Below are 115343 nucleotides of genomic sequence, written 5' to 3' on the forward strand. Positions count from 1 at the left end.
CCTGGGACCTCTGGACCGACGGCGTGCCGCCCGGCCCCGAAGGCCACCCGGGGAAGTCACCGGCCGAGGTCGGCGCACGGGCCGACCGCGTCCTGTCCCGCGTGGACGCGGCGCTCGCGGCCGACGAGGGAGACGTCGTCCTGGTCGCGCACGCGCACTTCCTGCGCGTGGTCACCGCCCGCCGCCTCGGCCTCGCACCTGCCGAGGGCCGTTTGTTCCAGCTGGGCACGGGCACGGTGAGCCGCCTGTCGACGGAGCACGGCCGCCCGGTCGTCGCGGCCTGGAACGTGCGCCCGCGCGACTGATCCCGCAAGGCCGTGCGACCGACCCCCGCAAGGCCGTGCGACTGACCCCGCAAGACCGTGCGGCGCCGCGTCAGGAACGGCGGCGCCGCACGGCGTTCCACGCGTTTTCGGCGGCGTACGTGACGCGCAGCCGCCAGGCATCCAACTTGTCCGCCACGGCCGTGCGCACCTTCTGCCGCTTGAACCACGGCGGCAGCTCGCGAAACGGCACGAAGGTCAGCGTGTCCCTGATGGCGTTCTCGGCGAAGCCGCCGCGCCCCTCCTTGTGCAGCGCCGCGTACAGCTCCGCCGTCAGCTCGCCGTTGAGCCGGGCCGCGGCGCCCGCCGCGGTGAAGGCGAAGCCCCGCCGGCCGCGGTCCGACAGGCGCATCGCCCTGACGATGCGCGGCGACGCCTCCTCCAGGGGGCAGTTGAAAGCCAGCCCGATGACCGCCGTCCCGATGCTCCGCTCGCCGCGCTCGAACGCCGCGTCCACTTCGGCGGGGTCGTCCATGCCGATCAAGCTCCCGCGCCTGTCCCAGCTCCACTCGGGCGACATGACCGGTCTTCCTTCCCTCACTCGTGGCGCAGTGCGGCCCCCACGATGCGCTCGGCCACCGGATTCATACCCGGGCCCTTCGCGTCGGTCGCGTTGACCGGGTAGACGAGGGTGCGGGAGCCGTCCTCGGCGGCGGCGACCAGGTTCGTGTAGCGCGCCCGGCAGCAGCTCTCCGCCGAACAGCGCGTGCGTGAGGGTCTCCAGGTCGGCCTTGCGGGGGCGTGACCACCTCGGGGTCAAGTGGCCGATGTACCGGGGGAGTTGCCGGGGTTGTTCCCCAGGGGCTCCGGATCGAACAGCGTCGCTGCTTCGAACAGGGTCGTCCGGTCGAAGAGGGTTGCCGGATCGGACGGGGCCGACGAGGCATCCGCGCGTGCCAGATCGCCCGACGGCCCCCCGTCGATGAGCCGGCTCATCGACTCCGCCGCCCGGACCGCCGCGTCCGCACAGCAGTTGTTGAACAGGACGTGGACCTCGTCGGCACGCTCGGCCATGGAGCGCACGCGCGGAAGCCACTCGGCGAGTTCCGCCTCCGTGTACGTGTGGCGGAACTTGTCCTCCTTGGAACCGGTGCCCCACGCCGTGCTGCGCCCGTGGAAGCGGACCACCGCGTGCCGCGGCGCGGCGACGGGGGCCACGGGAGGCATGGACCCCGGCAGCCCCTGCGCCGTGTCCACCGCGACCGCGGCCATGTCCAGCTCCGTCAGCAGCGCCTCGCTGCGGGCCCGCCGACCCTCCTGCCACCACGCGGGGTGCCGGAACTCCACGGCCACCGGCCAGCCCGCGGCGCGTTCGGCACACTCGCTCAGCGCCTTCTCCGCCCGGGGCCCCGGGGCGAACCAGGGCGGGAACTGGAACAGCAGCGTGCCCAGCCGGCCCGCCCGGCGAAGCGGTTCGAGCGCGCCGCTGAAGCGCTGCCACACGGTGTCGAGGAGCCAGGGGCCCGCCGGTTCGCCCCGCAGGTCGGCGGGGAGGGAGGCCTGCCGGGTCGGGTGCCCGGTGAGCAGGGAGAACGCCTTCACGTCGAAGCGGAACCCGTCCGGCGTGCGGTCCGCCCACAACCGGCAGGTCTCCTCGCGGGGGAGGGCGTAGTAGGTCGCGTCCACCTCCACCACCGGGAAACGGCCGGCGTAGTGGCGCAGCCGCCCCTCGGCGTCCCGTCGGCCCCGCGGATACCAGCCGCCGGCCAGCAGCGCGCGGTCCGTCCACGAACAGGTGCCCACCAGAATCTCGCTCATCCGGGCCGGGTACCCCGAAGCGTCAGGAGGTGCGCAGCGCCTTCAAAAGGCCGACGCGGTTGGTGGTGATCGCGTCGACGCCCGCGTCGATCAGACGGCGCATCGAGCGGCGGGTGTCGGGGGTCCACGCCGAGACGAGGAAGCCGTCGCGGTGCACCTGGAAGACCAGTTCGCGGTCGACCAGCGGGAAGCGGTAGTTGAGCCAGCGGGGCTTCACGGCGTCGAGCAGGACACGGCGAGGCGGGGCCAGCGTCGTCCAGGTCAGTGCGATCTCCGCGGCCGGGTCGGCGTCGCGCACGGCGAGCATGGTCTCCCCGCCCGCGCAGTAGTGGACGCGGTCCGCGGCCCCGCACTCCGCGACGACCCCGACGATCGTCCGCACGGCGTCGTGCGTCGCCCCCGGCAGGTCGATCATCACCCGGTGCCCCGCCGTGGCCGCGAGGGCCGCTTCGAGCGTTGGCACGCCGCCCTCGGTGAGGCCGTCCACCTCGGCGGAGGACAGCACGCCGAGCGGACGGTCGTACCCCCACAGGCGTTTGAGCGTCGCGTCGTGCAGCAGTACGGGTACGCCGTCGCCGCACAGGCGGACGTCGATCTCCACCGCGTCCGCGCCCTGTTCGAACGCGGAGCGCAGGGACGGGAGGGTGTTCTCGCGGACGCGGTAGGGATCGCCTCGGTGGGCCACGGCTGTCACAGTGCGCATGGCCCCATTGTGGTGCCGGGTCACGGAGCCAGCCACGTCTCCGTGTACGTGTCGATCTCGGCGGCGATCCTGGCCTTGCCCGCGGGGTCGAGGAAGGACGCCTCCACGGCGTTCTTCGCGAGGGCCGCGACGCCGCGCTCGTCGAGGCCGAGGAGGCGGGCCGCGACGGCGTACTCGTTGTTCAGGTCGGTGCCGAACATGGGCGGGTCGTCGGAGTTGATCGTCACGGTCACCCCGGCCTCGACGAACTGCCTGATCGGGTGCTCGTCGAGGGTGCGCACGGCGCGCGTCGCGATGTTCGAGGTCGGGCAGACCTCCAGCGGGATGCGGCGCTCGGCGAGGTGGGCGAGGAGCTTCGGGTCCTGGGCGGAGGTGGTGCCGTGGCCGATGCGCTCGGCGCCCAGGTGGATCAGGGCGTCCCAGACGGTCTCGGGCCCGGTCGTCTCGCCCGCGTGCGGCACCGAGTGCAGTCCGGCCGCGATGGCCTGGTCGAAATAGGGCTTGAACTGCGGACGGGGCACGCCGATCTCGGGCCCGCCGAGCCCGAAGGAGACCAGGCCCTCGGGGCGCAGCTTGTCGGTGGTGGCGAGCCGCGCCGTCTCCTCGGCAGAGACGAGCCCGGCCTCGCCGGGGATGTCGAAGCACCAGCGCAGGACGGTGCCGAACTCCGCCTCGGCGGCCTTGCGGGCGTCCTCGATGGCGTCCATGAAGGCGCGGTCGTCGATGCCGCGGCGTACGGAGGAGTACGGGGTGATGGTCAGCTCGGCGTAGCGCACGTTCTGCCGGGCCATGTCGCGGGCCACCTCGTAGGTGAGCAGGCGCACGTCCTCGGGGGTGCGGATCAGGTCCACGACGGAGAGGTAGACCTGGATGAAGTGCGCGAAGTCCGTGAACGTGAAGTAGTCGGCTAGCGCCTCGGGGTCGGTCGGCACTGCGGAGTCGGGGTGCCGGGCGGCCAGCTCGGAGACGATGCGCGGGGAAGCCGAACCGACGTGGTGAACGTGCAGCTCCGCCTTGGGCAGCCCGGCGATGAAGGCGTGCGGGACGAGCGGGTCGTACGGGTCTCCTGCGGTGGCGGCTGCGCTCTGCTGCTCGGTCACGGTTCCTCCCCAGGAACGGGCTTGATCGGCTGATCGATGGGTCGGGGATCATCGTAGGCGGCGGTCTTCGCGGGCGAAGCGGGGGCCGTAGCATGACGGAACGTATGAAAGAGGTGACCGCCATGCCGGAGGGTGCGGACGGCGCGGAGGGCGCGGAGGGCGCGGGTGCGCCGGGGGAGCGGGATCCTTGGGCTCCGCCCGCGGAGGACGTGAAGGGCGCGGGGGCGCGGCGGGGAGTGCCGGGTCCGGTCGGGCCGCCCGCGGCTCATGTCCAGTGGGCGGGGACGCCGATGCCGGGGGCCGCGGTGCCCCCGTCCCCGCCTTCGCCGACCGGGGGGCTGGGGGAGCCGGTGCCGCCGCCACCGATATCGCCGGACGGGCCGGGGCAGGCGGCGTACGGGTACCCGGGGCGGGGACCTGCCGGTTTCCAGGGGTACGAGGGTCAGGCGGGGCCCGCCGACCGGCAGGGTTACCCGGGCTGTCCGGGATACGCCGGATACCCGGGATACCAGGGCGGGCCGCCCGGATACGGCTGGCCCTCCCTGCCGATGGCGCCCGCGAACGGCATGGGCGTGGCCGCACTCGTGCTCGGGATCATCGCCACAGTCGGCTTCTGTCTGGGGCCGCTGGCGGTCGTCCTCGGCGTCCTCGCGGTGGTCTTCGGCGCGGTGGGGCGCGGGAAGGCGCGGCGGGGAGAGGCGACGAACGGCGGCCAGGCGCTGGCGGGGATCATCTGCGGGTCGGTCGGCATCGTGCTGGGGGCGGCCTTCTTGGTGATCCTGATGACGATGCCGGAGGAGCCCGCGACGGACGCCCTGCGCTACGCCTCCACGGTGATCACAGCCAGGCCCTAGGCCCTACCCCCGGCCCCCCTCACCCACGTCGCACCGCGAGGACAGGAGAGCCCGCGCTTCCATGAGCGCGAACCCGAGGAGGTTCGGCCCCCGCCACCGCGCCGGGTCCAGGATCAGGGGGTCGTCCGCCGCGAGTCCCACCCCCCACACGCGGTCCAGCGGGCTCGCCTCCACCAGCACCTGCCGCCCCGTCCCCGTGAGGAACTCCCTCAGTGCCGGGTCCGACGTGAACTTGTGGACGCTGCCCCGCACCACGATCTCGAACCGCTCCTGGGCCCAGGCCGCCTCGTCGAAGCCCCGCACACCCCGCCCCGCCTTCTTCGCCTCGGTGGGGGTCCGTGCCGCGAGGATCGCCCGCTCGGCGTCCGCGTCGGCGAAGAGGCGGGCCTTGGCCGCCATCATCCAGTGCTCCGCCGACGCGTACGTGACGCCGTCCACGGTGAAGGGCGAGGGCCACCACTGGCTGAGGCAGCTGCGGCCCAGGGAGCCGTCCCGCCTCGGGGTGTGGCCCCAGAAGTACAGGTACTCCACCGGCTCGCCCTCGCTCACCGCGCGGACCAGCGCGTCCACCGAGCGCACCGATTCGATCTTCGTCATGCACGCGAGTCTGGCACGCACCACTGACACACCGTCCTGGGTTTTCCGGGACGACTCGACACCTGGTCGACAGATTCCGTCGCGTAACCAAAAGGCAACAACGGAATCACTTGTTGGACTATCCCTGCTCTGTCAGGATCGGCACTCAAATCGATCTGGAGCTACGCCGACCCCTGTGGGACGGGGAGGGCGGCGGAGGAGAGCGTCATGCACAACTTCCAGGCGCGGGACCATTTCGCGGACGGCGCGCAGTACATCGCCGGGCGGCTGACCAAGGGCACCTCGGGCCGGACCCACGCGGTCGTGGACCCGGCCACCGCCGAGGAGGTCTACTCGTACGAGCTGGCCGGAAGAGACGACGTCGACGCCGCCGTCGCCGCGGCGGCCGAGGCGTTCCCCGGCTGGGCGGGCGCCACCCCGGGCGAGCGCTCGGACGCCATGCACCGTTTCGCGGGCGTGCTGGCCGACCGCGCCGAGGAGTTCGCGCGGGCCGAGTCGGTGCAGTGCGGCAAGCCGATCAAGCTGAGCCGGGAGTTCGACGTGCCGGGCACCGTCGACAACACCGCCTTCTTCGCGGGCGCAGCCCGCCACCTCCAGGGCCAGTCGGCGGGTGAGTACACCGGGGACCACACCTCGTACGTACGCCGGGAGCCCATCGGCGTCGTCGGGTCCATCGCGCCCTGGAACTACCCGCTCCAGATGGCCGCCTGGAAGGTCCTGCCGGCGATCGCGGCCGGCAACACCATCGTGCTGAAGCCCGCCGAGCTGACCCCCTTCACCTCGCTCCTGTTCGCGCAGGCCGCCACCGAGGCCGGCATCCCGGACGGTGTCGTCAACATCGTCACGGGGGCCGGCAAGGACGCCGGTGAGCACCTCGTCGGACACCCTGACGTCGCCATGACGTCCTTCACCGGCTCCACCGGCGTCGGCAAGCGCGTCGCCGAGATCGCCACCGCCACCGTCAAGCGGCTGCACCTGGAACTCGGCGGCAAGGCGCCCTTCGTGGTGTTCGACGACGCCGACCTCGACGCCGCCGTGCACGGCGCGGTCGCCGGATCGCTCATCAACTCCGGACAGGACTGCACGGCCGCCACGCGCGCGTACGTCCAGCGTCCGCTCTACGACGCGTTCGTGGAGGGCGTCGCCGACCTCATGAGGAGCGTGCGGCTCGGCGACCCGTTCGACCCGAACACCGACATGGGGCCCCTCATCTCGCATGCCCACCGCGACCGCGTCGCCGGCTTCGTCGACCGGGCCCGCTCCTACGCGCGCGTGGTGACCGGCGGCGAGGCGCTCGCGCACCCCGGCGCCTTCTACCGGCCGACGCTCGTCGTGGACGCCGCGCAGGACAGCGAGATCGTCCAGTCCGAGATATTCGGACCCGTGCTCGTCGTACTGCCCTTCGACAGTGACGACGAGGGCATCCGCCTCGCCAACGACACCCCCTACGGCCTCGCCGCCTCCGCCTGGAGCCGCGACGTGTACCGCGCGGGCCGCGCCACCCGCGAGATCAAGGCCGGCTGCGTCTGGGTCAACGACCACATCCCGATCCTCAGCGAGATGCCGCACGGCGGCTACAAGGCCTCGGGCTACGGCAAGGACATGTCCGTGTACTCATTCGAGGAGTACACGCAGGTGAAGCACGTCATGTTCGACAACACCGCGGTGGTCCGCAAGGACTGGCACCGCACGATCTTCGGGGACCGATAGTCAGTAGGCCGCACGACCGGCGGCCGCATTCCTCCCGAAAGGGCAACCACGCGCATGGAGCAGTACGAGCCCCCCCAGTCCCCGGCCCAACTGGCCGCCATGCACCGCAGCCTGAGGAACGGCAGGGGGTCCCTGACCCGCCGCTCCCTGCTGCGCGCCGCCACAACGGGCGCGCTCGCCGCCGGTGGACTCGGCGCCCTGAGTGCCTGCGGGATCCCCGCTGCGGGCAAGGGCCAGGGTGACGTCTCGTCCGAGGACCACTCGGCCACGGAGAAGCGGCTCACCTTCTCCAACTGGACCGAGTACATGGACGTCGACGAGAAGGACAAGAACCGGCGGCCCACCCTGGCGGCGTTCACGGAACGCACCGGGATCGAGGTCAAGTACACCGAGGACATCAACGACAACGTCGAGTTCTTCGGGAAGATCAAGCCGCAGCTCGCCGCGGGCCAGGACACCGGCCGTGACCTCATCTGCGTCACGGACTGGCTCGCGGCACGGCTCATCCGTTTCGGGTGGGTCCAGAAACTGGACGCGGCCAACCTGCCGCACGCGTACACCAACCTGTCGTCCCAGTTCCGCGACCCCGACTGGGACCCGGGCCGGGCCTACTCGTATCCCTGGACCGGCATCTCCGCCGTCATCGCGTACAACAAGAAGGCGACCGGCGGGAAGAAGGTCACCTCGGTGTCGCAGCTGCTCGACGACCCGAAGCTCAAGGGGCGCGTCGGATTCCTCTCCGAGATGCGCGACACCGTCGGCATGACGCTCCTCGACATGGGCAAGGACCCCGCGGACTTCAGCGACGACGACTACGACGCGGCCATCGCCCGTCTCCAGAAGGCCGTCGACAAGAGGCAGATCCGCCGCTTCACCGGCAACGACTACACCTCGGACCTCGCCAAGGGCGACATCGCCGCCTGCGTCGGCTGGGCCGGTGACATCGTGCAGCTCAAGGCCGACAACCCGGACATCGACTTCCACATCCCGGACGCGGGTTACATCACGTCCACGGACAATCTGCTGGTCCCGAACAAGGCGCGGCACAAGAGCAACGCCGAGCGGCTCATCGACTACTACTACGAACCCGAGCCGGCGGCCCGCCTCGCCGCGTACATCAACTACGTGTGCCCGGTGGACGGAGTGCGGGACTCCCTCGCGAAGATCGACAAGGGCGCGGCGTCGAACCCGTTGATCATCCCCGACAAGGAGATGAAGGAGAAGTCCCGGGCGTTCCGGTCGCTGACTCCGAAGGAAGAGACCGCGTACGAGGAGAAGTTCGCGAAGCTGACCGGCGTGTGACGCCGCGTGGGCTGTGGCCGCCTGAACCTGCGGACCCGTGTGGCTGGTCGCGCAGTTCCCCGCGCCCCTGAAGGGGCGCCTCCGTTGCCCCTCTACTCTCCCCTGGACCCCCTCATGACGACTGCTCAAGAACACGGCGGCGACGTCCGTCTCACCGGGATCAGCAAGACGTACGGCTCCTTCACCGCCGTACACCCGCTCGACCTCACCGTGCCGCAGGGCTCCTTCTTCGCGCTGCTCGGCGCATCCGGCTGCGGCAAGACCACCACGCTCCGCATGATCGCCGGCCTGGAGGAGCCCAGTTCGGGCACCGTCCGGCTCGGCGACCAGGACGTCACGGCCCTGCCGCCGTACAAGCGGCCCGTGAACACCGTCTTCCAGTCGTACGCGCTCTTCCCGCACCTGGACATCTTCGAGAACGTCGCCTTCGGCCTGCGCCGCCGCGGCATCAAGTCCGTGAAGAAGCAGGTCGGCGAGATGCTCGACCTCGTCCAGCTCGGCGAGCAGGCCCGCAAGAAGCCGCACCAGCTCTCCGGCGGCCAGCAGCAGCGCGTCGCCGTCGCCCGCGCGCTCATCAACCACCCCAAGGTGCTCCTCCTCGACGAGCCCCTCGGCGCCCTCGACCTGAAGCTGCGCCGCCAGATGCAGCTGGAGCTGAAGCGCATCCAGACCGAGGTCGGCATCACGTTCGTACACGTCACGCACGACCAGGAGGAGGCCATGACGATGGCCGACACCGTGGCCGTGATGAACGGCGGCCGCGTCGAACAGCTCGGCGCCCCGGCCGACCTCTACGAGAACCCGCGCACCACCTTCGTCGCCAACTTCCTCGGCACCTCCAACTTCATCGAGGCGGAGGTCGCCGCGGAGAGCGGCGACGACCTGGTCGTGAAGGCGGGCGACTGCAAGCTGACACTGCCCACCGCCCGGTGCAGCGGCCCCACCGCGACCGGCGGCAAGGTCCTGGTCGGCATCCGCCCCGAGAAGATCTCCCTCACACACGCCGACGACGCGGGGCGGATCCCCGAGGGCCGCAACCGCATCACCGGACGCATCGCCGACAGCAGCTTCATCGGCGTATCGACGCAGTACGTCGTGCACAGCCCGGTCTGCCCCTCCTTCGAGGTGTACGCGCAGAACATCGAGCGCGACGGCCGCCTCACCCCGGGCGCCGAGGTCGTCCTGCACTGGAACCCCGCGCACACCTTCGGCCTCGACGCCGCCCAGGACGTCGAGGCGGGCGTCGAGAAGGTCGAGGAGGACGCCTCCGCATGACGACGACCCGCACCGAAGCGCCGCCGGCGAAGGACCCCGCGGACCCGGCCCCCGCACCCCGGGGGTCCCGCGGGCGCGGCCGCCTCGTCCCCTACTGGCTGCTGCTCCCCGGCATCCTCTGGCTCATCGTCTTCTTCGCGCTGCCGCTGGTCTACCAGGCGTCGACGTCCGTACAGACCGGGTCGCTCGAAGAGGGCTTCAAGGTCACCTGGCACTTCGCCACCTACTGGGATGCGCTCACCGACTACTGGCCGCAATTTCTGCGCTCGGTGCTCTACGCGGGTGCCGCCACGGTTCTGTGCCTGCTGCTCGGCTATCCGCTCGCCTATCTGATCGCGTTCCGCGCGGGCCGCTGGCGCAACCTCATCCTCGTGCTGGTCATCGCACCGTTCTTCACCAGCTTCCTGATCCGTACGCTGGCCTGGAAGACGATCCTCGCGGACGGCGGCCCCGTCGTGGGCGCCCTCAACTCCCTGCACGTCCTGGACGTCACCAGCTGGCTGGGCGCCACCGACGGCGACCGGGTCCTCGCCACACCGCTCGCGGTGATCTGCGGACTCACGTACAACTTCCTGCCGTTCATGATCCTGCCGCTCTACACCTCGCTGGAGCGCATCGACGGACGGCTGCACGAGGCGGCCGGTGATCTCTACGCCAAGCCGTCCACGACCTTCCGCAAGGTGACGTTCCCGCTCTCCATGCCGGGCGTCGTCTCCGGAACGCTGCTGACCTTCATCCCGGCGGCGGGCGACTACGTGAACGCGGATCTGCTCGGATCGACCGACACCCGCATGGTCGGAAACGTCATCCAGACGCAGTTCCTGCGCATTCTGGACTATCCGACCGCGGCAGCCCTGTCCTTCATCCTCATGGCCGCCATTCTCCTCATGGTGACCTTCTACATCCGCAAGTCGGGGACGGAGGATCTCGTCTGATGGCCATTCTTCGCTGGCTGCGGCGCAATCTCGTCGTCATCGCGGGCCTGTGCACGCTCGCCTATCTGCTCCTGCCGAACGTCATCGTCACGGTCTTCTCCTTCAACAAACCGAAGGGCCGCTTCAATTACTCCTGGCAGGAGTTCTCCACCGACGCGTGGCAGAACCCGTGCGATGTCGCCGACATGTGCGGATCGCTCTCCCTGAGCCTCCAGATCGCCACCTGGGCCACGATCGGCGCGACCGTACTCGGCACGATGATCGCCTTCGCCCTCGTGCGCTACCGCTTCCGGGCACGCGGCGCCATCAACTCCCTGATCTTCCTGCCGATGGCGATGCCCGAGGTCGTCATGGCCGCCTCGCTGCTCACGCTCTTCCTCAACATGGGCGCCCAGCTCGGCTTCTGGACGGTCCTCATCGCCCACATCATGTTCTGCCTCAGCTTCGTGGTGACCGCCGTCAAGGCGCGCGTCATGTCGATGGATCCCCGTCTGGAACAGGCCGCGCAGGACCTCTACGCGGGCCCCGTGCAGACCTTCCTGAGGGTCACGCTGCCGATCGCCGCCCCCGGCATCGCGGCGGGCGCGCTGCTCGCCTTCGCGCTCTCCTTCGACGACTTCATCATCACGAACTTCAACGCGGGCTCGACCGTGACATTCCCCATGTTCGTCTGGGGATCCGCACAGCGTGGCACGCCCGTTCAGATCAATGTGATCGGTACGGCGATGTTCCTCGTCGCCGTGCTCCTGGTGCTCGCCGGAATGCTGATCGGCAAGCGCCGCAACAAACAGTCCCGGTAATTCCCGCCGTTTCAGAAGGAGTGGAAATCATGGCCCCTAGCGCCATGACCCGTTGGACCAAGTCCCTCTCCGACGCCCAGCCGGTCCCGTACTGGCTGGACGACCCCGGCAAGCCCGCCCCCGAGCCCGCCCTCACCGGCGACGACCGATGCGACCTCCTCGTCGTCGGCGGCGGCTACAGCGGACTGTGGACCGCCCTCAACGCCAAGGAGCGCGACCCGCACCGCGACGTCGTCCTCGTCGAGGGCCGCGAAGCGGGCTGGGCCGCCTCGGGCCGCAACGGCGGCTTCTGCGCAGCCTCCCTCACCCACGGCGTCGCCAACGGCCTGTCCCGCTGGCCCGGTGAGATCGAGAAGCTGGAGGAGCTGGGCGCCCGCAACCTCGACGAGATCGAGGCGGCCGTCAAGCGCTACTCCATCGCCTGCGACTTCGAGCGCACCGGCGAGATCGACGTCGCCACCGAGCCGCACCAGGTGGCCGAACTCCACGAGATGTACGAGGAGATGGCCGCCCACGGCCTGGCGGGCGGCGCCGAACTGCTCGACGCCGACGCCGTGCGCGCGCAGGTCGACTCGCCGACCTTCCTCGGCGGCCTGTGGGACCGCGACGGCGTCGCCATGCTGCACCCGGCGAAGCTGGCGTGGGGCCTGAAGCGGGCCTGCCTGGAGAAGGGCGTACGCGTCTACGAGCACACGCCCGCCCTGGAACTGGCACGGACCGGCGCGGGGATGGCGGTCCGCACCCCGTACGGCCGGGTCTTCGCCCGCCAGGTGGCGCTCGCCACGAACATCTTCCCCTCGCTGGTCAAGCGCGTCCGCGCGTACACCGTGCCGGTCTACGACTACGCGCTGATGACCGAGCCGCTGACCGACGACCAGCTGGCCGCGATCGGCTGGCACAACCGGCAGGGACTCGGCGACAGCGCCAACCAGTTCCACTACTTCCGGCTCTCCGCCGACAACCGCATCCTGTGGGGCGGCTACGACGCGATCTATCCGTACGGCGGGAAGGTGCGCGCCGAGTACGACCACCGGCCCGAGACGTACGCGAAGCTCGCCCGGCACTTCTTCACCTGCTTCCCGCAGCTGGAGGGGGTTCGCTTCACGCACGCGTGGGGCGGCGCGATCGACACGTGCTCGCGCTTCTCGGCGTTCTTCGGCACGGCCCACCAGGGCCGCGTCGCGTACGCGGCGGGCTACACCGGCCTCGGCGTCGGGGCCACCCGGTTCGGCGCCGACGTGATGCTCGACCTGCTCTCCGGTGAGCGCACGGAACGCACGAGCCTGGAGATGGTCCGCACGAAGCCGCTGCCGTTCCCGCCCGAGCCGTTCGCCTGGACGGGCGTCGCGCTGACCAAGTGGTCGCTCGCCCGCTCCGACGCCAACGGCGGCAGGCGGAACCTCTGGCTCAAGACGATGGACAAGCTGGGGCTCGGCTTCGACAGCTGAAGTGGCGTCTGTGCCGGCTGAACCGGCGTACGCCCCACCGCCGCGGCGCGAGCCGCTTCACTACCAACAAGTAGCCGAACCCGCGTAATGCCCGGCTCCCGGGCCCCTCTCACCAGTGACACGCACAGCCGTCACCGGGAAACAGGGAGGTCCAGCCATGACTGGCTCGGGAGCGAGGTCGGCGCTCGAATGGCTCGTATCGGTGGCACCGGATCCGGACGCCTGCCGATGGGAATGGGAGCGCAACCCGTACGGCGTCGCGCTCCTGCCCGCCGGCAGGCGCTGGGACGTGCTGATTCTCCCCGGCGAGCTGGGCCACCCCACGCTCGACGTGCTGACCTGCTGCACCGACCGCCCGGGGCCGGTGCTCGCCGACTTCGGCGACTCGCGCATGGGCTTCTTCGTACCGGCGGGCACGGTCGCCCACTGGCTCGGCACGGGGGTGCGCGGCGCGGGCCGCGGCACCTGGATCGTCGTGCCCTACCCCGGGCGGGTGACGGGCGGCGTGCGCTGGCTGGTCCCCCCGGACGGATCGGGCACGCTGACGGACCCGGCGCTGCTCGAACTGGCGATGCACGAGGCGGCTGCGGGCCTCGCGCGGGAGACCCGGGACGAGGAGGCGTGAGCCACCCCGGCTCCGGCTCCTCGGCCCCCTACAGCTCGGGCCGCTTCCCGGGCGGTTCGCCGTACCGCCCGACCAAGGCCACCATCACGTGCAGCAGCATCCCGCACAGCAGCCACGAGGCCACCACGTCCAGCGGCCAGTGATATCCCCGGCGCACGAGACCGAAGCCGACGGCGACGTTCAACACCGCGCAGCCGGCGAGCAGTGCGCGACGGCCGTACGAGCCGCGCAGCAGGGGGAGCAGGAGCAGCGCGGCCGCTCCGTAGGCGACGGCGGCCGTCGCGGCGTGGCCCGAGGGGTAGAAGCCGTCGTGGCCCGCCATGCCCGGCGGCCCCGGCCGGCCGATGGCCGCCTTGAGCGGCACGACGAGCGCGGGCACCGCGGCCATGGCGAGGGCGGCGGCCACCGCGGGCAGCCACCAGCGGAACGTACCGGCGCGGTGGCCGCGCCAGGCGGTGCAGGCGAGGACGGCGAGGAGGACCGGCACCGCGACCGTGAGATTGCCGAGATCGGCGAGGAACTCCGCGGCGCGCCCCGGCAGGCGGCTGCCGCTCAGGGCCCGCCCCGCGCGCTCGTCGGCCCGGCGCAGCGGCCCTTCGGCGACGACCTGCCAGGTGAGCAGCGCGAACACGAGCGCGTACAGACAGAGGAAAAGGGGCGGCCGCCCCGGGACAGGGGGGATTGTCCCGAGGCGGCCGGAAGGACCGGGGTGCCGCGCGCCCCGGGGGGTCTGGGGCGCGCGGTCATCCGATCGGTGAGGAGTTCCGGAGCCAGAGGCTCCGGGTGCGTGCGCGAGGGCACGACCGGGACGGGGCCGGGGAGGCTCCGCCCTGGTGTCGCCCACAGTCCCCTCTGGGCGGGGTGTTTCTCTCATCTGCGGAAACCGTACGGCAGAAGGCGTCCGGCCCGACAGGCGGTTCGGCAACCTGTCATGGGGCCCGCACACCTTCTTCACACGCCCCGACGCTCCCCCGGACTCAGACGCCGGCGAAGGCGTTCTCGATGATGTCCAGGCCTTCGTTGAGCAGGTCGTCGCCGATGACCAGCGGCGGCAGGAAGCGCAGGACGTTGCCGTAGGTGCCGCAGGTCAGGACCAGCAGGCCCTCCGCGTGGCAGGCCTTGGCCAGGGCCGCGGTGGCCGCCGGGTGGGGCTCCTTGGTCGTCCGGTCCTTGACCAGCTCGATGGCGATCATCGCGCCACGGCCGCGGATGTCACCGATGATGTCGAACTTCTCGGCCATCGCCGTGAGGCGGGCCTTCATCGTCGACTCGATCGCCTTCGCCTTGGCGTTGAGGTCCAGCTCCTTCATCGTCTCGATGGCGCCGAGCGCACCGGCGCAGGCCACCGGGTTGCCGCCGTAGGTGCCGCCGAGGCCGCCCGCGTGCGGGGCGTCCATGATCTCGGCGCGGCCCGTGACGGCGGCGAGCGGCAGACCGCCCGCGATGCCCTTGGCCGTGGTGATCAGGTCGGGGACGATGCCCTCGTCCTCGCAGGCGAACCACTGACCGGTGCGGCAGAAGCCGGACTGGATCTCGTCCGCGACGAAGACGATGCCGTTGTCGTTGGCGAACTTCACGATCTCGGGCAGGAAGCCCTTCGCGGGCTCGATGAAGCCGCCCTCGCCGAGCACGGGCTCGATGATGATCGCGGCGACGTTCTCCGCGCCGACCTGCTTGGTGATCTGGTCGATGGCCTGCTTGGCGGCCTCGGGTCCGGCGTTCTCGGCGCCGGTCGGCCAGCGGTAGCCGTAGGCGACCGGGACGCGGTAGACCTCGGGGGCGAACGGGCCGAAGCCGTGCTTGTACGGCATGTTCTTGGCGGTCAGCGCCATCGTGAGGTTCGTACGGCCGTGGTAGCCGTGGTCGAAGACGACGACGGCCTGGCGCTTGGTGTACGCACGGGCGATCTTGACGGCGTTCTCGACGGCCTCGGCGCCGGAGTTGAACAGCGCCGACTTCTTCTCGTGGTCGCCCGGCGTCAGCTCGGCGAGCGCCTCGGCGACCGCCACGTACCCCTCGTACGGCGTGACCATGAAACAGGTGTGCGTGAAGTCCTGGAGCTGGGCGGAGGCCCGGCGCACCACGGCCTCGGCGGAGGCACCGACGGAGGTCACGGCGATGCCGGAACCGAAGTCGATCAGACGGTTGCCGTCGACGTCCTCGATGATGCCGCCGTCCGCGCGGGCGGTGAAGACGGGCAGCACGGAGCCCACGCCACCGGCGACCACGGCGGTACGGCGGGCCTGAAGCTCCTGCGACTTCGGGCCGGGGATGGCGGTGACGACGCGGCGCTCCTGCGGGATGTCGCTCATGCGGGGCTCCTGTTTCTGGGGGTTGGACGGCTACGCCGGACGCTGGCTGACGGTTTCGCCTGGTTCGACCTTGGCCTGGTTCGACGGGGGGTTTCTCGCAGATTAGGGGCGGGGCGGGGGGACGGTCATGCTCCATCGGGGTGGGGTCGCGCGGCACGGTTGTCCGACTTGGACACATGCCGTGTTCCGGCACTCCGGGCGGACCGGGCGCGTAACCGGTGAACTCCCCTCGCGCTGCCACTAGATTGAGCGCGGATCGACGGACGGACCGGCAGGTCAGGGGGCAAGGCCGATGGACACCGAGGGCACGCACGGGGCACGCGACGGGCAGCGGGCCGCACCGGTGCCGCGCCCGGCGACGCCGACTGCTCCCGCCGCGCCCCCGATGCCCCGGCAGCCGCCGGGCGCCGAAGGCCCCGCCTCCGTCGCCGACTGGCTGGCCACGCCCCGCCCCGAGGCGGCCCCGGGCATCTGGCGCTACGGTTACCGGCCCCCGGAGCCCGAGGCCGAGACCGAGGGCGCGGGCAGGCGCCTGGTCGTCGGCATGGTGATCTCCGCCGTGCTCGGCCTGCTCTTCTGGTCGCTGTGGCGGCAGGGCAACATCCCCTACCAGTGGGCGCTGCTGAAGCTGTTCACGCCGGGGGACTGGTGGTGGGCCGGGAGCACCCAGCCCAAGGGGCTGGAGGGCATCGACGCGCGGATCGTCTACGACGGGGTGGTCTTCGGCGCGCTGGTGTACACCGTCGGACGGCTCGGCGCGTGGCCCGACGCGATCCGGCACTTCGTGGTCCGGCGCCCGCAGCCGGCCCGCGCGGTGCTCGCCTCCGTCGCCGCCGTGGGCGCCCTGATCTTCGTCTGGCCGAGCGCCCTCGGGCTCGACACCCGGCCGCTGCCCGTGGCCGACCCCGTCTTCTCCCTGGTCGCGCTCGTCACCGGCGACCCCGACGTCTTCGCCTCGCCCGCGGTCATCGACACCCTGTACGTCCTGATCACGCTCGCCGTGCTGTGGCCCTTCGCCCGCATCGGCGGCTGGTGGCAGGCGGTCCGCGAGGCCAGGGGCGCCACCGTGCGGCGGCCCGCCACCCCGCCCCGCCCGGCCGACGCACCCCCGCGCGCCCACTGGCCCGAGCTGCGCGCCGCGGGCCAGGACAAGGCCGCGGACCTCCTCTCCGCCGAACTGCTCAGCGGGCGCATGACCGACGTCGACTGCGCCCGCGTCGCCCACGCCTGGCGCACGGCGGCCCCCGACCCGGCCGCTCCCCACCCCACCGCCCTGGCCACCTTCGTGGACACGGTCGCCCGGCACGGCGCCGCCGCCTGGACCCACCCCTCGGGCCAGCGCGACCTGCCGACCCGCACCGCCGTCCACGACCCGCTCGTCGGCCAGGTCAGGATCGGCCGCTTCGCGCGGGACGACCGCAACCCGTACGCCGTACGCGGCGCGGGCGCGGCCCTCGACCCCGCCGTGCTCGGCACCTCACTGCTCGCCGTGGGCCCCTCCGGCGCGGGCAAGACGGGACGGCTGATGCGCCCCGTCGCCGAGTCGCTCGCCCTCGGCGCTCTCGCCGGGCAGTGCGCGGTCGTCGTCGTGTGCGCGGCGGGCACGGCGCTCGGCGCCGACGACACGTACGACGTCGTGGTCAGGCCGGGCGACCCGGCCTCCGTGCACGACATCGACCTGTACGCGGACTGCGCCGACGCGGACGAGGCCGCGGCCTTCCTCGCCGAGGGACTCGTCGGCGACCTCGAAGCCGTCGACACACGGCGCGCCGCCACCACCCTCGCCCAGCTGCTCGGCCCCTACCACGCCCTCCACGGGCGCTTCCCGTCCGTGCCCGTCCTGCGGGAGCTGCTCGAAGGGGACCCCGCGGGCCTCACCGCCCTCCAGTCGGGCCTCGCCGCGGGCGAGCACACCGCCATGCGCCGCGAACTGGACGCCCGTATGCGCCAGTCGGGCTCCCCCAACGACCCCGGCCCCGCGCTCGCCGACCGGCTCGCGCTGCTGGACCGGCCCGCTTTCGCCGACTTCTTCGACCCCGGCGGGGACGGCCACCCCTTCTCGATGCGGGCGGTCGTCCACCATCCGCTCCGGGTCAGGGTGGACCTGCCCGAGCACGGCCACGAGGAGGCGTCGCGGCTGCTGGCCCGGCTGCTCCTCGCCCAGTTCACGTACGTCGTGCGCAACCGTGCCCGGCGGCCGCACTTCGCCTGTCTGATCCTCGACGACGCCTCGCGCACGCTCACCGCCGAGAGCGTGCGTGCCATCCAGCGGCTGCGGTCGCTGAACGCGGGCGTCGTCCTCGGTCTGCGCACCATAGGAGAGGTGCCGGAGTCCCTCCAGGGCCCCCTGTACGCGGCGGTCGGCTGCCGGATGGCCTTCTCCGGGGTGACGACCTGGGACGGACGGCGGTTCACCGAGGCCTGGGGCACCGAATGGATCGAGACAAAGGAAGTCGCCCAGCACACCGTCTTCGCCGACCAGCCGGTCACGCGCGCGCTGCACTCGCTGCGCAAGCTCGTCACCGGCAAGGCGGTCACCACGGACGCGGTCACCGTGCGCAAGGTCGAGCGTGAACGCTGGTCCGCCTCGGACCTCGCCCACTCGCTGCCCCCCGGCCACGCCGTGCTCTCGCTGGCCACGGTGGCGGGCGGACACGCGCCTCCCCTGCTGGTGGACCTCCGGGGGTAGTCCCGGGGCGGGCCGGAGGGCGGACGAGGTCAGGCCGGCGCCCCCGTGGTTACCCGTCAGTCCGTCTTGTCCCTACCGTACGGTGAGGCAGAATCGACACAGGTCGTTCATACGGACCGGCCAAAAGATCCGCAGACCTGAAGGTCCCATGCCGCCCACCCTCGCCTCGCTCGTCCACCACTCCGCGCTCAGACTGACCGTGCGCGCGGGCGAGGAGCGCCTGGACACCCCCGTGCGCTGGGCCCACGCCAGCGAACTCGCCGATCCCGTGCCCTACATGGAGGGCGGCGAGCTGCTCCTGATCACCGCGCTCAAGCTGGACGCGGAGGACCCGGAGGCGATGCGGCGGTACGTGAAGCGCCTCGCGGGCGCCGGGGTCGTCGGCCTCGGCTTCGCCGTCGGCGTGCACTACCCGGACATTCCGAAGGCCCTGCTCGACGCCGCCACCGAAGCGGACCTGCCGCTCATCGAGGTGCCGCGGCGCACGCCGTTCATCGCCATCAGCAAGGCCGTCTCCGCCGCCATCGCGGAGGAGCAGTACCGCGCGGTCACCGCGGGCTTCGCCGCCCAGCGCGAACTGACCAGGCAGACGCTGAGCGACGGCCCCGAGGGGCTGCTCCTCGCGCTGGCCGGGCAGGTCGACGGCTGGGCCGCCCTGTACGACGCCTCGGGCGCCGCCGTCGCCGTCGCACCGGACTGGGCCGCGCGGCGGGCCGCCCGCCTCACCACCGACGTCGAACGCCTGCGGGAACGACCCGCTCCCGCGAGCCTCGTCGTCGCGGGCGCCGAGGACCGCGTGGAGCTGCACTCGCTCGGCACGGGACGCAGGCCGCGGGCCGCTCTCGCCGTCGGCACGGCGTCCACCCTCGGCACCGCCGAGCGGTACGCGGTGCACTCCGCGATCGCGCTCCTGACCCTGACCACCGAGCGCTCCCGGTCGCTGCACGCGGCCGAACAGCGCATCGGCGCCGCCGTGCTGCGGATGCTGCTGGCGGGCGAGCCCGACCACGCGCGGACCGTCGCGGGCGACCTCTACGGCGGCCTTCTGGACGCGCCCTTCCGGCTCGTCGTCGCCGAGGTGGCGTCCGCGTCGGCGGCACGCGTGCGCGCGGGCGCGGGGACGGGCACGGGCACCGGGACGGAGGAGAGCGGCGAGGGCGCCGGGGAGCCCGCTGCCCCGGCCTCGTCGGCAGTCCTAGCCGCGGTGGCCGACGCCTCGGCGAGCGGCGATCCGCTCGCCGCACTCGTCGACGTCGTCGAGGCCGCGGCCGCCCGCTCCGGAGAGGCACTGCTCGTCGTCCCCTACGGAGAGCGGCTGGTGCTGATCGCCGTGGACGGCGGGGCGGGGGTGCGGGCGTGCGCGGAGTACGCGGCGGCGCTGGAGGCCGGGCGGGGGACCGCCGGGCGTGAGGTCACGGCGTCCGGCGAGGAGGCCGAGCTGGTCATGGGCCTCTCCGCGCCCTCCGGGCCCATCGCCGCGGCCACCGCGTACAAACAGGCCGAACAGGCGCTGTCCGTCGCGCGGCGGCGCGGGCGGGCCCTCGTCGAGCACGAGGAACTGGCCGCGGGTTCCGTGCTCCCGCTGCTCGCGGACGACGCGGTGCGCGCCTTCGCCGACGGCCTCCTGCGGGCCCTGCACGAACACGACGCGACGGGCCGCGGCGACCTCGTCGCCTCGCTGCGGGCGTGGCTCTCCCGGCACGGGCAGTGGGACGCGGCGGCCGCCGACCTCGGCGTCCACCGGCACACCCTGCGGTACCGCATGCGCCGCGTCGAGGAGATCCTGGGCCGCTCCCTGGACGACCCGGACGTCCGCATGGAGCTGTGGCTGTCCCTGAAGGCGACCTCGGTGGGATCCGAGTGACCTGCACGAGGGCGCCCGCCCCCGCCTCGCGCCCCTGACGCGGGGCAAACAGGCGGGTGGGCGGGAGAGCATCCCGGCGCGCGGCAGCACCGGCCAGTACAAACAGGCGCGAGGCCCCCGGCCAGTACTCCGCGTCGGACAAACGTCCGGGGCTTCGGCTGCCCCTACGGTGAGGGACGTACCCCCAAGACACACCTCCGCGGAAGGGCCGGGAATCACATGACTTCCATCCACGCCTTCTGGCTCGCCGGTCGCCAGACCACCGGTGAGACCACGCTCGACGTCACCTCGCCCTGGGACGGGCGGCTCGTCGCCAAGGCGGCCGTCCCGACCGACGCCCAGGTCGAGGAGGCCGTGGCCGCCGCGTACGCCGTGCGCGACGAGTTCGCCGCGACCCCGGCCCACGTCCGCGCCGCCGCCCTCGACCACGTGAGCCGCAGGCTCGTCGAGCGCACCGAGGAGATCGCGCAGCTCATCTCCGCCGAGAACGGCAAGCCGATCAAGTGGGCCCGCGGCGAGGTCGGCCGCGCGGTCTCCGTCTTCCGCTTCGCCGCGGAGGAGGCCCGCCGCTTCAACGGCGGCGAGGCCCAGCGCCTGGACACCGACGCCGGTGGCCAGGGCCGCCTCGCCCTGACGCGCCGCTTCCCCAAGGGCGTCGTCCTCGGCATCGCGCCGTTCAACTTCCCGCTGAACCTCTGCGCGCACAAGATCGCCCCGGCCATCGCCGTCGGCGCTCCGATCATCCTCAAGCCCGCCCCCGCGACCCCGCTGTCCGGCCTCGTCCTCGGCGAGCTGCTCGCCGAGACCGAGCTGCCCGCGGGCTCCTGGTCGGTCCTGCCGGTGGCCAACGACAAGATGCCCGCCCTCGTCCAGGACGAGCGCATGCCGGTCATCTCCTTCACCGGCTCCGACAAGGTCGGCTACGCGATCATGGACTCGGTGCCGCGCAAGCACTGCACCCTGGAGCTGGGCGGCAACGGCGCGGCCGTCGTCCTCGCCGACTTCTCCTCGGACGAGGACCTGGACTGGGCCGCCTCGCGCATCGCCACCTTCTCCAACTACCAGGGCGGCCAGTCCTGCATCTCCGTGCAGCGGGTCATCGCCGACGCCTCCGTCTACGACCGGCTCGTGCCGCGCGTCGTCAAGGCCGTCGAGGCCCAGGTCACCGGCGACCCGTCCGACCCGAAGACCGAGGTCGGCCCGCTGGTCAACGAGGACGCCGCCAAGCGCGTGGAGTCCTGGGTCGACGAGGCCGTCGAGGCGGGCGCGCAGCTGCTCACCGGCGGCAAGCGCGACGGCGCCACGTACGCGCCGACTGTCCTCGCCGACGTACCGGCCGACGTGACCATCGCCTGCGAGGAGGTCTTCGGACCGGTCCTCACCGTCAAGAAGGTGGACGGCGAGGCGGAGGCGTTCGCCGCCGTCAACGACTCCAAGTACGGCCTCCAGGCGGGCGTGTTCACGCACGACCTCCAGACCGCCTTCCGCGCCCACCGCGCCCTTGAGGTCGGCGGCGTGGTCATCGGCGACGCCCCCTCCTACCGCGCCGACCAGATGCCGTACGGCGGCGTCAAGCAGTCCGGCGTCGGCCGCGAAGGCGTCCGCTTCGCGATGGAGGACTACACCTACGAGCGGGTCATGGTGCTCACGGGCCTCGCCCTGTAAGCGGCCACGTCCCCGAGGCCAACGGCCGGAGCCCACTGTGCGGGGGCTCCGGCCGTTGTCGTACGAAGGCCGCGCGACTCGCGTACGAAGGCCGCGCCCCTCTCGTACGAACGCTGCGCGAGGACTGGTGGGATCGGGACGAATGGGGTACCAACGATCCAGTAGCACCCGTCAGTAACCGATTCCTCTGCGCGGCGAGGTGAGCTCCTCATGACCGCACCAACCCCCAAACCGTCCGTGAGCGAACGCGAGGCCCGGCAGGTCGCCGAGGCCGCCCGCGAGCAGGACTGGCGCAAACCCAGCTTCGCCAAGGAACTCTTCCTCGGCCGCTTCCGGCTGGATCTGATCCACCCGCACCCCATGCCGCCGGACGAGGACGCGCGGCGCGGCGAGGAGTTCCTCGCCAAGCTCCGCGACTTCTGCGAGACGAAGATCGACTCGGCCCGCATCGAGCGCGAGGCGCGCATCCCCGACGAGACCATCAAGGGCCTCAAGGAGCTCGGCGCGCTCGGCATGAAGATCGACACCAAGTACGGCGGGCTCGGCCTCACACAGGTCTACTACAACAAGGCCCTCGCCCTCGCCGGCTCCGCGAGCCCCGCGATCGGCGCGCTGCTCTCCGCTCACCAGTCGATCGGCGTACCGCAGCCCTTGAAGATCTTCGGTACGCAGGAGCAGAAGGACGCCTTCCTGCCGCGCTGCGCCCGCACCGACATCACGGCGTTCCTGCTGACCGAGCCGGACGTCGGCTCGGACCCGGCACGCCTCGCCACCACGGCCGTGCCTGACGGCGACGACTACATCCTGGACGGCGTGAAGCTGTGGACGACCAACGGCGTCGTCGCGGACCTGCTCGTCGTCATGGCGAGGGTGCCGAAGTCCGAGGGCCACAAGGGCGGCATCACGGCGTTCGTCGTCGAGGCGGGCTCCGAGGGCGTCACCGTCGAGAACCGCAACGCGTTCATGGGCCTGCGCGGCTTGGAGAACGGCGTGACCCGCTTCCACCAGGTACGCGTCCCGGCGGCGAACCGCATCGGCCCGGAGGGCGCGGGCCTGAAGATCGCCCTCACCACCCTCAACACCGGGCGGCTCTCGCTGCCGGCGATGTGCGTCGGCGCGGGGAAGTGGTGCCTGAAGATCGCCCGCGAGTGGTCGGCCGCGCGGGAGCAGTGGGGCAAGCCCGTGGCGTTCCACGAGGCTGTCGGCGCGAAGATCTCCTTCATCGCGGCGACGACCTTCGCGCTCGAAGCCGTCCTCGACCTCTCCTCGCAGATGGCCGACGAGGACCGCAACGACATCCGCATCGAGGCGGCTCTCGCCAAGCTGTACGGCTCCGAGATGGCCTGGCTGATGGCCGACGAGCTGGTCCAGATCCGCGGCGGACGCGGCTTCGAGACCGCCGAGTCCCTCGCCGCCCGCGGCGAGCGCGCCGTTCCCGCCGAGCAGATCCTGCGCGACCTGCGCATCAACCGCATCTTCGAGGGCTCCACGGAGATCATGCACCTGCTGATCGCCCGCGAGGCCGTGGACGCCCACCTGAAGGTCGCGGGCGACCTCATCGACCCCGACAAGACCCTCTCCGACAAGGCGAGGGCGGGCGCGCGGGCGGGCGGCTTCTACGCGCGCTGGCTGCCGAAACTGGTCGCGGGGCCCGGCCAGCTCCCGCGCTCGTACGCCGAGTTCCACCCGCCCGGGCACGTCGACCTCTCCGGCCATCTGCGCTACGTCGAACGCGGCGCCCGCAAGCTGGCCCGCTCCACCTTCTACGCCATGTCCCGCTGGCAGGGAAAGATGGAGACCAAGCAGGGCTTCCTCGGCCGGATCGTCGACATCGGAGCCGAACTGTTCGCGATGAGCGCGGCCTGCGTACGCGCCGAACTCCTGCGCACCACCGAGGACTACGGCCGCGAGGCCTATCAACTGGCCGACGCCTTCTGCCGCCAGTCCCGCATTCGCGTCGAGGAACTCTTCGACCGCCTGTGGACCAACACCGACGAACTCGACCACAAAGTCGTCAAGGGCGTCCTCTCGGGCACCTACACCTGGCTCGAATCAGGAATCATCGACCCCTCCGGAGACGGCCCGTGGATCGCTGAAGCGGCCCCCGGCCCCTCCAAACACGACAACGTCCATCGCCCCATTCGCTGAAATACCTCCCACGGGGCGCATTCCGTCCCGCCCGGAACCGGTCCGCTTGCCGGTAGGTCGAGCCCCGCCCACAATGAGCGGACCGGCCAGGGGGTAAGGGGGGATTCCGTTGCCCGGCCTCGGACTGGAACGCCTCACCGGAAAGATCATGCGCGCGGGCGAGGGCAGAATGCTGCGCCGCCTGGAACGCATCAGGGATCAGGTCAACTCCATCGAGGAGGACGTCCGGCTGCTCTCCGACGGCGCGTTGATGTCGCTCACCGACGACTACAAAGAGCGGTACGCCGACGGAGAGAGCCTCGACGAACTGCTTCCCGAAGTCTTCGCGACCGTCCGCGAGGCGGCCCGGCGCACCCTTGGCATGCGCCACTTCGACGTACAGGTCATGGGCGGCGCGGCCCTGCACCTCGGGAATATCGCCGAAATGCACACCGGCGAGGGAAAGACCCTCTCCGCGACACTGCCCGCCTATCTGAACGCGCTGACCGGAAAGGGCGTCCACCTCGTCACCGTCAACGACTACCTGGCCGCACGCGACGCCCGGTGGATGGGCCGCGCCTACCGCTTCCTCGGCCTGTCCGTCGGCGTCATCAAGGCCGAGATGAGCCCGGCCGAGCGCCGCGCCGCGTACGCCTGCGACATCACGTACGGCACCAACAACGAATTCGGCTTCGACTACCTGCGCGACAACATGGCCTGGACGAAGGACGAACTGGTCCAGCGCGGCCACCATTTCGCGATCGTCGACGAGGCGGACTCCATCCTCATCGACGAGGCACGTACCCCCCTGATCATCTCCGGGCCCGCCGACCAGCCCACGCACTGGTACGGATTCTTCGCCGAGGTGGTGAAGAGGATGAAGGGCATCGCGATCCAGGAGGAGAAGTACACCACCCCGCAGCGCAAGCTCGAACTGGCCGGGCTGCGCGACGCGTACGACTACGAATACGACCCGAAGAAACGCACCGTCGCCATCCTCGACAGAGGCGTGGAACTCCTGGAGGACCAGCTCGGCATCGACAACTTCTACGATGCCGCCCACACGTCCCTCATAGGCCAGTTGAACAACGCGCTCAAGGCGAAAGAGCACTTCAAGAAGGACAAGGACTATGTCGTCACCGACGGCGAGGTCCTGATCGTCGACGAGCACACCGGCCGCATCCTCGCAGGACGCCGTTACAACGAAGGCGTTCACCAGGCGATCGAGGCAAAGGAAGGGGTGAAGATCAAGGACGAGAACCAGACGCTCGCCACGATCACGCTCCAGAATTTCTTCCGCCTCTACGAGAAACTCTCCGGAATGACCGGTACGGCCATGACCGAGGCTGCCGAGTTCCACCAGATCTACCAGCTTCACGTGGTGCCCGTCCCCACCAACAAGCCCATGGTGCGCGCCGACAGACCCGACGTCATCTACCGCGGGGAGTCGGTGAAGTTCGACGCGGTCGTCACGGACATCATCGAACGGCACCGCGCCGGCCAGCCCGTCCTCGTCGGCACGGTCTCCGTCGCGAAGTCCGAACACCTCTCGGCGCTCCTCGCCGCACGCGGCATCCCGCACGAGGTGCTCAACGCCAAGAACCACCATCGCGAGGCCCAGATCGTCGCCCAGGCCGGCCGCAAGGGAGCCGTCACCGTCGCCACGAACATGGCGGGCCGCGGCACCGACATCATGCTCGGCGGCAACCCCGAGGCCATGGCCGAGGCCGCGCTGAAGGAACGCGACCTCACTCCCGAGACGGCCCCCGACCAGTACCGCGAAACCCTGGAGCGGATCACGGCCGAGGCCGCCGCGGAGCACGACGAGGTCAAGGAACTCGGCGGCCTGTACGTCCTCGGCACCGAGCGCCACGAGTCGCGCCGCATCGACAACCAGCTGCGCGGCCGCAGCGGCCGCCAGGGCGACCCGGGCCTGTCCCGCTTCTACCTCTCGCTCGGCGACGACCTGATGCGGCTGTTCCGCGCCGAACTGGTCGAGCGGGTCATGCTGATGGCCAACGTCCCCGACGACGTCCCCATCGAGAACAAGATGGTCACCCGCGCCATCGCCTCCGCCCAGTCCCAGGTGGAACAGCAGCACTTCGAGACCCGTAAGAACGTCCTCAAGTACGACGAGGTCCTCAACCGCCAGCGGTCCCTCATCTACGCCGAGCGACGGCGCGTCCTGGAGGGCGAGGACCTGCGCGAGCAGATCCACCACTTCATGGACGACACCATCGACGCGTACGTGGCCGCCGAGACCGCCGACGGCTTCGCCGAGGAGTGGGACCTGGACCGGCTCTGGCGGGCCTTCGCCCAGCTCTATCCCGTGGGCGTCACCGTCGAAGAACTCGACGAGGCCGCGGGCTCCCGCGCCGACCTGACCCCCGCCCTGATCACCGAGGCCCTGACCGACGACATCCACGCGCGCTACGAGGAACGCGAACGGCAGCTCGGCGAGGACGTCGTGCGCGAGCTGGAGCGCCGCGTGGTGCTCTCCGTCCTCGACCGGAAATGGCGCGAGCACCTGTACGAGATGGACTACCTCCAGGAGGGCATCTGGATGCGCTCCTACCTCGGCAGGGACCCCCTCTTCGAGTTCCAGCGCGAGGGCTTCGACCTGTTCACCGCGATGATGGACGCCATCAAGGAGGAGTCCGTCGGCTTCCTGTTCAACCTGGAGATCCGCGTCGGGGAACAGGACGACGAGCCCGCCCAGGACGCGGTCGACTTCAGCGCCGACGGCCTCGAAGCCCGCAGGGACCCGGGCCGGCTCCGCTTCAGCGCGCCCACGATGGACACGGCGGAAGGCGTCGTACAAGGCGACTTCACGACCGCCGACCAGGACGTGCGGCCTCCTGAGCGGCGCCCCCGGCCGAAGCGCCGCCGCACGTGACACGTACGCCACGTACGCCACATAGGGGCCCGCGCGGTCCTGCCGGACAGGTCTTGCGGCCACAATGGGGGGATGAGCGACAGCCCATCCCCCCTCGCCGACCCGCATCTCGTCTTCGACCCCGTCTCCATCACGGACGGGGCAGGCCCGCGGGACATCGTCATCCTCGGCTCCACGGGCTCGATCGGCACCCAGGCCATCGATCTCGTCCTGCGCAACCCCGACCGCTTCCGCGTCACGGCGCTCTCCGCCGCGGGCGGCCGCGTCGGCCTCCTCGCCGAGCAGGCGCGCCGGCTGCGGGTCAAGACCGTCGCGGTCGCCCGCGAGGACGTCGTACCGGCGCTGCGGGAAGCGCTCCAGGGGCAGTACGACACGGGGGAGCCGCTCCCCGAGATCCTGGCCGGACCGGACGCCGCCACCCAGCTCGCCGCCTCCGCCTGCCACACGGTCCTCAACGGCATCACCGGCTCCATCGGTCTCGCGCCGACGCTCGCCGCCCTCGAAGCGGGCCGCACCCTCGCGCTCGCCAACAAGGAATCCCTCATCGTCGGCGGCCCGCTCGTCAAGGCGATCGCCAAGCCCGGCCAGATCATCCCGGTCGACTCCGAGCACGCGGCCCTCTTCCAGGCGCTCGCCGCAGGCACCCGCGCGGACGTACGCAAACTCGTCGTCACCGCCTCCGGCGGCCCCTTCCGAGGACGTACGAAGGCCGATCTCGCGCACGTCACCCCCGAGGACGCGCTCGCGCACCCCACCTGGGCCATGGGACCGGTCATCACCGTCAACTCCGCGACCCTGGTCAACAAGGGCCTGGAGGTCATCGAGGCGCACCTCCTCTACGACATCCCCTTCGACCGCATCGAGGTCGTCGTCCACCCCCAGTCCTACGTGCACTCCATGGTGGAGTTCACCGACGGCTCGACCCTCGCCCAGGCCACCCCGCCCGACATGCGCGGCCCCATCGCCATCGGCATCGGCTGGCCCGAGCGGGTGCCCGGCGCGGCGCCCGCCTTCGACTGGACCAAGGCGTCGAGCTGGGAGTTCTTCCCCCTCGACAACGACGCGTTCCCGTCGGTCGGGCTCGCCCGGCACGTCGGGGAGCTCGCGGGCACGGCCCCGGCGGTGTTCAATGCCGCCAACGAGGAATGCGTGGACGCGTTCCTCAAGGGCGCGCTGCCCTTCAACGGCATCATGGAGACGGTGACGAGGGTCGTGGAGGAGCACGGCACCCCCGTCACCGCTGGGCCGGGAACCTCCCTGACCGTGGCGGACGTCCTCGAAGCGGAGACCTGGGCGCGCGCTCGGGCCCGCGAACTGGCAGCCAAGACGACCGCGGAGGCTCGTGCATGACGACCTTGATGATGATCCTCGGGATAGTCGTCTTCGTGATCGGGCTGCTCTTCTCGATCGCCTGGCACGAACTGGGGCACCTCTCGACGGCCAAGATGTTCGGCATCCGCGTGCCGCAGTACATGGTGGGCTTCGGCCCGACCCTCTTCTCGCGCAAGAAGGGCGACACCGAGTACGGCATCAAGGCCATCCCCCTCGGCGGCTACATCCGCATGATCGGCATGTTCCCGCCGGGCCCCGACGGCCGCATAGAGGCCCGCTCCACCTCGCCCTGGCGCGGCATGATCGAGGACGCCCGCTCGGCGGCCTTCGAGGAGCTGAAGCCCGGCGACGAGACCCGCCTCTTCTACACGCGCAAGCCGTGGAAGCGCGTGATCGTGATGTTCGCGGGCCCCTTCATGAACCTGATCCTCGCCGTGGCGATCTTCCTCGGCGTGATGATGACGTTCGGCATCAGCTCCCAGACGACCCAGGTGAGCAAGGTCTCGGACTGCGTCATCCAGCAGAGCGAGAACCGCGCCAAGTGCGAGAAGGGCGACAAGCCCGCCCCCGCCAAGGCGGCCGGCCTCAAGCCCGCCGACAAGATCGTCGCCTTCCAGGGGCAGCCCGTCGACGACTGGTCCACGCTCCAGTCGAAGATCCGCGAGACCATCGGCCCCGCCACCATCACCGTCGAGCGCGACGGCAAGCGGCTGGACCTGCACGCCGACCTCATCAAGAACCAGGTCACCAAGACCGACGGCGAGGGGGCCTACGTCGAGGGCAAGTACGTCTACGCGGGCTTCCTCGGCTTCACCCCGGCCACCGGCATCGTCCAGCAGTCCTTCGGCGACTCCGTGGAGCGCATGGGCGACATGATGGAGAACGGCGTCGAGTCGCTCATCGCCCTGCCGTCCAAGATCCCGGACCTGTGGGACGCGGCGTTCGGCGACGGCGAGCGCAAGCAGGACTCGCCGATGGGCGTGGTCGGCGCGGCCCGCGTGGGCGGCGATGTGTTCACCCTGGACATCCCGCCGCAGAACCAGATCGCGATGATGCTGTTCCTCATCGCGGGCTTCAACCTCTCGCTGTTCCTCTTCAACATGCTGCCGCTGCTCCCGCTCGACGGCGGCCACATCGCCGGCGCCCTGTGGGAGTCCGTGCGGCGCAACGTGGCGAAGGTCCTGCGCCGCCCCGACCCGGGCCCGTTCGACGTCGCCAAGCTGATGCCGGTCGCCTATGTGGTGGCGGGGATCTTCATCTGCTTCACGATCCTGGTGCTCATCGCCGACGTGGTGAATCCGGTGAGAATCTCCTAGTTGCGCGAAGTTTGCGGCGGCCCGGCGTTCTATGTGCCGGGCCGCCCACCATTGGGTGGACTTCTGGGCGTGATGTGCCCGGGCCCGGCGGGGTGCCGTAATCTCGAAGCCTGGAGCCCGCCGATCTCGGGACCTTGATCCACACTGTGATCCACACTCTTGGGGATGCTCGCCAGATGACAGCCGTATCGCTCGGAATCCCGTCCGTTCCGACCAAGCTCGCCGACCGAAGGGTCAGCCGCAAGATCCAGGTCGGTTCGGTGGCCGTGGGCGGCGACGCGCCGGTCTCCGTGCAGTCGATGACGACGACGCGTACGTCGGACATCGGCGCGACGCTCCAGCAGATCGCGGAGCTGACCGCGTCCGGCTGCCAGATCGTCCGGGTCGCCTGCCCCACGCAGGACGACGCCGACGCGCTGGCGACCATCGCGCGGAAGTCGCAGATCCCTGTCATCGCGGACATCCACTTCCAGCCGAAGTACGTCTTCGCGGCGATCGACGCGGGCTGCGCGGCGGTGCGCGTGAACCCGGGCAACATCAAGCAGTTCGACGACAAGGTCAAGGAGATCGCGCGCGCCGCCAAGGACGCGGGCACGCCGATCCGCATCGGCGTCAACGCGGGCTCGCTGGACGCCCGCCTCCTGAAGAAGTACGGCAAGGCGACCCCCGAGGCGCTGGTCGAGTCGGCCCTGTGGGAGGCGTCCCTCTTCGAGGAGCACGACTTCCGGGACATCAAGATCTCGGTGAAGCACAACGACCCCGTGGTCATGGTCAACGCCTACCGCCAGCTGGCGGCCCAGTGCGACTACCCCCTGCACCTCGGCGTCACCGAGGCGGGCCCGGCCTTCCAGGGCACGATCAAGTCGGCCGTCGCCTTCGGCGCGCTGCTCTCCGAGGGCATCGGCGACACGATCCGGGTGTCGCTGTCCGCGCCCCCCGCGGAGGAGATCAAGGTCGGCATCCAGATCCTGGAGTCCCTGAACCTCCGCCAGCGCCGCCTGGAGATCGTCTCCTGCCCGTCGTGCGGCCGCGCCCAGGTGGACGTCTACAAACTGGCCGAGGAGGTCACGGCGGGCCTCGACGGCATGGAGGTCCCGCTCCGCGTGGCCGTCATGGGCTGCGTGGTGAACGGCCCCGGCGAGGCCCGCGAGGCAGACCTCGGCGTCGCCTCCGGCAACGGCAAGGGCCAGATCTTCGTCAAGGGCGAGGTCATCAAGACCGTCCCCGAGTCGAAGATCGTGGAGACGCTCATCGAAGAGGCGATGAAGATCGCCGAACAGATGGAGAAGGACGGCGTCGCCTCCGGCGAACCCACGATCTCCGTAGCGGGCTGACCCCCTTCCCACTTCAACGCCACTGCCCCGCCGCTCCTGGAGCGGCGGGGCAGTAACGCGCCTGGCGGCGCCCGCAGCGTCACCGGGGTGTACGCGGCCCCGACTCCTGGAGAACCGGGGCGTACGAGGGCCCCGCGCCCTGCCCCGCCGCTTCGTGCCGGACATCTCCGTGCCGTCGGTTCGCGCTCACGCCGTCGCGGCCCCGCTTCGGTGCGGGCGCCCCCGCGCGGCCGAGCGCGCCGACAGGTCGGCGTCACCCCTGCCCCGCCGCTCCGCGGCGGATGTCTCCCACCCACCCACCCGTCTCGCGGCGACAAACCGCACCGGAGAACCCCCGGCCCCCACGGCACAACCCCACGCGGGGCAAACGGGTGGGCGGGTGGGAGACGCCGCGAAGCGGCAAAAAGGCCCCCGCCCCCACCGGCGTGAAGGTGACCTACGAGGGCAACCCGCCGCGAAGCGGCAAAAAGGCCCCCACCCCCACCGGCGTGAAGGCGACCCACGAGGGCAACCCGCCGCGAAGCGGCAAGCAGCCCGCCCCTACCGGAAAGAGCCGCCCCGGAGGGAACTTCCCGCGAAGCGGGCGGAGGGCCCCGCCCCCACCGGGGGAGGGCCTCGGCGTCCCTGACCAGGACGGACAAAGGCACCCCCCGCACGAGGCGCCCCCGCCAGGTACAGTGCGGAGATCAGCAAACCGTATGGTGAGGCCCCCGCACGTGTTGACTCAGACCACCACCAGGGTCCTCGACCCGAGTGACCTGGACGCCGCGCTCGCCGTGCTCGACCGCGAGCCGGTCGCGAACGCCTTCGTGACCGCCCGCGTCCAGGTGGCCGGCCTCGACCCCTGGCGCCTCGGCGGCGAGATGTGGGGCTGGTACGAGGACGGCATGCTCGCGTCCCTCTGCTACGCCGGCGCCAACCTCGTCCCGATCTGCGCGACCCCGCGAGCCGTACGCGGCTTCGCCGACCGCGCCCGCAGGGCCGGCCGCCGCTGCTCCTCCATCGTCGGCCCCGCGACCCCCACCGCCCAACTGTGGCGGCTGCTCGAACCGTCCTGGGGCCCCGCTCGCGAGGTCCGTACCCGGCAGCCCCTGATGGTCACCGACCGGCTCCCGGACGACATCACCCCCGACCCGTACGTCCGTCGCGTCCGCAAGGACGAGATGGACACGATCATGCCGGCGTGCGTGGCGATGTTCACCGAGGAGGTCGGCGTATCGCCGATGGCCGGGGACGGCGGGCTCCTCTACCAGGCTCGCGTCGCCGAACTCGTCGGCTCCGGCCGTTCCTTCGCCCGCCTCGACCAGGACGGCAAGGTCGTCTTCAAGGCCGAGATCGGCGCCGCCACGCCACACGCCTGCCAGGTCCAGGGCGTCTGGGTGGCACCCGAGTACCGCGGCCGCGGCCTCGCGGCCCCCGGCATGGCGGCCGTACTGCGCTACGCCCTGGAGGACGTCGCCCCCGTCGTCAGCCTGTACGTCAACGACTTCAACACCGCGGCCAGAGCGGCGTACCGACGCGTGGGCTTCCAGGAGGTCGGCGCGTTCATGAGCGTCCTGTTCTGACGCCCCGGGCCGCCCCGCCACCCGCGCCGAGCGCCCTGTTCAGAAGCGCGACGGCGCGAAGTAGGGTCGCCTCATGACTGACGACGTCGTGATCGGGCCCCTCGACCTCGCCGCGCGGGTGGACGAAGCGCTGGACGTCCAGGCCCATGCCTTCGGGCTGAGCGACGACGAGGTGGCCGTGCGGCGCCAGATCGTCCTGCGTCACCTCACCTACCCGGGCGCCCGCTCGTTCGGCGCGACCACTCCCGAAGACCGGCTCGTCGGCTTCGTCTACGGCATGCCCAACGACCGCCGCCACTGGTGGTCGACGGTCGTCGAGCCCTACCTCCGCGGCCGGCAGCTGGACGGCTGGCTCGACGACTCCTTCGTCATCACCGAGCTGCACGTGCACCCCGGCCACCAGAACCGCGGCATCGGCCGCACCCTGATCACCACCATCACGGAGGGTGTCGCCGAGCCCCGCTCGATCCTCTCCGCGATCGACGTCGAGACCCCCGCCCGCGGCCTGTACCGCTCCCTCGGCTACACGGACCTCGCCCGCCGCGTCCTGTTCCCGAGCGCCGCCATGCCCTACGCCGTGATGGGCGCCCCGCTGCCCCTGCCGTGCCGGGTCTGAGCCGGAGCGCCACCGCAATCGATTTCCGCCCGCGCCCGCGGCCCGGATAACCTCTCGCCATCACCTTCCCCGCCCTCTCGGCCCCGCCGAGCAGAGGGGACCCCCTTGTAGCAGGAGTTGATCATGGCCCAGGTCCAGCGCATGTCCCGATTGATGGTCAAGACACTGCGCGACGACCCGGCGGACGCCGAGACCCTCAACCACAAGCTGCTCGTCCGGGCCGGTTACGTCCGCCGCACCGCCGCGGGCATCTGGACCTGGCTGCCGCTCGGCAAGAAGGTCTACGAGAACATCGCCCGTGTCGTCCGCGAGGAGATGGACGCCATCGGCGGCCAGGAGGTCCTCCTCCCGGCGCTCCTGCCCAAGGAGCCCTACGAGGCGTCCGGCCGCTACGAGGAATACGGCGACCTGCTCTTCCGCCTCAAGGACCGCAAGGGCGCCGACTACCTCCTCGGCCCCACCCACGAGGAGATCTTCACCCAGGTCGTCAAGGACCAGTGCTCGTCCTACAAGGACCTGCCGGTGATCCTGTACCAGATCCAGACGAAGTACCGCGACGAGGCCCGCCCCCGCGCCGGTGTGCTGCGCGGCCGCGAGTTCCAGATGAAGGACTCGTACTCCTTCGACACCACCGACGAGGGTCTCGCCGAGTCGTACGCCCTGCACCGCGGCGCCTACCAGCGGATCTTCGAGCGCCTGGGCCTCGACTACCGCATCGTGTCCGCCGTCGCGGGCGCCATGGGCGGCTCCAAGTCCGAGGAGTTCCTGGCCCCGGCCCCCGCGGGCGAGGACACCTTCGTGGACTGCCCCGCCTGCGACTACGCCGCCAACACCGAGGCCGTCACCTTCGCGCTCGCCCCGGTCGACGGCTCGGCGCACGGCCCCGCCGAGGAGCTGGACACGCCCGACACCCCGACCATCGAGACGCTCGCCGAGCACCTCGGCGTCCCGGCCTCGGCGACCCTGAAGAACCTCCTGGTCAAGGTCGACGGCGAGATCGTGGCCGTCGGCGTCCCCGGCGACCGCGAGGTGGACCTCGGCAAGCTCGGCGAGCACCTGGCCCCGGCCGAGGTCGAGCTGGTCACCGCCGAGGACTTCGAGGGCCGCGACGACCTCGTACGCGGCTACGTCGGCCCGCAGGGCCTGGACAAGGTCCGCTACATCGCCGACCCCCGCGTCGCCCCGGGCACCGCCTGGATCACGGGCGCCAACAAGCAGGACAAGCACGTCAAGAACGTCGTCTGCGGCCGTGACTTCGAGGTCGACGACTACCTGGACGTCGTCGTGGTCGAGGCGGGTGACCCGTGCCCCAACTGCGGCACCGGCCTCAAGCTGGACCGCGCCATCGAGATCGGCCACATCTTCCAGCTCGGCCGCAAGTACGCCGACACCTTCCAGCTCGACGTCCTCGGCAAGGAGGGCAAGCCGGTCCGCGTGACCATGGGCTCGTACGGCATCGGCGTCTCCCGCGCGGTGGCGGCGCTCGCCGAGCAGACCGCCGACGACAAGGGCCTGTGCTGGCCCAAGGAGGTCGCCCCCGCCGACGTGCACGTGGTCGCCGCGGGCAAGGCGCTCCAGACGGAGCTGGCCCTGGACGTCGCCGAGAAGCTGGGCGCGGCGGGCGCGCGTGTGCTGGTGGACGACCGGGCCGGGGTCTCGCCGGGCGTTAAGTTCACCGACGCCGAGCTGATCGGCGTCCCGCAGATCCTGGTCGCGGGCCGCCGCTCCGCCGAGGGCATCGTGGAACTGAAGGACCGCCGCACGGGCGAGCGCGAGGAGCTTTCGGTCGAGGAGGCCGTCGCCCGACTCACCGCGTAAGGAAAACGCCCCGAAGGGGCGCGGGGAACTGCGCGACCAGCCACACACGGCCCGCAGACTCCGCGCCCACCGGGGTCACCCGGTCACAGCCACCCCGCGAACTCCAAAAGCAGCTCCGCGTCCTGCGGACGCCCCACCCGCAAGGCCCGGACCCCCGACTCCACGGCCCGGAAAAGCGTCCAGCCCCGAAGCCTCTCCTGGTCCACCTCAAGTGACTCCGCGAGCTTCTTCACGCGCCGCCGCGTGATCGACGCCCCGGACGGCGAGGCGATCAGATCCTCCACCCGGTCCCGGACGAGCCGCGCCAGATCGAAGGCGGCGTCACCGACCACCGGATCGGGCCCCACGGCCAGCCACGGCACCCGGTCCCCGGCAAGGACCTTGCTCTGCCGGAAGGTGCCGTGCAGCAGCCGCGGCTCGGGCTCCGCCGCGAGAAGCTCCTGCCGAGCGGCGAGGGCGGCGTCCACCAGCGGCGCGACCTCCGTGCCCGAGGAGGCCCGCATCGCCTCGGCCTGCCGCCCCGTCCGCTCGGCGACCGTCTCGAACCGGTGCCCGGCGGGCGGCTCCACCCACAGCCGCCGCAGCGTCCCCGCCGCTTCGAGCAGCGCCTTGGCCTCCGGCAGGGACCGCACGGACACATCACGGTGCAGCCGTTCGAGGAGCAGCGCCCCGTCCGAGCACTCGGGGTCGAGCAGCCGGGCGGCGCCGAGTCCGCCCCAGTGCGCGAGGGCGGCCCGCTCGCTCTCCGGGCGCGACCGGGGCGGCACGAGCTTGAGCACGGCGGGCGTTCCGTCGGCTTGGCGCACCATCACGACGAGGCCGCTGCGCCCGCCGGGGACGTGGACCCGCTCGATGGTCAACTCGCGCAGTGCGACGGCCTGTTCCACTGCCTCGGGCAGCTTCGCCAGCCAGTCGTCGCCGTCCTGCGCCGTCTCGCCGAGTGCGGTGACCAGGCGGCGCGGCGGTTCGAAAGACATGCGCGAGTCGTTCCTTCCTGAGGGGTTACGCCTTGGGCGTCGCCGGAGCCGATGAGCCGGATGGGGCGGACCGCTCGGCGAGCCCAGGGAAGGCTACGCTCCCGCCCCGCCACCGCGCCGCCCGGACCGCCGCCTCGCGCAGCGCCCCGGCGGCGCTGCCGCGCCGGGCGCCCGAGGAAGCGCGTACGAGATCGGAGTAGACCCCGGCGATCCGGTCCTCCAGATCGGCGGCGAGCCGGGCGGCAGCGGCCGCGTCCGGCACCGGGAAGGGCAGCGCGTAGGCCGCGTCGGCCGGCTGCGGCTCGCCGCCGAGGTCGCGCACGGCGCGCTGGAGTTCGTCGCGCCGGGCGCGGTGCGCGTCGTACGCGGTGCGGGCCTCGTCCCTGCGGCCGTCGCCGACCCGGCCGCCCACGACCCCGTAGCCGTACACGGCGGCGTGCTCGGCGCCCAGGGCGGCCTGCACGGCCTTCAGCTCGGCGTCCTTGGACTCGCTCACTTGTCGCCCTCCGTCAGCAGGTACGCGTGGGCCGCGCCCGCGGCGGCCACCGAGGCGAGCAGCCTGGCCTGCTCGGCCGGGGCCTCGAGCAGGGCCGCGCCCCGCCGGTCGGCCAGGGCGCGCTCGGCGTCGGCGAGATCGCGTACCGCCTTGTCGGGGTCCGAGGCCACGGACGGCTTCGGAGCCGGGGCGGCGGCACCGGAAGCCGACGCCGAGGGGGAAGCCGGGGCACGGCCGCCCCCGAACGCCTCCGCGTGCTTCCTCACCTCCGCGCGCAGCGGCTCGAGCCGCCCGGCGAGCGAGGGGTGGGCGGCGAGCACGGCGTCGTACCGCCCGAGCAGTTCCGTGCTCTCCTCGGCCGCCCGGGCGCGCAGGCGGCGCACGGCGGACGGGCGCTCCGCGTCCGAGCCTGCGCTGTCCGAGCAGCCCGTGAGCAGCGCCGCGGAGGCGACGCCGGCGGCCCCGGCGAGCAGGCTCCTGCGGCGCGGTCCCGGGCGGGATCGTGGGGCGGTGGGATACGACGGCACGGCAGACGTCCTCGGAAGGAAGGCCAAAAGGCGCGAGCGAGCAGGCAGACACAGGCAGACAAAGGCAGGAAGTGGGCGCGGGCCCGGTGATCACCGTACCTTCGGACGGTCTCCGTACGAGTGATCGGCTCGGGCCGGAGCGGCACATCGCCCCTCCGGTGGGCCACAACACCCCTCGGGACCGGATACCCTTTGACCTGACACGCAGACTTGCAACGCACCCCACAACAGCACACGCGGCCGAGGAGTCACCCGGATGAGCACCACCCAGAGCGAGAGGCTGCGGCAACTACTGGAACCGCTCGTCAGCTCCCAGGATCTGGATCTCGAAGAGATCGAAGTGGCCTCGGTCGGACGCAAGCGAGTGCTGAGAGTCGTCATCGACTCCGACGACGGTGTGGATCTGGACCAGATCGCGGAAGTGAGCCGCCTGCTCTCCGCGAAGCTCGACGAGACCGACGCAATGGGCGAGGGGGAGTACGACCTCGAGGTCGGTTCCCCCGGCGCCGAGCGCGCGCTGACCGAGCACCGCCACTATCTGCGCGCTGTCGACCGCCTGGTGAAGTTCCGGCTGACCGAGGGCGACGAGCTGGTCGCCCGCATCCTCACGGTGGACGACGAGGGGCTCGACCTCGAGGTGCCCGGCGTGAAGGGCCGTAAGGCCACCACCCGCCGGATCGCCTTCGACGAGATCGACAAGGCTCGGGTGCAGGTCGAGTTCAACCGCAAGGACAAGCAAGACAAGCAGGACATGAAGGAAGAGGAGGAGGCGTAGCCGTGGACATCGACATGAGTGCCCTGCGGGGTCTGGTACGGGAGAAGGAGATCTCCTTCGACCTCCTCGTCGAGGCGATCGAGTCGGCCCTCCTCATCGCCTACCACCGCACCGACGGCAGCTTCCGCCGCGCGCGTGTGAAGCTGGACCGCGACAGCGGCCACGTGACGGTATGGGCGACGGAGGACCCGGCGGACCTCGAAGAGGGCCAGGAGCCCAAGGAGTTCGACGACACGCCGTCCGACTTCGGCCGCATCGCCGCGACGACCGCCAAGCAGGTCATCCTCCAGCGTCTGCGCGACGCCGAGGACGACGCCACGCTCGGTGAGTACGCCGGGCGCGAGGGCGACATCGTCACCGGCGTGGTCCAGCAGGGCCGCGACCCGAAGAACGTGCTGGTCGACATCGGCAAGCTGGAGGCCATCCTGCCGGTGCAGGAGCAGGTCCCGGGCGAGGAGTACCCCCACGGGATGCGCCTTCGCAGCTACGTCGTCCGCGTGGCGAAGGGTGTCCGCGGCCCGTCCGTGACGCTGTCGCGCACGCACCCGAACCTGGTCAAGAAGCTCTTCGCGCTCGAAGTGCCCGAGATCGCCGACGGCTCCGTCGAGATCTCGGCCATCGCCCGCGAGGCCGGCCACCGCACCAAGATCGCCGTGCGCTCGACGCGCTCGGGGCTCAACGCCAAGGGCGCCTGCATCGGCCCGATGGGCAGCCGCGTGCGCAACGTCATGGCCGAGCTGAACGGCGAGAAGATCGACATCGTCGACTGGTCGGACGATCCGGCCGACATGGTCGCCCACGCGCTCTCCCCGGCCCGCGTCAGCAAGGTCGAGATCGTCGACCTCGGCGCGCGCTCGGCCCGGGTGACCGTGCCGGACTACCAGCTGTCGCTGGCCATCGGCAAGGAGGGGCAGAACGCCCGCCTGGCCGCGCGGCTCACGGGCTGGCGCATCGACATCAGGCCCGACACCGAGAACCCCGCCGACCAGTAGCGGACCCGGCGCGACGGCCGCCACCGGATCACTCCGGAGGCGGCCGTGGGAATAAATCCGGGCGCGCACCGCTTGGATCACGACAGTATGTGGCGAGTAGCCGTTCGATTTTTGCCCCGAAGGGGTGAGGTCGGTGCGGGGAGGTAGACTTGAGCGTGTCTGGCCGGACGCCAGCCCGGGCATGCCCTGAGCGTACGTGTGTGGGATGCCGGGAGCGAGCGGCCAAGAGCGATTTGCTGCGCATCGTGGCGATCGAGGGCGCCTGCGTCCCCGACCCAAGCGGTACGCTGCCCGGCCGGGGTGCGTATGTGCATCCCGCCCTGGTCTGTCTGGACCTGGCGGTCCGCCGCCGGGCGTTCCCTCGGGCCTTCCGCGCCCAGGGTCCGCTCGACACGGAGGCGTTGCGCCGAGCTGTCGAGACAGTTGCCGAGCAGGCAACACCGTAAGACGTGGTCGCACGGAACCCCGTGCGGCCTTGGTATTCCGCGAGTTGGAAGTAGGTCGAGATTGCGATGAGCACTCGATGAGCACGCGATGAGTACGCCCATGAAGTAGCGACGGTCCGGCGTAACCCGGACCTAAAAGGAGCGAAGTGGCTAAGGTCCGGGTATACGAACTCGCCAAGGAGTTCGGGGTAGAGAGCAAGGCCGTCATGGCCAAGCTCCAAGAACTCGGTGAATTCGTACGTTCGGCGTCCTCGACGATCGAGGCGCCCGTAGTACGCAAACTGACTGACGCATTCCAGCAGGGTGGCAACGGCAAGTCCGCCGCCAAGCCCGGCGCGCCGCGCAAGCAGGCCGCCCCCAAGCCGCCGGCCCCCTCGGGCTCGGCGTCCCCCTCTCCCGCGCAGGCCGCCCGTCCGGGTCCGGCCGCGCCCAAGCCGCCGGCCCCCAAGCCCGCGGCCGAGAAGCCCGCGGCTTCTCCGGCGGCCCCGGGCCCGCGCCCGACGCCGGGCCCCAAGCCGCCGGCCCCCAAGCCGGCCCCGGCCTCCCCGGCGCCGACCACCCCGGAGTTCACGGCTCCGCCCGCCGCCCCGGCCGCTCCGGCAGCCCCCGCGGCTCCGCAGGCCCCGCGTCCGGCCGCAGCCCGTCCCGGTGCCCCCAAGCCCGGTAGCCGTCCGGCCCCCGCGCAGGGCGGCCAGGGCCAGGGTGGCCGCGGCGAGGGCCGTGGCGACCGCGGCGACCGTCAGGGTGCCGCGCGCCCCGGCGGCCAGGGTGCCCCCCGTCCCGGCGGCGCCCGTCCCGCGGGCCCGCGTCCGGGCAACAACCCGTTCACCTCTGGTGGCTCCACCGGCATGGCGCGCCCGCAGGCGCCCCGTCCGGGCGGTGCCCCGCGACCTGGTGGCCCCGGCGGCCAGGGCGGCCCCGGCGGCGCCCCGCGCCCGCAGGGCGGCCAGGGCGGCCCCGGTGGCGCTCCCCGTCCGCAGGGTCAGGGCGGCGCCCGTCCGACCCCGGGCGGCATGCCTCGCCCGCAGGCCCCGCGTCCCGGCGGCGGCCCCGCGGGTAACCGTCCGAACCCGGGCATGATGCCGCAGCGTCCCGCTGCCGGTCCTCGTCCCGGCGGTGGCCCCGGCGGTGGCCGTGGTCCCGGCGGCGGCGGTCGCCCGGGTGGCGGCGGCGGTCGTCCCGGTGGCGGCGGCTTCGCAGGTCGTCCGGCCGGCCCCGGTGGCGGTGGCGGCGGTTTCGCCGGTCGTCCCGGTGGTCCCGGTGGCGGCGGCGGTGCCGGTCGTCCCGGTGGTGGCGGCGGCTTCGGCGGCCGTCCCGGCTTCGGCGGACGTCCCGGTGGCCCCGGTGCCCGTGGTGGCACGCAGGGTGCGTTCGGCCGTCCCGGCGGGCCCGCCCGTCGTGGTCGCAAGTCGAAGCGGCAGAGGCGCCAGGAGTACGAGGCCATGCAGGCCCCGTCGGTGGGCGGCGTCATGCTGCCTCGCGGCAACGGACAGACTGTCCGCCTGTCGCGCGGTGCCTCGCTGACCGACTTCGCCGAGAAGATCAACGCCAACCCGGCGTCGCTCGTCGGCGTGATGATGAACCTCGGCGAGATGGTCACCGCCACGCAGTCCGTCTCCGACGAGACGCTGAAGCTCCTCGCGGACGAGATGAACTTCGTCCTGGAGATCGTCAGCCCGGAGGAGGAGGACCGCGAGCTGCTCGAGTCGTTCTCCATCGAGTTCGGTGAGGACGAGGGCGGCGAGGACATGCTCGTCTCGCGTCCGCCGGTCGTGACCGTCATGGGTCACGTCGACCACGGCAAGACCCGACTTCTGGACGCGATCCGCAAGACGAACGTCGTCGCGGGCGAGGCCGGCGGTATTACGCAGCACATCGGTGCGTACCAGGTCGCCACCGAGGTCAACGGCGAAGAGCGCGCCATCACCTTCATCGACACCCCCGGTCACGAGGCGTTCACCGCCATGCGTGCCCGTGGTGCGAAGTCCACCGACATCGCGATCCTCGTGGTCGCGGCGAACGACGGTGTGATGCCGCAGACGATCGAGGCACTGAACCACGCCAAGGCGGCCGACGTGCCGATCGTGGTCGCGGTCAACAAGATCGACGTCGAGGGTGCCGACCCGACCAAGGTGCGCGGTCAGCTCACCGAGTTCGGTCTGGTGGCCGAGGAGTACGGCGGCGACACGATGTTCGTCGACATCTCCGCGCGCCAGGGCCTCAACATCGAGCAGCTGCTCGAGGCCGTGGTCCTGACCGCGGACGCCTCGCTCGACCTGCGGGCCAACCCGGAGCAGGACGCGCAGGGCATCGCCATCGAGGCCCACCTCGACAAGGGCCGCGGCGCCGTCGCGACCGTCCTCGTCCAGCGCGGTACCCTCCGCGTCGGCGACACGATGGTCGCCGGTGACGCCTACGGCCGAGTCCGCGCGATGCTCGACGACAAGGGCGAGAACGTGGAGGAGGCGACCCCGTCGACTCCGGTCCTCGTGCTCGGTCTCACCAACGTCCCGGGCGCCGGCGACAACTTCCTGGTCGTCGACGAGGACCGTACGGCCCGTCAGATCGCCGAGAAGCGTGCCGCCCGTGAGCGCAACGCCGCGTTCGCCAAGCGCACCCGCCGGGTGTCCCTCGAGGACCTCGACCAGGTGCTCAAGGCGGGCCTGGTCCAGGACCTCAACATCATCATCAAGGGCGACGCGTCCGGTTCGGTGGAGGCTCTCGAGTCCTCGCTGCTCCAGCTCGACGTCGGCGAAGAGGTCGACATCCGCGTCCTGCACCGCGGTGTGGGTGCGGTCACCGAGTCCGACATCGACCTGGCGATGGGCTCCGACGCCATCGTCATCGGCTTCAACGTCCGCGCGGCCGGCCGTGCCGCGCAGATGGCGGAGCGCGAGGGCGTCGACGTCCGCTACTACTCGGTGATCTACCAGGCCATCGAGGAGATCGAGGCGGCCCTCAAGGGCATGCTCAAGCCGGAGTACGAGGAGGTCGAGCTCGGCACCGCGGAGATCCGCGAGGTCTTCCGCTCGTCCAAGCTCGGCAACATCGCGGGTGTCCTCATCCGTTCCGGCGAGGTCAAGCGCAACACCAAGGCCCGACTGCTGCGCGATGGCAAGGTCATCGCGGAGAGCCTCAACATCGAGGGTCTGCGCCGCTTCAAGGACGACGTCACCGAGATCCGCGAAGGGTTCGAGGGCGGTATCAACCTCGGCAACTTCAACGACATCAAGGTCGACGACGTCATCGCGACGTACGAGATGCGCGAGAAGCCGCGCGGCTGATCGACTGCCTCAGGGCGGTCCGATCCGCATGGTCAGTGTCGGGGCCGGTCGACGGGGAAAATCCCGTCGATCGGCCCCGGCCGTTCCGTGTACGGTTCTTGTGTCCCTGCCAAGTGGTTGGCGGGGCATCGAACCCGTACCGGCGGGACATCCGGACACACATGTATGTGGGGACTCTGTCCTTCGATCTGCTCCTCGGCGACGTACATTCGCTGAAGGAGAAACGCTCCGTCGTCCGCCCGATCGTCGCCGAACTCCAGCGGAAGTACGCGGTGAGCGTGGCGGAAGTGGGCGATCACGACCTGCACCGCAGGGCCGAGATCGGCCTCGCCGCGGTGTCGGGCGACTGGGGCCACCTCACGGACGTACTGGACCGGTGCGAGCGACTGGTCGCCGCCCGGCCCGAAGTGGAGCTGCTGTCGGTCAGACGGCGGCTGCACGGTGACGACGACTGAACAACAGCAAGACAAGCCCAGGGAATGCCCGGGGATAAGGGAGACGGAGCAGTGGCCGACAACGCGCGGGCGAAAAGGCTGGCGGACCTCATCCGAGAGGTGGTTGCTCAGAAGCTGCAACGAGGGATCAAGGACCCGCGGCTCGGGACGCACGTGACCATCACGGACACCCGGGTGACCGGTGACCTGCGGGAGGCCACGGTCTTCTACACGGTCTACGGCGACGACGAGGACCGCGCGGCGGCGGCCGCGGGCCTGGAGAGCGCCAAGGGCGTCCTCCGTTCGGCGGTCGGCCAGGCCGCGGGCGTGAAGTTCACGCCGACGCTGGCCTTCGTCGCGGACGCCCTGCCGGACAACGCTCGGGCCATCGAGGACCTGCTCGACAGGGCACGGATGTCGGACGAGAAGGTACGGGAGGTCTCCGCCGGTGCCGAGTTCGCGGGCGGGCCCGACCCGTACCGCAAGCCCGAGTCCGACGAGTCCGACGAGAATACGAACGGCACCGACGCAGACGAGACGGACGGCGACGCCCGCACATGAGCAAGAGCAGCACCACGACGCCGGACGGCCTTGTCATCGTCGACAAGCCGTCCGGCTTCACTTCGCACGACGTCGTCGCCAAGATGCGGGGGATCGCCAGGACCCGCCGCGTCGGGCACGCGGGCACCCTCGACCCCATGGCGACGGGCGTGCTCGTCCTCGGGGTCGAGCGCGCCACCAAGCTCCTCGGTCATCTGGCGCTGACCGAGAAGGAGTACCTGGGCACGATCCGCCTCGGGCAGAACACGCTCACCGACGACGCCGAGGGCGAGATCACCTCGTCCGCGGACGCCTCGAAGATCACCCGCGAGGCGATCGACGCGGGCATAGCCAAGCTGTCCGGCGACATCATGCAGGTGCCCTCGAAGGTCAGCGCCATCAAGATCGACGGCAAGCGGTCGTACGCGCGCGCCCGCAAGGGCGAGGACTTCGAGATCCCGGCCCGGCCGGTGACGATCTCCGCCTTCACGGTGTACGACGTCCGCGACGCGGTCGCCGAGGACGGTACGCCCGTACTCGACCTGGTCGTCTCGGTCGTCTGTTCGTCGGGAACGTACATCCGGGCGCTCGCCCGTGACCTCGGAGCGGACCTCGGCGTCGGCGGCCATCTGACCGCGCTGCGCCGCACGCGCGTCGGCCCGTACAAGCTGGACGCGGCCAAGACCCTGGACCAGCTCCAGGAGGAGCTGACCGTGATGCCGGTGGCCGAGGCGGCCGAGCGCGCCTTCCCGCGCTGGGACGTCGACGACAAGCGCGGCCGGCTGCTCCTCAACGGCGTCAGGATCGAGATGCCCGAGGAGTACGCGGGTGTGGGCGCCGTCGCCGTCTTCGACCCGGAGGGCCGCTTCCTGGTCCTCGCGGAGGAGTCGCGGGGCAAGGCCAAGAGCCTGGCCGTCTTCGCCTGAGCGCCCCGCCGGGGGCGCTGTCTGCGGGCTCGGCTCCCGGGGTTTGTCGTGGAGCGGCGGACGGACTTCAGTACGCCGCTCCACGTTCCCCCCACTCAAGGTGTTTCCACTGCGGCGCGCCGATTCACCCCTTTGGGCAGGCGCTCGGAGTGAACCGAGGGGGTGGACGGGGGCGCGTTCGCATCGCGTCCTGTCCGGCTGATCACCGCCGACCTACGGTCGGAGAACGGGGAACGGCCGGGAGGTTCGAGCATGGCGGGACGGGGTCCGCGGGCCGAGGGTGCCGGGGACGCCGCGGGCGCGGAGGAGCGGAGCGGGCACGCGGCGCTCGACCGGGCCCTGGTGCGGGTCTGCGATCTGGCGGGGCGGCCGCGGGGCACGGGGTTCGCCGCCGACGAGCACGGCACGGTCATCACCAGCCACGAGGCCGTCGACGGTCTCGCCCGCGTCGTCCTGCACGCGCCCGGTGAGCGCACCTGCGTGGTGCCCGCCGACGCCGTGGTGGCGCTGCCCGACGCCGATCTCGCACTCGTGCGCACCGAGGGCCTCGGCCTGCGGCCCCTTCCACTGACCGTGCGGGACTCCGTGGCGACCGGCGCCTATGTGCGGATCGCCGCGCTCGGCTGGCGCGAGGCGCGGGTCCTCGGCACCTCCGCCGTGACGTACACGGCGACGGACCGCTTCCATCTGGTGGGCACCGCCCTGGAGCTGGCGATCGGCACGGACGGCGCCGACGCGCTGCGACTCGGCGGCGGGGCCGCGGGCGGACCGGTCGTGGACGTCTCCTCCGGTGCGGTCCTCGCCGTCCTCGGCACCGCGCTGCTGCCCCAGGACCCCGGCCCCTCCCCGGCGCGGGACGTCCCCTTCACGCACCGGCCCCCCGGCTTCGCGATCCCGCTGCGGGAGGCGGCCGCCGCCGACCCGGGCGGGCCGCTCGCCGCGCTCGTCGCGCAGAACGCCGCGACCGTCCCCGCGTACGGCGACGACCTCAATCTGGCGGGCGCGCTGCATCTGACGGCCACGTCGGCGGGGAGCGACGGGCCGCGCGCGAGCCGCCCGGAGCCGGTCGAACGGCCGGAGGTGGCAAAGGAGTTCGATCGCTTCACCGGCGGCCCGGCCCGGGTGCTCGGCCTGGTCGGCGACCCCGGCACGGGACGTACGACGGAACTGTCCGCGCTCGCCGCGCGGCGGGCCAGGGGAGCCGAACCCGCCCCCACGCTGTGGCTGCGCGGCGCCGATCTGCGGGGCACGGACGAGTCCGTCGCCGACGCGGTGGAGCGGGCGCTCGACCGGGCGGGACGGATCCTCGCGGCGTCGGAGCCGACGCCGGAGGGGATGCCCGAGGGCCAGGGGCTCGGGGACATCTCCGCGGACCGCGTGGCCCGCCTCGTACGGGACGCGGGGCGTCCGCTGCTGTTGCTGCTCGACGGACCGGAGGAGATGCCGCCCGCGCTGGCGCACCGCCTCGCCCGGTGGAGCGAGGGCACGGCCGAGTGGCTGCGGGACACGGGCACGCGCCTCGTCGTCGCCTGCCGGGCGGAGTACTGGGAGCAGGCGGGGGAGTGCTTCGCGTCCGGCCTGCTGCACGGGGCGTCCGGGGCGGGGGCCGCGGGGCTCCCCCCTTGTGTACGCCTGGAGGACCTCCCGGAACCGCAGGCGCGCAGGGCCCGCGCGCGGTACGGCATCCCGGAGGGCGCGCTCGCCGGGGCCGACGCGCGGCATCCGCTGGCGCTGCGGCTGCTCTCCGAGGTCCGCGCCGCCCGCCCCGACGCGCCGCCGCCGGGTACGCCGGGGCGGGAGGAGATCTTCGCCGCGCATCTGGACCTGCTGTGCCTGCGGGTCGCCGTGCGGCTCGCGGCGCCGAACGGCCTGCGCGGCACAGCGGTACGACGCCTGGCGGCGAAGGTGGCCGGGCAGGTCCACGAGGCGGCGCGGCGCTGTCTGGGCCCGGGCCAGGGGGAGCTGGACCGGTCGTCCTTCGAGGCGGTCTTCCCGTGGGGGGCGCTGCCGGGGGGCCACGGCTGTACGGGCTGGGCTTCGGCGGTGCTGACGGAGGGGCTGCTCGTGCCGGCGGGGTCGGGCTACCGCTTCGCGCATGAGGAGGTGGCCGACTGGATCCAGGGCACGCACTTGGACGTCGACGGAGCGCTGACTTCCCTGGTCCACCGGCACCGCCACGCGGCACGCTCCCCGAAGGTCCCGGAACAGCGCCGCCCCGCCCGCCCCCTCCCGGTGCCACGCCATCGCATCGGCCCGGTGATCGAGGCGCTGCTGCTGCTGGGGCGCCAGCGGGGGTCGGTCGCACTGGGCCAGAGGCTGTGGGACCTGGCGGACGCGGCGACGGAGCTGGCGGGCCTCGCACATGCCGTAGGCGGGGTGTGCGCTGAGGACGACGGTGCGGGGTTCGCTGAAGACAGCTGCGCCGGATGCGCCCGGGGTGGCCGCAGGGCAGTCGGCCGCGCGGGACCCGCCGAAGGCGACCGTGCGGAATCCGGTCGTACGGCACCTGCCGGGGACGACCCCGGGGCGCCCGCCGGCGGTTTCCCTGGGGGATTGGCCACAGGTGGCGGGGCGGCGGCATCCGGTGGGGGCGGCTGTGTGGCCCCCACCCCGGGCGGCCGTCCCGCACGCACCGGAGACAGCCACCCGGCATGCCCCGCAGAGGCAGCGGTGCCCCCCGCCGGGTCCGCGGCGCCCCTCCCCGACCCCCCGGAATCCGAGCCGCCGCCCTGCTCGGAGGCAGGGCCGGAGAGGGACGCGAAGGGGCGGGGCGGTGGGGAAGGGGCCAGGGGCGCTCATTGGTGGGCCCGTCATCTCGTCAGGGGCGTGCTGCTGCGCGTCACCGACGCGGCGCCGTTCCTGCCCGTTCTCGAAGTGCTCGCCGAGCGCGGGGAGTTCGGGGCCCAGTTCTGGCTGGGGCTGCCGCTGGGGGAGGGGGAGCGGTTCGCGTTGTTGCGGCGGCGTGTCGTACGGGACGGGCCGCCGGGGACTCCGGACCGCTGCCTCGACGCCGTCGCCGGCCTCCTCGCCGCCGACCCCACGGCCGTACAGCCGCACCTCGCCCGCTGGTTCACCGACGACCGGCCGCTGGACGCCGCGCCCCACGCCACCGTCGCCTCCGCCGCGCAGGCGCTGCTCCACACCCACCGGCACCACGCCATCGACGACCTCACCGAAGCCCTCGTCGACTGCGCCCACGCCCGCGCCGACGAACTCCTCGCCGCCCTCGCCGAGGAGGAGCCCTCGGCCGTGTGCCGCGCCGTCGGCCGCTGGGCCCACGACGAGCGGCCCGACCGGCGCGTCGCCGCCGCCACCTACGGCCTGCGCGTCGCCCCGCACGCCACGGCGGACGCCGACCGCGAGCGCCTGCGCTACGCCGCCTTCGCCCTGCTCGCCCGCCCCGCCGACGACGCCCTGCACGGCGCCGCGCTCGCGCTGCTCGTCCGCGATCCGAAGACCCGCTCCCGGTATCTGTCCCGCGCCCTGCGGCGCTTCGCCGCAGGGGACCCGCGGCTGCCCGCGAGCGCGCCCGCCGAGGCCCTGGCCACCCACCCCGAGCCCGTGCTCGCCGCCTTCAGCGCACGCCTGCACGCGCCCGGCCCGGCCGCCGACGACGTCCTGTGCGGCCTCGCCGACGTGACCACGCCCACCCTCGCCCGCCGCGTCGCCGCCCTCGTACAGGACCTCCTGGAGACCCGCCCCGAGGCCGCGGGATCCGCCGCCGCATACATCGACCGGCGACTCGAACAGGGCCCCGGGGCCCGCCCCGTCCTCTTCCCCCTGGTGGCCGCGCTGCTGCACAGCCGCCCCGCCCAGGTCCGGGCCGCCCTCGCGCCCGTCCTCGCCGCCCCCGGTACCACCGCCTCGCAGGCCCTGCGGGACGAGTTGCTCGACGTACTGCTCAGCCAGGAGCGGGACCCGGCGGTCCTGGAGAGCGTCCTGCGGTCCGCGGCCCGCGGCGCCGCCGACTGCGGCGAGGCCCGCACCCGCGAGCGCGTGCGCCGCACCGGGCTGCTCCTCGGACGCACCCCCGAGGGCGCCTCCCGCTTCGACCGGTGCCTCGTCGAACAGGCCCGCCTCGAGCCGGGTTTCGCCACCCTCGTCGCCCACTGGCTCCGCGACGCCCCTCAGGAGTGGGCCGCCCTGATCGGCCCGAGCGCCTCCCGCACGATCGTGACCATCGCGGGCGGCGCGCAGGTGCCGGTCTAGGGCTCGCCCGGAATGTCCCCCGCGGCCCCGCCGAGCAGACACCGATGCGAGCCGGGACACGTCGGCATGGCAGTCTTAGACCTGCGCAATGGGCAATGGGAACGTACAGACGTCACGGACGTACACAGGTTCGGCGAGGAGCAAAGAAGTGCAGCGCTGGCGTGGCTTGGAGGACATCCCCCAGGACTGGGGGCGCAGCGTCGTCACCATCGGTTCCTACGACGGCGTACACCGCGGACACCAGCTGATCATCGGCCGTGCCGTGGAGCGCGCCAGGGAGCTGGGCGTGCCCGCCGTCGTCGTCACCTTCGACCCGCACCCCAGCGAGGTCGTGCGCCCCGGCAGCCACCCGCCGCTGCTCGCCCCCCACCACCGGCGCGCCGAGCTGATGGCCGGCCTCGGCGTCGACGCGCTGCTGATCCTCCCCTTCACCTCCGAGTTCTCGAAGCTGTCGCCCGCCGACTTCGTGGTGAAGGTCCTCGTCGACAAGCTGCACGCGCGCGTGGTCGTCGAGGGCCCCAACTTCCGCTTCGGCCACAAGGCCGCGGGCAACGTCGACTTCCTCGCCGAACTCGGACGTACGTACGACTACGAAGTCGACGTCATCGACCTGTACGTGACCGGCGAGGCCGGAGCCGGCCAGCCCTTCTCCTCCACGCTGACCCGGCGCCTGGTCGCCGAGGGCGACGTGACGGGCGCCGCGGAGATCCTCGGCCGGCCGCACCGCGTCGAGGGCGTCGTCGTGCGAGGCGCCCAGCGCGGGCGCGAGCTGGGCTTCCCCACCGCCAACGTGGAGACCCTGCCGCACACCGCCATCCCCGCCGACGGCGTCTACGCCGGGTGGCTGCACGTCGAGGGCGAGGCGATGCCGGCGGCGATCTCCGTCGGGACGAATCCGCAGTTCGACGGGACCGAGCGGACCGTCGAGGCGTACGCGATCGACCGCGTCGGCCTCGACCTGTACGGGCTGCACGTGGCCGTGGACTTCCTCGCCTTCGTGCGGGGCCAGGCGAAGTTCGACTCCATCGAGGCGTTGCTGGTCGCTATCGCGGATGACGTGAAGAAGGCTCGCGAGCTTATTTCGGGCGCGGGCGCCTAGTTCGCTTCCTAGGGGGCGTGGGCTCATACGTCGCCGCGGGCGCGCTGTGGTTGCTCGCGCAGTTCCCCGCGCCCCTGACGGGGCCCAGCTGAGCGCCCCTTAAGGGGCGCGGGGAACTCCGCGACAAGCCCCCGCCGGCGGCCGGCCGAGAACGAACCTAGGGCGCCCCGCCAGCAGCCGCCCAGTGACAGGCGACCTGCGTCTCGCCGCGCCCCGAGAGCACCGCCAGATCCTCCCCGCGGCACCGGCCCGCCACGCCGGCCCGCTCCGCCTCGCCGGAGGCAAGCACCTGGCACCGCGCGTGGAACCGGCAGCCCCCCGGGATGCGGGAGGGATCCGGCGGCTCACCCGTGAGCACCACCGGGTCACCGGGAGCCTCCGGAAGGACCGACAACAGGGCCTGTGTATAGGGATGCTGAGGTGCCGTCAGCACCTCCTCCACCGTGCCGGTCTCGACGATCCGGCCCAGATACATCACCGCCACCCGATCGGCGATGTTCCACGCGAGGCCCAGATCGTGCGTCACCACCAGCGCGGACAGCCCCAGTTCATCCCGCAGCCGCAGCAGCAGCGCGAGGATCTCCCCGCGTACGGACGCGTCGAGGGAGGCCACCGGCTCGTCGGCGACGATCAGTTCGGGTTCGAGGACCAGCGCGCCCGCGATGACGACACGCTGACGCTGGCCCCCCGACAGCTCGTGCGGGTAGCGCAGGAAGAAGCGGTCCGGCGGGCGCAGCCCGGCCCGGGACAGCGCCTCGGCGACCGCCGCCCGCTCGTCACCCGCGTACCCGTGGATGCGCAGCCCCTCGGCCACGGCCTCGTACACCGTGTGCCGGGGATTGAGCGAGCCGCTGGGATCCTGGAGCACCAGCTGGACCCGCTTGCGGTACGCCTTGAGGGCGCGTCCCGCGTAGTCCAGCGGCCTGCCCGCGAAGGTCACCGCGCCGGAGGTCGGCGGCACCAGGCCGAGCAGTGATCGGGCGAGCGTCGTCTTGCCGCAGCCCGACTCGCCGACCAGGGCGACGATCTCGCCGCCCTTGATGTCGAGGTCGACGCCGTCCACCGCCCGTGCGGTCGGCGCGCCCCGGCGGCCGGGGAAGGCGATGTGCAGACCGGTGGCGGACAGCAGAGGGCCGCCTCCCGGCTCGGGGGTGGTCATGCGCGGCTCCTCGTCACGGATGCTCCGGGTCACGGCGTACGCTCCGCCGTCGTCGGCGCCGAAGTGGGCTGCGCCGGGAGCGGCGCGCCCGCGTGGACGCACGCCGCGCGGTGCTGCGGGCCCGCCTCCCGCAGGGCCTGGTCCTCGGTCGCGCAGGCGTCCAGGGCGACCGGGCAGCGCGGATGGAACGTACAGCCCGAAGGGAGCGCCGACGGGTCGGGCGGGTCACCTGGCAGCCCGCGCGGCGCGAACCGGGAAGCGGGGTCGCCGATCCGGGGGAAGGCCGCGGACAGCGCCTTGCCGTAGGGGTGCCGGGCGTTCTCGTAGACCTGCGTGGCCGGGCCCTCCTCGACGACCCGGCCCGCGTACATCACCGCGAGCCGGTCGCAGGTGTCGGAGAGCACTGCCAGGTCGTGGCTGATCATCATCAGTCCGAGGTCCTGCTCGGACACCAGCTGTTCGATCAGGCGCAGGATCTGGGCCTGGATCATCACATCGAGCGCGGTGGTCGGCTCGTCCGCGATGATCAGGCGTGGGTCGCAGGCCAGCGCCATGGCGATCATGACGCGCTGGCGCTGGCCGCCGGACAGCTCGTGCGGATACGCCTCGGCGCGGGCGGCGGGCAGTCCCACGTGTTCGAGGAGTTCGCCGGCCTTCCTCCTGGCGCCCGCCTGCGTGGCCTTCTTGTGCAGCAGGATCGGCTCGGCGATCTGGTCGCCGATGCGGTGCACGGCGTTCAGCGAGTGCATCGCACCCTGGAAGACGATCGAGGCGCCCGCCCAGCGCACCGCGCGGACCCGGCCCCACTTCATGGTGAGGACGTCCTCGCCGTCCAGCAGGATCTCGCCGGACACCTTCGACCCCGGGGGCAGCAGCCGCAGCAGGGCGAGCGCCAGCGTGGACTTGCCGCAGCCAGACTCGCCGGCGACGCCGAGCTTCTGCCCGGCGTCGACGTGGAGGTTCACGCCCCGGATGGCGGCGGCGCCGTTCGCGTACGTCACTTCGAGATCGCGCACGTCGAGGAGGCGGTGGGGCTCGTCGCTCTTGTGTACGTCGGTCCTGCGCGTGTCGTTCGGGTGTACGTCGTTCAACGGGTTGCCCCCAGCCTGGGGTTGAGCACGGATTCCACGGCACGGCCGCACAGTGTGAACGCCAGTGCGACGATCGCGATGGCGAGGCCGGGCGGGGCGAGGTACCACCAGTGACCGGCGCTGACCGCGCCCGCCTCGCGCGCGTCCTGGAGGAGGCCGCCCCACGACACGCTCGTCGGGTCGCCGAGGCCGAGGAACGCCAGCGTGGCCTCGGTGAGGATCGCGCCGGAGATGACGAGGGTCGTCTGCGCGAGGACGAGCGGCATGACGTTGGGCAGCACGTGGCGCGCCATGACGTGGCCGTGGCCGCCGCCGAGCGCCTGCGCCCGCTCGATGTACGGGCGCGACTCGACCGCGAGGGTCTGCGCGCGGACCAGCCGGGCCGTCGTCGGCCAGGTCGTCACACCGATCGCCAGGATGATCGTCCAGATGGAGCGGGACATCACGGAGGCCAGCGCGATGGCGAGCACCAGCGTCGGCATCACCAGGAACCAGTCGGTGACGCGCATGATCACCGTCGAGTACCAGCCCTTGAAGTGGCCCGCCGTGATCCCGACGAGGGTGCCGATGGCCACGGACAGCACGGCGGCGAGCAGTCCCACGGACAGGGAGATCCGCGCGCCCCACACCAGCAGGCCCAGCAGTCCGCGCCCGAACTGGTCCGTGCCGAGCGGGAATTCACCGCTCGGCGACTCCATCGGATCGCCCGGCGCGGCGGTCACGCTCTGCGCGTCCGATCCCACGAGCAGCGGCGCGAAGACCGCGGCGAGGGCGATCAGGACGAGCGCGGCGAGCCCGAAGAGCCCGGCCTTGTGGGTGCGGTACTCCCGCCAGAAGCGTGCCACCGAGTGCCGGCGGCGGGTCCAGCTGAGGGACCGCGCGCTCTTCCCCGGGGCGGAGGGCCCGGCCGGGGCGGCCGGCGTCGTCGGTGCGGATTCGGTCGTCATCGGCCCACCCGGGGATCGAGCAGCGGATAGATCACGTCGGCCAGGGTGTTCATCAGGATCACCGCGGTGGAGAAGACGAAGAACAGCCCCTGCACCAGTGGCAGATCGGGCACGCTCAACGCCTGGTAGAAGAGCCCGCCGAGCCCCGGCCAGGAGAAGACGGTCTCGACGAGGATCGCGCCCGCCACCACCGTGCCGAGATTGACGAACATCAGCGTGACGGTCGGCAGCATCGCGTTCGGGACGGCGTGCCTGCGGCGCACGAGGTCGTCGCGGAGCCCCTTGGCGCGGGCGGTCGTCAGATAGTCGCTGCCCATCTCGTCCAGGAGGGACGACCGCATGACGAGCAGCGTCTGCGCGTACCCGACGGCGACCAGCGTGATCACGGGAAGCACCATGTGGTGCGCGACATCGACGACGTACGCGAACCCGGTCTCGCCCCCGGACTCCAGACCACCGGTCGGGAACAGCCCGGGGATCGGCCCGACCCCCACCGCGAAGGTGATGATCAGCAGCAGTCCGAGCCAGAACGACGGCACCGAGTAGAGCGTCAGGGCGAGCCCGGTGTTGAAGCGGTCGCCCAGCTTGCCGTTGCGCCAGGCGGTGCGCGTGCCGAGCCAGATGCCGATGAGCGTATAGAGGATGTACGCCGTTCCGGTGAGCAGGAGCGTCGCGGGCAGGGCCTCGGTGATCTTCTCCATCACGGGGGCGTGGAACTGGTACGACGTACCGAAGTCGCCGCTCAGGACCTTGCCGGTGTAGTCCCAGAACTGGGCCATGACCGGCTTGTCGAGGCCGAACTCCGCGCGCATCGCGGCGAGTTGCTCGGCCGAGACGCGCTTGCCGCCCGTCATCTGCTTGACGGGGTCACCGGGGATGAGCCGGAAGAGGAAGAAGCTGGTGACGAGCACGGCGTACAGCGACACGATCGCGCCGCCGAGCTTGCCCGCCACATAGAGGAGATAGGCGCGGGTGTTGCGGGCCCGTGGCCCGCGGGCCGACGACGGCCCGGCCTGCGCCGGGTCGCCGTCGGCCCCGGGGCCCAGGGGACCCTCGGTGTCGAGCAGTGCGGGGTTGCTGTCAGCGGTCATGCGTTACTCGCGGTCCTCTGCGGTAGAACGGCGGCGCAGGGCGAACAGGACTCCGCCGCCCACGAGCACCACCGCGGCAGCGGCGATACCGATGATGACACCGGTCGAGCTGCCGTCCTTGGAGGAACTCTTCCCATCCGCGGGCACGGCCGACCACCAGCTCCAATATCCATCCTGGCCGTAGATGTTGCCCGCGTCCTTCGGCATGGTGGTGATGGACTTGATCTGGTCGGTGCGGTAGGCCTCGACGGCGTTCGGGTACGCGAGGACGTTCATATAGCCCGAGTCGTACAGCCACGACTGCATCCGCTTGACGATGGCGGCCCGCTTGTCCGGGTCGTACTCGGCGAGCTGCTTCTCGTACAGCTCGTCGAACTTCTTGTCGCAGATGAAGTTGTCCGTGGCGGCGCTCTCCTTGGCCTTCACCGGCAGCGCGGCGCAGGTGTGGATGCCGAGGACGAAGTCCGGGTCGGGGTTGACGGACCAGCCGTCGAAGGCGAGGTCGTACTCGCCCGCGTACCAGGGCACGGAGACGTCATCGAGGCAGTCGACCTTGAGCCCGATGCCGAGATCGCCCCACCACTCCTTCAGGTACTTGCCCACCGCCTTGTCATTGGGGTCGGTGGCGTGGCACAGAATGCGCAGGTCCAGCGGCTTGCCGTCCTTGCCGACGCGCTTGCCGTCACCGTTCTTCTCGTACCCGGCCTCGTCGAGGAGCCGGGCGGCCTTCTTCGGGTCGTACGTCAGCTCCTGCTCGGCGGAGGGCTTCCAGGCGTACTGGGAGAACCGCGGCGGGATGTACCCGGCTCCCACGACGGCGTTGCCCTGGAACACCTTGTCGACGAGCGCCTCGCGGTCGACGGAGAGGAACAGTGCCTGACGGACCTTCTTGTCCAGCAGCGCCGGGTGCCCGTCGCCGAACTTCTTCCCGTCCCTCGTCTTCGCGCCGGGGTTGGTGGCGATGGCGAAGAAACGCCGCCCCGGACCCTCGTTGACCTTGACGTTCTCCACGTTCTCCAGGGATTTGGCCTGGGCCGGGGTGAGCGCGGGCTGCCCGGCGACGAACGACACCTCGCCCTTCCTGAGGGCAGAGACGGCCGCGTCCTGGTCCTTGTACGTCTTGAAGACCAGCTCGTCGAACTTGGGCGCGCCGCGCCAGAAGCCCTTGTTGGCCTTGAGCCGCACGTACTGGTCGACCTTGTAGTCCGTCAGGATGAACGGGCCGTTGCCGACGACGGGGAAGTCCTTGTCGTTGTTGAACTTCGAGATGTCGTCGACCTTCTCCCAGACGTGCTTGGGGAGGATCGGCACGTCGAGGGCGGCCATGGTGGCCTGCGGCTTCTTCAGCTCGATGACCAGCTTGGTGGGGCTGGGGGCGGTCACCTTCTTGAAGTTGGTGACGAAGTTGGAGTTCGCGGTGGCGGTGCCCTCCTTGGACATCACCTTGTTGAACGTCCAGGCGGCGTCCTCGGCGGTCGCCTGCTTCCCGTCCGACCACTTGGAGTCGTCCCGGATGGTGTAGGTCCAGGTCAGCTTGTCGGCGGAGGGCTTCCACTCGGTGGCGAACCCGGCGATCGCCTTGTTGTCCTTGGCGTCGTAGTTCGTCAGATACTCGTACGTCAGCCGGTGGATGCTGGTGCTGAGCAGCCGCTGGGCGAGGAAGGGACTGAGCGAGTCGACGCTCTGCGCCACGGCGACGGTGAGGACCTTCTTGTCCCCGTCGCCCTTGGCCTCGGCCTGCTGCGGGGCCGGATTGAGCGGCGTGGCGAGACCGGCCGTAAGGGTGAACGCGGCGGCGCTTCCGGCTAGCGCGAGCCTCAGGTGGCGGCGGGGGCGGGGACCGCAGGGGCGACGGGGGGCGGTCGTCTTCGGGACTGCCAGGACTGCCGGGACTGCCAGGACTGGTGCTCTGCCGTGCTGATCTTGTGTGTCCATGGGTCGGTGACCTCGCGTCATCGCTCGCGCAGGGATGGCTGGTTGCACGCTGGTTGATCAAGGAACGTCAGCTGGTTGATGTGTGTGTTTACCAGCGCCGGTCTGGACGAGTCAACGGCAGGTGAACCCCATGTGGCCTGCGGAAATAACGAGTTGACGGCGATTCCGAGAACGATTTCACCCCCGATTTCACCCGCATTGGTCAAGACCTCTGAAGGGTGGCTGGTGAGGGGGTGACGGTGGGGCGTTCACCGCTGGGGCGGGCTCCTCCTGGGGGGCGGTACGCGAACGGGCCCGCGCCGAGAACGGCACGGGCCCGCTGATCGAGCGACGGGGCTTACTGCTGGGGTGGCTGCGGCTCCTGCTGCGGCTGCGGAGCCTGGAAGGGTGCCCCCGGCTGGAAGGGCGCTCCGGGCTGCACGGCTTGCGGGGCCTGGCCCTGCTGGCCTTGCTGGGCCTGAGGCTGCTGCTCCTGCGGCGGCTGAGGAACGTACCCCTGCTGCGGAGCCTGTGCCTGCCACCCTTGCGGCCCCCCAGGCTGCTGGAGGTAAGGCTGCTGAGCCGGCGCGGGCGCCGACGCCGGCGGCTGCCCCTGCGGCTGCTGAGAGTAAGGCTGCTGGGGCTGAGGCTGCCCCTGCGGCTGCTGCGAAGGCGCGTACCCCTGAGGCTGTCCCGGATAGGTCCCCTGGCCCGGATAGCCCTGCCCCGGCAACGGCGGAGCCATATGCGGCGGCGGATTCCCGTCCGAGGTCCACAGTCCCTGCTGCTGCTGAGCCCGCACGAAGTCCTCGGCCACCATCGCCGAAAGGTTGAAGTACGCCTCCCGCACCTTCGGCCGCATCATGTCGAGATCGACCTCCGCGCCGGCGGCGAGATGCTCGTCGAAGGGGACGACGACAACCCCCCTGCACCGCGTCTCGAAGTGCGACACGATGTCATCGACCTTGATCATCTTCCCGGTCTCACGGACTCCGGAGATGACAGTGATGGACCGCGAGACCAGGTCGGCGTACCCGTGCGCGGACAGCCAGTCCAGCGTCGTCGATGCGCTGCTCGCGCCGTCCACCGACGGCGTAGAGATGATGATCAGCTGGTCGGCGAGGTCGAGCACCCCGCGCATCGCGCTGTACAGGAGCCCCGTACCGGAGTCCGTCAGGATGATCGGGTACTGCTTGCCGAGCACGTCGATGGCGCGCCGGTAGTCCTCGTCGTTGAAGGTCGTCGAGACGGCCGGGTCGACGTCGTTGGCGATGATCTCGAGGCCGGACGACGCCTGCGAGGTGAAGCGCCGGATGTCCATGTACGAGTTGAGGTACGGGATCGCCTGGACCAGGTCGCGAATGGTGGCCCCGGTCTCGCGCCGCACGCGCCGCCCGAGCGTACCGGCGTCGGGGTTGGCGTCGATGGCGAGGATCTTGTCCTGCCGCTCGGTGGCCAGCGTCGAGCCGAGCGCGGTGGTGGTGGTCGTCTTGCCGACACCACCCTTCAGGCTGATGACGGCGATCCGGTAGCAGGAGAGGACCGGGGTGCGGATCAGCTCCAACTTCCGCTGCCGCTCGGCCTCTTCCTTCTTGCCGCCGAGCTTGAACCGCGAACCGCCGCCCGCGGGCCGGCTGCTCTTCGCCTTCGGCTTGGTGTTGCGCAGCAGCCGGTCGGAGGAGAGCTCGACGGCGGCGGTGTAACCGAGGGGAGCCCCCGGGTTGGTGCGCTCGCGCTGATCGTGCTGTACCGGCTGGGGCCAGGCGGCGCCGGTACGGGGGTCGATGGGCGGCTGGCCGGGCTGGCCCGGGTGGCCCGGGTGCCCCGGTTGTTGTTGGGGTGCCTGTTGTTGGGGTGCCTGCGGCTGGACGGGGGGCTGGGCCTGTACGGGGACGTGAGGCTGGGGTGCCTGGGGCTGCGGCTGGGGCTGAGGTGCCTGTGGCTGCTGGTTCGGAATGGGCTGCTGGCCGGGAGCAGACTGCTGCCCGGGGAAGGGCTGCTGCCCGGGAGCGGATTGGTGCGCAGGCAGCGGCTGCCCCGGCTGAACGGGCGGCTGCTCCTGCGGCGCGGGCGGCTGAGGGAATCCGTAACCGCCCCCCTGAACGGGCTGCGGCCCCTGGGGTGCGGGCGCCTGCGGGAAGCCGTAACCACGCCCCTGCGCGGGCGACTCGGGAGCAACTGGGGCGCTGGGGGCGGCCGGGGTGCTCGGGGAGACGGGCGAGACCGGGGCAGGCGCGGACGCGGGCGCGGCCTGCGGGAATCCGTAACCTGCACCCGCCTGGGGGACCGCGGGGACCTGCGCCTCGCCGCTCGGAGCGGCGGGGGCGGAGTTCTGGGCGGGAGGCGCGGGGGCGAAGGGCGCGCCGGGCGAGACGGGTGCGGCCTGCGGGAATCCATACCCTCCCTGCGGCACCTCCGGAGTCGGCGCCTCGGGGGCGGGGGCTACCGGCGTGGAGTTCTGGGCAGGCGGCGCGGGGGCGAAGGGCGCGCCGGGCGAGACGGGTGCGGCCTGCGGGAACCCGTAGCCGCCCTGCGGCACCTCCGGAGTCGGCGCCTCGGAGGCAGGAGCAACCGGAGCGCCCGGAGCCGCGGGCGCGTGGGTGGGCGCGGGCCAGGCACCCGGCGCAGGCTGCGGAGACGGCTGCCCCGGCGCGGGGTATGGAGCGGGCGCGGCCGGCGCCGGGTGCCCCTGCGTGGGCTCGGGTTGGGCCTGCACCGGCTGCGCGGGAGGCGGAGTCGGCGTGGACGCGGGCCACTGCGGCGCGGAGGCCGGGGCCGCGGGCTGGAACGCGGGCGGCAACGGCGGAAGCACGTCCTGCGACGAAGGCGGCGGGGGCCACGAGGACGGCACGGCGTCCTGCGGCCCGTCGCCATCGGCCCCCTTATCCGTCACGGAACCGGATGAACCAACTCCATCGGCCACGGAACCGGAGCCATCGTCAGCCTCCGTACCCCCGCCGGAGTCCTGACCCTCGACCTCGTCCTCGACCGAGTCCTCACCAGCCGAGCCAGACTCATCAACATCAACATCAGCGTCCACCGGGTGCTCGGATGCCTCCGCACCCACACTCACCCCGCCCGCATCGGCAGGCGCAGACACGTCCGGGGCCTCCAGGGCCTCCGGGGCATCCGAGGCATCCGCAGCCTCGTCGGCCGCGGCACGCTCCTCGATCTCCTGCTTGAGGGCGCGAGCGGAGAACCGCATGGTGGCGCCGCTCTCAAGATCACCGCTGCCAAGACCGTCCCCGACGGGCGCAACCGCCGCGTCGTCAGCGGCAGAAGCAGAAACCGACACATCCCCAGCCCGAGCCTGAGCCCCAGCCTGAGCGACGTCCTCGTCCTCGCCCTCAACCTCATCCGGGGCCTCGGCACCACCCCTGGCCTGGGCCAAGGCATCGACCTCGTTCTTCGGCACGACACCGGTCACGTGAACCGAGGCCGCGGGCCCGGCAAGAGCCCCGCTGAAATCAGATGCATCCACACCCGAGGCCACCGGCGGCACTGGCGGCACAACGGACGGCACGGACGCCACACCGCTCTCAGCCTCGCCCGCCGCACCGGCATCCTCGGCCCTCGCGGCGGCGTCCGGCGCGGCGCCCGACTCCTCCGCCTCGTCCGGAGCGGCGGGCTGGAACCCACCGCCCACGGGCAGCTTCGGCAACACACTGGGAACGCTGCCCGAAGGCGGACCGGCAGGAGCCGGCGGCGCCGGAGGAGCGGAGAAGGACGGCATGGCGGGCGCCGACGGGGTCGAGGCGGCAGGAGGGGAAGCGGGCGGCGTGGAAACAGGCGGCGGCGTCTCACCCGTACTGCCCGAAGCGTTCTGCGTGTACCAGGCGGGCGGCGCGTAGTCGATGGTGAACTCGCCCGTCGTCTCGGCGGCGGACTCCGCGTCGGACTGATCATCGACGGGTGAGTCCCAGCCCCCGCGGATCTCGTCCCGATCGCTGTTCACAATGCCTCCTGGTGTGGTCGAGCACCCTCGTGCCGTGGTGGGGGGCGACCGTTCCTGTCGTCCGATCCGCCTGGCTCTCCCCGTTGAGGACGCGTGCGACCCGCTCGCGGGTTTCTGGCGTCGCGCCCTGTCCCAGACTAATCACCAGGACCACCAGCCCGGCAGGGCAGTCCACCTCACCAGTGCTGTCCATTTCGGCACGCCACACCCCGGAGCGATCCACGTACGTCAAACCGTGACGGACAAATCCCTCAACGGCCGACACCGCACCCCGAATTGCCCGATGCTCCGCAGGTCAGTCCATCCGCCGGGCCGTACCCAACAATCCGGTCTCGGCATCGGTGGCCCGCGTCATCACGTACTGCCGATCACGATCGGCACACCACAACGTCACTCCGTCGGCAAGCGTCGGCAGCGAATCCACATCCTCCTGAGGCAACCCCAGCGACCGCCCGATCTGCACCGCCTCGTCCGGCGACACCCGCTGTACCCCCACCAGCCGGGCCTGCCGCATCAACCGCGGAGCGACAGGACTGAGATAGGGCAGCACTGTCAGCACCGACTGCCAGGGCCCGGCCACGACCCGCCCCCGAGGCGGCCGCATTCCACAGTCCCGCACCACGAGCACGGCACTCCCGGCCGAGGCCCCCTGCGGCGGCACGCGCCCCACATCATGCACAGCCATCCCGCTGGGCCCCACCCCAAGCGCCTGCACCAGCTGCCCCCAGGCCCCGGCCCGCCCGGTCTCCACGGCCACCCGCGTTCCGATGGCAACGGCTCGCAACGCGATGACCTGAGCGGTCCACAGACCGCCGATGAGCAGTACGTCGTACGGAGTGGGCCGGCTGACCCCGAGCACGGCGGGTTGCCCTTGCGCGTCGACACCGATCACCACCCCGTCGTCACCGATGGGCAACGCAAGCGCGTCTACATCGACGGACGGAAGCGTATGCCGTCCGTGTCGCGGCCCGAGGAGACCGAAACCACATCGCAGCGCGGTCCTGATGCCGTTGCCCACGCCTGACACGGGCGCGGCAGAGGACACTCGGACAGGGGTGGTCGGCGGCACGGCCATCAGCGGGTACCTCCTAGCGGCAACGTGGCTAGCATTCCGGGTAGTTGTTCACGGTCGAGTCGCATCAATGCGGTTCCGACCTGACGAGCTGCTTGCTCGACGGCGTCCCGTGCGGCGGCGAGTTCGACTTCGCTGCGCCCGGTCACCCGCACATGCCCGCGCAGCGCGACTTCTTGTCGCTCGGTACGCCCCAGTGTCAGGCTGAAGGTCGTGGCCAGCGTTGGAACAGCAGTGAGCGTGGAGACCAGTTGGGGGAGCGAGGAGTCTCCGGTGCCCCCGAGCCGGGGCCAGCGCCGCACCCAGTACGACGTATGCCGCCGATTGTCGCAGCGCCACGCGTTCGGGGTCTCCTCTGTCCGTCGCTGAGGTTCCTCGGCCCGGCCGGGCTCCGCCGTCACGAGTGGGTTGGCACACGCCGAAGTGGCGATGGCGGAGGCAAGGCCCTCCTCGCTCAGCGCCGTAGCGCGGAACCCCGCCCCGGCCAGGCGGCTCGCCAGTTGGTCCACGGCACGCACCACGCACCTCTGGGCCCCGACGAGACCGCCGCCACGCGCGGCCACAGCCTCGGGACACAGCTCGGGGTCGAGCTTCAGGGCGATCCAGGTGATCCGGACCGCCGGCGCCCCGGCCTGGGCTTGCAGTGGAGCGTAGTTGCTGACAGCCACGGACTGACGGGGCAGGTGCAGCGCGGGCGCGGGTTGGGTGTGCAGCACGATCTGGGCCGACTCGAGCCTGATGTCGTCCACTTCCAAGGAGTCGCGCACCAGCCCGAGCGGCAACGGCCGCTGCCCTCGCCCTGCCCGCAGCGGAGTCGAGTCCGATTCGATCTGTAGCACCGCGGTTACGAAGGTGCCGTCACCGATCAATCCGAACTGCCGCCGGTCCTGGGTGCTGTAGGCATAGGTACGAAGCGCGGGGTCACATTCCACGGCAGGGGCGAATGCGGGCTCCGTGCCCGGAGCTACCGACAATCTCGCGGCGAGGCGTCTACGTGCTCGTAGCCCCCAGGCCGCGACCAGCCATTCGGGCCAGGGACGCCTGTGGAGACGTACGACGGTGAGCAGTACGAGCACGGCTGCGACCAAGGCCGTCGGCGGGATCAACAGCGGGTCCACGACCCAGGCGGTCAGCAGCAAGGCGGCCGCGACCTCAATGAGGACGAGCCGTCGCAAGCGTGTCGCGCCGAAGCGACCTACATAGGGCCGTAGTTGAAGCGTCACGGACCTTGCCCTGCTTGTGGTGCCCTCCGCGACGCGCGTCGTCAGAGGCTGACTTGAGTCTTCCGTACGTCCTCGGGCCCTGCTTCGCAGTGCGGAAGCCATCAGTCAAATCCCCCGTAAGTCGCCTGAACCGGCGTGCCGTGAGGGCCTTGTCGCTGCACGGAGCCCGGACTCCTTACCCAGCACGCACGTGTGATCACACAACAGGCATAGTAGGGGCTCGGTCTGATGACGAAGGGTGGGGGCCACGCCCCCCGGCATCACACGGGGAGAAGCTGGCACTTATGGCATCACGGCGAGATGAACTCAACGCCTACATCTTCGCGAAGCGCCGCACGCTGGCCGCGTTCATCCAGCCCTCTCCCTCCGGCTCGGAGGAAGGTGCACCCCGGCCACTGCGTGGCGTGCTGCCCGGTCTCATCGTCGGGGTGATCATCCTGGCGGTCTTCGGTGCCTGGGGAATGTTCAAGCCGGCGGCCAAGCCCGGCTGGGACAAGCCGAAAGAGCATGTGATCATCGCGAGCGACTCGACGACCCGGTACGTCGTCCTCAAGACCGACGGCGAGCGACAGTTGCACCCGGTCCTCAACATGGCGTCGGCGAAGCTCCTCCTCGATGACGGCAAGGGTGAGGTCATCAACGTCGATGAGTCCGTGCTGGACAAGGGCACGATCCCGCACGGCGCCACCATTGGCATTCCGTACGCCCCCGACCGGCTGCCGTCGCTCTCGGAGGCTGGGGCCGCGAAGCGCTGGGCGGTGTGCGAGCGCCCGGTCCAGGGGGGCAGGGCCATCCAAAAGGCCGCGTTCGTGCTGGCCGCCCGCGACGAGGAGAAGACCGACGGGCAGGAGCGGCTGCGGGGAGGCGAACTGCTGTACGTCGTCGGCCCTGACAACGTGCGTTATGTCGTCGACGCTCGTGGCACCGCATACCGGGTCTCCGCGAAGGACGAGCTCCTGGCGCGCACGCTCGTAGGATCCGGCCGCACCCCGCAGCGGGTCTCCAAGCAATGGCTCGAGACGCTGCACCGCGGCGATCCCATCACCTTCCCGAAGGTGCCCGGCACTCCCGGGGCCAATGCCGAAGTGCCGAGCCTGCGGGACCCCGCGGTGAACAAGGTGGGGATGGTCCTCCGGGCCAATAACGGCGACAGGATGCAGCATTACGTGGTCCTGCCAGGGCGGGTCGCGCCGGTCTCCGACTTCACCGCGTGGCTGCTTCTGAGCAGCCGGAGTCTGCTCGCCCTGGGACAGTCCGGCCAGGCGCGGGAGATCAGCGCCGGAGCTTTCACTCCGACCACCGAGGACTTCGACGCGCGGTACGCCTGGCCGATAGACAAACCCTCGCCCGCCAACAGCGCCTCCGCGGGCCGTGACGGCCGTAATACCGTCTGCAACGTGCTGCGGCGCGTCGACGCGGACAACGGCAGGACGACGCTGAGTACTTGGGCGGGCTCCGAATTCCCCGCCAGCCTGCCCACCGGCTCGTCGAGCGCGTACGTCACTCCTGGGTCGGGCCAGCTCTACCGGCACTTCCTCGGATCGGAGACCAAGGCGGGCAGCGTGTTCCTGGTGACCGACACGGGCCTGCGCTACGCGATGCAATCCAACAGCGACAGCGCGACGGACGACGAAGGCATCGGCACCTCGGCCCAGCAGCGGAAACGGGAGCAACAGGAGGCGCGGCAGGCCCAGACCCGCCTCGGCTACGGGGACGCGGAGGTGACCCCGGTGCCTGCCGCCTGGTCCAACCTCCTGCCGACGGGGCCCCGGTTGTCGACAGCGGCGGCCCGCCAGCCGCAGGGCTCTTAGATCCGTAGGGGAAGCCGGCCATGACGTACGTACGCACGCGGGCCCCTGGGGCCACCAGAAGCGCCGCCACGGCAGCCGTCGCACTGCTCTTCACGGCGGCCTTGATCACTCCCGTGGCCGCCGAACCCGGGGCCGCGGGCCAATGCACGTTTCCGGCCAAGAAGTACTCCGGCCGCCCGTGGGCGCTGCAACGTGTCCTACTGGACGAGCTGTGGCACCAGTCCAGAGGAGAAGGAGTACGCGTCGCGGTGATCGATACAGGAGTGGACGTCAAGAACCCGCAGCTGGCGCGCGCGGTGGATGCCTCACGGGGCCGCAACTACCTCCCGGCTAAGGACGCCGACGGGAAGAAGGTCGAACGCGGCAAAGCGAACGGCACGACGGACCTGGTCGGTCACGGCACGCGGGTCGCGGGCATCATCGCGGCACGCCCCGCCAAGGGCACGGGCTTCGTGGGCCTCGCTCCCAAAGCGACGATCATTCCCATCCAACAGAATGACGCGGAGGGCCACGGCACCGCGCGGACCCTCGCGGAAGCCATCGACTACGCCGTTGACGCGGGCGCGGACGTCATCAACATTTCCCAGGACACGGCCGACGCGGTGAAGCCCGCACCGCAGCTCGAGGAGGCGGTGAACAGGGCGCTCGGACGGCAACGGGTGATCGTCGCCTCGGTAGGCAACGACGGCCTCGGCGGCGACGTCAAGAAGACGTATCCCGCTTCCTACGATGGCGTGTTGGCCGTGGCGGCCTCGGACCGCAACAACGAACGCGCCCCCTTCTCCCAGTCCGGCGAGTTCGTGGGCGTGGCGGCGCCCGGCGTGGACATGATCTCCACCGTTCCCGGCGGCGGTCATTGCCCGGACAACGGAACCAGTTTCGCCGCCCCGTACGTTGCTGGGGTGGCGGCGCTCATCAAGGCCAAGCACAAGGACTGGACAGCACGTCAGATCACCGCCCAGATCAAACAGACCGCGGAACGCTCCGTGTCCGACCATGACCGCCTGGTCGGCTGGGGCGTCGTGGACCCGGTCCGCGCTCTGACGGAAGACGCCCACCCGATCGAGACGCCTACCCCCGCAGAGGGCCTCACCCGAGCGGAAGCTCCAACCCCCGCTGAACTGCACATGGGTGAGACCTCACAGGAGCGCACGGCGCGTATGGCCACGTATGTGGTTGTCGCGGCGGCGGTGCTGGTCGCGGGACTTGGCGGAACGGGAGTGGCCGTGCGAGACGCACGGCGCAGGCGCCGCCGGCGGGCCACGTGACACGGGCCGCCCAGCGCCGCGCCGCGCCGCCCCAGAGTCTTCGACCCGATGATCGAACTTAGTCGCTTCCCTTGCGGGGGGCGGGGGTGGTTGCTGACCAGAAGTCGGAGTGGAGATAAGGGAGGCCCTTGGAGGCGGGATCATCCGGGTCAAGAGTGTCCATGGGGGGATCACTGACCTTGGCTTCATTCACGCAGGGGGACGTGACATCCAAGAACGCTTGCCCCTTGTAGCCGATCTTCAGAGCGAGAGCATAGCCATCGGGAGTTGACGCGAAGATGGCTGGCATGTCCTTGCTGTCGCGAACCGACGTGATTTTATAGCCACTCCTCTTCCAATGCCGTTCCACCACACCCATGAAGCTGCCGCGACGTTCGGCAGAGATCTTCGTCAAGACGTAACGGCTCTGCTTTACGTCGCCCTTTCCTGTTCCGTCGTTCTTGAAGTCGGTGCAACCGGCGCTGCGTGACGCACTGCGTCCCCACTTGACGGGTGGCTTGATGGCTTTTAGCGTCGCGTCGAGGATGCCATCCGCGTGGTCCGCGGCCTCCTGCATGTTCATACGGTTCTCTTTGCTCCTGCTTTTGGTGTCTGTCGCGTTGTCTGTCATGGTGCAGCCGGCCAAGACCAAGGTCGCGAAGGCTGTGACGAGCAGGCGGAACTTCATCGATGTTGCTCCGGGATCAAGAGATCAGGACGGCCGGCGACCACGGCTGCGATGTTTGCCGCGGACTCGGGGTCGCCGCCGTTCCTCACCTCTGCGGGGTCGAAGTAATTCGAGTGGGCGTCAATCGGGCCTTCGCCGCCAATGACGGGGATCGGCCCATCATCGACCTTGAAGCGTGTGGCCCCGAAAGATTCGCTGGCGGGGTCTCTTCCGAACCAGATGTCGTCGTCTCCCCGGTCGGCCATGTCACCCATCAGGTATGCGGCGGGGGGACCGGCGAGGATTCCCGCGGCTCCGGCCCAGGCTTCCTGCTTTGATGGGAGATGGGTGACCGGGTCGTTGTCCGCGGCGCCGACGTAGACGTGACCCTTGCCGACGCCGAGATCCTCCGCCCTGTCCACACCCACACCGGGGCTGCCGACGAAAAGGATGTCGTCCGCGGATGGGATGCCGCCATCCATCTGGGCTGCCGCTCCGACTGTGCGGGAACCGTAGGAGTGACCAATGGCCGTGAGGTGCGGATCGTCGTGCCGGTTGGTGGCATCAAGGCCGCTCATGAAGCTGTTGTAGGCGGCCGCTCCCTGCTTGGCGTCATCGTCCTGCATGACGGCCAGGTTGCCCAGCAGACTGTCGGAGTCCGGGCCGATCTGAGGCGCGTCATATCCGAGCCAGACGATCGCCGCACTGGAAGGATCGATCTCGCGCGCTCCCACGGCTGTGTCATGGGCCCGTCTGGCGACGTCGTTGTTCACGAAGTCCTTGTCCAGTGCGGTACCGAGCCCTGGCACATAAGCAGAGACATTCCTCGACGTGTCGGGGTTGCCATAGGCAACGATGGCCCTACCTCCCCCCTCTCCGCCGATTCCGAGGAGAAGCATGGGCGGTTCCTTGGGGTCCTTCAGGCGCAGTCTTTCATTTTCTGCCAGTTTTCGATCGATCTCCTGAAGCCCTGCGAGCTGAGTTTTTGCCTTCTCGTCGCCGCGCCCTTCCATCTCGCCGATGAGCAGATTCAAGTTGTTTCGGTTAGCCTCGTCCCGGACCGTGGCTGGAATCCCATCTAAGTTGCCGATCACATCCGGATAAACTGCGAGGTACTCCGCTCGTTGATCCTTGGTCAGGCCCTCCCACCAGGCCTTTCGCTCAGCTGGGGATTTATCCTGGGGAATGTGCTCTTTGAGGTACTCGTACGCGACACCGCGTACCGCTTCCGCGTCCTTGGCCGCATCTGCCCACGTGCCCGCGTCGACTTTCAGACCCGGCTCCGCCTTGAGCTTGAGCAGCGACCTACTGAAACGCGCATCGATCTCCCGCGCTTCTCGAACGGCGCGCGAGATGCGGTCGGCGATATCCTGGGCCTTTGCCTGGTGAGGGTTGGGGCTGAGGAGCTTAGGGGCACCGGGCCCGAGACCGGGTTGATACAGGCCGTTGTTGCCAGGCGGGAACAAGCCCGTGTTCCCGGGGGCAAGCATGCCGTTGTTCCCGATGACGGTGCCCCCGGGAACCTTCTTGCCGGTCGTTCCCTGCTCACCACCGGCGGGGTAGGTGATGCTTCCGTCCCCATGCACGGTGTACGACAGTGCGGCGGCATCGTCCAGTGCCTCCTTGAGGCGCCGTTGTGGAGCATTCAACTCGTGAGAGAGCCCGTTCACCGTTGAGCGGATCAGCCCGCACTCGGTCTGGATATACTCGTAGTTGCGTCCAAGGCGCTTGAGGCGGCGGACAGCGGATCGCGCGGATTCGCTCTCCTGTGTCTTCGTGAGCGCGCCCGTCATCTCCGCTTCAACGCGCACCCGGTCGGAGTCGGCGCGATCGGACACCGCCCCCCACCCGTCGCCGGCCTCATTCAGCTCGGCCAGCTTGAGATCGCGCAACTGCTGCCAGGTCAGCACGGCGTTCACCTTTCCCTTCTCGGGTCAGGCAGTTGGATCGCGTCTCCCTTGGCACCCACCTTGGCGTCGAGCTCCCCCATATCCACGGCGACCTGTCGAAGTTTGGGCTCAAGGGAATCACATTCGGTCTTAACCGCAGTCAGTCGCTTCTCCCAAGAGGTGAGGACGGCCTTCAGCGCCTTCGCGCTTGCCAGTCCCTCGGCAGCGCCAGCAGCTCCGACATGACCTGCATGGAGGTCCGTCTTTGCCTGCCCCATGCTGGTCCTGAGGTCCTTGGCCGTCTGCGCGGCGCGCGTCCAAGGCTTATCCGTGTGCCTGAGGGTTCCGGCACCTCCGTTACCTCCGCCATTGGAACCACCCTGATCGGCCGGGCTCTGGTTGAGCTGCATCTGTGTGGACTGCCGCTCGGCTGCGTCGGCTTTGAGCTGCTCCCACTCATCCCACGCCATGCGTGGCCTCCTCCTTAGTGTGTTCCGTGTGCAGTTGGCGCGTCCTGGCGGTCGGCCCCAGTGCGATACCTGAACGCTCGTGAGCGTAGCGACAGTTGCGGGCTGGTTGACTGAGTAGGAGTACTCAGACGAGTTGAGTAGCGAGTGCGTCGCCTCGTGGGCCCGGTGGTGGCATTGTGCATGCTGCGGCAGGCGCACCGGAGCTGCATGGGGCAAGCGGCGGGAACGGATCGCGTATTCGTAGCGGTACGAGGACCGGCCATGGCTGGTTCGTAACTATGCGGGCAAAAGGCTTAGTTGGCCGTCGCGCAGCGTGTGACTAGAGTGACGCTGGTGCACATGTGACCACCGGCCACCGCGCTTAAGAAGGTCGGGCAGGCGGGTAACGGGGAGGGTAGGCCTAGTGCTTCCTACGGACGGGCACGGGGGTACCGCGCCGTCATCAGGCGCTGATGTCAAGCGCGGGCTGGAAGCGTTGAAGACGTTTCGGCGGCGCATAGACACGCTTCTTACGGAGTTCGAGGGCTCTGCCGGCAGTTCGTCCAAGGTCGGGAAGCAGAACGTCTCCCGCGCCTCGTTCAGCGGCACGGGCAGCGCCTTTCCGGAGGCCGATGGGTTGTACGCGCAGTACGACCAGGTACACGAAAGGCTGACCTCGCTCTCGAAGATGCTCGGTGACCAGATCGAGGCAATAGGGATCGCCGTGCATGGCGCCGATGTCGGCTTCGACAACCTCGAAGACGACCTGCGGCAGCGCTTCTGGGCGATCCAGACCAGGGTTGACCGCGAGCAGGTGCCCGCCGGGCGTGAGCGCGGCGGCAGGCCGGACGAGCAGAGCGGCCACGGCAGTGACAAGACCGACGCCGGGTGGTCCTAGTGGGCTTCGAAGGACACCGACTGAACGACATGATCGACTTGGTCGAGCAGGCGAAACCGGGCGACCTGGAGAGTGCCGGCGAGGCGCTGCTCAAGGCACGGGGCGCAATCGCCGCAGCAGCCGAGGAACTCGGTCAGCACATCGACAGGGTCGACTGGGAGGGCGAAGCGGGCCAGGCCTTCCGTAAGTGGGGCAAGAACCTCGTCAAGGACACGCACAAACTCTCCGACTTCGCTGACGCCGCGGGTGTGCACATGGCCTCGGCGGGCGCGGGATTGGCGTCCGTGCGAGCCTCCATGCCACCCCGCGACAATCGCGCTGACCCGAAGACCGTGAAGGACATCCCCTCTCCGAAGAGGGTTGAGGGGAACGAGGAGTACGCCGCCGCGGTCAAGGCGGAGAAGCACCGCCAAGAAGCCATCAACCAGATGAACCGGCTGGCGTCGTTCTACCTGGTCTCCCAGGAGGGAATGGCCAGGCAGGAGCCGCCCGTCTTTTCGGCCATGCCAAAAGTGGGAGTGCCGAGGCCGGAACGCACTCGGAGCTTGCCCGGCGGCGGGGAACCCAACACAAAATCCACCACGGCACCCGCCGAGCCTCGGTCACCGCTCCAGCCCTTGGCCGAGATCGCGCCCACCGGCTCTTCCGATCGAGATGCTTTCGTGCCGCCACGCGAGCACGGGCAGGCCCCCACCACCTCCCCTGTTCGTTCCGTTGGCACGGAGATTGACAGCGTCGACACGTTGCCCCCGCTCACCACTGGTCCGGCTCCTACAAGCCAGCCTTCGTCCGGGGGCCCCGTGGCCCACGACGTGACGCCCGTTCCCCTGTTGGGGAGGAACCGTTACAACCCGGTACTCAATGCCCCCACGCCGCGCATCTCCGGGCCCCCGGGACTGCCGAAGAACCCAACGCCTCCGCAGGGGCGAACAGGCTGGGACGGCCCCGCGGGCCAAGGAGGAAGCCGCGGTCAAGGCCCGCTGGGACCGGCTGGGCCGAACGGACGGCAGCAGCCTCCGGGACGGAGCGTCGGTGGTCCGGCAGGACCCGGGCAGCCACCCGGGGGGCGCAGTGTGGCTGGCGGAACGCCACGGCCGCTGGGAGCACCGAGACCTTCCCAGGGTGGCCCGGCCCCCACTGGTGCGGTGCGGTCCCAGGGGGTAGTCGGAGGGCGTCCGCTTCAGGGCCCCGTCCCGAACTCTCCCAGCTCCAGAGCGCCGCGAGGACCGGACATGAATGCCCAGAAGCCACGCACTCCAGCACAAGGCTTCGGTGTCGACCAGCGAGGGGTGGTGGGAGTACGGCCGCAGGAGGGTGGGAGTCGGCAGACGCCGCGTCCGGCGACCGTCAACCCTGGTGGTGTCGTCGGCGCCCCGAAGGGGCTCACGGTTACGAACACAGGGCGCAGGGGCGGATTCACCACTGGTGGGACTGGTCTTGTGCGCGGCTCCACGACTGACTCGCGGCGCTCTGAAGAAGAAGAGGAAGAGATCGCGCAGCGGTCGGACTTGTTGGGCGAGGACGAACAGACGCAGGCACCCTCTGGGCCGCGTCCCGTGCCGCCAGTGGTCAACTAAACGAGCGAGGACGGGCAAGGCATGAAGGCAGGATTCCGCCGATACGGTACGCGGCGTGCGTCGTCCGCGAGGCGAGCTTGTGGCCGGGTCGCCACCGTTGGCTCGGTAATCGGTGTTCTGGCACTCCTGTCCGTCGGACCGGCTCCGGGAGCGTCTGCTGACGACGTCGAGTCGAAGCAGTGGTATCTGGAGGCGATGAGCGCAGGTGCCCTGTGGGAGGCGAGCACTGGTGAAGGGATCAAGGTCGCTGTCGTCGACTCTGGCGTTTCGATGACACCGTCCCTCAAAGGCCGCGTGCTGCCTGGAAAGGATGCAACGGGCAGGCGAGGTGGGTCGCTGGATGACTATGACAGCCACGGAACGAGCATGGCGGAGCTGATCGTAGGTTCCGGCCGAAACGGAGGGCTCAAGGGGCTGGCACCTGGAGCGGAGGTCATCTCTTTCCGAACCACCCTCGGCGGCAAACGGGAAAGTGACAGCGCGGAAGCCATCCGTGCCGCTGCGGACAGCGACGCTCGCATCATCAATATGTCCTTTGGTAGCGACTTCATGTACCCGGAGGAGAAGGCGGCGGTGAAGTACGCCGCTTCCAAGGGGAAGCTCATGTTCGCCAGCGTGGGGAATGAGGCGGAGAAGAAGGACTCCATCGACTATCCCGCCGCGTATCCCGGAGTGACCGGGGTCTCCGCAGCCGATGAGTCCGGCAAGGTGGCGAAGTTCTCCGAATTCGGCGTCTACGTTGATCTCGCTGCTCCCGGCCTCGACATCCCGCACTGGTGCGACGCCACCTTCCGCTCCTACTGCGAAGAAGGCGGCGGTGGCACCAGCTCCGCCACCGCCATCGCCTCCGCCTCCGCCGCCCTCGTCTGGTCCAAGCACCCGGACTGGACCGCCAACCAGGTCCTCCGTGTCCTCATCGACACCGCCGGTCGGGACTGGCCGAAGGATGAGCCCAGTGACTATCTCGGGTACGGGCTGATCCGGCCCGCCCGCCACGTCGTCAAGGGGGAGGGCAAGCCCGGCCCCGCGGACATCGATCCGATCACGAACAAGAAGACCGTGTCCGCCGGAAACAGCGGCGACGACGGAGCCTCTCCTTCCGCCTCCGCACCCGCCGCGTCTTCAGCGTCCCCGCACAAGGGCGCTCCAGATGACGACCAAGACGAAAAAGCCGCAGTGGCGAAGTCCACGGACGCGGACGGCGGCAGCTCCTCCCAGATGTGGCTCATCGGCGGCGGCCTCGCCGCCGTCGCCCTGCTCGGCGGCGGGGCCTACGCCGCGGTGCGCGCGCGGCGCGGAGCCTGAACCCGGCACGGCACAGTCCCACCCCATACAGCCCGAACTCGGCACGGAACCAACCCACACATCACAACGAAGGTTCGCGAAGGGAGCCCAGCCGTGGCTGACGGCCAGAAGTTGAACAACCAGCAAGTGGCGCTTCTGAAGAAAGAGATCGTGGGCAAGTACGACTCGGTCCAGAAGCAGCTCAAGCGCCTCCAGGGCACGCTCGACACGATGGAGGCCAACTGGCGGGGCATCGGAGCGCACGCCTTCGACAAGAAGCAGACCGAGATCAACGAGCACATGCGGGCGATCGGCAACCTCCTGGTGGACTTCCTCGAAGGCATCAGCGGCAACGAGAAGCTCGTGGACGGTCTTGAGGACCAGGTCCAGTCGACGATGAACAGCATCGACGTCCAGTACGGCGGTAAGCACTCGGCCATCAGCGGCTACTGAGCACCGAGCACTGAGCACCGAGTACTGAGCGCAGAGCACCCAACGCATCACACCTAGGAAACGGGGCAAGCATGGCAAACGTTCACCTTGATGAACTCGCCGTCAAATACGGCGGCCTTGACGCCATCACCACTGAACTCGGCATCCAGGCCAAGCAGCTCGAAGCCGACCTCGCCGACATCAAGCGAGCCGTGGCCAAGGTGGCCGAGGGCTGGGAGGGCGAAGCCCACACGGCGTACACCGTGAAGCAGAAGGAATGGGACAGGCACGTCGAGGCCATTCACCGCGCCCTCGTCGAAATCGGCCAGAAGGTCGGCCAGGCCGGCGGCGACTACCGCGGCGGCGACCTCAAGGGCGCCAGCTACTTCCAGTGAGTCCGAGGGCGTAGTAGCAGCGACGCACAGGGGTGGGCACGCACGGAAGGTGCCCACCCAGGGACCCGGGGCACGCCCAGGACGCGCCCACCCAGACCGCCTCCAGAGTCTCTACTCCGCCGCCACCCCGCCATTACGCACGGACGGCTCCAGGTCGAACTCCCCGTCCCGCGCCCCCAGCACGAAAGCCCGCCACTCCGCCTCCGTGTACCGCAGCACCGTCTCCGGCTCCAGGGACGACCGCATCGCCACCGCGCCCCCGGGCAGATCCGCGATCTCGACCCGCTCCTCGTGCTGCTCGGTGCCGGGAGCGCTGCGCCACTCGACGCCGGAGATGTCGAGGGCGTACAGCTCCTCCTTCTCGCGTTCCTTACGAGCCTTGTCCTGCGCCTCGGTGTCGGGTGCGTCGGTCATGGCGGAGGGGTCCCTTCACAACGTACGAAAGAGCTGTGTGACCACCCTACTTGGGGTGCTCCTCCGCTGCTCTCAGTTCTCTCCGGTCTCCGCGGTCACCAAGCCCGTCTGCACCATCGGCTTGCCCCTCCTCCGCGACACGAAGATGCCCCGCCCGGTCGGCATGGGCCGCGGCCGCACACCGCCCAGAAGGTCGCCCTCGTCCGGGTCGCCCGCCAGGACCACCCCCTGCGCGCCCAGCTCCTTCATCCGCTGCATGAACGGCTCGTACGACGCCCGCCCCGCGCCCGCGGTCGACCGGGCGACGATGAAGCGGACGCCCACGTCACGCGCGAAGGGGAGCAGTTCGGTGAGGGCGCCCAGCGGATTGCCGCTGGAGGTGGAGACCAGGTCGTAGTCGTCGACGATCACGTACACGGTCGGGCCCTGCCACCAGCTGCGCTCGCGCAGTTGGCGCGCGGTCACGTCGGCGGGCGGGGTGCGCCGCTTGATCAGGTCGGCCAGCGCCGCCATGTGGTGATCCATGGCGTTGGACATCGGGATGTACTCGGCGAGGTGCGAGGCCGGGGCCGCATCGAGCAGTGACCGTCGGTTGTCGACGACGAAGAGCTTGCAGGCGTCGCCGCTGTAGCGCTCCGTCAACCGCTTGATGAGCAGCTTGAGCAGGTTGGACTTGCCTGACTCGCTCTCGCCGAGGATGAGGAAGAACGGGTCCTGCTCGAAGTCCACGAAGACGGGTTCGAGGTTGTTCTCGTCCCATCCGAAGGAGACCCCCCGGTCGGGGAAGAGGTGGCCCGGCGGCAGCTGCTCGGCCGGCAGCTCACGCGGCAGCAGGCGGACCGCCGGCGCGCCGGGAGCCGTCCAGTGCCGGGAGACCTCGGCGGTGAGCGCGGCCGTCGCGTCGGCGAGGTCGGTGTCGGAGGAGAGTCCGTCGATGCGGGGCACCGCCGCCATGAAGTGCTGCTTTTGCGGTGTCTGGCCACGGCCGGGCACCCCGGCGGGGACGTTGGCCGCGACCTTGCGGTCGAACTCGGAGTCCATGGTGTCACCGAGCCGCAGTTCGAGGCGGTTCATCAAATGGTCCTTGAGATTCGCGCGGACCTCCATGGAGCGTGAAGCGGTGAGGATCAGATGGACGCCGTAGCCGAGGCCGCGGGCCGCGATGTCGAGCACGGCGGGCTCCAGACCTTCGTACTCGGAACGGAAGTTGCCCCATCCGTCGATGATCAGGAAGACGTCTCCCCACGGCTGGTCCGTCACTGAGATGTCCCCACGGGCCCGGCGCGCCCGGAAATCGGCGATCGACGCGATATCCGCTGTACGGAAGCACTCCTCACGTCGGGTGAGCAGGCCGTACACCTCGGCGAGGGTGCGCCGCACCCGCTCGGGGTCCAGACGCGAGGCGACCCCACCGACATGAGGGAGCCCGGCGACGGACGCCATGCCGCCCCCGCCGAAGTCGAGGCCGTAGAGCTGCACTTCGTAGGGGGTGTGGGTGAGGGCGAAGGACGCCATCAGCGAGCGGAGCAGGGTCGACTTCCCGGACTGGGGGCCGCCGACGATCTGCATGTGGCCCGCCGCTCCGGAGAAGTCGCACCACAGCGGCTCACGGCGCTGCTCGTACGGCTTGTCGACCAGGCCCAGCGGTACGACGAGGCGCCCCGCCCCTGAATAGCCGGGCTGGGTGAGCCCGCGCCCTTCGACGGCCGCCAGCCCGGGAAGGAGCACGTCCAAGGAGGGCGGGCTCTCCAGCGGCGGCAGCCAGACCTGGTGCGCGGCCGGGCCCTGCGCCTCCAGGCGGCGCACGATCACGTCGAGGACGGTGTCGGCGAGCGCGTCGTCCGTCTCCCCATCCGGATCCGCGGGGCGGGCTTCAGGCACCGTCACGGGCCTGTACCGCACCGGCACCTCGGCCGAGGTGAACAGCACCGGGCGGCGGTCCACCGGGCGCGGCCCGCCGAGAGCGGTGGTCTGCGCCGAACCCGAGCGGTAGACACCCGAGACGTACGCCGCCTTGAACCTCACCATCTCGTCCGTGCCGAACGAGAGATATCCCGAGCCCGGGACGTTCGGCAGGTGGTAGGCGTCCGGCACCCCGAGAGCCGCGCGGGACTCGGCGGCCGAGAAGGTACGCAGCCCGACGCGGTACGAGAGGTACGTCTCAAGACCCCGCAGCCGCCCCTCCTCCAAGCGCTGCGAGGCGAGCAGCAGATGCACGCCCAGCGACCGGCCGATGCGGCCGATCTGCACGAACATGTCGATGAAATCCGGCTTGGCGGTGAGCAGTTCACTGAACTCGTCGATTACCAGGACCAGGGAGGGGATCGACTGGAGAGGGGCGCCCGCGGCCCGCGCCTTCTCGTAGTCGTGGATGTTCGCGTAGTTGCCCGCGTCCCGCAGCAGTTCCTGACGGCGGTTGAGTTCACCGCGAATGGAGTCGCCCATGCGGTCGACCAGGGTCAGGTCGTCCGCCAGGTTGGTGATGACCGCGGCGACATGCGGCATCTGCGCCATACCGGCGAAGGTCGCACCACCCTTGAAGTCGGCGAGTACGAAGTTCAGCGTCTCGGAGGAGTGCGTCACGGCGAGGCCGAGCACGAGGGTGCGCAGCAGCTCCGACTTACCGGAACCGGTGGCGCCGACGCACAGCCCATGCGGGCCCATGCCCTCCTGCGCCGCCTCCTTGAGGTCGAGCATCACGGGGCGGCCGTCCTCACCCACACCGATCGGGACGCGCAACCGTTCCGCCTGGGTACGCGGACGCCAGGTCCTGCTGATGTCCACCGAATCGGCGTCGCCCAGGTTGAGGAGGTCCGTGAACTCCAGTTTGGCCAGCAGGGGTTCGGCCTCGTCGCCACCGGATGGCACGCGCAGCGGCGCGAGTTGGCGGGCCAGCGCCTCCGCCGCCGCGCAGGACAGGACGTCGGGTGTGCCCTCGTACACCAGGCCGTGTCCCGACTCGATCCGCATCGACTCCGGACGCACCGCGAGCGACAGTCCGCCGCGCCCCTCTGCCAGTTCACCCGGGACAAGCTCCACGACCGTCACCCCCTGAAGCCCCTCAGACGAGGCGAGGGCCGACAGCGGAGGCAGGGACAAGCCGTCGAGTACGACGACGATGTGCGGCTCATCCGGCAGGGGACCGCCCTCCGGGTGGAAGCGCGGCCGCCCCTGGAGCCGGGGGGCGAGCATGTTCTCCAGCCCCGCCGGGTCACCCGTGATGAGGCGGCGGCTGCCGGCCCCGTCCGCAGCACCCGGCAGCTGGCTGTGCGGTAGCCACTTGGTCCAGTCCCAGGCGGGCGCGGCGGAACGGCCCGCTCCGACGGCGATCATCAGATCCCGGGGGGAGTGGAGCGAGGCGAGGGACGCGACGAGCGCACGGGCCGTGCCGCGTGCGGTCTCGGGGTCCCCGCTGACCGTCACGTGGTAGAAGGCCCGCAGCGAGACGGCCATCGGCAGGTCTTCGAGCGTGCTGTGCGCGGCGAGGAAGCGCTGCATCGCGCCCGCGGTGAGCGGTTCCAGCTCGTCCACCGGAGCGGTCTGCGGCGGAACGAGGGGAGTGGCCAGCTCCTGCGGGCCGAGGCCGACGCGCACCTGCCCGAAGTCCCCGTCGCCGGCGCGGCGTTCCCAGACCCGGCTGCCCTCGGCGACGAGCGCCCAGAGTTGCTCGGGTGAGGGGTGCAGGTAGTACTGGGCGTCGCGTTGGGCCTTCGCGGTCTCCTGGGCCGCACGACGGGTGCGTTGCAGGTACCGCAGGTAGTCACGCCGAAGGTCCGCCAACTGCCCCTGGGCCCCGCGGCGGTAGCGGATGAGCATCGCCACCGACATGGCCACCGTGGAGGCGACCATGACCATGCCCATGACCTTCATGAACGGATGCGAATTCGGCATGAAGAAGAAGACGACGGAACCCCCCATGCCGAGCATGGGGAGCAGTTGCATCATCGCGCCCTCCTGCTGCTCCCGAGGCAGCTCGGGCGGAGGCTGCAACACCACTTCCTCGCCGGGCACTGCCGAGGGCAGAGCCCGAGGTGGGCGCTTGACGACGATGTGGCTCACTGGGCACCAAATCCCTTGCCGGGCCGCGGCATTCCGTCCGCCGCCCCGTGTCGGGCGAACGGCGACCGTCGGGTGATCCTACTGACATCCATGAAGGCGGGCGGGCGATAGGGTGCCGATGCGCGAGGATCTGGCCGGGTGCGCTCATAGGCTTCGTACCGCGGCCTGTCATACGGCACAGTCGGACCGGTGCGGCACCGGACCCATGCGGCGCAGTCGGACCGGTGCCGGCGAATGAGGGGAACAGCAGGTGAGCATGACGGCCTCCGCGACGGCCGGCGGAGCAGGACAGGCCGGCCGCGGGACGGTTTCGGGGACCAACGCGGGATTCGGCTTCTGCCGCGTCACCATCGTCGCCCCCGACAGCCGGATCGACGTGGCCCTGCCCGACGACGTCCCTGTCGCGGACCTGTACCCGGAGATCCTGCGACTGTCCCGGCAGGGCCCGGCCGCGGGCGCGCCGGTCGGCTACCACCTCGTACGCCGTGACGGGTCCGTCCTGGACAGCGCCCGTTCCTTCGCCGCGCAGCGCATCCTCGAAGGCGAGCTGCTCACGTTGCGCCCCTTCTCGGAGTCGCTGCCGCCGGCCGTCTTCGACGACGTGTCCGAAGCGGTCGCGAACGCGGTGACCCGGGACCGCGTGTTGTGGAGCGGTGACCTGACGCGTGCCGCAGGCCTCACCGGCGCCGCGGCCCTCTCGGCGCTCCTGGCCTTCGTGGCCTGGACCGCGGCCCCTGGCCACGACATGCACGGCCTCCCCGGGATCCTCGCCGCCGTCGCGGGGCTCCTGCTGCTGACCCTCTCCGGCGTGCGGGCGCGGATCTACGACGACCGCGCCGCCGCACTCGCCCTCGGGCTCGGCGCACTGCCCAATCTCGCCGTGGCGGGCTCCGGGCTGCTCCCACTGCCCGAGGACGAAGGCATCGGTCGTCTTCAGCTCCTGCTCGCCTGCACGGCCGTGCTCATCGCCGCCACGATCCTCACCCTGATCTCGCCGCGCGGCGATGGCCCCTTCGTCGCCTTTCTCTCCGCATCGGCGGTGGGCCTGCTCGCGACGTTCCTCGCCAGTCTCCGGCAGCTGACGCCGGTCGAGACGGCGGCCCTGTGCGCCCCGGTGGCCGTAGGGGCCCTCGCCTTCCTTCCCGGGCTGTCCATGCGGTTCGCCCGCCTGCCCATCGGTTTCGAACCGCCGGCCGGCAGTCGCGGCACCTACGAGCCGGAGCATGCCCCGCAGGGCCCTGTCGACGCCGACGGTATCGCCGCCCAGGCCCGTCGCGGCCATGAACTGCTGATCGGCCTTGTAGGCGGCTGTGCCCTGGTCGTCGTGGGCTCCGCGGCCGTTCTCGGCTTCTCCGACGACGCATGGGCGCAGCTCCTCGCCCTCGCCACGGGGATCGCGATGCTGACGCGGGCCCAGCTCTTCCGTTACGCCGCACAGGTCGCGGCGGCCCTTGTCGCGGGCCTCGTGGCTCTGGTGCTGCTCGGTGTGGGTCTCTGCCTGAACCCGCCGCAGGGCCTCATACGCGCCGCCCAGGCGGGTGACTCGGCCGCGCTCGACCTGCGTACGGTCTGGCTCGTCGCCGCGATCGCCGTGGCGGCGGCGCTGGTCACCGGTATCGGCCTGATCGCCCCGCGCGCGGGAGTGACGCCTTTCTGGGGCCGCTTCCTGGAGATCGCCGAAACCTTCGTACTGTTGACCCTGGTCCCGCTGACCCTTGCGGTCTTCGGTGTCTACGCCGAGGCCAGAGCCATGACGAGCTGAAGATCCTTTCGTCTGTCCGGCCGTCCGGCTGCCCGCAGGTAAGCGCCCTCGAGCCGACTGGTACCCTGTGTAACGACCGTCTGTATGCGTACCCCGGATCCCCAGGGACCCGGACCCGAATCCGTCAGGATTCGGACCCGCGCCCGACGGCCCATCCCCGCCTCCCGAGTCACGGAAGCTCCCCTGAGATGTAGACCAGGGGCACTCGGAGGCACTCGAAGACATCACGAGGAGTACGCGTGTCGCTCGACACTGCTACGAAGAAGCAGATCATCACCGAGTTCGGCCAGAAGGAGGGCGACACCGGCTCCCCCGAGGTCCAGGTCGCCATGCTCTCGCGCCGCATCTCTGACCTGACCGAGCACCTCAAGACCCACAAGCACGACCACCACTCCCGTCGTGGTCTGCTGATCCTGGTCGGCCAGCGTCGTCGCCTGCTCCAGTACCTGGCCAAGAAGGACATCCAGCGCTTCCGCGCCCTGGTCGAGCGCCTGGGCATCCGCCGCGGCGCTGCGGGCGCCAAGTAAGACGCCGTGAAGGGAGCGGTTCCCACTCGAAGCACTCGAAGGGGGCCGCTCCCTTTGCTGTACGTGCGCGGTGTCACCGACGCTTTGTAGTCTGGTGATGCAAGGACGTTCCCGTGGGTACGGATTACGGAGTGATCCGGTGATCCAGTAACCCCAGGACACCGAGTAGCACCGAGTAACACCGAGAAACACCCAGCAACACCGAGCAACACCGAGTACGACCCCACGAGGGAGAGGCGCACCCCGCCGCCGCCGGTCCTCGGTAGTGGCCCCCGGGAGATTCCCCGGGTGCTTCGATCGAAGACCGGCCCGCACACACGGCGCGCTTCTCCGCACAGTCCCGGTCCACGAGGACACACGTTCCCGTAGGACACATGTCCACGAGGGACACACGTCCCCCTAGGGCACATGTCCACGAAGGACGCATGGGACGCCGCCCCCGGGCCACACGGGCCCAGGGGCGAGAAGACGAAACGTAGACACGTAGGAGAACAGTGGAGAACGAGACCCACTACGCCGAGGCCGTCATCGACAACGGCACGTTCGGTACCCGCACCATCCGCTTCGAGACGGGCCGCCTGGCCCGTCAGGCCGCCGGCTCCGCCGTGGCCTACCTGGACGACGACACGATGGTCCTCTCGGCCACCACCGCGTCCAAGAAGCCCAAGGACCAGCTCGACTTCTTCCCCCTCACGGTGGACGTCGAGGAGCGCATGTACTCGGCCGGCAAGATCCCCGGCTCCTTCTTCCGCCGCGAGGGCCGCCCGTCCGAGGACGCGATCCTCACGTGCCGCCTGATCGACCGCCCGCTGCGTCCTTCCTTCAAGAAGGGCCTGCGCAACGAGATCCAGGTCGTCGAGACGATCATGGCGCTCAACCCCGACCACCTGTACGACGTGGTCGCGATCAACGCCGCCTCCTGCTCCACGCAGCTGGCCGGCCTGCCCTTCTCGGGCCCGATCGGCGCCACGCGCGTGGCGCTCATCAAGGGCCAGTGGGTCGCCTTCCCGACGCACACCGAGCTCGAGGACGCCGTCTTCGACATGGTCGTCGCCGGTCGCGTCCTGGAAGACGGCGACGTCGCGATCATGATGGTCGAGGCCGAGGCCACCGAGAAGACCATCGAGCTCGTCAAGGGCGGCGCCGAGGCGCCGACCGAGGAGGTCGTGGCCGCCGGTCTCGAGGCCTCGAAGCCCTTCATCAAGCTCCTGTGCAAGGCCCAGTCGGACCTCGCCGCCAAGGCCGCCAAGCCCACCGGCGAGTTCCCGATCTTCCTCGACTACGAGGACGACGTCCTGGAGGCCCTGACCGCCGCGGTCAAGGCCGAGCTGGCCCAGGCGCTCACCATCGCCGGCAAGCAGGAGCGCGAGGCCGAGCTGGACCGCGTCAAGGCGCTGGCCGGCGAGAAGCTGCTCCCGCAGTTCGAGGGCCGCGAGAAGGAGATCTCCGCCGCGTACCGCTCGCTGACCAAGACCCTGGTCCGTGAGCGCGTCATCAAGGAGAAGAAGCGGATCGACGGTCGCGGTGTGACCGACATCCGTACCCTCGCCGCCGAGGTCGAGGCCATCCCGCGCGTGCACGGCTCGGCGCTGTTCGAGCGCGGCGAGACCCAGATCCTGGGTGTCACCACGCTGAACATGCTCCGGATGGAGCAGCAGCTCGACACGCTGTCCCCGGTGACGCGCAAGCGCTACATGCACAACTACAACTTCCCGCCGTACTCCACCGGCGAGACCGGCCGCGTCGGCTCCCCGAAGCGCCGCGAGATCGGCCACGGCGCGCTCGCCGAGCGCGCGATCGTGCCGGTGCTGCCGACGCGCGAGGAGTTCCCCTACGCGATCCGTCAGGTGTCCGAGGCCCTCGGCTCCAACGGCTCGACGTCCATGGGCTCCGTCTGCGCCTCGACGATGTCGCTGCTGAACGCCGGTGTGCCGCTGAAGGCCGCCGTCGCCGGTATCGCCATGGGTCTCATCTCCCAGGAGATCGACGGCGAGACGCACTACGTCACCCTCACCGACATCCTCGGTGCGGAGGACGCCTTCGGCGACATGGACTTCAAGGTCGCCGGCACGAAGCAGTTCGTGACCGCGCTCCAGCTCGACACCAAGCTCGACGGCATCCCCGCCTCGGTCCTGGCCGCCGCGCTGAAGCAGGCCCGTGACGCGCGTCTGCACATCCTGGACGTCATGAACGAGGCCATCGACGTCCCGGACGAGATGTCCCCGAACGCCCCGCGGATCATCACGGTCAAGATCCCCGTGGACAAGATCGGTGAGGTCATCGGCCCCAAGGGCAAGATGATCAACCAGATCCAGGAGGACACCGGCGCCGACATCACGATCGAGGACGACGGCACGATCTACATCGGTGCCGCCGACGGCCCGGCCGCCGAGGCCGCCCGCGCCACGATCAACGGCATCGCCAACCCGACCATGCCGGAGGTCGGCGAGCGCTACCTGGGCACCGTCGTGAAGACGACGACCTTCGGCGCGTTCGTCTCGCTCATGCCGGGCAAGGACGGTCTGCTGCACATCTCGCAGATCCGCAAGCTCGCCGGCGGCAAGCGCGTCGAGAACGTCGAGGACGTCGTCGGCGTCGGCCAGAAGGTCCAGGTCGAGATCGCCGAGATCGACTCCCGCGGCAAGCTCTCCCTCATCCCCGTCATCGACGGCGAAGAGGGCGACGAGCAGGCCGCCGACCAGAAGGACGACACCGACAAGTGACGTCGCGTAGCACCACGACGACGGCCCGCCCCTCTTCGGAGGGGCGGGCCGTCGCCCGTACCCAAACCCTCATCAAGGGCGAGCACGGCATCGGCACGGTGCGCAGGACCACCCTCCCCGGCGGCCTGCGCGTCGTCACGGAGACACTGCCCTCCGTACGCTCGGCGACCTTCGGCATCTGGGCGAACGTCGGCTCACGCGACGAGACCCCGTCGCTGAACGGCGCCACGCACTACCTGGAGCACCTCCTCTTCAAGGGCACCAAGAAGCGCAGCGCCCTGGACATCTCCTCCGCGATCGACGCGGTCGGCGGCGAGATGAACGCCTTCACGGCGAAGGAGTACACGTGCTACTACGCGCGCGTGCTCGACACGGACCTGCCGCTCGCCATCGACGTCGTCTGCGACATGCTGACGGGCTCCCTGATCCTCCAGGAGGACGTCGACGCCGAGCGCGGCGTCATCCTCGAAGAGATCGCGATGACCGAGGACGACCCGGGCGACTGCGTGCACGATCTGTTCGCGCACACGATGCTCGGCGACACCCCCCTCGGCCGCCCGGTCCTCGGCACCGAGGAGACGATCAACGCCCTCAACGCCGACCGCATCCGCCGCTTCTACAAGAAGCACTACGACCCCACGCACCTGGTGGTCGCCGCCGCGGGCAACGTGGACCACAACAAGGTCGTACGCCAGGTCCGCGCCGCCTTCGAGAAGGCCGGCGCCCTCGGTCGCACGGACGCGGTCCCGATGCTCCCGCGCCAGGGTTCGCGCACGCTGCGCACCTCGGGCCGCGTCGAGGTCATCAACCGCAAGACCGAGCAGGCCCACGTCATCCTCGGCATGCCGGGCCTGGCCCGCACCGACGACCGCCGCTGGGCGCTCGGCGTCCTGAACACCGCGCTCGGCGGCGGCATGTCATCGCGCCTCTTCCAGGAGGTGCGCGAGAAGCGCGGCCTGGCCTACAGCGTGTACTCGTACACCTCGGGCTTCGCCGACACCGGCCTCTTCGGGGTGTACGCGGGCTGCCGCCCGAGCCAGGTGCACGACGTCCTGAAGATCTGCCGCGACGAGCTGGACCAGGTCGCCGAGCACGGTCTGTCGGACGACGAGATCGGCCGCGCCATCGGCCAGCTCGCGGGCTCCACCGTGCTCGGCCTCGAGGACACGGGCGCGCTGATGAACCGCATCGGCAAGAGCGAGCTGTGCTGGGGCGCGCACATGTCGGTCGACGAGATGCTGTCCAAGATCTCGGCGGTCACCCCCGACGAGGTGCGCGAGGTGGCCCGCGACGTCCTCGGCCACCGGCCGTCCCTGGCGGCCATCGGCCCGCTCAAGGACAAGCAGGCGGCCCGCCTCCACGAAGCGGTCGCCTAGGCCGCGTACGCCGCGTAGTCCCGTAAGGGACCGACTTAAGGAATGAAGGACATGAGCAAGCTGCGCGTGGCGGTCATCGGCGCCAAGGGCCGTATCGGCTCCGAGGCCGTGAAGGCCGTCGAGGCCGCCGACGACATGGAACTGGTCGCGGAGCTGGGCCGGGGCGACGAGCTGGAGACGCTGGCGGACGCCGGTGCCCAGGTCGCGGTCGAACTGACCCACCCCGACTCGGTGATGGGCAACCTCGATTTCTGCGTACGCCACGGCATCCACGCCGTGGTGGGCACGACGGGCTGGACCGACGAGCGCCTCGCGCGGCTGCGTACGTCGCTGGAGGCGTCCCCGGAGACGGGTGTGCTCATCGCCCCGAACTTCTCCATCGGCGCGGTCCTGACGATGAGGTTCGCGCAGCTCGCGGCGCCCTACTTCGAGTCCGTCGAGGTCGTCGAGCTGCACCACCCGAACAAGGCGGACGCCCCCAGCGGCACCGCCACGCGCACCGCCCAGCTCATCGCCGAGGCCCGCAGGGAAGCGGGCAGCGCCCCGCAGCCCGACGCCACGACGACCGCCCTGGACGGCGCCCGCGGCGCAGACGTGGACGGCGTTCCGGTGCACTCCGTGCGCCTGCGCGGCCTCCTCGCCCACCAGGAGGTGCTGCTGGGCGGCGAGGGGGAGACCCTGACCGTCCGGCACGACTCGCTGCACCACAGCAGCTTCATGCCGGGCATCCTGCTCGGCGCCCGCCGCGTGGTGAGCACTCCGGGCCTGACCTTCGGTCTGGAACACTTCCTGGACCTCGGCTGATCCGGGAAGCGAACCTCATGCGAGCGAAGATCACCTACGCCGTCACGGCTGCCGTCCTGGTCGTCTACTTCGTCCTGGTCGGCAGCCGCGGCGTGCTCCTGATACAGCACGGCACCGCGCTCACCGTCACCTTCGGTGTCGCGGTGCTGATCCTGCCGTTCATCGGCATCTGGTTCCTCTGGAAGAACACCCAGTTCGTCCAGCGCGCCAACCGTCTCGCCGCCGAACTGGAGGCCGAAGGCGGCCTCCCGGTCGACGAGTTGAAGCGCACCCCGGGCGGCCGCATCGACCGCGACTCGGCCGACGAGGTCTTCGCCCGCCGCAAGGCCGAGACCGAGGACGCGCCGGACGACTGGCGCTGCTGGTTCCGCCTGGCCGTCGCCTACCACGACGCACGGGACACCCCGCGCGCGCGGAAGGCCATGCAGCGAGCGATCGCCCTGCACGCGGGCAAGCCGGTGAACGTCTGACCGGACACGCCCTAGGCGGTGGGCTGGTACTCGGCCCTGGTGCGGTACTCGTCGGCCCACACCTCGATGGCGTCGGCGGCCCGGTTGAACGCCTCGTGCCGTGCCAGGAAGTCGGCGTTGCGGTCGGTCATCAGCAACTGCTGCCCGCCGGCCGCTTGATCACGGCGTACGAGGATGAGGGCCTGCCCCTGCACGGTGCGGGGCAGTCCCAGCCACCGCACGGGCTGCTGCGCGGTCCGCACGGTCGCGATCTGCGCCCAGGGCACGGTCCGCGTCCGCAGGAAGCCGACCCTGCGCACCCCGCGCGCGCTCACCCAGGTGCCCACGCGCAGCAGCCGCAGGGAGCCGACGATGATGAGTACGGCGAGTCCCGCGCAGAGGGCGGCGCCCGCGAGGGAGTCCGCGAACGCGATGATCACGGCGGCGAAGAGGACGTACGAGGCGAGCAGCAGCGAAAGCGCGGCGGTGCCCACCCGCCAGGGGCCGGGGCGATAGGGGCGGCGCCACAGATCGCGGTCGTCGAAGGGCAGCGCGGCGTCGTCCGCCGCGTCGTCGAAAGCGCGGTCCGCGGTCAGGAAAGGCAGGGGCACGGGCTGATCCTCACTCGATCCACGCACGGGCTGTGCCCGGTGAGGTTATCGAGCCGTGTCCCCTGCTACCAGCTTTGGGGGGCCATGGGGGTACTGTCAGCGCCCGTCCGAGGCCTCGGACTGCTGCGTATGCGCGGGCGACTGATCGGCCGACATGGCGGGCATCCCGAAGAGCAGGGATCCCACGAGACCGGCCACCACGGTCAGTCCGATGAGCGTGCGGCCCATGATCTGACTGGCCGTCGCGCGCTCACGGGGAGGGGGAGTGACGTTACTGCGGAACTTGTCGGCTTCGGCGATGAAGGCGAACGGGACGGGCTCTCGCCGACGGAACATGGGGCGCGCTTCTCCTCACGGGTCTCGAACTTTCTCTCTCGTCTAGACAGACGCTCGAATCGCCCAAAAGGTGCCCTGTTTCGGCAAATTAGTTGAAGAATGTCGTGGCGGGTCACCGAACGGCCGATTGTCAGTGCCTGGCCATAGAGTGGGCGCCGCCCGAGTGATGCACATGGAAGGACCCCGCCTGTGAGCGAGACCCCCGCCGAAGACCTCAAGCCCAGCTTCCGCAGCGAGGTCACCGTCGAGCTGGTGAAGCACGCCGCCACCGACTCCGACGTCCTGTGGGCCGCCCGTGTCTCCACGGCGGGCGAGCAGTCGCTGGACGAGCTGCAGAAGGACCCGGAGCGCTCCAAGGGCCTGATCAACTACCTGATGCGGGACCGCCACGGCAGCCCCTTCGAGCACAACTCGATGACGTTCTTCATCAGCGCCCCCATCTTCGTCTTCCGCGAGTTCATGCGCCACCGCGTCGGCTGGTCGTACAACGAGGAGTCGGGGAGGTACAGGGAGCTGGAGCCCGTCTTTTACGTCCCCGACGAGTCCCGCAAGCTGGTCCAGGAGGGCCGCCCGGGCAAGTACGTCTTCGTGGAGGGCACCCAGGCCCAGCAGGAGCTGACGGGCCGCGTCATGGAGGACTCCTACCGCCAGGCGTACGAGGCGTACCAGGAGATGCTCGCCGACGGCGTCGCCCGCGAGGTCGCCCGCGCGGTGCTCCCCGTCGGGCTCTACTCCTCGATGTACGCGACGTGCAACGCCCGTTCCCTGATGCACTTCCTTGGCCTCCGCACGCAGCACGAGCTCGCCAAGGTCCCGTCCTTCCCGCAGCGGGAGATCGAGATGGTCGGCGAGAAGATGGAGCAGTACTGGGCGGAACTGATGCCGCTCACCCACGCGGCCTTCAACAAGAACGGACGCGTGGCGCCGTAAGGCACTGATGTACGGATGGGTGGAGCGAAGTGTCCGTATTGCGGCACTTCGTGAAGTTCATCTAGCCTGATCAAACGGACCCGGCACTGCTTGAACCCCCGAGCAGGCAGTGCCGGGCTCCTCACTTGTCAGGTCCGCTCACATCCCCCGAGGGGGGACCCCGCGCTGAGCAGCGAGTAGCGTGTTACCCATGGCTCCGACCTCCACTCCGCAGACCCCCTTCGGGAGGGTCCTCACCGCCATGGTCACGCCCTTCAGGGCGGACGGCGCACTCGACCTCGACGGCGCGCAGCAGCTCGCCGCCCACCTGGTGGACGCAGGCAATGACGGCCTGATCATCAACGGCACCACCGGTGAGTCCCCGACTGTCGATGACGCGGAGAAAAACGATCTCGTACGAGCCGTAGTGGACGCGGTCGGAGACCGCGCCCACGTCGTCGCGGGCGTCGGCACGAACGACACCCGGCACAGCATCGAGCTGGCCCGCGCCGCCGAGCAGGCCGGGGCGCACGGCCTCCTGACCGTCACGCCGTACTACAACAAGCCCCCGCAAGAGGGCCTGTTCCGGCACTTCACCGCGATCGCCGACAGCACCGAGCTGCCGGTCATGCTCTACGACATCCCGGGCCGCAGCGGCGTACCGATCAACACCGAGACGATCGTCCGCCTCGCCGAGCACCCCAGGATCGTCGCCAACAAGGACGCCAAGGGTGACCTGGGCCGCGCCAGCTGGGCCATCGCCCGCTCGGACCTGGCCTGGTACTCCGGAGACGACATGCTGAACCTCCCGCTCCTGTCGGTCGGCGCGTGCGGCTTCGTCTCCGTCGTCGGGCATGTGGTCGCCCCCGAGCTGCGCGCGATGCTCGAGGCGTACCTCACCGGCGACGTCCAGAAGGCCACGGAGATCCACCAGAAGCTGCTCCCGGTCTTCACCGGCATGTTCCGCACCCAGGGCGTGATGACGACCAAGGCGGCGCTCGCCCTCCAGGGCCGCCCCGGAGGTCCGCTCCGCCTCCCGATGGTGGAGCTGACGCCCGAGGAGACGGCACAGCTCAAGGTCGATCTCGCCGCCGGCGGGGTACAGCTGTAACCCCAGACTTCACAACTGAATACGTGAAACACGCGGGCGACCCGAGCACCATGAGCCGCCCGCACCCCACACAACAACTGCTAATGCACGAACGTCATGCGCGCCACGTGCCCCGGAGGTACGTGGCGCGCGTGGTGAGGAGAGTCTTTTGAGTCATCCGCATCCTGAACTCGGCGCCCCGCCGAAGCTCCCCAAGGGCGGCCTGCGGGTCACCCCGCTGGGCGGCCTCGGTGAGATCGGCCGCAACATGACCGTCTTCGAGTACAACGGTCGTCTCCTGATCGTCGACTGCGGAGTGCTCTTCCCCGAGGAGGAGCAGCCCGGAATCGACCTGATCCTGCCGGACTTCACGTCCATCAGGGACCGCCTCGACGACATCGAGGGCATCGTCCTCACGCATGGTCACGAGGACCACATCGGCGGCGTCCCCTACCTCCTGCGCGAGAAGCCGGACATCCCGCTGATCGGCTCCAAGCTGACCCTCGCGCTGATCGAGGCGAAGCTCCAGGAGCACCGCATCCGTCCGTACACGCTCGAGGTCGTCGAGGGCGACCGCGAGCACCTGGGCCCGTTCGACTGCGAGTTCATCGCGGTCAACCACTCCATCCCGGACGCCCTGGCCGTCGCCATCCGCACCCCCGCGGGCATGGTCGTCGCCACCGGCGACTTCAAGATGGACCAGCTGCCGATGGACGGCCGCCTGACCGACCTGCACGCGTTCGCACGGCTGAGCGAAGAGGGCATCGACCTTCTCCTCTCCGACTCCACGAACGCCGAGGTCCCGGGCTTCGTACCGCCCGAGCGCGACATCTCGAACGTGATCCGTGGTGTCTTCGCGGGCGCCCAGAAGCGCATCATCGTGGCCAGCTTCGCCAGCCATGTGCACCGCATCCAGCAGATCCTGGACGCCGCGCACGAGTACGGCCGCAGGGTCGCCTTCGTGGGCCGCTCGATGGTCCGCAACATGGGCATCGCCCGTGACCTCGGCTACCTCCGGGTCCCGCCGGGCCTCGTCGTCGACGTCAAGACGCTCGACGACCTGCCCGACAGCGAGATCGTCCTGGTCTGCACCGGCTCGCAGGGCGAGCCCATGGCCGCGCTCTCCCGCATGGCCAACCGCGACCACCAGATCCGCATCGTCCAGGGCGACACGGTGATCCTGGCGTCGTCGCTGATCCCCGGCAACGAGAACGCGGTCTACCGCGTGATCAACGGCCTGACCCGCTGGGGAGCCAACGTCGTCCACAAGGGCAACGCGAAGGTGCACGTCTCCGGCCACGCCTCGGCCGGCGAGCTGCTGTACTTCTACAACATCTGCAAGCCCAAGAACCTGATGCCGGTCCACGGCGAATGGCGCCACCTGCGCGCCAATGCCGAGCTGGGCGCCCTCACCGGCGTCCCGCACGACCGCATCGTGATCGCCGAGGACGGCGTCGTCGTCGACCTCGTCGAGGGCAAGGCGAAGATCGTCGGCAAGGTCCAGGCCGGGTACGTGTACGTCGACGGCCTCTCCGTCGGCGACGTCGGCGAGCCCGCGCTGAAGGACCGCAAGATCCTCGGGGACGAGGGCATCATCTCCGTCTTCGTCGTGGTGGACTCCAGCACCGGCAAGATCACCGGCGGCCCGCACATCCAGGCCCGCGGCTCCGGCATCGACGACGGCGTCTTCACCACCGTCATGCCGAAGATCCAGGAAGTCCTGGAGAAGTCGGCCCAGGACGGCGTCGTCGAGCCCCACCAGCTCCAGCAGCTCATCCGCCGCACGCTGGGCAAGTGGGTGTCGGACAACTACCGCCGACGCCCGATGATCCTGCCCGTGGTCGTCGAGGTCTGACCCTCCTGACCACGTGTTCTCCGGAGCGGGGCGCCTCGATTTGCATCGGGGCGCCCCGCTCCGTTAGGTTTACGGCTCCGCCCAACCGGGAAGCACCGCGCACTCACGTGTGAGGGGCCGACCCGAACGGGGCGGGAAATCCGACTCAGAACTTCTGATAAAGTCGGAGCCGCCGGAAAGGGAAACGCGAAAGCCGAAAGGCTGGAGCGGGAACCGGAAAGGCGCCGAGGAAATCGGACACGAAAGAGTCTGATAGAGTCGGAAACGCAAGAACAAAAGAAACACCGAAGGGAAGCGCCCGGAGGAAAGCCCGAGAGGGTGAGTACAAAGGAAGCGTCCGTTCCTTGAGAACTCAACAGCGTGCCAAAAGTCAACGCCAGATATGTTGATAACCCCGTCTCCAGCATCAGCTGGGACGCGGTTCCTTTGAAGAAACACAGCGAGGACGCTGTGAACGGACGGGATTATTCCTCCCGACCGTTCCGCTCTCGTGGTGTCATCCCGATTACGGGAGAACATTCACGGAGAGTTTGATCCTGGCTCAGGACGAACGCTGGCGGCGTGCTTAACACATGCAAGTCGAACGATGAAGCCCTTCGGGGTGGATTAGTGGCGAACGGGTGAGTAACACGTGGGCAATCTGCCCTTCACTCTGGGACAAGCCCTGGAAACGGGGTCTAATACCGGATAACACCTCCACTCTCCTGGGTGGAGGTTAAAAGCTCCGGCGGTGAAGGATGAGCCCGCGGCCTATCAGCTTGTTGGTGAGGTAATGGCTCACCAAGGCGACGACGGGTAGCCGGCCTGAGAGGGCGACCGGCCACACTGGGACTGAGACACGGCCCAGACTCCTACGGGAGGCAGCAGTGGGGAATATTGCACAATGGGCGAAAGCCTGATGCAGCGACGCCGCGTGAGGGATGACGGCCTTCGGGTTGTAAACCTCTTTCAGCAGGGAAGAAGCGAAAGTGACGGTACCTGCAGAAGAAGCGCCGGCTAACTACGTGCCAGCAGCCGCGGTAATACGTAGGGCGCAAGCGTTGTCCGGAATTATTGGGCGTAAAGAGCTCGTAGGCGGCTTGTCACGTCGGGTGTGAAAGCCCGGGGCTTAACCCCGGGTCTGCATTCGATACGGGCTAGCTAGAGTGTGGTAGGGGAGATCGGAATTCCTGGTGTAGCGGTGAAATGCGCAGATATCAGGAGGAACACCGGTGGCGAAGGCGGATCTCTGGGCCATTACTGACGCTGAGGAGCGAAAGCGTGGGGAGCGAACAGGATTAGATACCCTGGTAGTCCACGCCGTAAACGGTGGGAACTAGGTGTTGGCGACATTCCACGTCGTCGGTGCCGCAGCTAACGCATTAAGTTCCCCGCCTGGGGAGTACGGCCGCAAGGCTAAAACTCAAAGGAATTGACGGGGGCCCGCACAAGCAGCGGAGCATGTGGCTTAATTCGACGCAACGCGAAGAACCTTACCAAGGCTTGACATACACCGGAAAGCATCAGAGATGGTGCCCCCCTTGTGGTCGGTGTACAGGTGGTGCATGGCTGTCGTCAGCTCGTGTCGTGAGATGTTGGGTTAAGTCCCGCAACGAGCGCAACCCTTGTTCTGTGTTGCCAGCATGCCCTTCGGGGTGATGGGGACTCACAGAAGACCGCCGGGGTCAACTCGGAGGAAGGTGGGGACGACGTCAAGTCATCATGCCCCTTATGTCTTGGGCTGCACACGTGCTACAATGGCAGGTACAATGAGCTGCGATACCGTGAGGTGGAGCGAATCTCAAAAAGCCTGTCTCAGTTCGGATTGGGGTCTGCAACTCGACCCCATGAAGTCGGAGTTGCTAGTAATCGCAGATCAGCATTGCTGCGGTGAATACGTTCCCGGGCCTTGTACACACCGCCCGTCACGTCACGAAAGTCGGTAACACCCGAAGCCGGTGGCCCAACCCCTTGTGGGAGGGAGCTGTCGAAGGTGGGACTGGCGATTGGGACGAAGTCGTAACAAGGTAGCCGTACCGGAAGGTGCGGCTGGATCACCTCCTTTCTAAGGAGCACTTCTTACCAACTCCGGTTGGTCAGAGGCCAGTCCATCAGCGAATGTCTGATGCTGGTTGCTCATGGGTGGAACGTTGACTACTCGGCACACTTGATCGTCTTTTCCTTCCAGTACTGCTCTTCGGAGCGTGGAACGTTGAGGGAAGCGGTAAGGGTGTCGGGCACGCTGTTGGGTATCTGAGGGTACGGCCGGTTTCGGCTGCCTTCAGTGCCGACCCCAGTACACTCACTGGTTTTGCTGGTGGGGTGATGGGTGGTTGGTCGTTGTTTGAGAACTGCACAGTGGACGCGAGCATCTGTGGCCAAGTTTTTAAGGGCGCACGGTGGATGCCTTGGCACCAGGAACCGATGAAGGACGTGGGAGGCCACGATAGTCCCCGGGGAGTCGTCAACCAGGCTTTGATCCGGGGGTTTCCGAATGGGGAAACCCGGCAGTCGTCATGGGCTGTCACCCGCTGCTGAACACATAGGCAGTGTGGAGGGAACGCGGGGAAGTGAAACATCTCAGTACCCGCAGGAAGAGAAAACAACCGTGATTCCGGGAGTAGTGGCGAGCGAAACCGGATGAGGCCAAACCGTATACGTGTGAGACCCGGCAGGGGTTGCGTATGCGGGGTTGTGGGATCTCTCTTTCACAGTCTGCCGGCTGTGAGACGAGTCAGAAACCGTTGATGTAGGCGAAGGACATGCGAAAGGTCCGGCGTAGAGGGTAAGACCCCCGTAGTCGAAACATCAGCGGCTCGTTTGAGAGACACCCAAGTAGCACGGGGCCCGAGAAATCCCGTGTGAATCTGGCGGGACCACCCGTTAAGCCTAAATATTCCCTGGTGACCGATAGCGGATAGTACCGTGAGGGAATGGTGAAAAGTACCGCGGGAGCGGAGTGAAATAGTACCTGAAACCGTGTGCCTACAAGCCGTGGGAGCGTCGCGTGCAGCACTTGTGCTGTACGTCGTGACTGCGTGCCTTTTGAAGAATGAGCCTGCGAGTTTGCGGTGTGTTGCGAGGTTAACCCGTGTGGGGAAGCCGTAGCGAAAGCGAGTCCGAATAGGGCGGTTTAGTAGCGCGCTCAAGACCCGAAGCGGAGTGATCTAGCCATGGGCAGGTTGAAGCGGCTGTAAGAGGTCGTGGAGGACCGAACCCACCAGGGTTGAAAACCTGGGGGATGACCTGTGGTTAGGGGTGAAAGGCCAATCAAACTCCGTGATAGCTGGTTCTCCCCGAAATGCATTTAGGTGCAGCGTCGTGTGTTTCTTGCCGGAGGTAGAGCACTGGATAGGCGATGGGCCCTACCGGGTTACTGACCTTAGCCAAACTCCGAATGCCGGTAAGTGAGAGCACGGCAGTGAGACTGTGGGGGATAAGCTCCATGGTCGAGAGGGAAACAGCCCAGAGCATCGACTAAGGCCCCTAAGCGTACGCTAAGTGGGAAAGGATGTGGAGTCGCAGAGACAACCAGGAGGTTGGCTTAGAAGCAGCCACCCTTGAAAGAGTGCGTAATAGCTCACTGGTCTAGTGATTCCGCGCCGACAATGTAGCGGGGCTCAAGCGTACCGCCGAAGTCGTGTCATTCCAGCATATAGGGCCAACGCCTGCTGGGATGGGTAGGGGAGCGTCGTGTGCCGGGTGAAGCTGCGCCGGAAGGCAGTGGTGGACGGTTCACGAGTGAGAATGCAGGCATGAGTAGCGATACATACGTGAGAAACGTGTGCGCCGATTGACTAAGGGTTCCTGGGTCAAGCTGATCTGCCCAGGGTAAGTCGGGACCTAAGGCGAGGCCGACAGGCGTAGTCGATGGATAACCGGTTGATATTCCGGTACCCGCTGTGAAGCGTCAAACATTGAATCAGGCGATGCTAAGTCCGTGAAGCCGTTCCGGACCCTTCGGGGAAAGGAAAGTGGTGGAGCCGACGGACCAGACTTGTAGTAGGTGAGTGATGGGGTGACGCAGGAAGGTAGTCCAGCCCGGGCGGTGGTTGTCCCGGGGTAAGGGTGTAGGCCGTGTGATAGGTAAATCCGTCGCACATTAAGGCTGAGACCTGATGCCGAGCCGATTGTGGTGAAGTGGATGATCCTATGCTGTCGAGAAAAGCCTCTAGCGAGTTTCATGGCGGCCCGTACCCTAAACCGACTCAGGTGGTCAGGTAGAGAATACCGAGGCGTTCGGGTGAACTATGGTTAAGGAACTCGGCAAAATGCCCCCGTAACTTCGGGAGAAGGGGGGCCATCACTGGTGATCGGATTTACTCCGTGAGCTGGGGGTGGCCGCAGAGACCAGCGAGAAGCGACTGTTTACTAAAAACACAGGTCCGTGCGAAGCCGTAAGGCGATGTATACGGACTGACGCCTGCCCGGTGCTGGAACGTTAAGGGGACCGGTTAGTGCACTTTCGGGTGTGCGAAGCTGAGAACTTAAGCGCCAGTAAACGGCGGTGGTAACTATAACCATCCTAAGGTAGCGAAATTCCTTGTCGGGTAAGTTCCGACCTGCACGAATGGCGTAACGACTTCTCGACTGTCTCAACCATAGGCCCGGTGAAATTGCACTACGAGTAAAGATGCTCGTTTCGCGCAGAAGGACGGAAAGACCCCGGGACCTTTACTACAGTTTGATATTGGTGTTCGGTTCGGCTTGTGTAGGATAGGTGGGAGACTTTGAAGCGGGCACGCCAGTGTTCGTGGAGTCGCCGTTGAAATACCACTCTGGTCGTGCTGGATGTCTAACCTCGGTCCGTGATCCGGATCAGGGACAGTGTCTGATGGGTAGTTTAACTGGGGCGGTTGCCTCCCAAAGAGTAACGGAGGCGCCCAAAGGTTCCCTCAGCCTGGTTGGTAATCAGGTGTTGAGTGTAAGTGCACAAGGGAGCTTGACTGTGAGACCGACGGGTCGAGCAGGGACGAAAGTCGGGACTAGTGATCCGGCGGTGGCTTGTGGAAGCGCCGTCGCTCAACGGATAAAAGGTACCCCGGGGATAACAGGCTGATCTTCCCCAAGAGTCCATATCGACGGGATGGTTTGGCACCTCGATGTCGGCTCGTCGCATCCTGGGGCTGGAGTCGGTCCCAAGGGTTGGGCTGTTCGCCCATTAAAGCGGTACGCGAGCTGGGTTTAGAACGTCGTGAGACAGTTCGGTCCCTATCCTCTGTGCGCGTAGGAATATTGAGAAGGGCTGTCCCTAGTACGAGAGGACCGGGACGGACGAACCTCTGGTGTGCCAGTTGTCCTGCCAAGGGCATGGCTGGTTGGCTACGTTCGGAAAGGATAACCGCTGAAAGCATCTAAGCGGGAAGCCTGCTTCGAGATGAGTATTCCCACCCCCTTTGAGGGGTTAAGGCTCCCAGTAGACGACTGGGTTGATAGGCCAGATCTGGAAGCCCGGTAACGGGTGGAGGTGACTGGTACTAATAGGCCGAGGGCTTGTCCTCAGTTGCTCGCGTCCACTGTGTTGGTTCTGAAACCACGAACAACCCCGTACATGGTCACGTGCGGTGCGGTTGACAGTTTCATAGTGTTTCGGTGGTCATAGCATGAGGGAAACGCCCGGTTACATTCCGAACCCGGAAGCTAAGCCTCATAGCGCCGATGGTACTGCAGGGGGGACCCTGTGGGAGAGTAGGACGCCGCCGAACTAATCTTGATAGAGCTGGTCCCTGAACTTCGGTTCAGGGACCAGCTCTTTTTTGTTTTGCGTCACTTGCCGTTCACGTTGCGCGGCCAACATCCGAAGGCATGGGGACTGTTGGAATGTTGCGCGTCGCTGGTGTCGGTACCGGTGACGAGGTGGTCGTGCCCGCCTACGGGAACGCCGAGGTCGCCGAGGCTGTCGTCCTCGCGGGTGCGCTGCCGGTGTTCGCCGACATAGAGCCGGCGACGTACTGTCTCGACCCGGACGCCGTCGCCGCCGCGGCGACCCCGCGTACGGCCGCTGTCATCGTCGTGCACCGCTTCGGGAACCAGGCCGACGTACGGCGACTGCGCGAGCTGGGGCAGCGGCAGGGGTTCCTCGTCCTGGAGCAGGGCGAGTCGGAGACGCCGTACGAAGGCATCGAGCGGCGGCAGGCGCATGCCGCGTACCTGAGCGGGCGGCTCAGTGGAGTCGTCACGCCCGACGTCCGTGAGAAGCACAGCTACCAGCAGTACGTGGTGCGCGTGCCCGGGAACGGGCGGCCCGACCGGGACGCGTTCGCCCGCGCCGTACGGGCCAAGGGAGTCAACTGCTGGGTGCCCGTGAAGACGCCGGTGCACCGTCTGCCGCAGTTCCGGCGGGACGTGTGCCTGCCCGAGACCGAGCGGGCCGCGGACGAGACGCTGGCCCTGCCGGTCGACGCGTCGATGTCGCGGCGTGAATTGCAGCGTGTGGTCTCCGCCTGCAACGCCCTCGGCGGGCTCCTCCAGCCCGCTTTCTAGGACGCCTTCTTGGGGTGGGACTTGAAGAACTCCCATATCAGATCGGTCGCGTTGACGCCGGCCTTCGGGTCGGACATGCTGCCGCCCGCGCCGTTCGGCCACGAGTGGCCCATCTCGGGGAGCCGGTAGACGACCACGCGCGAGCCGTCGCGGCAGTCGGCGGTGGTCTTCCTGATTTCGTTCCTCAGCCTTTGAGGCTTGCCCTGCTTGCAGGACAGGCGCTTCTGCCAGGAGTTGACGCCCGCGTCCATACCGGCGTAGTGCTCGTCGAGGCCGCCGATGAAGGTGATGACCGAGACCGGGGTCTTCGGCATGTACGAGTCCTTCTCCGCGTCGGTGCCGAGATAGCCGCCGCTGACCGGGGCTATGGCCGCGAAGGTGTCGGGGAGTTCGACGGCGAGTTTGTACGACATGTCGCCGCCGTTGGAAATGCCGGTGGCGTAGACGCGCGCCGGGTCTGCGTTCCAGGTGCCGGTCAGCCGCTTGACGAGCGTACGGATGAAACCGATGTCGTCCTCGGAGCCGCAGCAGATGAAAGCGTTGAAGCCCTGATTGAGGCCGTCGGGGTAGGCGACGAGGAAGTCCTCCTCGTCCGCTTTGCTGTTCAGGCCGCTGATGGCGGCCATTTCCTTACCGTCGGCTGGATAGGGGTGCAGGGCGACGACGAGAGGCAACTTCTCGGACGGGGTGTAGCCGGGCGGAGCGTGGACGGTGTAGACGCGCTTCTCGCCCTTCCAGGACAGCGTCACCTTCTTGTCGCCCGGGCGCGGGTTCTCCGCGGCCGCTGGTTTCCTCGTGGGCTTGGGGTTCGCGGTCCCCTTGTCGTTCTCGGATCCGCAGGCTGTGAGCGGCAGGAGCAGGAGGGCGGCCGCCAGGGGTAAGGCGGACCGCGGAAGCGTGGCGCGTCGGGTCGGCATGCGCGCAGAGTGGCAGCGCCGGGGCGGTCGGTCCAGAGGAACGGGCGGTTCGGAAGGGCTCGGATTTCAGGTATGATCTATTTCGTTGCCGCGCGGGAAACCGCGAAGGACAACAGGCCCCTATAGCTCAGTCGGTAGAGCGTCTCCATGGTAAGGAGAAGGTCAGCGGTTCGATTCCGCTTGGGGGCTCAACTTGTGAAGGCCTCCGCCCGGTTGGGCGGGGGCCTTCGTCATGTTCAGAGTGGGATGCGGGAAACGGGATGCGCAGGGGTTCGGCGGTGTCCGGGGCACCCGGCGGGTGCCCCGGGGCTCAGTCCTTCTGTAGGCCGGGGACGCGCATCGCGAGGATCGCCATGTCGTCGGACGGAGCGTCCGACGCGAAGCGCTCCACCGCGCGCATGATGCGGGCCGCCACCGCGCCGGCCGTCAGGCCCGTGCACGTCGTCAGGACGTCCGCGAGGCCGTCGTCGCCGAGCATGCGGGTGCCCTCGCGGCGCTCGGTGACGCCGTCGGTCACGCAGAGCAGGACGTCGCCCGGATCGAGCGTCACCGTCTGCTCGTACAGCTCCAGGTCGTCCATGACGCCGAGCAGCGGCTGCGGTTCCGCGTACGGCTCGACCGTGCCGTCCTGGCGCAGGCGCAGCGGGAGCGGGTGGCCGGCGCAGACGATCTTCAGGACCGCCGAGCCGTCCTCCTGGGGCCACAACTCGCCGTAGAGGAGCGTCAGGAAGCGGCTGCGGGACCCCTCGTCGAGGATCGCGGCGTTCAGGCGCTCCAGGACCGCCGGGCCGCCGAAGCCCTCGCGGGCCAGCAGGCGCAGCGCGTGCCGGGCGAGGCCCGTGACGGCCGCGGCCTCCGGGCCCGTGCCGCAGACGTCGCCGATCGCGAAGCCGTACGCGCCGTCGCGGATCGGGAAGAGGTCGTAGAAGTCGCCTCCCACCTCATTGCCCTCGCCGGCCGCGCGGTAGATGACGTCGACCTCCACGCCCGGGATCTGGGGCAGGCCGGGCGGCAGCAGACTGCGCTGAAGGGACTGGCTGATGGCCATGCGCTCGGAGTAGAGACGGGAGTTGTCCAGCGCCAGGGCCGCCCGGCGGGATAGATCTTCGGCCAATTCCAGGATCTCTTGGCGGAAGTGCTCGTCGGAGGGCTTACCGAGCGTGAGCATGCCGATGACGCGGTTGCGGGCGACCAGGGGGAGGACCACCGTCTCGCCGCCCACCGCGGACGCCGTGGAGAGCGTCGTACCGATGCCCGAACCCAGCGTCACAGGCTCACCGAGGCCGAGGCTGCGCATGGAGGTGCGCAGCGCCGCCTGGTGTGCGGCTTCCGAAGGGGCTGCCCAGACGCGGGCGCCCGGGGTGGGCACCGGGTCGGGCGGGGCGATCTTGGAGAGGAGCGCCTTCAGGCCGTCGATGCGGTCCTCGTCCTCGTGCAGGACGTACGAGAGGTAGGGCTCGGCCGACTGGTCGGCGATGGTGTAGACGGCACACCAGGTGGCAAGCGTCGGGACCGTCATCTGGGCCATCAGGGCCAGCGTCTGGTCGCGGTCGAGGGTGCCCGCGAGGAGGTCGGAGGCCTCGACGAGGAACGAGAGCGAGCCGCGGCGGAGCCGCTCCAGCTCGCCGAGGCGCGCGGACTCCACGGCGAGGGCGATCCGGTCGGCGGCGAACTGGAGGCGCAGGGCTTCTTCGTTCGAGTACCGCTCGGGAGCCTCCGCGGCGACGCCGAGGGAGCCGGTGAGACGGCCCTCGACCTTGAGGGGGACCGTGACGACGGAGCGCATGCCCGTGCCGTTGAGGAGCGGGACGGCGCCGGGGACGACGGTGAGGTCCTCGTGGACGGCCGGCATGCGGGCCGAGCCGTAGCGTCCAGGGCCCGCCTCGACGGGGACGCGGGCGAAGCGCTGGCGGGCCGAGGGCAGGCCCGTGGAGGCGCGCACCTCCAGCTCCGTCTCGTCGTCGGTGGCCAGGAGCAGGAAGGCGGCGTCGCCGTCGAGCATGTCGCGGGCGCGCTCGACGGTGCGCTGGAGCAGGCCGTCGAGGTCATCGGGGGCGGGGGAGCCGATGAAGACCTCGAAGGGGTCCGTGGCGTTCGGCTCGCTGAGCGTGGCCTGCTCGGGGGTCGCGCCGCGCAGCGGGGTCTGGAGCACGGCGCGCTCGTCGTCGCGTACGAGAAGGCAGACCGTGGACGGCTCGCCGTCGGTGTCGCGGACACGCAGGTGCGAGGCGTAGACAGGGATCACGCGGCCGTGGGCGCCGCGGATGCCGTAGCTGCCTTCCCAGCGGGAGAGCTGGAGGGCCTCGGCGATGCCGGTGCTGGTGCCGGGGGTGTGCGGCCAGGCCGCGAGGTCGTTCAGCGGCTTGCCGGTGACGTGCTCGGCGGCGTACCCGAAGAGGTCCTCCGCGTCCTCGTTCCAGGCGGAGATGGCGCCCACGCGGTCGATCTGGATGACGGCGACGCGGACGCGGCCGTCGGCGATGGGCAGGAGGTCGGCCGGGAGCGAGGGGCCCGCGGTGCGGGTGCCCACCGGGCGGTGGGGAAGGTCGAGTTGGAACCAGACCTGCTTGTGCGTAGGGGTGTACTCGACGCCCCAGCGGGTGGCGAGCGCGGCGCACAGCTGGAGGCCGCGGCCGCCCTCGCGGTCCGGGCTGCCCATGTTGACGGAGGACTGCTGGAGCGGGATTTCCCGTTCCGGATAGTGGTCGGAGACCTCGATGCGTACGGCGTCGACGCTGCGCAGGCACAGGACGTCGGCGGCCGTGCCGGCGTGCACCACGGCGTTGGTCACCAGCTCGCTGGTGAGGACGACGGCGTCGTCGACGATGTCCGTGAACCCCCAGCCCTGGAGGGTGTCGCGCACGAAGGAGCGGGCCGTGGCGACGGAACGCCCGACGGGCTCGAAGGTCGCAGCCGCACGCGCGGTGATCACAGCACTCCTCGGACGAGTATCGACGGTGTCGACTGTATCGACGCCCAGTTCTCCCGAACTCATGGTGCGGCCGCCCCTCCGATGCCCGCTTGTTCGTGTACCACCGCCCTGGCCGGGCAGGACCGGGGTGGTTGGACAGCCGGATGCAAGGTTACTTACCTTCGCCGTCCAAGCGGATGCCGGTCGTCAGTGTTTCCGCCCGGAGGGTGTGCGGACGGTGTGCGAAGCTGCCGAACTGTTATGGCCTGGTTCGGCCATGGTGAAACACTGGGCAAGCTTCATGGAGACAGCCTGAGCGGCCCAAGCAGTAGGTCAACCCTTGCGGGAGGGACACAGTGGAGTCTGGCGCAGCGACGCGGGGCACTAAGACGCGCGCGAAAGACGGACAGTCCCTGAACAAACAGCGCAAACCGCGCAATGGGGCGACTGCTTCCGTGGACGCGGCGGCCCTGAATCGGCTGCTCGCGGCCCTGGTGGCGATGCGGGACGGCAATTTCCGCAAGCGGCTCACGGTCTCCGGCGACGACGTGATGTCGCAGATCGCCGCTGTCTTCAACGAGGTCGCTGACCGGAACCTGCACCTGACGGGTGAGCTTTCGCGGGTGCGGCGCATGGTCGGACGTGAGGGAAAACTCACGGAACGGCTTGAGGGCGGAGCGAGCGAGGGCTCGTGGGCCGCCGCGATCGAGGCGTCGAACGCCCTCGTCGATGATCTTGTACGTCCCGTCTCCGAGGTCGGCCGGGTTCTCTCCGCGGTGGCGGAGGGCGACCTGGAGCAGCGCATGGAGCTGCGGGCGCAGTCGGTGGACGGGAACGGCCATCCGCTGCGCGGGGAGTTCCTGAAGGTCGGGCGGACGGTCAACAACCTCGTCGACCAGCTCTCCACCTTCACCGACGAGGTCACGCGCGTGGCCAGCGAGGTCGGCACCGAGGGCAAGCTGGGCGGCCAGGCCAGGGTGCGAGGGATGTCCGGTTCGTGGAAGGACCTCACGGACTCGGTGAACACCATGGCGTACCGCCTGACCGCGCAGGTGCGGGACATCGCGCTGGTGACGACGGCCGTGGCGAAGGGCGACTTGTCCCGGAAGGTCACGGTTCATGTCGCGGGCGAGATGCTGGAGCTGAAGAACACCGTCAACACGATGGTGGACCAGCTCTCCTCGTTCTCCTCCGAGGTGACCCGGGTGGCCCGCGAGGTGGGCACGGAGGGTGAGCTGGGCGGCCAGGCGCAGGTGCCCGGTGTGGCCGGCGTGTGGAAGGACCTCACCGATTCGGTGAACCTCATGGCCGGCAATCTGACCGCGCAGGTGCGCGGGATCGCGCAGGTGACGACGGCGGTCGCCAACGGCGACCTGTCGCAGAAGGTCACGGTGAGCGCGCGTGGCGAGGTGGCCCAGCTCGCCGAGACGATCAACCAGATGACCGAGACGCTGCGTACGTTCGCGGACGAGGTCACGCGCGTGGCCAACGAGGTCGGAGCCGAGGGACAGCTCGGCGGCCAGGCCAATGTGCCGGGCGCCGCGGGGACGTGGAAGGACCTCACCGACTCGGTCAACACGGTCTTCCGCAACCTCACCACGCAGGTGCGGGACATCGCGCAGGTGACGACGGCGGTGGCGAACGGCGATCTGTCGCAGAAGGTCACCGTCGATGTCGCGGGCGAGATGCTCGAGTTGAAGAACACCGTGAACACGATGGTGGACCAGCTCTCCGCCTTCGGTTCCGAAGTCACGCGGGTGGCGCGGGAGATCGGCGTCGAGGGTGAGCTGGGCGGCCAGGCGCAGGTGCAGGGCGCGGCCGGGACGTGGAAGGACCTCACCGACTCGGTGAACACCGCCTTCCGCAACCTCACCGGTCAGGTGCGCAACATCGCGCAGGTGACGACGGCGGTGGCGAACGGCGATCTGTCGCAGAAGGTCACGGTGGACGTCTCCGGAGAGATGCTCCAGCTGAAGAACACCGTGAACACGATGGTGGACCAGCTGTCGTCCTTCGCCGACCAGGTCACGCGCATGGCGCGCGACGTGGGCACCGAGGGCCGCCTCGGTGGGCAGGCGCGCGTGGACGGCGTGAGCGGTACGTGGAAGGACCTCACCGACTCCGTCAACTTCATGGCGGGCAACCTGACGTCGCAGGTGCGCCAGATCGCCCAGGTGACGACGGCCGTGGCGCGCGGTGACCTCTCCCAGAAGATCGAGGTCGACGCGCGTGGCGAGATCCTTGAGCTGAAGAACACCATCAACACGATGGTCGACCAGCTCTCCGCCTTCGCCGATCAGGTGACCCGGGTGGCCCGTGAGGTGGGCACGGAGGGGCGTCTGGGAGGCCAGGCGCAGGTGCCGGGCGTGGCCGGTGTGTGGCGGGACCTGACGGACTCCGTGAACGGCATGGCCGGGAACCTCACCGCGCAGGTGCGCAACATCGCGCAGGTCGCGACGGCGGTGGCCCGCGGTGACCTGTCGCAGAAGATCGACGTGGACGCGCGTGGCGAGATCCTTGAGCTGAAGAACACCCTGAACACGATGGTCGACCAGCTGTCCGCCTTCGCCGAACAGGTGACCCGGGTCTCCCGCGAGGTGGGCACGGACGGCATCCTCGGCGGCCAGGCCGAGGTCCAGGGCGTCTCGGGTACCTGGAAGGACCTCACGCAGTCCGTGAACGGCATGGCGAACAACCTCACCCTCCAGGTGCGCAACATCGCCGAGGTCACCACGGCCGTCGCCATGGGCGACCTCTCCAAGAAGATCACCGTCGACGCGAAGGGCGAGATCCTCGAACTCGTCACGACCGTCAACACCATGGTCGACCAGCTGTCCTCGTTCGCCGAGCAGGTCACGCGCGTGGCCCGCGAGGTGGGCACCGAGGGGCAGCTCGGCGGCCAGGCGCGGGTGCCGGGCGTCACCGGCATCTGGAAGGACCTGAGCGACAACGTCAACCTGATGGCCAACAACCTGACCAGCCAGGTGCGGAACATCTCCCAGGTCTCTGCGGCGGTCGCCAACGGAGACCTCACCAAGAAGGTCACGGTCGAGGCGCGCGGCGAGGTCGCGCAGCTCGCCGACACGGTCAACACGATGGTGACGACGCTGTCCTCGTTCGCCGACGAGGTCACGCGCGTCGCCCGTGAGGTGGGTACGGACGGCATCCTGGGCGGTCAGGCACGCGTGCCGGGCGTCTCCGGTACGTGGAAGGACCTCACCGAGTCCGTGAACTCGATGGCGTCCAACCTGACCGGCCAGGTCCGCAACATCGCGATGGTCACGACCGCGATCGCCAAGGGCGATCTCACCAAGAAGATCGACATCGACGCCCGGGGCGAGATCCTGGAGCTCAAGACGACCATCAACACGATGGTCGACCAGCTGTCGTCGTTCGCCGAGCAGGTCACCCGGGTCGCCCGCGAGGTGGGCACGGAGGGCCAGCTGGGCGGCCAGGCACGCGTGCGTGACGTCGACGGCACCTGGCGCGACCTGACCGAGTCCGTGAACGAGATGGCCGGGAACCTCACCCGCCAGGTGCGCGCGATCGCGAAGGTCGCCACCGCGGTGACCCGGGGCGACCTCAACCTCAAGATCGAGGTCGACGCGGCGGGCGAGATCCAGGTCCTCCAGGACAACATCAACACGATGATCGCGAACCTCCGCGACACCACCCTCGCCAACAAGGAACAGGACTGGCTGAAGGGCAACCTCGCGCGGATCTCCGGTCTGATGCAGGGCCGCCGCGACCTGGAGGATGTCGCCTCGCTGATCATGAGCGAGCTGACGCCGGTGGTCTCGGCGCAGCACGGCGCGTTCTTCCTGGCGATGCCCACGGACGACGGCAAGGATCTCGGGGGCGACCACGAGGACGCGTACGAGCTGCGCATGCTCGGCAGTTACGGCTACTCCATGGGGTCCATGCCGACGTCCTTCCGGCCCGGCGAGACGCTGATCGGCACGGCGGCCAAGGAGCGGCGCACGATCCTCGTGGAGAACGCGCCCTCCGGCTACCTGCGGATCGCGTCCGGCCTCGGAGAGGCGCCCCCGGCGCAGGTCATCGTGCTTCCGGTGCTCTTCGAAGGGACCGTGCTCGGCGTGATCGAACTGGCCGCGTTCCAGCCCTTCACGCAGATCCAGAAGGACTTCCTGAACCAGATCGCCGAGATGATCGCGACGAGCGTCAACACCATCAGCGTCAATACGAAGACCGAGGTGCTGCTCAAGCAGTCGCAGGAGCTGACCGAGCAACTACGGGAGCGGTCGGCCGAGTTGGAGAACCGGCAGAAGGCGCTCCAGGACTCGAACGCGGAGCTGGAGGAGAAGGCCGAGCTGCTGGCCCAGCAGAACCGCGACATCGAGGTCAAGAACACCGAGATCGAAGAGGCCCGGCAGGTTCTGGAGGAGCGTGCCGAGCAGCTCGCGGTCTCGATGCGCTACAAGTCCGAGTTCCTGGCGAACATGTCGCACGAGCTGCGCACACCGCTCAACTCCCTGCTGATCCTCGCCAAGTTGCTCGCCGACAACGCCGACTCGAACCTCACCCCCAAGCAGGTGGAGTTCGCCGAGACGATCCATGGGGCGGGGTCGGACCTGCTCCAGCTCATCAACGACATCCTCGACCTGTCGAAGGTCGAGGCGGGCAAGATGGACGTCTCCCCGACGCGTATCGCCCTGGTCCAACTCGTCGACTACGTAGAGGCCACGTTCCGTCCGCTGACCGCGGAGAAGGGGCTCGACTTCTCCGTACGCGTGTCCCCGGAATTGCCCGCGACGCTGCACACGGACGAACAGCGACTGCTCCAGGTGCTGCGCAACCTCCTGTCGAACGCGGTGAAGTTCACCGACTCCGGAGCGGTCGAGCTGGTGATCCGGCACGCCAACAACGACGTGCCCAACGCGATCCGCGAACAGCTCCTGGAGGCGGGCTCCCTGCGGGACGCGGGCGCCGACCTGATCGCCTTCTCCGTGACGGACACCGGCATCGGAATCGCGGCCAGCAAGATGCGGGTCATCTTCGAGGCCTTCAAGCAGGCCGATGGCACGACCAGCCGCAAGTACGGCGGCACGGGCCTCGGCCTGTCCATCAGCCGGGAGATCGCGCGGCTGCTCGGCGGTGAGATCCACGCCCAGAGCGAACCGGGCCGCGGCTCGACCTTCACGCTCTATTTGCCCCTGCACCCGAGCGAACTGCCTCCCCAGGGTTACGCGCAGCTCGCGCCCGTGCCCTCCACGGCGGAACTGCCCGCCCCGGAGGGCCCCACGAGGGCGCCCGAGACCCCGGAGCAGGACGGCGCCCCCGCGGCGCGCCAGGAGGCTCCCGCGGGCCCGGCGGCGCTCTTCAGGCGCCGCCGTCGCTCGGCGCCGGAGCAGCAGCCGCACGCGCTGCCGGGGCAGCCGGCGGGGGGCCAGGACGAGCGGCCGCAGGAGCAGTGGGCCGCCCCGGAGCAGGAGGCTGCGCCCGCGCGGCCCGGCTTCCATTTCGAGGGGGAGAAGGTCCTGATCGTCGACGACGACATCCGCAACGTCTTCGCGCTCACGAGCGTCCTGGAGCAGCACGGCCTCTCGGTGCTCTACGCGGAGAACGGCCGCGAGGGGATCGAAGTCCTGGAGCAGCACGACGACGTGACGGTCGTTCTGATGGACATCATGATGCCCGAGATGGACGGCTACGCGACGACGACGGCGATCCGCAGGATGCCGCAGTTCGCCGGGCTGCCGATCATCGCGCTCACGGCGAAGGCGATGAAGGGCGACCGGGAGAAGGCGATCGACTCCGGAGCTTCCGACTACGTGACGAAGCCGGTCGATCCGGATCACCTGTTGTCAGTGATGGAGCAGTGGATGCGCGGTCAATGACCGAGAACCGGCTTCGTCACACGGAGTTGCTGACACAGTGTGGCCGAGGTCGTGTAGAACGGCGGTATTCGGGGAACCTTCTGGTCTCCCACCGCGTTTCTGCTACGTGCACAGTGACATCGCGGTGACAGGGTGTGGCGACAGGCGGGGTGCGGCTACCATGACCGGCACAAGGACGGGCGGCGCAAGGGAGTCGTCCTCTGGGGCGGCGCCCGGTGTACCGCCGGGGCGAGGAGGGCGGGCCATGGTGCAGAAGGCCAAGATCCTCCTGGTCGATGACCGGCCGGAGAATCTGCTGGCGCTGGAGGCCATCCTCTCTGCGCTCGATCAGACACTGGTGCGGGCATCGTCCGGGGAGGAAGCGCTCAAAGCACTACTCACGGACGACTTCGCGGTCATTCTGCTGGACGTCCAGATGCCAGGAATGGACGGTTTCGAAACGGCCGCGCACATCAAGCGGCGGGAGCGGACCCGGGACATTCCGATCATCTTCCTCACCGCCATCAACCACGGGCCGCACCACACGTTCCGCGGCTACGCGGCGGGCGCGGTGGACTACATCTCCAAGCCGTTCGACCCGTGGGTGCTGCGCGCGAAGGTCTCGGTCTTCGTCGAGCTGTACATGAAGAACTGCCAACTGCGGGAGCAGGCCGCCCTGCTGCGCCTCCAGCTCGAAGGGGGCGGCAAGGCCGACCAGGGCGGCGCGAAGGAGCCCGCGGGCCTCCTCGCCGAACTGTCCGCGCGCCTCGCGGCCGTCGAGGAGCAGGCCGAAGCGCTCTCCAAGCAGCTGGACGACGAGTCGGCGGACGCGGCCGCGGTGGCCACCGCCGCCCATCTCGAACGCAAACTCACCGGCCTGCGGCGCGCTCTTGACGCCCTGGAACCGGGCACCGGCAGCGGCGCCCCCTCGGTCCCCTCGCAGAACTGACGCGGCAGGTCGCCCCGCGGCTCCGGTGAACGCCCGTCAGTTCACCGCCCCCGCAAGGGCGACACGAACGGGTGAAGCAGTAGGCACACGTGTCCGCAGTGGTAGACAACGGTAACCTCACACCCATGGCCTCACGTCAGTCCGCAGCCAAGAAGACGCCCGCGAAGAAGGCGGCCGCGCCGACGAAGGCTCCGGCGAAGAAGGCCGCTGCCAGACCGCCCGCGAGGAAGACCGCGGCCAAGAAGGCGCCCGCGAAGAGGGCCCCGGCGAAAAAAGCCGTGGTGAAGAAGCCCGCGCCCCGGCCCGCACCCAGCCCCACCGGGGGCCTGTACCGCGTGGTGCGGGCCGTCTGGCTCGGCCTCGCGCACGCGGTCGGCGCCATGTTCCGCGGCATAGGGCGCGGGGCGAAGGGCCTCGACCCGGCGCACCGCAAGGACGGCCTCGCGCTGCTGCTGCTCGGCGTCGCTCTGATCGTCGCGGCGGGCACCTGGTCGAATCTGCGGGGCCCCGTCGGTGATCTCGTCGAGGTCCTGGTGACCGGGGCCTTCGGCCGCCTCGATCTGCTCGTACCGCTGCTCCTCGGTGCCATCGCCGTGCGCCTCATCCGCCATCCGGAGCAGCCCGAGGCGAACGGCCGCATCGTGATCGGCCTGTCCGCCCTGGTCATCGGGGTCCTCGGACAGGTTCACGTCGCGTGCGGCTCACCCGCCCGCAGCGACGGGATGCAGGCGATAAGGGACGCGGGCGGGCTGATCGGCTGGGGCGCCTCCACACCGCTGATCTTCACCATGGGCGAGATCCTGGCGGTGCCGCTCCTGGTGCTGCTCACCGTCTTCGGTCTGCTCGTCGTCACGGCGACGCCCGTCAACGCCATCCCGCAGCGGCTGCGGCTGCTCGGCATCAAGCTCGGCGTGATCCAGGCGGAGCCCATGGCCGACGAGTTCCTCGACGACGACGAGCGCTACGACGAGCAGTGGCGCGAGGCGCTGCCCGCTCGCACCGCGCGCCGGCGCTCCGTCGCCCCCGAGGCGTACGCCCCCGACGACGCCGAGGAGGAGGCGCTCTCCAAGCGCCGCAGGCCGCGCAGGGCGTCCGTGCAGCCGGACATGGGCCGGCCGCTGGACGCCGTGGACGTGGCGGCCGCCGCGGCCGCCGACCTCGACGGGGCCGTCCTGCACGGCATGCCGCCCTCGCCGCTGGTCGCCGACCTGACCCAGGGCGTCTCGGGGGAGCGTGAGGGGCGCGAGGAGCGCGAGCGTACGGCCCCTGTGCCGCCCGCGCGCGCCACGGACGCCCCGGTGCCCGGCAAGCTCAAGAAGAAGCCGCAGGCGCCCGCCGAGGGCGTCGTACCGGACCTCACCAAGTCCCCGCCCGACGCCCCGCGCGAACTCCCGGCGCGCGCCGAGCAGCTCCAGCTCGCCGGCGACATCACGTACGCGCTGCCCTCGCTGGACCTCCTGGAGCGCGGCGGGCCCGGCAAGACGCGCAGCGCCGCCAACGACGCGGTCGTGGCCTCGCTGACGAACGTGTTCACGGAGTTCAAGGTCGACGCGGTCGTCACCGGCTTCACGCGCGGCCCGACGGTCACGCGCTACGAGATCGAGCTGGGCCCCGCCGTGAAGGTCGAGAAGATCACGGCGCTGGCCAAGAACATCGCGTACGCGGTCGCCTCCCCGGACGTGCGGATCATCTCGCCGATCCCCGGCAAGTCCGCGGTCGGCATCGAGATCCCCAACACCGACCGCGAGATGGTCAACGTGGGCGACGTGCTGCGCCTCGCGGACGCGGCCGAGGACGACCACCCGATGCTGGTCGCGCTCGGCAAGGACGTCGAGGGCGGCTATGTCATGGCCAACATGGCGAAGATGCCGCACATCCTGGTGGCCGGAGCCACCGGATCGGGTAAGTCCTCGTGCATCAACTGCCTGATCACTTCGATCATGATAAGAGCGACGCCCGAGGACGTGCGGATGGTCCTCGTCGACCCCAAGCGCGTCGAGCTGACGGCGTACGAGGGCATCCCGCACCTGATCACGCCGATCATCACCAACCCCAAGAAGGCCGCCGAGGCGCTCCAGTGGGTCGTACGCGAGATGGATCTGCGCTACGACGACCTCGCCGCGTTCGGCTACCGGCACATCGACGACTTCAACCAGGCCGTCCGCGAGGGCAAGCTCAAGACGCCCGAGGGCAGTGAGCGGGAGCTCCAGGCGTATCCGTATCTGCTGGTGATCGTCGACGAGCTGGCCGACCTGATGATGGTCGCGCCGCGCGACGTCGAGGACTCGATCGTGCGCATCACGCAGCTCGCGCGCGCGGCCGGCATCCACCTGGTGCTCGCCACGCAGCGGCCCTCCGTGGACGTCGTGACCGGTCTGATCAAGGCGAACGTCCCTTCGCGGCTCGCCTTCGCGACCTCCTCCCTCGCCGACAGCCGGGTCATCCTCGACCAACCGGGTGCGGAGAAGCTCATCGGAAAGGGTGACGGCCTCTTCCTGCCGATGGGGGCGAACAAGCCCACCCGAATGCAGGGCGCCTTCGTCACCGAGGACGAGATCCACGCGGTGGTCCAGCACTGCAAGGACCAGATGGCGCCCGTCTTCCGCGACGACGTCACCGTCGGCACCCAGCAGAAGAAGGAGATCGACGAGGACATCGGCGATGACCTCGATCTGCTGTGCCAGGCCGCTGAGCTGGTCGTATCCACCCAGTTCGGGTCCACATCGATGCTCCAGCGCAAGCTGCGCGTCGGCTTCGCCAAGGCCGGACGGCTGATGGACCTCATGGAGTCGCGCTCCATCGTGGGCCCGAGCGAGGGCTCCAAGGCACGTGACGTTCTTGTGAAACCCGATGAGCTGGACGGCGTGCTCGCCGTGATCCGGGGGGAGGCTCAGCCGTAGGGAAGGGGAGGCTCACCCGTAAGGAATCGGGAGGCAACCGTTTCCCTTCGGCACACGTCAAGTTGAAAGAGACGACAGCACGACGTCCCGCCATCAGGACGTCCGGCCATTCTGATGGCGTACAAAGTCCGTCCGCCCAGTTGCCCCACTCTTTCTCGGGCCCCCTAAACTGAACCTCCGGCAGGTGGCTACACGCTCGAAAGGCGCCCCCGTGTCCATCGGCAACTCCCCTGAAGACGACCGACCTTCGGACGACCGCCTCGACCGACTCGCCGACCCGGCAGCCGAAAGCCCGGCAGACGAAGCCCCGGCAGGCGACCGCCAGGCCGACGACCGGCCCTCGATCGGCTGTGTCCTGCGGCAGGCCCGCGTCGACGCCGGCCTGACCGTCGACGAGATCAGCACCTCCACCCGGGTGCGCATCCCCATCGTGCACGCGATCGAGCAGGACGACTTCTCGCGCTGCGGCGGCGATGTGTACGCCCGCGGCCACATCAGGACCCTGGCGCGCGCCGTCGGGCTCGATCCCGCCCCGCTGCTCGCGCGGTACGACGAGGGCCACGGCGGCCACCCGCCCGCGCCCACCCCGGCGGCGCCCCTCTTCGAGGCCGAGCGCATCCGCTCCGACCCGCGCCGGCCGAACTGGACCGCGGCCATGGTCGCCGCGATCGTCGCGGTGATCGGCTTCGTCGGATTCACCGCGTTCAACGGCGGAGACGAGAACGACGGGTCGCAGTCGGTCGCCGAGGGCTCCACACCCGCCTCCACCAAGCCCGCGGATAAGCCCAAGCCCAACAAGCCCGCCGACCCCAAGCCCGACCCGTCGGACAGCGCCATCGCCGGCGTGCCGCGCGACAAGGTCACGGTCAAGGTCGACGCCGCGGACGGCCGCAGCTGGATCTCCGCCAAGGACCACAACGGCCGCACCCTCTTCGACGGCGTCCTGGAGCAGGGCCAGGCCAAGACGTTCCAGGACAAGCAGAAGATCGACCTCGTCCTCGGCGACGCGGGTGCGATCAACCTGTACGTGAACGGCAAGCCGGTCGCGAACGAATTCGAGCCCGGCACGGTGGAGCGCCTCACCTACACGAAGGGTGACCCGGAAGTCGGCTGACCGGCCTCCTCCGGGGCGGCTGACCAGCGAAGCGGCACGGATCGCGGTGACGTCCGGGTGACGTGCCGGGGGCCGTGGGCCGACCGCCGGGTAACCCTGGCGGCGGGGGCCGCGGCGTGGACGAAGTAGTCTTGAGAGCATGCCCGAACGCCGCACCGTCGCCCTTGTCACTCTTGGCTGCGCCCGTAACGAGGTGGACTCGGAGGAGCTCGCAGGCCGCTTGGAGGCGGATGGCTGGCAGCTCGTCGAGGACGCCGAGGACGCGGATGTCGCCGTCGTCAACACCTGCGGCTTCGTCGAAGCCGCCAAGAAGGACTCCGTCGACGCCCTGCTCGAAGCCAATGACCTCAAGGGCCACGGCAAGACCCAGGCCGTCGTCGCGGTCGGCTGCATGGCCGAGCGCTACGGCAAGGAACTCGCCGAGGCGCTGCCCGAGGCCGACGGTGTGCTCGGGTTCGACGACTACTCCGACATCTCCAGTCGGCTCCAGACCATCCTGAGCGGCGGCAGTGTCGAGGCGCACACCCCGCGTGACCGGCGCAAGCTCCTGCCCATCAGCCCCGCGGAGCGGCAGGGCGCCGGTGCCGGGATCGCCCTGCCCGGGCACGCCCCCGTAGAGGCCCCGGAGCCCCCCAAGGACCTGCCCGAGGGTGTCGCGCCCGCCTCGGGACCGCGCGCCCCGCTGCGCCGCCGCCTCGGCAGCAACCCCGTCGCCTCCGTGAAGCTGGCCTCCGGCTGCGACCGGCGATGCTCGTTCTGCGCCATCCCGTCCTTCCGCGGCTCCTTCATCTCGCGCCGTCCCTCCGACGTCCTCGGCGAGACGCGCTGGCTCGCCGAGCAGGGCGTCAAGGAGGTCATGCTCGTATCCGAGAACAACACCTCCTACGGCAAGGACCTCGGCGACATCCGGCTCCTGGAGACGCTCCTTCCCGAGCTGGCCGCCGTCGACGGAATCGAGCGGGTGCGGGTCAGCTATTTGCAGCCCGCCGAGATGCGGCCCGGGCTCATCGACGTACTCACGTCGACGGAGAAGGTCGCCCCCTACTTCGACCTCTCCTTCCAGCACTCCGCGCCCGGCGTGCTGCGCGCGATGCGGCGCTTCGGTGACACCGACCGCTTCCTGGAGCTCCTGGAGACCATCCGGTCCAAGGCGCCGCAGGCCGGTGTCCGGTCCAACTTCATCGTCGGCTTCCCCGGCGAGACCGAGGGCGACGTCGCGGAGCTGGAGCGGTTCCTGACCGGTGCGCGCCTGGATGCCATCGGCGTCTTCGGCTACTCCGACGAGGAGGGCACCGAAGCGGCGACGTACGACGGGAAGCTGCCCCAGGACGTCGTCGACGAGCGGCTGGCGCACATCGCGCGGCTCGCCGAGGACCTGACCTCGCAGCGTGCCGAGGAGCGGCTCGGGGAGACCGTCGAGGTCCTCGTGGAGTCCCTCGACGAGGACGAGGGCCCGCTCGGCCGGGCCGCGCACCAGGCCCCGGAGACGGACGGCCAGATCCGTTTGACGGGCGCCACGGGTGGGGACGGCCTGCTGGTCGGCCGTATGGTCGTGGCAAAGGTCGTCGGCACGGAGGGCGTGGACTTGGTGGCTGAGTGTCTCGAGGAGGCCGGCAGATGACCGGAGTCCCGGCATCCGCGTCAGGCGGTTCCGGCACGCAAGGCGCTCCGGGCGCCAAGCCGGTGCGTGGCGGGAAGCTGGGTGCTGCGGCCGTCAATCAGGCCAGCCTGTGGAACGTCGCCAACCTGCTCACCATGGTCCGGCTGCTGCTCGTACCGGGCTTCGTGATGCTCCTCCTCGGCAACGGCGGACACGACCCGGCCTGGCGGTCGTTCGCCTGGGCCGCCTTCGCCGTCGCCATGATCACCGACCTCTTCGACGGGCATCTGGCACGTACATACAACCTGGTCACGGACTTCGGGAAGATCGCCGACCCCATCGCCGACAAGGCGATCATGGGTGCCGCGCTGATCTGTCTGTCCTGGCTCGGCGACCTGCCCTGGTGGGTGACCGGCGTGATTCTCGGGCGCGAGCTCGGCATCACGCTGCTGCGGTTCTGGGTGATCCGCTATGGCGTCATTCCGGCCAGTCGCGGCGGCAAGATGAAGACGCTCGCGCAGGGCACGGCGGTCGGGATGTACGTTCTCGCCCTGACGGGGCCGCTCGCGACGCTGCGGTTCTGGATGATGGCCGTCGCCGTCGTCCTGACGGTGGTGACCGGCCTCGACTATGTGAAGCAGGCCCTTGTGCTGCGCAGGCAGGGCAGGGCCGAGGAACGTACGGCGGCGTCGGAGGCCGCCCGGGAGGCCGCGAAGTGACATCCCCCGGACCCTCGGCCGTCGCGGTGTCGGCGAGCAGGCTGCTGCGCCTCCTCGCCGCCCGCGGTGAGACGCTCGCTGTCGCCGAGTCGCTGACAGGGGGCCTGGTGGCCGCCGAGATCACGGCGGCGCCGGGGGCCTCGACAGTCTTCCGGGGGTCCGTGACGGCGTACGCCACCGACCTGAAGCGGGACGTGCTCGGGGTCGACGGCACTCTGCTGGACGAACGCGGAGCCGTGGACGCCGAGGTCGCGCGGCAGATGGCGGTGGGCGTGCGCAAGGCGCTCGGTGCCGACTGGGGGATCTCGACCACCGGGGTCGCGGGGCCCGACGCCCAGGACGGAAAGCCCGTCGGGACCGTCTTCGTGGCGGTCGCAGGGCCGGGTCTGGACAGGATGCGCGGTTACGCCGATGGCGGAGCCGAGGGGAAAGTAGCCGCCCTGCGGTTGAACGGTGACCGTACGGAAATCCGTATGGAGAGTGTACGGAGCGTGCTGACGTTGCTGCTCAAGCAGCTGTCGGGCGAACCTGTAGGGAATGGGCGGGCACAGGATACGGAACAGAACGGGGGGAATTGATGTTTGCAGCCCTGAGTGAACACGACATCGCTCCCCGCACGGCCGCCGCGCAAGGCGGTACGGTGGGGCGTGAAGGATGCGGCTACGCGGTCCGAGGAGGGAGCCACCGATGATTCTGCTCCGTCGCCTGCTGGGTGACGTGCTGCGTCGGCAGCGCCAGCGCCAGGGCCGTACTCTGCGCGAAGTCTCCTCGTCCGCCCGAGTCTCGCTCGGCTATCTCTCCGAGGTGGAGCGGGGGCAGAAGGAGGCTTCCTCCGAGCTGCTTTCCGCGATCTGTGACGCGCTTGACGTACGGATGTCCGAGCTGATGCGTGAAGTGAGTGACGAGCTGTCGCTCGCCGAGCTGGCTGAGTCTGCAGCGGTCACGGAACCGGTGCGTGCGCCGGTTCGCCCGATGCTCAATTCCGTCTCCGTGGCTGGTGTGCCACCGGAACGGGTCACGATCAAGGCTCCGGCCGAGGCGGTGGACGTCGTCGCGGCGTGACGGTACTGCTGCTTGGCTGAGCGTTTGTGCGTGTCAAGGCGTTTGTGCGTGTGAAGGTCCCGACCGGGTACTCGGTCGGGACCTTCTTGCTTTGCGGGAAGGGACGGACGTCCTGTGTAGAAGCTCCCGATGGGGATAGAAGTCCTCTTAATCAGCCATATTGCAGTACTTATGCCATGGTTGATGAGGGTTTCTCTCGTTCGTCTATGAGTTGGAGGAGACAGATGTACGTCGCCAAGAGCCCGCTGTCCGACGCGGACCAGAAGACGGTCTCGGAGGCGCTCCAGGGCGCGCTGGTGGACCTGGTCGACCTGTCGCTGGTGGCCAAGCAGGTTCACTGGAACGTGATCGGCCCGCGCTTCCGCTCCGTACATCTGCAGCTCGACGAGGTCGTGGACACCGCCAGGCAGCACTCCGACACGGTGGCGGAGCGTGCCTCCACGCTCGGTGTCTCGCCCGACGGGCGCGCGGCGACCGTGGCGCAGAGCAGCGGTATCGGCAAGGTCTCCGAGGGCTGGATCAAGGACTCGGACGCGATCGGGGTCCTCGTGGACGCGCTCGGCGCGGTGATCACGCGATTCCGTGAGCGGATCGACGCGACCGGTGAGGCCGACCCGGTCAGCCAGGACATCTTCATCGGCATCACGGCCGATCTCGAGAAGCACCACTGGATGTTCCAGGCCGAGAACGGCTGAGGTTGGGTGCCAAGCGGTTGGCCTTGGGGGCGGCCCATGGGGGTCGGCCCTTGGGGCCGGCCCTTTGAAGGGGCGCTACCGCCGGGTCGGTGTCGCTGGTGGCGCGCCGTAGCGCCGCTCGGCGCTTCTGATGCCGGTGGTGCGCCCTCCCGGGGGGTGAACTCGGGCATTTAGCGTCGATCTCGCGTCGGCGGGAGGTGACAGCCGTGACAGCCGTGAGCGTGACAGCCGTGACGTGGCGGGTGGTCCGGTGGGTGCCCGCCGTCGTGATGGGCGCGCTGTGGTGGTGGGGCGTACTGCGGCTCGCCTTCGCGCCCGACGCGGGGGCCCTGGAAGGGTCCATCGCCGCCGGGGGGTGGGGGCTGAGCCTGCTCCCCGTTCACTGTGTGCCCCACTCTCAGGCCGTGCGGGCCTTGAAGGCGCGAGGTGGGGGCCGGGATCGGCGTTCCGCCGAGGGGCGGCGGATCACCAAGGCGCCGCGGGCGCGGAGCG

General features: G+C 69.7%; 80 protein-coding genes, 1 tRNA gene, 3 rRNA genes and 3 pseudogenes (1 of these 87 only partly in view). 58 read left to right on the top strand and 29 right to left on the bottom strand.

Going from position 1 to position 115343, the window contains the following annotated elements:
- Positions 1-305 carry the 3' portion of a histidine phosphatase family protein gene (locus CP975_RS26070; RefSeq protein WP_055527163.1) on the top strand. The gene continues 295 nt to the left of window position 1, outside the view, so only the last 305 of its 600 coding nucleotides appear in the window; the start codon falls outside the window, past its left edge; its stop codon occupies positions 303-305.
- 70 nt (positions 306-375) lie between these two features.
- Here the strand turns inward: CP975_RS26070 and CP975_RS26075 are convergent, their stop codons facing one another.
- From CP975_RS26075 to CP975_RS26095, 4 genes and pseudogenes are all read right to left on the bottom strand, one after another.
- A complete protein-coding gene (locus tag CP975_RS26075) occupies positions 376-843 on the bottom strand; it encodes a hypothetical protein (RefSeq protein WP_055527162.1) in 468 nt (155 codons plus the stop codon).
- A gap of 236 nt (positions 844-1079) precedes the next feature.
- Positions 1080-2081, bottom strand: coding sequence for a DUF72 domain-containing protein (locus CP975_RS26085; protein ID WP_150477396.1), 1002 nt, complete (start codon positions 2079-2081; stop codon positions 1080-1082).
- Positions 2082-2103: 22 nt separating this feature from the next.
- Positions 2104-2784, bottom strand: a complete 681-nt coding sequence (locus CP975_RS26090; RefSeq protein ID WP_055527192.1) for a glycerophosphodiester phosphodiesterase — start codon at positions 2782-2784, stop codon at positions 2104-2106.
- A 20-nt stretch (positions 2785-2804) separates the two neighbouring features.
- Positions 2805-3922 (bottom strand): annotated as a pseudogene (locus CP975_RS26095) (adenosine deaminase).
- A gap of 54 nt (positions 3923-3976) precedes the next feature.
- Between CP975_RS26095 and CP975_RS26100 the strand changes: the two are divergent.
- Positions 3977-4738 (top strand): DUF4190 domain-containing protein, encoded by a 762-nt coding sequence (locus CP975_RS26100; RefSeq protein WP_150477397.1) that lies wholly within the window; start codon positions 3977-3979, stop codon positions 4736-4738.
- A 3-nt stretch (positions 4739-4741) separates the two neighbouring features.
- Here CP975_RS26100 and CP975_RS26105 read toward each other — a convergent pair whose 3' ends face one another.
- Positions 4742-5365: a riboflavin biosynthesis intermediates N-glycosidase gene (locus CP975_RS26105; protein ID WP_150477398.1), complete on the bottom strand. Its 624-nt coding sequence runs from the start codon at positions 5363-5365 to the stop codon at positions 4742-4744.
- 177 nt (positions 5366-5542) lie between these two features.
- Between CP975_RS26105 and CP975_RS26110 the strand changes: the two genes are divergently transcribed.
- The 7 genes from CP975_RS26110 to CP975_RS26140 all read left to right on the top strand — a co-directional run bounded on the left by CP975_RS26110 (position 5543) and on the right by CP975_RS26140 (position 13430).
- A complete protein-coding gene (locus CP975_RS26110) occupies positions 5543-7045 on the top strand; it encodes a gamma-aminobutyraldehyde dehydrogenase (RefSeq protein WP_055536187.1) in 1503 nt (500 codons plus the stop codon).
- A gap of 54 nt (positions 7046-7099) precedes the next feature.
- Positions 7100-8347: an ABC transporter substrate-binding protein gene (locus CP975_RS26115; protein WP_055536186.1), complete on the top strand. Its 1248-nt coding sequence runs from the start codon at positions 7100-7102 to the stop codon at positions 8345-8347.
- Positions 8348-8461: 114 nt separating this feature from the next.
- Positions 8462-9622, top strand: a complete 1161-nt coding sequence (locus CP975_RS26120; RefSeq protein WP_055536185.1) for an ABC transporter ATP-binding protein — start codon at positions 8462-8464, stop codon at positions 9620-9622.
- Positions 9619-10557 (top strand): ABC transporter permease, encoded by a 939-nt coding sequence (locus tag CP975_RS26125; protein WP_055536184.1) that lies wholly within the window; start codon positions 9619-9621, stop codon positions 10555-10557. Before CP975_RS26120 ends, CP975_RS26125 begins: the two co-directional genes overlap by 4 nt.
- Positions 10557-11357 carry an ABC transporter permease gene (locus CP975_RS26130; RefSeq protein ID WP_055536183.1) on the top strand — a complete coding sequence of 267 codons (801 nt, stop codon included), beginning with the start codon at positions 10557-10559 and terminating at the stop codon, positions 11355-11357. The genes CP975_RS26125 and CP975_RS26130 overlap by 1 nt, the downstream gene beginning before the upstream one ends.
- Positions 11358-11386: 29 nt before the next feature.
- Positions 11387-12805: an NAD(P)/FAD-dependent oxidoreductase gene (locus tag CP975_RS26135; protein ID WP_055536182.1), complete on the top strand. Its 1419-nt coding sequence runs from the start codon at positions 11387-11389 to the stop codon at positions 12803-12805.
- A gap of 157 nt (positions 12806-12962) precedes the next feature.
- Positions 12963-13430: a hypothetical protein gene (locus tag CP975_RS26140; protein ID WP_055536181.1), complete on the top strand. Its 468-nt coding sequence runs from the start codon at positions 12963-12965 to the stop codon at positions 13428-13430.
- 28 nt (positions 13431-13458) lie between these two features.
- Here the strand turns inward: CP975_RS26140 and CP975_RS26145 are convergent, their stop codons facing one another.
- On the bottom strand, positions 13459-14061 hold the full coding sequence (locus CP975_RS26145; RefSeq protein WP_342787980.1) for a phosphatase PAP2 family protein: 603 nt from the start codon (positions 14059-14061) through the stop codon (positions 13459-13461).
- A 346-nt stretch (positions 14062-14407) separates the two neighbouring features.
- Positions 14408-15742, bottom strand: a complete 1335-nt coding sequence (gene gabT / locus CP975_RS26150; RefSeq protein WP_030784487.1) for a 4-aminobutyrate--2-oxoglutarate transaminase — start codon at positions 15740-15742, stop codon at positions 14408-14410.
- Positions 15743-16034: 292 nt separating this feature from the next.
- Here gabT and CP975_RS26155 point away from each other — a divergent pair, with 292 nt between their 5' ends.
- From CP975_RS26155 to CP975_RS26205, 11 genes and pseudogenes are all read left to right on the top strand, one after another.
- Positions 16035-18431: an ATP/GTP-binding protein gene (locus CP975_RS26155; protein WP_150477400.1), complete on the top strand. Its 2397-nt coding sequence runs from the start codon at positions 16035-16037 to the stop codon at positions 18429-18431.
- A gap of 148 nt (positions 18432-18579) precedes the next feature.
- Positions 18580-20295, top strand: a complete 1716-nt coding sequence (locus CP975_RS26160) for a PucR family transcriptional regulator (protein WP_055529722.1) — start codon at positions 18580-18582, stop codon at positions 20293-20295.
- Positions 20296-20514: 219 nt separating this feature from the next.
- A complete protein-coding gene (locus CP975_RS26165) occupies positions 20515-21960 on the top strand; it encodes an aldehyde dehydrogenase family protein (protein WP_055529724.1) in 1446 nt (481 codons plus the stop codon).
- Positions 21961-22170: 210 nt separating this feature from the next.
- Complete coding sequence (locus CP975_RS26170; RefSeq protein WP_055529726.1) at positions 22171-24108, top strand: acyl-CoA dehydrogenase family protein; 1938 nt, start codon at positions 22171-22173, stop codon at positions 24106-24108.
- 148 nt (positions 24109-24256) lie between these two features.
- Positions 24257-26773: pseudogene (gene secA / locus CP975_RS26175) on the top strand (preprotein translocase subunit SecA); the annotation flags it as partial.
- A 282-nt stretch (positions 26774-27055) separates the two neighbouring features.
- Positions 27056-28333 (top strand): 1-deoxy-D-xylulose-5-phosphate reductoisomerase, encoded by a 1278-nt coding sequence (gene dxr / locus CP975_RS26180; RefSeq protein WP_055529728.1) that lies wholly within the window; start codon positions 27056-27058, stop codon positions 28331-28333.
- The gene (locus CP975_RS26185; protein ID WP_055529730.1) at positions 28330-29631 is read left to right on the top strand and encodes a M50 family metallopeptidase; all 1302 of its coding nucleotides are present in this window, start codon (positions 28330-28332) and stop codon (positions 29629-29631) included. The genes dxr and CP975_RS26185 overlap by 4 nt, the downstream gene beginning before the upstream one ends.
- Before the next feature lie 176 nt (positions 29632-29807).
- Positions 29808-30965, top strand: coding sequence for a flavodoxin-dependent (E)-4-hydroxy-3-methylbut-2-enyl-diphosphate synthase (gene ispG, locus CP975_RS26190; protein WP_030784465.1), 1158 nt, complete (start codon positions 29808-29810; stop codon positions 30963-30965).
- 716 nt (positions 30966-31681) lie between these two features.
- Positions 31682-32530: a GNAT family N-acetyltransferase gene (locus tag CP975_RS26195; protein WP_055528900.1), complete on the top strand. Its 849-nt coding sequence runs from the start codon at positions 31682-31684 to the stop codon at positions 32528-32530.
- A 73-nt stretch (positions 32531-32603) separates the two neighbouring features.
- Positions 32604-33146 (top strand): GNAT family N-acetyltransferase, encoded by a 543-nt coding sequence (locus tag CP975_RS26200; RefSeq protein ID WP_055528888.1) that lies wholly within the window; start codon positions 32604-32606, stop codon positions 33144-33146.
- A 123-nt stretch (positions 33147-33269) separates the two neighbouring features.
- Complete coding sequence (locus CP975_RS26205) at positions 33270-34964, top strand: proline--tRNA ligase (protein WP_055528889.1); 1695 nt, start codon at positions 33270-33272, stop codon at positions 34962-34964.
- An 83-nt stretch (positions 34965-35047) separates the two neighbouring features.
- Here CP975_RS26205 and CP975_RS26210 read toward each other — a convergent pair whose 3' ends face one another.
- Genes CP975_RS26210 through CP975_RS26220 form a run of 3 tightly spaced genes read right to left on the bottom strand, consistent with a single transcriptional unit; the run spans position 35048 to position 36964 of the window.
- Positions 35048-35941, bottom strand: coding sequence for an aminoglycoside phosphotransferase family protein (locus tag CP975_RS26210; protein ID WP_055528891.1), 894 nt, complete (start codon positions 35939-35941; stop codon positions 35048-35050).
- A gap of 25 nt (positions 35942-35966) precedes the next feature.
- A complete protein-coding gene (locus CP975_RS26215) occupies positions 35967-36437 on the bottom strand; it encodes a ferritin-like domain-containing protein (RefSeq protein ID WP_055528892.1) in 471 nt (156 codons plus the stop codon).
- Complete coding sequence (locus CP975_RS26220; RefSeq protein ID WP_055528893.1) at positions 36434-36964, bottom strand: hypothetical protein; 531 nt, start codon at positions 36962-36964, stop codon at positions 36434-36436. The genes CP975_RS26215 and CP975_RS26220 overlap by 4 nt, the downstream gene beginning before the upstream one ends.
- Before the next feature lie 256 nt (positions 36965-37220).
- On the opposite strand from CP975_RS26220, the gene rimP reads away from it, so the two are divergent.
- The 9 genes from rimP to CP975_RS26265 all read left to right on the top strand — a co-directional run bounded on the left by rimP (position 37221) and on the right by CP975_RS26265 (position 49669).
- Positions 37221-37739 carry a ribosome maturation factor RimP gene (gene rimP, locus CP975_RS26225; protein ID WP_055528895.1) on the top strand — a complete coding sequence of 173 codons (519 nt, stop codon included), beginning with the start codon at positions 37221-37223 and terminating at the stop codon, positions 37737-37739.
- A 2-nt stretch (positions 37740-37741) separates the two neighbouring features.
- Entirely contained in the window at positions 37742-38731 is a 990-nt protein-coding gene (nusA, locus tag CP975_RS26230; RefSeq protein ID WP_055528897.1) for a transcription termination factor NusA, read from the top strand.
- 155 nt (positions 38732-38886) lie between these two features.
- Positions 38887-39177, top strand: a complete 291-nt coding sequence (locus tag CP975_RS26235; RefSeq protein ID WP_078594202.1) for a YlxR family protein — start codon at positions 38887-38889, stop codon at positions 39175-39177.
- A gap of 146 nt (positions 39178-39323) precedes the next feature.
- Complete coding sequence (gene infB / locus CP975_RS26240; protein ID WP_150477401.1) at positions 39324-42461, top strand: translation initiation factor IF-2; 3138 nt, start codon at positions 39324-39326, stop codon at positions 42459-42461.
- Positions 42462-42622: 161 nt separating this feature from the next.
- Entirely contained in the window at positions 42623-42916 is a 294-nt protein-coding gene (locus CP975_RS26245; RefSeq protein WP_030784426.1) for a DUF503 domain-containing protein, read from the top strand.
- A gap of 51 nt (positions 42917-42967) precedes the next feature.
- Positions 42968-43456 (top strand): 30S ribosome-binding factor RbfA, encoded by a 489-nt coding sequence (gene rbfA, locus CP975_RS26250; RefSeq protein ID WP_055536297.1) that lies wholly within the window; start codon positions 42968-42970, stop codon positions 43454-43456.
- Entirely contained in the window at positions 43453-44361 is a 909-nt protein-coding gene (gene truB / locus CP975_RS26255; protein ID WP_055536296.1) for a tRNA pseudouridine(55) synthase TruB, read from the top strand. Before rbfA ends, truB begins: the two co-directional genes overlap by 4 nt.
- Before the next feature lie 252 nt (positions 44362-44613).
- Positions 44614-48570, top strand: coding sequence for a serine protease (locus tag CP975_RS26260; RefSeq protein WP_246201632.1), 3957 nt, complete (start codon positions 44614-44616; stop codon positions 48568-48570).
- A gap of 148 nt (positions 48571-48718) precedes the next feature.
- Positions 48719-49669 carry a bifunctional riboflavin kinase/FAD synthetase gene (locus CP975_RS26265; RefSeq protein ID WP_055529610.1) on the top strand — a complete coding sequence of 317 codons (951 nt, stop codon included), beginning with the start codon at positions 48719-48721 and terminating at the stop codon, positions 49667-49669.
- Between the two features lie 157 nt (positions 49670-49826).
- Here the strand turns inward: CP975_RS26265 and CP975_RS26270 are convergent, their stop codons facing one another.
- The 9 genes and pseudogenes from CP975_RS26270 to eccE all read right to left on the bottom strand — a co-directional run bounded on the left by CP975_RS26270 (position 49827) and on the right by eccE (position 62223).
- Positions 49827-50828 (bottom strand): oligopeptide/dipeptide ABC transporter ATP-binding protein, encoded by a 1002-nt coding sequence (locus CP975_RS26270; protein ID WP_055529618.1) that lies wholly within the window; start codon positions 50826-50828, stop codon positions 49827-49829.
- A gap of 29 nt (positions 50829-50857) precedes the next feature.
- On the bottom strand, positions 50858-51919 hold the full coding sequence (locus CP975_RS26275) for an ABC transporter ATP-binding protein (RefSeq protein WP_150477402.1): 1062 nt from the start codon (positions 51917-51919) through the stop codon (positions 50858-50860).
- Positions 51916-52866, bottom strand: a complete 951-nt coding sequence (locus tag CP975_RS26280) for an ABC transporter permease (protein ID WP_055529607.1) — start codon at positions 52864-52866, stop codon at positions 51916-51918. Before CP975_RS26280 ends, CP975_RS26275 begins: the two co-directional genes overlap by 4 nt.
- Positions 52863-53957 carry an ABC transporter permease gene (locus CP975_RS26285; protein WP_055529605.1) on the bottom strand — a complete coding sequence of 365 codons (1095 nt, stop codon included), beginning with the start codon at positions 53955-53957 and terminating at the stop codon, positions 52863-52865. Before CP975_RS26285 ends, CP975_RS26280 begins: the two co-directional genes overlap by 4 nt.
- 3 nt (positions 53958-53960) lie before the next feature.
- Positions 53961-55892 (bottom strand): ABC transporter substrate-binding protein, encoded by a 1932-nt coding sequence (locus tag CP975_RS26290; RefSeq protein ID WP_150477403.1) that lies wholly within the window; start codon positions 55890-55892, stop codon positions 53961-53963.
- Positions 55893-56229: 337 nt separating this feature from the next.
- Positions 56230-59076 carry a MinD/ParA family ATP-binding protein gene (locus CP975_RS26295; RefSeq protein WP_425474335.1) on the bottom strand — a complete coding sequence of 949 codons (2847 nt, stop codon included), beginning with the start codon at positions 59074-59076 and terminating at the stop codon, positions 56230-56232.
- Between the two features lie 669 nt (positions 59077-59745).
- Positions 59746-59826, bottom strand: a pseudogene (locus CP975_RS36640) (SCO5717 family growth-regulating ATPase); the annotation flags it as partial.
- A gap of 295 nt (positions 59827-60121) precedes the next feature.
- Complete coding sequence (locus CP975_RS26300; RefSeq protein WP_246201633.1) at positions 60122-60901, bottom strand: hypothetical protein; 780 nt, start codon at positions 60899-60901, stop codon at positions 60122-60124.
- Positions 60901-62223: a type VII secretion protein EccE gene (gene eccE, locus CP975_RS26305; protein WP_150477406.1), complete on the bottom strand. Its 1323-nt coding sequence runs from the start codon at positions 62221-62223 to the stop codon at positions 60901-60903. Before eccE ends, CP975_RS26300 begins: the two co-directional genes overlap by 1 nt.
- A gap of 182 nt (positions 62224-62405) precedes the next feature.
- On the opposite strand from eccE, the gene eccB reads away from it, so the two are divergent.
- Positions 62406-63932 (top strand): type VII secretion protein EccB, encoded by a 1527-nt coding sequence (gene eccB / locus CP975_RS26310; protein WP_055531464.1) that lies wholly within the window; start codon positions 62406-62408, stop codon positions 63930-63932.
- A gap of 20 nt (positions 63933-63952) precedes the next feature.
- A complete protein-coding gene (mycP, locus tag CP975_RS26315) occupies positions 63953-65200 on the top strand; it encodes a type VII secretion-associated serine protease mycosin (protein ID WP_055531462.1) in 1248 nt (415 codons plus the stop codon).
- Between the two features lie 58 nt (positions 65201-65258).
- Here mycP and CP975_RS26320 read toward each other — a convergent pair whose 3' ends face one another.
- The 3 genes from CP975_RS26320 to CP975_RS26330 are packed head-to-tail and all read right to left on the bottom strand — an operon-like array spanning position 65259 to position 68205.
- Positions 65259-65867: a hypothetical protein gene (locus CP975_RS26320; RefSeq protein WP_070321226.1), complete on the bottom strand. Its 609-nt coding sequence runs from the start codon at positions 65865-65867 to the stop codon at positions 65259-65261.
- On the bottom strand, positions 65864-67765 hold the full coding sequence (locus tag CP975_RS26325) for an alpha/beta hydrolase (protein WP_055531454.1): 1902 nt from the start codon (positions 67763-67765) through the stop codon (positions 65864-65866). Before CP975_RS26325 ends, CP975_RS26320 begins: the two co-directional genes overlap by 4 nt.
- On the bottom strand, positions 67762-68205 hold the full coding sequence (locus tag CP975_RS26330) for a hypothetical protein (protein ID WP_055531452.1): 444 nt from the start codon (positions 68203-68205) through the stop codon (positions 67762-67764). The genes CP975_RS26325 and CP975_RS26330 overlap by 4 nt, the downstream gene beginning before the upstream one ends.
- A 475-nt stretch (positions 68206-68680) precedes the next feature.
- Between CP975_RS26330 and CP975_RS26335 the strand changes: the two genes are divergently transcribed.
- Entirely contained in the window at positions 68681-69082 is a 402-nt protein-coding gene (locus CP975_RS26335) for a hypothetical protein (RefSeq protein ID WP_246201634.1), read from the top strand.
- Here the strand turns inward: CP975_RS26335 and CP975_RS35130 are convergent.
- Positions 69079-69222, bottom strand: coding sequence for a hypothetical protein (locus CP975_RS35130; RefSeq protein ID WP_167532734.1), 144 nt, complete (start codon positions 69220-69222; stop codon positions 69079-69081). The genes CP975_RS26335 and CP975_RS35130 overlap by 4 nt on opposite strands.
- Positions 69223-70854: 1632 nt before the next feature.
- Here CP975_RS35130 and CP975_RS26345 point away from each other — a divergent pair.
- The 3 genes from CP975_RS26345 (at position 70855) to CP975_RS26355 (ending at position 72770) form a co-directional block, all read left to right on the top strand.
- On the top strand, positions 70855-71964 hold the full coding sequence (locus CP975_RS26345; RefSeq protein WP_249924302.1) for a S8 family serine peptidase: 1110 nt from the start codon (positions 70855-70857) through the stop codon (positions 71962-71964).
- 93 nt (positions 71965-72057) lie between these two features.
- A complete protein-coding gene (locus CP975_RS26350; RefSeq protein ID WP_055531446.1) occupies positions 72058-72396 on the top strand; it encodes a WXG100 family type VII secretion target in 339 nt (112 codons plus the stop codon).
- A 71-nt stretch (positions 72397-72467) separates the two neighbouring features.
- Positions 72468-72770: a WXG100 family type VII secretion target gene (locus CP975_RS26355; RefSeq protein WP_055531444.1), complete on the top strand. Its 303-nt coding sequence runs from the start codon at positions 72468-72470 to the stop codon at positions 72768-72770.
- 111 nt (positions 72771-72881) lie between these two features.
- On the opposite strand, the gene CP975_RS26360 is transcribed toward CP975_RS26355, so the two are convergent.
- A complete protein-coding gene (locus CP975_RS26360; RefSeq protein ID WP_055531442.1) occupies positions 72882-73184 on the bottom strand; it encodes a DUF397 domain-containing protein in 303 nt (100 codons plus the stop codon).
- A 72-nt stretch (positions 73185-73256) separates the two neighbouring features.
- The gene (gene eccCa / locus CP975_RS26365; RefSeq protein ID WP_150477409.1) at positions 73257-77243 is read right to left on the bottom strand and encodes a type VII secretion protein EccCa; all 3987 of its coding nucleotides are present in this window, start codon (positions 77241-77243) and stop codon (positions 73257-73259) included.
- 256 nt (positions 77244-77499) lie between these two features.
- Here eccCa and eccD point away from each other — a divergent pair, with 256 nt between their 5' ends.
- The 6 genes from eccD (at position 77500) to CP975_RS26395 (ending at position 84905) form a co-directional block, all read left to right on the top strand.
- On the top strand, positions 77500-79005 hold the full coding sequence (gene eccD, locus CP975_RS26370) for a type VII secretion integral membrane protein EccD (RefSeq protein WP_150477976.1): 1506 nt from the start codon (positions 77500-77502) through the stop codon (positions 79003-79005).
- A gap of 239 nt (positions 79006-79244) precedes the next feature.
- Positions 79245-79532, top strand: coding sequence for a 30S ribosomal protein S15 (gene rpsO, locus CP975_RS26375; RefSeq protein WP_030784357.1), 288 nt, complete (start codon positions 79245-79247; stop codon positions 79530-79532).
- A gap of 494 nt (positions 79533-80026) precedes the next feature.
- Positions 80027-82255 (top strand): polyribonucleotide nucleotidyltransferase, encoded by a 2229-nt coding sequence (locus CP975_RS26380; RefSeq protein WP_055531438.1) that lies wholly within the window; start codon positions 80027-80029, stop codon positions 82253-82255.
- Positions 82252-83631, top strand: a complete 1380-nt coding sequence (locus CP975_RS26385; protein ID WP_055531436.1) for a M16 family metallopeptidase — start codon at positions 82252-82254, stop codon at positions 83629-83631. The genes CP975_RS26380 and CP975_RS26385 overlap by 4 nt, the downstream gene beginning before the upstream one ends.
- Before the next feature lie 51 nt (positions 83632-83682).
- A complete protein-coding gene (gene dapB / locus CP975_RS26390) occupies positions 83683-84435 on the top strand; it encodes a 4-hydroxy-tetrahydrodipicolinate reductase (RefSeq protein WP_055531434.1) in 753 nt (250 codons plus the stop codon).
- Between the two features lie 17 nt (positions 84436-84452).
- Complete coding sequence (locus CP975_RS26395; protein ID WP_055531432.1) at positions 84453-84905, top strand: tetratricopeptide repeat protein; 453 nt, start codon at positions 84453-84455, stop codon at positions 84903-84905.
- An 11-nt stretch (positions 84906-84916) separates the two neighbouring features.
- On the opposite strand, the gene CP975_RS26400 is transcribed toward CP975_RS26395, so the two are convergent.
- Both CP975_RS26400 and CP975_RS26405 read right to left on the bottom strand, forming a co-directional pair.
- Positions 84917-85495, bottom strand: a complete 579-nt coding sequence (locus tag CP975_RS26400) for a PH domain-containing protein (protein WP_055531430.1) — start codon at positions 85493-85495, stop codon at positions 84917-84919.
- A 96-nt stretch (positions 85496-85591) separates the two neighbouring features.
- Complete coding sequence (locus tag CP975_RS26405) at positions 85592-85831, bottom strand: hypothetical protein (protein WP_030784336.1); 240 nt, start codon at positions 85829-85831, stop codon at positions 85592-85594.
- 189 nt (positions 85832-86020) lie between these two features.
- Here CP975_RS26405 and thyX point away from each other — a divergent pair, with 189 nt between their 5' ends.
- The 7 genes from thyX (at position 86021) to CP975_RS26445 (ending at position 96147) form a co-directional block, all read left to right on the top strand.
- Complete coding sequence (gene thyX, locus CP975_RS26410) at positions 86021-86761, top strand: FAD-dependent thymidylate synthase (protein ID WP_055531429.1); 741 nt, start codon at positions 86021-86023, stop codon at positions 86759-86761.
- A gap of 190 nt (positions 86762-86951) precedes the next feature.
- Positions 86952-87851, top strand: coding sequence for a 4-hydroxy-tetrahydrodipicolinate synthase (gene dapA, locus CP975_RS26415; RefSeq protein WP_030784330.1), 900 nt, complete (start codon positions 86952-86954; stop codon positions 87849-87851).
- A 148-nt stretch (positions 87852-87999) separates the two neighbouring features.
- A complete protein-coding gene (locus tag CP975_RS26420; RefSeq protein WP_055531426.1) occupies positions 88000-89685 on the top strand; it encodes a ribonuclease J in 1686 nt (561 codons plus the stop codon).
- Positions 89686-90203: 518 nt separating this feature from the next.
- A 16S ribosomal RNA gene (locus tag CP975_RS26430) occupies positions 90204-91729 on the top strand.
- Between the two features lie 311 nt (positions 91730-92040).
- Positions 92041-95165 (top strand): 23S ribosomal RNA (locus CP975_RS26435).
- Between the two features lie 87 nt (positions 95166-95252).
- A 5S ribosomal RNA gene (gene rrf / locus CP975_RS26440) occupies positions 95253-95369 on the top strand.
- Together the 16S, 23S and 5S rRNA genes form the textbook arrangement of a ribosomal RNA operon.
- Positions 95370-95484: 115 nt before the next feature.
- Positions 95485-96147: a DegT/DnrJ/EryC1/StrS family aminotransferase gene (locus tag CP975_RS26445; protein ID WP_055529778.1), complete on the top strand. Its 663-nt coding sequence runs from the start codon at positions 95485-95487 to the stop codon at positions 96145-96147.
- Here the strand turns inward: CP975_RS26445 and CP975_RS26450 are convergent.
- A complete protein-coding gene (locus CP975_RS26450) occupies positions 96144-97064 on the bottom strand; it encodes an extracellular catalytic domain type 1 short-chain-length polyhydroxyalkanoate depolymerase (protein ID WP_150477410.1) in 921 nt (306 codons plus the stop codon). The two genes, CP975_RS26445 and CP975_RS26450, sit on opposite strands and share 4 nt — an antisense overlap.
- Positions 97065-97180: 116 nt before the next feature.
- Here CP975_RS26450 and CP975_RS26455 point away from each other — a divergent pair.
- Positions 97181-97253: transfer RNA gene (locus tag CP975_RS26455), tRNA-Thr, on the top strand.
- Between the two features lie 121 nt (positions 97254-97374).
- On the opposite strand, the gene CP975_RS26460 is transcribed toward CP975_RS26455, so the two are convergent.
- Positions 97375-99996 (bottom strand): SpoIIE family protein phosphatase, encoded by a 2622-nt coding sequence (locus tag CP975_RS26460; protein ID WP_055529777.1) that lies wholly within the window; start codon positions 99994-99996, stop codon positions 97375-97377.
- A gap of 335 nt (positions 99997-100331) precedes the next feature.
- On the opposite strand from CP975_RS26460, the gene CP975_RS26470 reads away from it, so the two are divergent.
- From CP975_RS26470 to CP975_RS26510, 9 genes are all read left to right on the top strand, one after another.
- The gene (locus CP975_RS26470) at positions 100332-105833 is read left to right on the top strand and encodes a HAMP domain-containing protein (protein WP_150477411.1); all 5502 of its coding nucleotides are present in this window, start codon (positions 100332-100334) and stop codon (positions 105831-105833) included.
- Positions 105834-106077: 244 nt separating this feature from the next.
- Positions 106078-106761: a response regulator gene (locus CP975_RS26475; RefSeq protein ID WP_055529774.1), complete on the top strand. Its 684-nt coding sequence runs from the start codon at positions 106078-106080 to the stop codon at positions 106759-106761.
- 125 nt (positions 106762-106886) lie between these two features.
- Complete coding sequence (locus tag CP975_RS26480) at positions 106887-109661, top strand: DNA translocase FtsK (RefSeq protein ID WP_150477412.1); 2775 nt, start codon at positions 106887-106889, stop codon at positions 109659-109661.
- A 211-nt stretch (positions 109662-109872) separates the two neighbouring features.
- A complete protein-coding gene (locus CP975_RS26485) occupies positions 109873-110775 on the top strand; it encodes a helix-turn-helix domain-containing protein (protein ID WP_055529768.1) in 903 nt (300 codons plus the stop codon).
- Between the two features lie 139 nt (positions 110776-110914).
- On the top strand, positions 110915-112396 hold the full coding sequence (gene rimO / locus CP975_RS26490) for a 30S ribosomal protein S12 methylthiotransferase RimO (RefSeq protein ID WP_055529766.1): 1482 nt from the start codon (positions 110915-110917) through the stop codon (positions 112394-112396).
- On the top strand, positions 112393-113094 hold the full coding sequence (gene pgsA / locus CP975_RS26495; RefSeq protein ID WP_055529764.1) for a CDP-diacylglycerol--glycerol-3-phosphate 3-phosphatidyltransferase: 702 nt from the start codon (positions 112393-112395) through the stop codon (positions 113092-113094). The genes rimO and pgsA overlap by 4 nt, the downstream gene beginning before the upstream one ends.
- Positions 113091-113672, top strand: a complete 582-nt coding sequence (locus CP975_RS26500) for a CinA family protein (protein ID WP_246201635.1) — start codon at positions 113091-113093, stop codon at positions 113670-113672. Before pgsA ends, CP975_RS26500 begins: the two co-directional genes overlap by 4 nt.
- A 109-nt stretch (positions 113673-113781) precedes the next feature.
- Complete coding sequence (locus CP975_RS26505; protein WP_055529762.1) at positions 113782-114156, top strand: helix-turn-helix domain-containing protein; 375 nt, start codon at positions 113782-113784, stop codon at positions 114154-114156.
- Between the two features lie 224 nt (positions 114157-114380).
- Positions 114381-114851, top strand: a complete 471-nt coding sequence (locus CP975_RS26510; RefSeq protein ID WP_055529759.1) for a Dps family protein — start codon at positions 114381-114383, stop codon at positions 114849-114851.
- Positions 114852-115343: the final 492 nt, after the last annotated feature.

The organism is Streptomyces alboniger (assembly GCF_008704395.1).
In the GTDB taxonomy this organism is placed as follows: Bacteria; Actinomycetota; Actinomycetes; order Streptomycetales; family Streptomycetaceae; genus Streptomyces; species Streptomyces alboniger.

Coding starts and splice junctions, on each gene's coding strand:
- CP975_RS26075 (WP_055527162.1), bottom strand. CDS start 843: ATGTCGCCCGAGTGGAGCTGGGACAGGCGCGGGAGCTTGATCGGCATG.
- CP975_RS26085 (WP_150477396.1), bottom strand. CDS start 2,081: ATGAGCGAGATTCTGGTGGGCACCTGTTCGTGGACGGACCGCGCGCTG.
- CP975_RS26090 (WP_055527192.1), bottom strand. CDS start 2,784: ATGCGCACTGTGACAGCCGTGGCCCACCGAGGCGATCCCTACCGCGTC.
- CP975_RS26100 (WP_150477397.1), top strand. CDS start 3,977: ATGACGGAACGTATGAAAGAGGTGACCGCCATGCCGGAGGGTGCGGAC.
- CP975_RS26110 (WP_055536187.1), top strand. CDS start 5,543: ATGCACAACTTCCAGGCGCGGGACCATTTCGCGGACGGCGCGCAGTAC.
- CP975_RS26115 (WP_055536186.1), top strand. CDS start 7,100: ATGGAGCAGTACGAGCCCCCCCAGTCCCCGGCCCAACTGGCCGCCATG.
- CP975_RS26120 (WP_055536185.1), top strand. CDS start 8,462: ATGACGACTGCTCAAGAACACGGCGGCGACGTCCGTCTCACCGGGATC.
- CP975_RS26125 (WP_055536184.1), top strand. CDS start 9,619: ATGACGACGACCCGCACCGAAGCGCCGCCGGCGAAGGACCCCGCGGAC.
- CP975_RS26130 (WP_055536183.1), top strand. CDS start 10,557: ATGGCCATTCTTCGCTGGCTGCGGCGCAATCTCGTCGTCATCGCGGGC.
- CP975_RS26135 (WP_055536182.1), top strand. CDS start 11,387: ATGGCCCCTAGCGCCATGACCCGTTGGACCAAGTCCCTCTCCGACGCC.
- CP975_RS26140 (WP_055536181.1), top strand. CDS start 12,963: ATGACTGGCTCGGGAGCGAGGTCGGCGCTCGAATGGCTCGTATCGGTG.
- gabT (WP_030784487.1), bottom strand. CDS start 15,742: ATGAGCGACATCCCGCAGGAGCGCCGCGTCGTCACCGCCATCCCCGGC.
- CP975_RS26155 (WP_150477400.1), top strand. CDS start 16,035: ATGGACACCGAGGGCACGCACGGGGCACGCGACGGGCAGCGGGCCGCA.
- CP975_RS26160 (WP_055529722.1), top strand. CDS start 18,580: ATGCCGCCCACCCTCGCCTCGCTCGTCCACCACTCCGCGCTCAGACTG.
- CP975_RS26165 (WP_055529724.1), top strand. CDS start 20,515: ATGACTTCCATCCACGCCTTCTGGCTCGCCGGTCGCCAGACCACCGGT.
- CP975_RS26170 (WP_055529726.1), top strand. CDS start 22,171: ATGACCGCACCAACCCCCAAACCGTCCGTGAGCGAACGCGAGGCCCGG.
- dxr (WP_055529728.1), top strand. CDS start 27,056: ATGAGCGACAGCCCATCCCCCCTCGCCGACCCGCATCTCGTCTTCGAC.
- CP975_RS26185 (WP_055529730.1), top strand. CDS start 28,330: ATGACGACCTTGATGATGATCCTCGGGATAGTCGTCTTCGTGATCGGG.
- ispG (WP_030784465.1), top strand. CDS start 29,808: ATGACAGCCGTATCGCTCGGAATCCCGTCCGTTCCGACCAAGCTCGCC.
- CP975_RS26200 (WP_055528888.1), top strand. CDS start 32,604: ATGACTGACGACGTCGTGATCGGGCCCCTCGACCTCGCCGCGCGGGTG.
- CP975_RS26205 (WP_055528889.1), top strand. CDS start 33,270: ATGGCCCAGGTCCAGCGCATGTCCCGATTGATGGTCAAGACACTGCGC.
- CP975_RS26210 (WP_055528891.1), bottom strand. CDS start 35,941: ATGTCTTTCGAACCGCCGCGCCGCCTGGTCACCGCACTCGGCGAGACG.
- rimP (WP_055528895.1), top strand. CDS start 37,221: ATGAGCACCACCCAGAGCGAGAGGCTGCGGCAACTACTGGAACCGCTC.
- CP975_RS26245 (WP_030784426.1), top strand. CDS start 42,623: ATGTATGTGGGGACTCTGTCCTTCGATCTGCTCCTCGGCGACGTACAT.
- truB (WP_055536296.1), top strand. CDS start 43,453: ATGAGCAAGAGCAGCACCACGACGCCGGACGGCCTTGTCATCGTCGAC.
- CP975_RS26260 (WP_246201632.1), top strand. CDS start 44,614: ATGGCGGGACGGGGTCCGCGGGCCGAGGGTGCCGGGGACGCCGCGGGC.
- CP975_RS26270 (WP_055529618.1), bottom strand. CDS start 50,828: ATGACCACCCCCGAGCCGGGAGGCGGCCCTCTGCTGTCCGCCACCGGT.
- CP975_RS26280 (WP_055529607.1), bottom strand. CDS start 52,866: ATGACGACCGAATCCGCACCGACGACGCCGGCCGCCCCGGCCGGGCCC.
- CP975_RS26285 (WP_055529605.1), bottom strand. CDS start 53,957: ATGACCGCTGACAGCAACCCCGCACTGCTCGACACCGAGGGTCCCCTG.
- CP975_RS26290 (WP_150477403.1), bottom strand. CDS start 55,892: ATGGACACACAAGATCAGCACGGCAGAGCACCAGTCCTGGCAGTCCCG.
- CP975_RS26295 (WP_425474335.1), bottom strand. CDS start 59,076: ATGCGGTTCTCCGCTCGCGCCCTCAAGCAGGAGATCGAGGAGCGTGCC.
- CP975_RS26300 (WP_246201633.1), bottom strand. CDS start 60,901: ATGGCCGTGCCGCCGACCACCCCTGTCCGAGTGTCCTCTGCCGCGCCC.
- eccE (WP_150477406.1), bottom strand. CDS start 62,223: ATGGCTTCCGCACTGCGAAGCAGGGCCCGAGGACGTACGGAAGACTCA.
- eccB (WP_055531464.1), top strand. CDS start 62,406: ATGGCATCACGGCGAGATGAACTCAACGCCTACATCTTCGCGAAGCGC.
- mycP (WP_055531462.1), top strand. CDS start 63,953: ATGACGTACGTACGCACGCGGGCCCCTGGGGCCACCAGAAGCGCCGCC.
- CP975_RS26320 (WP_070321226.1), bottom strand. CDS start 65,867: ATGAAGTTCCGCCTGCTCGTCACAGCCTTCGCGACCTTGGTCTTGGCC.
- CP975_RS26330 (WP_055531452.1), bottom strand. CDS start 68,205: ATGGCGTGGGATGAGTGGGAGCAGCTCAAAGCCGACGCAGCCGAGCGG.
- CP975_RS26345 (WP_249924302.1), top strand. CDS start 70,855: ATGAGCGCAGGTGCCCTGTGGGAGGCGAGCACTGGTGAAGGGATCAAG.
- CP975_RS26355 (WP_055531444.1), top strand. CDS start 72,468: ATGGCAAACGTTCACCTTGATGAACTCGCCGTCAAATACGGCGGCCTT.
- CP975_RS26360 (WP_055531442.1), bottom strand. CDS start 73,184: ATGACCGACGCACCCGACACCGAGGCGCAGGACAAGGCTCGTAAGGAA.
- eccD (WP_150477976.1), top strand. CDS start 77,500: ATGACGGCCTCCGCGACGGCCGGCGGAGCAGGACAGGCCGGCCGCGGG.
- dapB (WP_055531434.1), top strand. CDS start 83,683: ATGAGCAAGCTGCGCGTGGCGGTCATCGGCGCCAAGGGCCGTATCGGC.
- CP975_RS26395 (WP_055531432.1), top strand. CDS start 84,453: ATGCGAGCGAAGATCACCTACGCCGTCACGGCTGCCGTCCTGGTCGTC.
- CP975_RS26405 (WP_030784336.1), bottom strand. CDS start 85,831: ATGTTCCGTCGGCGAGAGCCCGTCCCGTTCGCCTTCATCGCCGAAGCC.
- dapA (WP_030784330.1), top strand. CDS start 86,952: ATGGCTCCGACCTCCACTCCGCAGACCCCCTTCGGGAGGGTCCTCACC.
- CP975_RS26445 (WP_055529778.1), top strand. CDS start 95,485: ATGTTGCGCGTCGCTGGTGTCGGTACCGGTGACGAGGTGGTCGTGCCC.
- CP975_RS26450 (WP_150477410.1), bottom strand. CDS start 97,064: ATGCCGACCCGACGCGCCACGCTTCCGCGGTCCGCCTTACCCCTGGCG.
- CP975_RS26475 (WP_055529774.1), top strand. CDS start 106,078: ATGGTGCAGAAGGCCAAGATCCTCCTGGTCGATGACCGGCCGGAGAAT.
- CP975_RS26480 (WP_150477412.1), top strand. CDS start 106,887: ATGGCCTCACGTCAGTCCGCAGCCAAGAAGACGCCCGCGAAGAAGGCG.
- rimO (WP_055529766.1), top strand. CDS start 110,915: ATGCCCGAACGCCGCACCGTCGCCCTTGTCACTCTTGGCTGCGCCCGT.
- pgsA (WP_055529764.1), top strand. CDS start 112,393: ATGACCGGAGTCCCGGCATCCGCGTCAGGCGGTTCCGGCACGCAAGGC.
- CP975_RS26505 (WP_055529762.1), top strand. CDS start 113,782: ATGATTCTGCTCCGTCGCCTGCTGGGTGACGTGCTGCGTCGGCAGCGC.
- CP975_RS26510 (WP_055529759.1), top strand. CDS start 114,381: ATGTACGTCGCCAAGAGCCCGCTGTCCGACGCGGACCAGAAGACGGTC.